The organism is Bartonella sp. TS25HLJMH, assembly GCF_042193505.1.
Lineage (GTDB): Bacteria > Pseudomonadota > Alphaproteobacteria > Rhizobiales > Rhizobiaceae > Bartonella > Bartonella grahamii.
Window position 1 is genome coordinate 1 of the sequence record NZ_JBHILV010000001.1, and the last position, 115,343, is coordinate 115,343.

General features: G+C 38.1%; 99 protein-coding genes and 1 tRNA gene (1 of these 100 running past the window's edge). 39 read left to right on the forward strand and 61 right to left on the reverse strand.

What is annotated here, in order from left to right; genetic code table 11:
- Nucleotides 1-293: 293 nt before the first annotated feature.
- The 5 genes from ACFINF_RS00005 to virB11 are packed head-to-tail and all read left to right on the forward strand — an operon-like array spanning nucleotide 294 to nucleotide 4,148.
- A complete protein-coding gene (locus ACFINF_RS00005; RefSeq protein ID WP_375619110.1) occupies nucleotides 294-437 on the forward strand; it encodes a TrwH protein in 144 nt (47 codons plus the stop codon).
- A complete protein-coding gene (locus tag ACFINF_RS00010; protein ID WP_375619111.1) occupies nucleotides 434-1,135 on the forward strand; it encodes a virB8 family protein in 702 nt (233 codons plus the stop codon). The genes ACFINF_RS00005 and ACFINF_RS00010 overlap by 4 nt, the downstream gene beginning before the upstream one ends.
- 13 nt (nucleotides 1,136-1,148) lie before the next feature.
- Complete coding sequence (virB9, locus tag ACFINF_RS00015) at nucleotides 1,149-1,955, forward strand: P-type conjugative transfer protein VirB9 (RefSeq protein WP_375619112.1); 807 nt, start codon at nucleotides 1,149-1,151, stop codon at nucleotides 1,953-1,955.
- Nucleotides 1,955-3,112 carry a type IV secretion system protein VirB10 gene (gene virB10, locus ACFINF_RS00020; protein WP_375619295.1) on the forward strand — a complete coding sequence of 386 codons (1,158 nt, stop codon included), beginning with the start codon at nucleotides 1,955-1,957 and terminating at the stop codon, nucleotides 3,110-3,112. Before virB9 ends, virB10 begins: the two co-directional genes overlap by 1 nt.
- Nucleotides 3,087-4,148, forward strand: coding sequence for a P-type DNA transfer ATPase VirB11 (gene virB11, locus ACFINF_RS00025; protein WP_375619113.1), 1,062 nt, complete (start codon nucleotides 3,087-3,089; stop codon nucleotides 4,146-4,148). The genes virB10 and virB11 overlap by 26 nt, the downstream gene beginning before the upstream one ends.
- A gap of 3,215 nt (nucleotides 4,149-7,363) precedes the next feature.
- On the opposite strand, the gene ACFINF_RS00030 is transcribed toward virB11, so the two are convergent.
- The 7 genes from ACFINF_RS00030 to rimM form a co-directional block, all read right to left on the reverse strand.
- Nucleotides 7,364-8,143 (reverse strand): succinate dehydrogenase iron-sulfur subunit, encoded by a 780-nt coding sequence (locus ACFINF_RS00030; protein WP_375619114.1) that lies wholly within the window; start codon nucleotides 8,141-8,143, stop codon nucleotides 7,364-7,366.
- A 15-nt stretch (nucleotides 8,144-8,158) separates the two neighbouring features.
- The gene (gene sdhA, locus ACFINF_RS00035; RefSeq protein ID WP_375619115.1) at nucleotides 8,159-10,003 is read right to left on the reverse strand and encodes a succinate dehydrogenase flavoprotein subunit; all 1,845 of its coding nucleotides are present in this window, start codon (nucleotides 10,001-10,003) and stop codon (nucleotides 8,159-8,161) included.
- A gap of 6 nt (nucleotides 10,004-10,009) precedes the next feature.
- A complete protein-coding gene (gene sdhD, locus ACFINF_RS00040; protein ID WP_375619116.1) occupies nucleotides 10,010-10,396 on the reverse strand; it encodes a succinate dehydrogenase, hydrophobic membrane anchor protein in 387 nt (128 codons plus the stop codon).
- Between the two features lie 18 nt (nucleotides 10,397-10,414).
- Nucleotides 10,415-10,816: a succinate dehydrogenase, cytochrome b556 subunit gene (sdhC, locus tag ACFINF_RS00045; RefSeq protein WP_375619117.1), complete on the reverse strand. Its 402-nt coding sequence runs from the start codon at nucleotides 10,814-10,816 to the stop codon at nucleotides 10,415-10,417.
- A 474-nt stretch (nucleotides 10,817-11,290) separates the two neighbouring features.
- Complete coding sequence (gene rplS, locus ACFINF_RS00050) at nucleotides 11,291-11,731, reverse strand: 50S ribosomal protein L19 (protein WP_375619118.1); 441 nt, start codon at nucleotides 11,729-11,731, stop codon at nucleotides 11,291-11,293.
- 209 nt (nucleotides 11,732-11,940) lie between these two features.
- Nucleotides 11,941-12,639, reverse strand: a complete 699-nt coding sequence (gene trmD, locus ACFINF_RS00055) for a tRNA (guanosine(37)-N1)-methyltransferase TrmD (protein ID WP_375619296.1) — start codon at nucleotides 12,637-12,639, stop codon at nucleotides 11,941-11,943.
- A 267-nt stretch (nucleotides 12,640-12,906) separates the two neighbouring features.
- Entirely contained in the window at nucleotides 12,907-13,470 is a 564-nt protein-coding gene (gene rimM / locus ACFINF_RS00060) for a ribosome maturation factor RimM (protein ID WP_375619119.1), read from the reverse strand.
- Between the two features lie 131 nt (nucleotides 13,471-13,601).
- Between rimM and ACFINF_RS00065 the strand changes: the two genes are divergently transcribed.
- Together ACFINF_RS00065 and ACFINF_RS00070 are read left to right on the forward strand one after the other, a co-directional pair.
- Nucleotides 13,602-14,423 carry a SapC family protein gene (locus tag ACFINF_RS00065; protein ID WP_375619120.1) on the forward strand — a complete coding sequence of 274 codons (822 nt, stop codon included), beginning with the start codon at nucleotides 13,602-13,604 and terminating at the stop codon, nucleotides 14,421-14,423.
- A gap of 3 nt (nucleotides 14,424-14,426) precedes the next feature.
- The gene (locus ACFINF_RS00070) at nucleotides 14,427-15,395 is read left to right on the forward strand and encodes a tyrosine recombinase XerC (RefSeq protein ID WP_375619121.1); all 969 of its coding nucleotides are present in this window, start codon (nucleotides 14,427-14,429) and stop codon (nucleotides 15,393-15,395) included.
- A 20-nt stretch (nucleotides 15,396-15,415) separates the two neighbouring features.
- Here the strand turns inward: ACFINF_RS00070 and ACFINF_RS00075 are convergent, their stop codons facing one another.
- Nucleotides 15,416-15,688, reverse strand: coding sequence for a BolA family protein (locus ACFINF_RS00075; RefSeq protein ID WP_375619122.1), 273 nt, complete (start codon nucleotides 15,686-15,688; stop codon nucleotides 15,416-15,418).
- 124 nt (nucleotides 15,689-15,812) lie between these two features.
- Here ACFINF_RS00075 and ACFINF_RS00080 point away from each other — a divergent pair, with 124 nt between their 5' ends.
- The 3 genes from ACFINF_RS00080 to cobT all read left to right on the forward strand — a co-directional run bounded on the left by ACFINF_RS00080 (nucleotide 15,813) and on the right by cobT (nucleotide 19,516).
- Nucleotides 15,813-16,427, forward strand: coding sequence for a J domain-containing protein (locus ACFINF_RS00080; protein ID WP_375619123.1), 615 nt, complete (start codon nucleotides 15,813-15,815; stop codon nucleotides 16,425-16,427).
- 198 nt (nucleotides 16,428-16,625) lie between these two features.
- Nucleotides 16,626-17,606 carry a cobaltochelatase subunit CobS gene (gene cobS / locus ACFINF_RS00085; protein WP_375619124.1) on the forward strand — a complete coding sequence of 327 codons (981 nt, stop codon included), beginning with the start codon at nucleotides 16,626-16,628 and terminating at the stop codon, nucleotides 17,604-17,606.
- A gap of 14 nt (nucleotides 17,607-17,620) precedes the next feature.
- Nucleotides 17,621-19,516 (forward strand): cobaltochelatase subunit CobT, encoded by a 1,896-nt coding sequence (gene cobT, locus ACFINF_RS00090; protein WP_375619125.1) that lies wholly within the window; start codon nucleotides 17,621-17,623, stop codon nucleotides 19,514-19,516.
- Nucleotides 19,517-19,644: 128 nt separating this feature from the next.
- Here the strand turns inward: cobT and ACFINF_RS00095 are convergent, their stop codons facing one another.
- The 5 genes from ACFINF_RS00095 to rpmB form a co-directional block, all read right to left on the reverse strand.
- Nucleotides 19,645-20,463, reverse strand: coding sequence for a HaeIII family restriction endonuclease (locus ACFINF_RS00095; protein WP_375619126.1), 819 nt, complete (start codon nucleotides 20,461-20,463; stop codon nucleotides 19,645-19,647).
- 8 nt (nucleotides 20,464-20,471) lie between these two features.
- Nucleotides 20,472-20,813 (reverse strand): DNA adenine methylase, encoded by a 342-nt coding sequence (locus ACFINF_RS00100; protein WP_375619297.1) that lies wholly within the window; start codon nucleotides 20,811-20,813, stop codon nucleotides 20,472-20,474.
- Between the two features lie 73 nt (nucleotides 20,814-20,886).
- Nucleotides 20,887-21,324, reverse strand: a complete 438-nt coding sequence (locus tag ACFINF_RS00105) for a DNA adenine methylase (protein WP_375619127.1) — start codon at nucleotides 21,322-21,324, stop codon at nucleotides 20,887-20,889.
- Between the two features lie 563 nt (nucleotides 21,325-21,887).
- A complete protein-coding gene (locus tag ACFINF_RS00110; RefSeq protein WP_375619128.1) occupies nucleotides 21,888-22,571 on the reverse strand; it encodes a VUT family protein in 684 nt (227 codons plus the stop codon).
- Between the two features lie 118 nt (nucleotides 22,572-22,689).
- A complete protein-coding gene (gene rpmB / locus ACFINF_RS00115) occupies nucleotides 22,690-23,007 on the reverse strand; it encodes a 50S ribosomal protein L28 (RefSeq protein ID WP_273787609.1) in 318 nt (105 codons plus the stop codon).
- Between the two features lie 297 nt (nucleotides 23,008-23,304).
- Here rpmB and ACFINF_RS00120 point away from each other — a divergent pair, with 297 nt between their 5' ends.
- The 3 genes from ACFINF_RS00120 (at nucleotide 23,305) to ACFINF_RS00130 (ending at nucleotide 26,931) form a co-directional block, all read left to right on the forward strand.
- Nucleotides 23,305-24,087: an SURF1 family protein gene (locus ACFINF_RS00120; protein ID WP_375619129.1), complete on the forward strand. Its 783-nt coding sequence runs from the start codon at nucleotides 23,305-23,307 to the stop codon at nucleotides 24,085-24,087.
- Between the two features lie 720 nt (nucleotides 24,088-24,807).
- Nucleotides 24,808-26,427 carry a bifunctional phosphoribosylaminoimidazolecarboxamide formyltransferase/IMP cyclohydrolase gene (gene purH / locus ACFINF_RS00125; RefSeq protein WP_375619130.1) on the forward strand — a complete coding sequence of 540 codons (1,620 nt, stop codon included), beginning with the start codon at nucleotides 24,808-24,810 and terminating at the stop codon, nucleotides 26,425-26,427.
- A gap of 351 nt (nucleotides 26,428-26,778) precedes the next feature.
- A complete protein-coding gene (locus tag ACFINF_RS00130; RefSeq protein WP_273787606.1) occupies nucleotides 26,779-26,931 on the forward strand; it encodes a DUF1127 domain-containing protein in 153 nt (50 codons plus the stop codon).
- 923 nt (nucleotides 26,932-27,854) lie between these two features.
- Here the strand turns inward: ACFINF_RS00130 and ACFINF_RS00135 are convergent.
- The 3 genes from ACFINF_RS00135 to htpX form a co-directional block, all read right to left on the reverse strand.
- On the reverse strand, nucleotides 27,855-29,600 hold the full coding sequence (locus ACFINF_RS00135; RefSeq protein WP_375619131.1) for a heparinase II/III family protein: 1,746 nt from the start codon (nucleotides 29,598-29,600) through the stop codon (nucleotides 27,855-27,857).
- Nucleotides 29,601-29,664: 64 nt separating this feature from the next.
- On the reverse strand, nucleotides 29,665-31,029 hold the full coding sequence (locus ACFINF_RS00140) for an RsmB/NOP family class I SAM-dependent RNA methyltransferase (protein WP_375619132.1): 1,365 nt from the start codon (nucleotides 31,027-31,029) through the stop codon (nucleotides 29,665-29,667).
- A 47-nt stretch (nucleotides 31,030-31,076) separates the two neighbouring features.
- Nucleotides 31,077-32,123 (reverse strand): zinc metalloprotease HtpX, encoded by a 1,047-nt coding sequence (gene htpX / locus ACFINF_RS00145; protein WP_375619133.1) that lies wholly within the window; start codon nucleotides 32,121-32,123, stop codon nucleotides 31,077-31,079.
- A gap of 83 nt (nucleotides 32,124-32,206) precedes the next feature.
- Here htpX and ACFINF_RS00150 point away from each other — a divergent pair, with 83 nt between their 5' ends.
- The gene (locus tag ACFINF_RS00150; protein WP_375619134.1) at nucleotides 32,207-32,422 is read left to right on the forward strand and encodes a DUF1674 domain-containing protein; all 216 of its coding nucleotides are present in this window, start codon (nucleotides 32,207-32,209) and stop codon (nucleotides 32,420-32,422) included.
- A 135-nt stretch (nucleotides 32,423-32,557) separates the two neighbouring features.
- Here the strand turns inward: ACFINF_RS00150 and rpsP are convergent, their stop codons facing one another.
- The 4 genes from rpsP to ACFINF_RS00170 form a co-directional block, all read right to left on the reverse strand.
- On the reverse strand, nucleotides 32,558-32,932 hold the full coding sequence (rpsP, locus tag ACFINF_RS00155; RefSeq protein ID WP_273787601.1) for a 30S ribosomal protein S16: 375 nt from the start codon (nucleotides 32,930-32,932) through the stop codon (nucleotides 32,558-32,560).
- A gap of 16 nt (nucleotides 32,933-32,948) precedes the next feature.
- Entirely contained in the window at nucleotides 32,949-33,278 is a 330-nt protein-coding gene (locus ACFINF_RS00160) for a chorismate mutase (protein WP_375619298.1), read from the reverse strand.
- 24 nt (nucleotides 33,279-33,302) lie between these two features.
- Nucleotides 33,303-34,871: a signal recognition particle protein gene (gene ffh, locus ACFINF_RS00165; RefSeq protein ID WP_375619299.1), complete on the reverse strand. Its 1,569-nt coding sequence runs from the start codon at nucleotides 34,869-34,871 to the stop codon at nucleotides 33,303-33,305.
- A 230-nt stretch (nucleotides 34,872-35,101) separates the two neighbouring features.
- Nucleotides 35,102-35,758, reverse strand: a complete 657-nt coding sequence (locus tag ACFINF_RS00170) for a carbonic anhydrase (RefSeq protein WP_208439374.1) — start codon at nucleotides 35,756-35,758, stop codon at nucleotides 35,102-35,104.
- Between the two features lie 269 nt (nucleotides 35,759-36,027).
- On the opposite strand from ACFINF_RS00170, the gene ACFINF_RS00175 reads away from it, so the two are divergent.
- A complete protein-coding gene (locus tag ACFINF_RS00175) occupies nucleotides 36,028-40,737 on the forward strand; it encodes an NAD-glutamate dehydrogenase (protein ID WP_375619135.1) in 4,710 nt (1,569 codons plus the stop codon).
- Between the two features lie 1,040 nt (nucleotides 40,738-41,777).
- Here the strand turns inward: ACFINF_RS00175 and ACFINF_RS00180 are convergent.
- The 4 genes from ACFINF_RS00180 to ACFINF_RS00195 all read right to left on the reverse strand — a co-directional run bounded on the left by ACFINF_RS00180 (nucleotide 41,778) and on the right by ACFINF_RS00195 (nucleotide 46,904).
- The gene (locus ACFINF_RS00180) at nucleotides 41,778-42,833 is read right to left on the reverse strand and encodes a DUF2125 domain-containing protein (RefSeq protein ID WP_375619300.1); all 1,056 of its coding nucleotides are present in this window, start codon (nucleotides 42,831-42,833) and stop codon (nucleotides 41,778-41,780) included.
- Nucleotides 42,834-43,255: 422 nt separating this feature from the next.
- A complete protein-coding gene (locus tag ACFINF_RS00185; RefSeq protein WP_375619136.1) occupies nucleotides 43,256-44,002 on the reverse strand; it encodes a glutamine amidotransferase in 747 nt (248 codons plus the stop codon).
- A gap of 146 nt (nucleotides 44,003-44,148) precedes the next feature.
- On the reverse strand, nucleotides 44,149-45,708 hold the full coding sequence (locus ACFINF_RS00190) for a heme biosynthesis protein HemY (protein ID WP_375619137.1): 1,560 nt from the start codon (nucleotides 45,706-45,708) through the stop codon (nucleotides 44,149-44,151).
- 11 nt (nucleotides 45,709-45,719) lie between these two features.
- Complete coding sequence (locus ACFINF_RS00195; protein WP_375619138.1) at nucleotides 45,720-46,904, reverse strand: COG4223 family protein; 1,185 nt, start codon at nucleotides 46,902-46,904, stop codon at nucleotides 45,720-45,722.
- Nucleotides 46,905-47,289: 385 nt separating this feature from the next.
- Here ACFINF_RS00195 and tsaD point away from each other — a divergent pair, with 385 nt between their 5' ends.
- The 3 genes from tsaD to ACFINF_RS00210 all read left to right on the forward strand — a co-directional run bounded on the left by tsaD (nucleotide 47,290) and on the right by ACFINF_RS00210 (nucleotide 50,902).
- Nucleotides 47,290-48,384, forward strand: a complete 1,095-nt coding sequence (tsaD, locus tag ACFINF_RS00200; protein ID WP_375619139.1) for a tRNA (adenosine(37)-N6)-threonylcarbamoyltransferase complex transferase subunit TsaD — start codon at nucleotides 47,290-47,292, stop codon at nucleotides 48,382-48,384.
- Between the two features lie 599 nt (nucleotides 48,385-48,983).
- Nucleotides 48,984-49,418 (forward strand): EVE domain-containing protein, encoded by a 435-nt coding sequence (locus tag ACFINF_RS00205; RefSeq protein ID WP_015857066.1) that lies wholly within the window; start codon nucleotides 48,984-48,986, stop codon nucleotides 49,416-49,418.
- 803 nt (nucleotides 49,419-50,221) lie between these two features.
- The gene (locus ACFINF_RS00210) at nucleotides 50,222-50,902 is read left to right on the forward strand and encodes a response regulator transcription factor (RefSeq protein ID WP_375619141.1); all 681 of its coding nucleotides are present in this window, start codon (nucleotides 50,222-50,224) and stop codon (nucleotides 50,900-50,902) included.
- Nucleotides 50,903-51,046: 144 nt separating this feature from the next.
- Here the strand turns inward: ACFINF_RS00210 and ACFINF_RS00215 are convergent, their stop codons facing one another.
- The 5 genes from ACFINF_RS00215 to argH form a co-directional block, all read right to left on the reverse strand.
- Nucleotides 51,047-51,817: a class I SAM-dependent methyltransferase gene (locus ACFINF_RS00215; protein WP_273787593.1), complete on the reverse strand. Its 771-nt coding sequence runs from the start codon at nucleotides 51,815-51,817 to the stop codon at nucleotides 51,047-51,049.
- Between the two features lie 222 nt (nucleotides 51,818-52,039).
- On the reverse strand, nucleotides 52,040-54,469 hold the full coding sequence (locus ACFINF_RS00220) for a TIGR02302 family protein (RefSeq protein WP_375619142.1): 2,430 nt from the start codon (nucleotides 54,467-54,469) through the stop codon (nucleotides 52,040-52,042).
- 108 nt (nucleotides 54,470-54,577) lie between these two features.
- Complete coding sequence (lysA, locus tag ACFINF_RS00225) at nucleotides 54,578-55,852, reverse strand: diaminopimelate decarboxylase (RefSeq protein WP_375619143.1); 1,275 nt, start codon at nucleotides 55,850-55,852, stop codon at nucleotides 54,578-54,580.
- A gap of 9 nt (nucleotides 55,853-55,861) precedes the next feature.
- Nucleotides 55,862-56,041: an LPS translocon maturation chaperone LptM gene (locus ACFINF_RS00230; RefSeq protein WP_375619144.1), complete on the reverse strand. Its 180-nt coding sequence runs from the start codon at nucleotides 56,039-56,041 to the stop codon at nucleotides 55,862-55,864.
- 51 nt (nucleotides 56,042-56,092) lie between these two features.
- Nucleotides 56,093-57,493, reverse strand: a complete 1,401-nt coding sequence (gene argH / locus ACFINF_RS00235) for an argininosuccinate lyase (RefSeq protein ID WP_375619145.1) — start codon at nucleotides 57,491-57,493, stop codon at nucleotides 56,093-56,095.
- 32 nt (nucleotides 57,494-57,525) lie between these two features.
- Between argH and ACFINF_RS00240 the strand changes: the two genes are divergently transcribed.
- On the forward strand, nucleotides 57,526-58,221 hold the full coding sequence (locus ACFINF_RS00240; protein ID WP_375619146.1) for a TlpA disulfide reductase family protein: 696 nt from the start codon (nucleotides 57,526-57,528) through the stop codon (nucleotides 58,219-58,221).
- Between the two features lies 1 nt (nucleotide 58,222).
- On the opposite strand, the gene ACFINF_RS00245 is transcribed toward ACFINF_RS00240, so the two are convergent.
- The 7 genes from ACFINF_RS00245 to ACFINF_RS00275 form a co-directional block, all read right to left on the reverse strand.
- Nucleotides 58,223-58,699, reverse strand: coding sequence for a YaiI/YqxD family protein (locus ACFINF_RS00245; RefSeq protein WP_375619301.1), 477 nt, complete (start codon nucleotides 58,697-58,699; stop codon nucleotides 58,223-58,225).
- A 31-nt stretch (nucleotides 58,700-58,730) separates the two neighbouring features.
- The gene (locus tag ACFINF_RS00250) at nucleotides 58,731-59,585 is read right to left on the reverse strand and encodes a YihY/virulence factor BrkB family protein (RefSeq protein ID WP_375619147.1); all 855 of its coding nucleotides are present in this window, start codon (nucleotides 59,583-59,585) and stop codon (nucleotides 58,731-58,733) included.
- Nucleotides 59,586-59,988: 403 nt separating this feature from the next.
- Entirely contained in the window at nucleotides 59,989-60,918 is a 930-nt protein-coding gene (locus tag ACFINF_RS00255) for a prephenate/arogenate dehydrogenase family protein (protein ID WP_375619148.1), read from the reverse strand.
- 1,852 nt (nucleotides 60,919-62,770) lie between these two features.
- Nucleotides 62,771-63,811 carry a DNA polymerase III subunit delta gene (gene holA / locus ACFINF_RS00260; protein ID WP_375619149.1) on the reverse strand — a complete coding sequence of 347 codons (1,041 nt, stop codon included), beginning with the start codon at nucleotides 63,809-63,811 and terminating at the stop codon, nucleotides 62,771-62,773.
- A 4-nt stretch (nucleotides 63,812-63,815) separates the two neighbouring features.
- Nucleotides 63,816-64,610: an ABC transporter ATP-binding protein gene (locus ACFINF_RS00265; protein ID WP_375619150.1), complete on the reverse strand. Its 795-nt coding sequence runs from the start codon at nucleotides 64,608-64,610 to the stop codon at nucleotides 63,816-63,818.
- Nucleotides 64,603-65,499 carry an ABC transporter permease gene (locus tag ACFINF_RS00270; RefSeq protein WP_375619151.1) on the reverse strand — a complete coding sequence of 299 codons (897 nt, stop codon included), beginning with the start codon at nucleotides 65,497-65,499 and terminating at the stop codon, nucleotides 64,603-64,605. Before ACFINF_RS00270 ends, ACFINF_RS00265 begins: the two co-directional genes overlap by 8 nt.
- Nucleotides 65,500-65,562: 63 nt before the next feature.
- Nucleotides 65,563-66,540 (reverse strand): ABC transporter substrate-binding protein, encoded by a 978-nt coding sequence (locus tag ACFINF_RS00275; protein WP_375619152.1) that lies wholly within the window; start codon nucleotides 66,538-66,540, stop codon nucleotides 65,563-65,565.
- Nucleotides 66,541-66,725: 185 nt separating this feature from the next.
- Between ACFINF_RS00275 and ACFINF_RS00280 the strand changes: the two genes are divergently transcribed.
- Nucleotides 66,726-66,800: transfer RNA gene (locus tag ACFINF_RS00280), tRNA-Gly, on the forward strand.
- 623 nt (nucleotides 66,801-67,423) lie between these two features.
- Nucleotides 67,424-67,906, forward strand: coding sequence for a GNAT family N-acetyltransferase (locus ACFINF_RS00285; protein ID WP_375619153.1), 483 nt, complete (start codon nucleotides 67,424-67,426; stop codon nucleotides 67,904-67,906).
- A 1,775-nt stretch (nucleotides 67,907-69,681) separates the two neighbouring features.
- Here the strand turns inward: ACFINF_RS00285 and thiD are convergent.
- Nucleotides 69,682-70,536 carry a bifunctional hydroxymethylpyrimidine kinase/phosphomethylpyrimidine kinase gene (thiD, locus tag ACFINF_RS00290; protein WP_375619154.1) on the reverse strand — a complete coding sequence of 285 codons (855 nt, stop codon included), beginning with the start codon at nucleotides 70,534-70,536 and terminating at the stop codon, nucleotides 69,682-69,684.
- A 129-nt stretch (nucleotides 70,537-70,665) separates the two neighbouring features.
- On the opposite strand from thiD, the gene ACFINF_RS00295 reads away from it, so the two are divergent.
- From ACFINF_RS00295 to ACFINF_RS00310, 4 genes are all read left to right on the forward strand, one after another.
- Entirely contained in the window at nucleotides 70,666-71,463 is a 798-nt protein-coding gene (locus ACFINF_RS00295) for a lysophospholipid acyltransferase family protein (RefSeq protein WP_375619155.1), read from the forward strand.
- A gap of 705 nt (nucleotides 71,464-72,168) precedes the next feature.
- Nucleotides 72,169-73,260, forward strand: coding sequence for a D-alanyl-D-alanine carboxypeptidase family protein (locus ACFINF_RS00300; protein ID WP_375619156.1), 1,092 nt, complete (start codon nucleotides 72,169-72,171; stop codon nucleotides 73,258-73,260).
- A 417-nt stretch (nucleotides 73,261-73,677) separates the two neighbouring features.
- Complete coding sequence (locus ACFINF_RS00305; RefSeq protein ID WP_375619157.1) at nucleotides 73,678-74,739, forward strand: CobW family GTP-binding protein; 1,062 nt, start codon at nucleotides 73,678-73,680, stop codon at nucleotides 74,737-74,739.
- A gap of 51 nt (nucleotides 74,740-74,790) precedes the next feature.
- Nucleotides 74,791-74,958, forward strand: coding sequence for a hypothetical protein (locus ACFINF_RS00310; protein WP_375619158.1), 168 nt, complete (start codon nucleotides 74,791-74,793; stop codon nucleotides 74,956-74,958).
- A 1,101-nt stretch (nucleotides 74,959-76,059) separates the two neighbouring features.
- On the opposite strand, the gene ACFINF_RS00315 is transcribed toward ACFINF_RS00310, so the two are convergent.
- From ACFINF_RS00315 to ACFINF_RS00330, 4 genes are all read right to left on the reverse strand, one after another.
- Nucleotides 76,060-76,212: a hypothetical protein gene (locus tag ACFINF_RS00315; protein WP_375619159.1), complete on the reverse strand. Its 153-nt coding sequence runs from the start codon at nucleotides 76,210-76,212 to the stop codon at nucleotides 76,060-76,062.
- 88 nt (nucleotides 76,213-76,300) lie between these two features.
- Complete coding sequence (locus ACFINF_RS00320) at nucleotides 76,301-77,050, reverse strand: L,D-transpeptidase family protein (protein WP_375619160.1); 750 nt, start codon at nucleotides 77,048-77,050, stop codon at nucleotides 76,301-76,303.
- Nucleotides 77,051-77,089: 39 nt separating this feature from the next.
- Nucleotides 77,090-78,046, reverse strand: a complete 957-nt coding sequence (locus tag ACFINF_RS00325) for an acetyl-CoA carboxylase carboxyltransferase subunit alpha (RefSeq protein WP_375619161.1) — start codon at nucleotides 78,044-78,046, stop codon at nucleotides 77,090-77,092.
- Nucleotides 78,047-78,124: 78 nt separating this feature from the next.
- Nucleotides 78,125-79,063 (reverse strand): site-specific tyrosine recombinase XerD, encoded by a 939-nt coding sequence (locus tag ACFINF_RS00330; protein ID WP_375619162.1) that lies wholly within the window; start codon nucleotides 79,061-79,063, stop codon nucleotides 78,125-78,127.
- A 260-nt stretch (nucleotides 79,064-79,323) separates the two neighbouring features.
- On the opposite strand from ACFINF_RS00330, the gene ACFINF_RS00335 reads away from it, so the two are divergent.
- The 5 genes from ACFINF_RS00335 to ACFINF_RS00355 all read left to right on the forward strand — a co-directional run bounded on the left by ACFINF_RS00335 (nucleotide 79,324) and on the right by ACFINF_RS00355 (nucleotide 82,286).
- Nucleotides 79,324-79,956 carry a shikimate kinase gene (locus ACFINF_RS00335; protein WP_375619302.1) on the forward strand — a complete coding sequence of 211 codons (633 nt, stop codon included), beginning with the start codon at nucleotides 79,324-79,326 and terminating at the stop codon, nucleotides 79,954-79,956.
- Nucleotides 79,931-81,064, forward strand: coding sequence for a 3-dehydroquinate synthase (gene aroB, locus ACFINF_RS00340; RefSeq protein WP_375619163.1), 1,134 nt, complete (start codon nucleotides 79,931-79,933; stop codon nucleotides 81,062-81,064). Before ACFINF_RS00335 ends, aroB begins: the two co-directional genes overlap by 26 nt.
- 260 nt (nucleotides 81,065-81,324) lie before the next feature.
- Entirely contained in the window at nucleotides 81,325-81,471 is a 147-nt protein-coding gene (locus tag ACFINF_RS00345) for a hypothetical protein (protein ID WP_375619164.1), read from the forward strand.
- Nucleotides 81,472-81,480: 9 nt separating this feature from the next.
- Nucleotides 81,481-81,876 carry an MliC family protein gene (locus tag ACFINF_RS00350; protein ID WP_375619165.1) on the forward strand — a complete coding sequence of 132 codons (396 nt, stop codon included), beginning with the start codon at nucleotides 81,481-81,483 and terminating at the stop codon, nucleotides 81,874-81,876.
- Between the two features lie 17 nt (nucleotides 81,877-81,893).
- On the forward strand, nucleotides 81,894-82,286 hold the full coding sequence (locus tag ACFINF_RS00355; protein WP_273787569.1) for an MliC family protein: 393 nt from the start codon (nucleotides 81,894-81,896) through the stop codon (nucleotides 82,284-82,286).
- A 16-nt stretch (nucleotides 82,287-82,302) separates the two neighbouring features.
- Here ACFINF_RS00355 and mnhG read toward each other — a convergent pair whose 3' ends face one another.
- The 7 genes from mnhG to ACFINF_RS00390 all read right to left on the reverse strand — a co-directional run bounded on the left by mnhG (nucleotide 82,303) and on the right by ACFINF_RS00390 (nucleotide 89,083).
- On the reverse strand, nucleotides 82,303-82,713 hold the full coding sequence (gene mnhG / locus ACFINF_RS00360; RefSeq protein WP_015857092.1) for a monovalent cation/H(+) antiporter subunit G: 411 nt from the start codon (nucleotides 82,711-82,713) through the stop codon (nucleotides 82,303-82,305).
- The gene (locus tag ACFINF_RS00365) at nucleotides 82,710-82,991 is read right to left on the reverse strand and encodes a K+/H+ antiporter subunit F (protein ID WP_375619166.1); all 282 of its coding nucleotides are present in this window, start codon (nucleotides 82,989-82,991) and stop codon (nucleotides 82,710-82,712) included. The genes mnhG and ACFINF_RS00365 overlap by 4 nt, the downstream gene beginning before the upstream one ends.
- Nucleotides 82,988-83,473: a Na+/H+ antiporter subunit E gene (locus ACFINF_RS00370; RefSeq protein ID WP_375619167.1), complete on the reverse strand. Its 486-nt coding sequence runs from the start codon at nucleotides 83,471-83,473 to the stop codon at nucleotides 82,988-82,990. Before ACFINF_RS00370 ends, ACFINF_RS00365 begins: the two co-directional genes overlap by 4 nt.
- Nucleotides 83,470-85,092: a monovalent cation/H+ antiporter subunit D gene (locus ACFINF_RS00375; RefSeq protein ID WP_375619168.1), complete on the reverse strand. Its 1,623-nt coding sequence runs from the start codon at nucleotides 85,090-85,092 to the stop codon at nucleotides 83,470-83,472. Before ACFINF_RS00375 ends, ACFINF_RS00370 begins: the two co-directional genes overlap by 4 nt.
- On the reverse strand, nucleotides 85,092-85,433 hold the full coding sequence (locus ACFINF_RS00380) for a Na+/H+ antiporter subunit C (protein WP_015857096.1): 342 nt from the start codon (nucleotides 85,431-85,433) through the stop codon (nucleotides 85,092-85,094). Before ACFINF_RS00380 ends, ACFINF_RS00375 begins: the two co-directional genes overlap by 1 nt.
- Complete coding sequence (locus tag ACFINF_RS00385) at nucleotides 85,433-88,354, reverse strand: monovalent cation/H+ antiporter subunit A (RefSeq protein WP_375619169.1); 2,922 nt, start codon at nucleotides 88,352-88,354, stop codon at nucleotides 85,433-85,435. The genes ACFINF_RS00380 and ACFINF_RS00385 overlap by 1 nt, the downstream gene beginning before the upstream one ends.
- A gap of 231 nt (nucleotides 88,355-88,585) precedes the next feature.
- A complete protein-coding gene (locus ACFINF_RS00390) occupies nucleotides 88,586-89,083 on the reverse strand; it encodes a BA14K family protein (RefSeq protein WP_375619170.1) in 498 nt (165 codons plus the stop codon).
- A gap of 167 nt (nucleotides 89,084-89,250) precedes the next feature.
- Here ACFINF_RS00390 and ACFINF_RS00395 point away from each other — a divergent pair, with 167 nt between their 5' ends.
- Together ACFINF_RS00395 and ACFINF_RS00400 are read left to right on the forward strand one after the other, a co-directional pair.
- The gene (locus ACFINF_RS00395) at nucleotides 89,251-90,348 is read left to right on the forward strand and encodes a carboxynorspermidine decarboxylase (RefSeq protein ID WP_375619303.1); all 1,098 of its coding nucleotides are present in this window, start codon (nucleotides 89,251-89,253) and stop codon (nucleotides 90,346-90,348) included.
- A 53-nt stretch (nucleotides 90,349-90,401) separates the two neighbouring features.
- Entirely contained in the window at nucleotides 90,402-91,640 is a 1,239-nt protein-coding gene (locus ACFINF_RS00400) for a saccharopine dehydrogenase NADP-binding domain-containing protein (RefSeq protein ID WP_375619171.1), read from the forward strand.
- A gap of 1,015 nt (nucleotides 91,641-92,655) precedes the next feature.
- On the opposite strand, the gene lpdA is transcribed toward ACFINF_RS00400, so the two are convergent.
- From lpdA to ACFINF_RS00440, 8 genes are all read right to left on the reverse strand, one after another.
- Nucleotides 92,656-94,062: a dihydrolipoyl dehydrogenase gene (gene lpdA / locus ACFINF_RS00405; RefSeq protein WP_375619172.1), complete on the reverse strand. Its 1,407-nt coding sequence runs from the start codon at nucleotides 94,060-94,062 to the stop codon at nucleotides 92,656-92,658.
- 31 nt (nucleotides 94,063-94,093) lie between these two features.
- Nucleotides 94,094-95,305, reverse strand: coding sequence for a 2-oxoglutarate dehydrogenase complex dihydrolipoyllysine-residue succinyltransferase (gene odhB / locus ACFINF_RS00410; RefSeq protein ID WP_375619173.1), 1,212 nt, complete (start codon nucleotides 95,303-95,305; stop codon nucleotides 94,094-94,096).
- Between the two features lie 32 nt (nucleotides 95,306-95,337).
- A complete protein-coding gene (locus ACFINF_RS00415; RefSeq protein ID WP_375619174.1) occupies nucleotides 95,338-98,337 on the reverse strand; it encodes a 2-oxoglutarate dehydrogenase E1 component in 3,000 nt (999 codons plus the stop codon).
- A gap of 163 nt (nucleotides 98,338-98,500) precedes the next feature.
- On the reverse strand, nucleotides 98,501-99,403 hold the full coding sequence (gene sucD / locus ACFINF_RS00420; protein ID WP_375615683.1) for a succinate--CoA ligase subunit alpha: 903 nt from the start codon (nucleotides 99,401-99,403) through the stop codon (nucleotides 98,501-98,503).
- A gap of 3 nt (nucleotides 99,404-99,406) precedes the next feature.
- A complete protein-coding gene (sucC, locus tag ACFINF_RS00425) occupies nucleotides 99,407-100,603 on the reverse strand; it encodes an ADP-forming succinate--CoA ligase subunit beta (protein ID WP_375619175.1) in 1,197 nt (398 codons plus the stop codon).
- 90 nt (nucleotides 100,604-100,693) lie between these two features.
- The gene (gene mdh, locus ACFINF_RS00430; RefSeq protein WP_375619176.1) at nucleotides 100,694-101,656 is read right to left on the reverse strand and encodes a malate dehydrogenase; all 963 of its coding nucleotides are present in this window, start codon (nucleotides 101,654-101,656) and stop codon (nucleotides 100,694-100,696) included.
- Nucleotides 101,657-101,944: 288 nt separating this feature from the next.
- Nucleotides 101,945-103,144 (reverse strand): cell division protein ZapE, encoded by a 1,200-nt coding sequence (zapE, locus tag ACFINF_RS00435; protein WP_375619177.1) that lies wholly within the window; start codon nucleotides 103,142-103,144, stop codon nucleotides 101,945-101,947.
- A gap of 97 nt (nucleotides 103,145-103,241) precedes the next feature.
- Nucleotides 103,242-103,787, reverse strand: coding sequence for an AprI/Inh family metalloprotease inhibitor (locus ACFINF_RS00440; protein ID WP_015857108.1), 546 nt, complete (start codon nucleotides 103,785-103,787; stop codon nucleotides 103,242-103,244).
- 225 nt (nucleotides 103,788-104,012) lie between these two features.
- On the opposite strand from ACFINF_RS00440, the gene dapF reads away from it, so the two are divergent.
- The 7 genes from dapF (at nucleotide 104,013) to ACFINF_RS00475 (ending at nucleotide 109,839) form a co-directional block, all read left to right on the forward strand.
- Nucleotides 104,013-104,864 (forward strand): diaminopimelate epimerase, encoded by an 852-nt coding sequence (gene dapF / locus ACFINF_RS00445; RefSeq protein ID WP_375619178.1) that lies wholly within the window; start codon nucleotides 104,013-104,015, stop codon nucleotides 104,862-104,864.
- Entirely contained in the window at nucleotides 104,864-106,147 is a 1,284-nt protein-coding gene (mtaB, locus tag ACFINF_RS00450; RefSeq protein WP_273787554.1) for a tRNA (N(6)-L-threonylcarbamoyladenosine(37)-C(2))-methylthiotransferase MtaB, read from the forward strand. Before dapF ends, mtaB begins: the two co-directional genes overlap by 1 nt.
- Before the next feature lie 14 nt (nucleotides 106,148-106,161).
- Entirely contained in the window at nucleotides 106,162-107,415 is a 1,254-nt protein-coding gene (gene ftsY, locus ACFINF_RS00455; protein WP_375619179.1) for a signal recognition particle-docking protein FtsY, read from the forward strand.
- Nucleotides 107,412-108,098 (forward strand): septation protein A, encoded by a 687-nt coding sequence (locus tag ACFINF_RS00460; protein ID WP_375619180.1) that lies wholly within the window; start codon nucleotides 107,412-107,414, stop codon nucleotides 108,096-108,098. The genes ftsY and ACFINF_RS00460 overlap by 4 nt, the downstream gene beginning before the upstream one ends.
- Before the next feature lie 62 nt (nucleotides 108,099-108,160).
- Nucleotides 108,161-108,922 (forward strand): hydroxyacylglutathione hydrolase, encoded by a 762-nt coding sequence (gloB, locus tag ACFINF_RS00465; RefSeq protein ID WP_375619181.1) that lies wholly within the window; start codon nucleotides 108,161-108,163, stop codon nucleotides 108,920-108,922.
- 2 nt (nucleotides 108,923-108,924) lie between these two features.
- A complete protein-coding gene (locus tag ACFINF_RS00470) occupies nucleotides 108,925-109,407 on the forward strand; it encodes a hypothetical protein (protein WP_375619182.1) in 483 nt (160 codons plus the stop codon).
- A 126-nt stretch (nucleotides 109,408-109,533) separates the two neighbouring features.
- On the forward strand, nucleotides 109,534-109,839 hold the full coding sequence (locus ACFINF_RS00475) for a hypothetical protein (RefSeq protein ID WP_375619183.1): 306 nt from the start codon (nucleotides 109,534-109,536) through the stop codon (nucleotides 109,837-109,839).
- 102 nt (nucleotides 109,840-109,941) lie between these two features.
- On the opposite strand, the gene ACFINF_RS00480 is transcribed toward ACFINF_RS00475, so the two are convergent.
- The 5 genes from ACFINF_RS00480 to mnmE form a co-directional block, all read right to left on the reverse strand.
- The gene (locus ACFINF_RS00480; RefSeq protein ID WP_375619184.1) at nucleotides 109,942-110,847 is read right to left on the reverse strand and encodes a ParB/RepB/Spo0J family partition protein; all 906 of its coding nucleotides are present in this window, start codon (nucleotides 110,845-110,847) and stop codon (nucleotides 109,942-109,944) included.
- Nucleotides 110,848-110,879: 32 nt separating this feature from the next.
- Nucleotides 110,880-111,677 (reverse strand): ParA family protein, encoded by a 798-nt coding sequence (locus tag ACFINF_RS00485; protein WP_375619185.1) that lies wholly within the window; start codon nucleotides 111,675-111,677, stop codon nucleotides 110,880-110,882.
- 6 nt (nucleotides 111,678-111,683) lie between these two features.
- A complete protein-coding gene (gene rsmG, locus ACFINF_RS00490; RefSeq protein ID WP_375619186.1) occupies nucleotides 111,684-112,331 on the reverse strand; it encodes a 16S rRNA (guanine(527)-N(7))-methyltransferase RsmG in 648 nt (215 codons plus the stop codon).
- The gene (mnmG, locus tag ACFINF_RS00495) at nucleotides 112,331-114,199 is read right to left on the reverse strand and encodes a tRNA uridine-5-carboxymethylaminomethyl(34) synthesis enzyme MnmG (RefSeq protein ID WP_375619187.1); all 1,869 of its coding nucleotides are present in this window, start codon (nucleotides 114,197-114,199) and stop codon (nucleotides 112,331-112,333) included. Before mnmG ends, rsmG begins: the two co-directional genes overlap by 1 nt.
- 106 nt (nucleotides 114,200-114,305) lie before the next feature.
- Nucleotides 114,306-115,343, reverse strand: the 3' portion of a protein-coding gene (mnmE, locus tag ACFINF_RS00500) for a tRNA uridine-5-carboxymethylaminomethyl(34) synthesis GTPase MnmE (RefSeq protein WP_375619188.1). 270 nt of this gene lie beyond the right edge of the window; the window shows 1,038 of its 1,308 coding nt (coding positions 271-1,308); its start codon lies off the right edge, out of view; the stop codon is at nucleotides 114,306-114,308.

The following is a 115,343-nucleotide window of genomic DNA, read 5'->3' on the forward strand; positions in this document are numbered from 1 at the left end:
CTCTCGCAAAAGGAATTACATTTGGACATCTATGGAGACATAGAAACTAGAGGAGATAAAAAACAATGGTTCCCGTAACAGCCCCCCCTAATATCCATAGGACAAAATAACGAGGATATCCAATCCAAAAGTAAAAAGTATTCGCACTGAAATTGAGTTATTTTCATAAATTAAAAAATGAAATTAAGAAAAGATCAATTATCGTAAACTATACACTTTACTTTAGTGTCAAAGTTATAATAATGATAATAAATATCATGATGTATATAACAATGAAAAAGAGTCATATTAAAATGAAGTCGATCATTCTTATAATTTTGATTGCAAATATTTTGTCAGCTTGTGCATTAGCACCAAAGCTAAAACAGCCCAATGATAGGAACCGTGTGCCTATTAATAAAACAATCCCTGCCGAAATCAAGCGAGGAGACAGATGAAAACAAAACAAGCAAAACCAGTGAAAGCCGAACAACTTAGCAGTTATTATGAAGAAAGCCGTGGCTTAGAACGTGATCTTATCAATGAATTTATAAGGTCGCGCAGAACGGCATGGCGTGTAGCGAGTACTGTTGGTCTTTTTGGCTTATTCGGTATGATATGTGGAGTTGTTGGATTTTCTCAACCAGCTCCAACTCCCCTAGTATTGCGCGTTGATAATACGACGGGTGCAGTTGATGTTATATCAATCATGCGTGAACACGAAGAAAGCTATGGTGAAGTTGTAGATAGATATTGGCTAAACCAATATGTGCTTAACCGGGAAACTTACGACTACGATACCATTCAACTGAACTATGACACAACAGCACTTTTAAGTGCGGCATCTGTTCAACAAGAATATTATAAAATCTATGATGGAGAAAATGCACGGGACAAAGTGCTTTCCAATAAAGCACGTATCACAGTTAAAGTACGATCAATCCAGCTTAATGGACTCGGTCAAGCAACTGTACGTTTTACGACTCAGCAACTTGACAGCAGCGGTGCTGCTACCGGACCAAAACAGCACCAGATTGCAACAATTGGTTACACCTATGTCGGTGCACCCATGAAATCATCTGATCGATTGCTTAACCCCCTTGGTTTTCAAATAACAAGTTACCGTTCTGACCCAGAAATACTGTTAAATGATTAAGGAATTGATTGTTATGAAAAAACTTGCGTTCGTTGTTCTATTGTCTTCGTTTTCTTCTCTTTATACGGTACCTGTGCAGGCGCTAAAAAGTCCATCAAATTCACAATATGATCACCGCATTCGCTATATAACATATAACGAAGCCGATGTGGTTCAAATTGAAACAGTTCTTGGTGTAGCAACACATATTATTCTTGAAGAAGGTGAACAGTATATCACTCATGCCTTTGGCGATTCAGAAGCCTATGCCTTTGCTCATAAAGGGCGGCATATTTTTATTAAACCAAAAGCAGAACTTGCCAATACCAATCTCATCGTTGTAACTGACAAACGGAGTTACAAATTCCGACTACAATTTCGAAATGACCGTGCGGGATCAACATATGAATTAGCTTTCCATTATCCCGATTCAAATGATGAAAAGTCAGAAGAAAATAGCCGACGCCTTGCGATTGAACGTGGTTTTCACCAAAGTGTCAAAGGCTATAATCTCAGTTATACCATGAGCGGTCACCAAGACATTGCTCCGATAAATGCTTGGGACAATGGGCGTATTACTTACTTCAAATTTCCCGCTAACATGGATATGCCATCGATTTATGTCGTAGATGCTGAAGGCAATGAAAGCTTAATACCACGCACCGTTATCGGCAGTTCTAATGATATTATCGCCGTCCATAAAGTCAATCCTAAATGGCTCATACGGCTTGGTAAACGCGCTCTAGCTGTTTTTAATGAAGCCTATGACCCCAATGGCGTACCAAACACAACAGGGACAGTATCTTCGGTGGTTTATCGTATCAATAAAGGAGGAAAATGATGTTTGACAATAAGGAAGGAGAGGGAAAAGGTACAAAACTGGACAACGTCGAGCAAAAACATATTGAAGGTACTTATGGAGGGTCGGAACTAGGTTCTGAACGTCGTCCGACAATTCCAGGTACCCGTGCATTGTTAGTGGTAGGACTTATTGTTATAGTAACGATACCGATTGCCTTGACTTGGAAAGCTTTTAAAATGCGTAATACCGTGGAAGTTGAGGAAGAAAAACCACAACAAATAGTACAGCAAATTATACCAAACTATGTCCCTCGGATTATAGAAGAGCCAAAGATTGTAGAAGAAGCAGAAAAATCAACACAAATAGAAGATTCAAACTTGGATATTCCACCGGCCTTGAGTAAGCTTCTTCAAACAGCCATTCCTCCACATATGCTCCAAGATTCTGAAGAATTAGCACGCAAACGTATGCTCAGTTCTAGCCTTAACAGCGGTGGTAGCGAAGGATCTACAGATACAAATAATAAAGCATCGAATAATGATAGAGGTAGTGGCGTATTATTTGATAACCTTCAGCCTGTGCGTTTAGGTCAATCACATGCGGTGCAACTTCGTAACCGTGACTTTTTGATTACGCAAGGAACGCAAATAGATTGCACGTTAGAAACAAAGATCATTACATCACAACCCGGAATGACGACGTGTCATTTAACACGCGATATTTATTCCACAAGTGGTCGTGTTGTTTTGCTTGACCGTGGTTCTAAAGTCGTTGGTTTTTACCAAAGTGGCATACAACAAGGACAAACGCGCGTGTTTGTGCAATGGTTACGCATCGAAACGCCTTCTGGTGTTGTTGTCAATCTTGACTCACCTGGCACAGGTCCTTTGGGTGAAGCGGGTATTGGTGGCTGGGTTGACAGACACTTTTGGGAGAGATTTGGTAGTGCAATTATGGTAAGCATTATCGGTGATTTAGGAGAATGGGTAAAAGGAAAAGTTAGTAAAATCAGCAAAGAAAATAAAGAGAACTCACAAAATAACGGTGCTCAGAATGCTGAATCTATAGCAATCGATGTTCTTCAAAATTCCATCAATATCACACCAACACTTTACAAAAACCAAGGCGAACGAGTAAATATTTTTGTTGCTCGTGATCTGGATTTCAGCGATGTCTACAGTCTTGTCACACGTTAACCCGATACAGAAAGATCAAGCAGTTTTTCAGCTTCTACAACCGCTTGATTGTTTCTTAGAAGATCCCTCGATCACTGAATTATCGATTTGCCGCCCCTGCGAAGTATGGACGAAAAGCTTTAAGGGTTGGCAAGTACATAACGTACCAGAGTTAACAACCACTTTTTTGCAAACGCTCATTACAGCTATTATCGTCTATAACGGTATGGCTCCCAAAAGTATTAATTATGTGCTATTGCCTGGTGGACAACGTGGTACAATTATACAAACACCAGCTGTCGTTGATGGTGCTCTTTCTTTTGTAATTCGTAAACATTCTCTTATAGTTAAGACGTTAGAAGAACTCAAAGAAGAAGGTGCATTTGATGATTTCTCCGACGTAAGTTTTAACAAACCTTCGGAAAAAGAAGCAAATAACTTGTTATCGAAGCAGGACTTCACACGGTTGGAGCCATTTGAAGTTCAACTTTTGCAACATAAACGTGATGGGAAAATTCTTGAATTTTTACAAGAATGTGTCTTTCACAAACGCAACATTATTATTGCAGGCAAGACAGGATCTGGTAAAACAACATTTGCTCGCTCTTTAATTGAAAAGGTCCCTGTAGAGGAGCGTATCATCACAATTGAAGATGTTCATGAGCTTTTTCTACCCAATCATCCCAATCATGTACATATGATTTATGGTAACAATGTAGGCCGTGTTTCAGCTGAAGAATGCCTAGATGCGTGTATGCGTCAGTCGCCCGACCGAATTTTTCTCGCTGAATTGCGAGGTAATGAAGCATGGGAATATCTCAATTCACTCAACACTGGTCATCCCGGATCGATTACAACAACGCATGCCAACAGCGCTTTGCAGACATTTGAACGATGTGCCACTTTGATTAAAAGATCAGAAATTGGCCGGCAACTCGAGTTAGAAATGATAAAAATCGTTCTCTATACAACAGTTGACGTAGTGTTGTTCTTTAAAGATAGAAAACTCTCTGAAGTCTTTTACGACCCGATTTTTGCCAAATCAAAAATCGCTTAAGGGGAACTTCCTCTCTCGGTAATATGATACAAACAAAAAATAGCCGTAACAATTAGTTACGGCTATTTTTTAACTTTTCCTATTCTCTTTACTTCTCCAATGCATTTTCTACACTCTTCATGAATAAAAGAAGAAAAAAGTTAATAGACAACAACTTTACGAGAAAACCAAATTATACATAAGGCTCTCTCTATTTTCTTACCTTTGATCATTGTTTCCATTTATCTTTTGATAAAAGTATGTTTGATGCAAAAAAATAGCTATAAAATAAATATTTCAACAAAAGAAAAGAATAAATTTTGAATCGCCTATCAATGAAAGCTTTGTAAAATAGATACTTTCGATCATCACAAACAATTATCGTCATCAAGACCAAAACTTATCGTTTAAAAATTCTAAGTGCTATTTTCAAGTGATTAATAAATGTGTTTTTTAACCAAACAATCTCCAGATACGGAAAACCTCATACGAAATAAACTATCATTTCGATTTAGCATCTATAAACCACTTTCTATTTGGTAATAAAAAGTATAGTGGCATATCAACGTCTTCTTCGGACGAAGACTTAACCTCCGGCTGTTCGTAAACAACCAAATTTCTCTTAAGCAAGCTTTGCTAACCATATTACGTGGCTTATATCCCCATCCTAAAGACGATATCCATAGATTACACAAGGTAAGCTCTACTCTGAATATTCCTGCTCTCTTCTCTGCACCTCAAAAAACGAAAATTCCTAAAAGCACAGATTTAAAATCCCTCTTCTTAAGATACATCACATTGATTTATAAAGAGTATTCATTATTCTGCATGTTGAATAAAAGATCTTAGTAGCATAGGATTCTCTCATTACATGTCTCTTACACATTCCAAATAAATAAAACCGTGTAGAATGAAACTGTATAAAAAAGCACTAAAAATGCCTCTTATAAACCGTCCCAAATGCCAAAAACTGTCGCAACATTGGGAGTTGGCAAAGTGTATAATGGCGCCCAGCTTGCTCTTTTATGAAGTGTAAAGATAGAAATGCTCTACAAATTTTATATTGTTCATCGGGACTTTACCCTTATACCCTCCACAAGCCCTGTCGCGAAATGAGCTTGGGAACTTTAAAGAGAGGGTTCTTTAAAACAAGCGCGTAAATTGACAAGCCAAATGTATTTGCTTTGGGGCGTTCTGTTTTGCATAAGGGTTGTGATCTTTTTAAAGAACGAGAGAAACAAAAGCGTGAAGCAATGCGTAATCTCTATTATTTAAAAGGCATTACTCTAGACGCTTTTGAAAGTCATAAAACTGAACTAAAAATGACGACCAAAATGCAAACTGGTTTGCACCTTTACAGCTTCATACTCCCAAAAAATTAGGAGGCTGTATACCGGTTTCGGAGATTACGCCAACAGAGATGATAAGTAATACTCTTAGCTCCCATCTGATAGATAAAAGCTGCAACAGCAAAAGCTCTTTTAGAGAAACAACGTCATAAAATCACTAATAAACCGACAATAAATTGGAGAAATGTTCTAGATTTTTATCAAACACTCTGCAAAGCAACAATAATAATACAACTGACTTTGCGTCTGCTTATTCTTACAGGTGCTCGTACCCATCTCTTGCATCAATTCGTGAAGATCAGATTGAAGGGGATATATGGACAATTCTTGGCTCGAGAATATGAAAGGTCTGCGTGATACTACAGAAGATTTTCGCGTGCCCTTATAATCAGAAGCATTAAAAACTTTAAAACAAGCACGCTTGTTTTTTCGCAATGATTTCTTTTTTCTGCAACCGGTTGTGATTTTTATTAATGTGAATTTCCTATCACAATATATAAGAGAGATTAGGTTAAAAACCTGTCCACGTAGATTTTGCTCTAGTTTACGTAATTGGCTAACAGACTCCACCTACCACCTCAAAGGACGAAGCTTCTTAACACGCAACTAACCTGCAAATAATACGCCTTCTCGCCTAGCAGCTTTCACCTTCTAACCACTTTAATTACCACATCTTAAATACGATAGTGTTTTACGGCACAACAGAATAAATACCAAAACAATGACTGATTATACCGTTAATACTTGGAAACCTCTCTTTCATGTTAAGAAATATCTTTTATGCTGAAAAATAAAATAAAAAACACTTTTACTGCTTAAGCAACTTTCTTAAGCATACATACAAGAAAAAATGAAACACCCTAATATAATAAATTAAGGCCTAAACCTAGAAATCTCTATTTTTTATAGATAAAAACATATAAAATCAAAACCTACGAAACTCATCAAAATACAACATGTTTTCTTTGATGATTGAATTCATTCAACTCAAACGAACCTATAAACATCGCTTATTCGACATTCGCAACACCTGTTCTTAGAATTCTTACTACCGTTTTCTAAATTTTAAAAAAACTATAAATTTGCTATTTTTTCAAACATCTTATCTGCTCTTTAATGAATTTAAATCTATGACGTTACAATAGTTTTAAATTACTTCCCCATTAACTGTATGAGCTATCCCTACAATAAATAGGGATTTTACGTTCTCCATTTTTTGAGAACTATAAATTTTGTTTTTTAATACGATTAACAATCCAATCTTTAAAATAAAAAATATGACCTTTAAATATATAAATGATGTTATCAAAAATTCCTAATTCCTGAATATTCGCAATGTTTTCAATATTATAATAAATGTAGTGTAAAATGACAAACTGTCATAATGATCACTCCTTTGTATTTCATTTGAATAATTACATGCGTAATAATATTTGTATCAGCATTAAAGTTCAAATTCTGATACGAATTTAATAAAAAATAAAAACACATTGCATATTGATTTTATTGTTTTTACATAGAACACTATTTAAATATAATTTACCCGAACAACTAATGCCTTTTTAAAGGCCATAATAACTATGGTAACCGCCTCATAAAAGCCAATAAATTTTTAGAGATTAAACCTCAAGAGACGCAAAAAACAGGCACAATTTTCTGTTTTTCTTTTTACTGTTCGTTAATCAGTCAATTTTCAAAGTAATATTCAACTATGCGTTCCCTGCTCAGCCATTGCAAAGATTGCTTAATTTTTAGGAATCACTTTGCTTTTAGAATGATTATAGCTACTGCACCCTCATAAGCAGCCGATCTTCTTTTAAAAATTTAATTGCTAAAAGGAGATATAATTTTCTACCTTGCGCTTTATTTTCATCAATCAGTAAATTTTCAAAGGCGGCGTTCAACCATGAGTTTTTTAATTTCAGCAATCGCTTTCGCTGGATTTAATCCCTTTGGACAAGTTTGCGCACAATTCATAATCGTATGGCAACGATAAAGGCGGAAAGGATCTTCTAAATTATCAAGACGTTCACCACACATCTCATCACGTGAATCCGCAATCCAGCGATAAGCTTGAAGCAAAACAGCGGGGCCCAAATAACGATCACCGTTCCACCAATAACTTGGACATGAAGTCTGACAACACGCACACAAAATACACTCATAAAGGCCATCGATTTTTTGTCGATCAGAGTAACTTTGTAACCATTCTTTTGCAGGTTCAGAAGAAACTGTTTGCAACCAAGGCTCAATGACTCGGTGTTGCGCATAAAAGCGCTTCAAGTCAGGAACCAAATCTTTAACAACCGGCATGGAAGGCAAAGGATAGACTTTAATGGGGTGTTTTACATCATCCATCCCTTTGGTACAAGCTAATGTATTGGTTCCATCAATATTCATCGCACATGAACCACAGATACCTTCACGGCAAGATCGACGAAGTGTCAAAGTTGGATCAATATGGTTTTTAATAAACAAAAGTCCATCAAGAATCATTGGACCACAAGCAGAACGATCTACATAATAAGTATCCAGACGAGGATTATTCTCATCATCAGGCGACCAACGGTAAACATGAAATTCTGTCAGCTTTGTCGCACCTTCAGGTTTAGGCCAAACCTTCCCCGGTTTGACTTGAGAGTTTTTGGGAAGCTTAATTTGTACCATAATTCGTGTCTCCCCTTAATAAACCCGTTTTTTAGGTGCAATGCGCTTTAAATCGATCCCACCATCAGCTTCAGATGTTAACGGCTCCACATGAACGGGTCGATATGATAATGTCACCTTACCCTCTTTTGACAAATGTGAAAGCGTATGTTTACGCCAATTTTTATCATCACGCTCTGGATAATCTTCACGAGCATGAGCGCCACGGCTTTCTAAACGGGCTTCCGCAGAATGAACAGTCATGATTGCATTCGCCATGAGATTTTCAAGCTCTAATGTTTCAACCAAATCAGAATTCCATATCAGAGAACGATCTGTGACTTTGAGGTCAGATAATTCCCCCCAGATTTTATTCATCCGTTGACATCCTTGTTGCAAAGAATCTTCTGTACGAAATACAGCCGCATCTTCTTGCATCGTACGTTGCATTTTTTCACGCAATAGAGCTGTTGGTATCGCCCCTTGCGCAAAACGTAAACGATCAAAACGCGCTATAATTTCATCAACAGCTTCTTCATTGATGGGTGGAATTTCTGCATTCCGATCAATAACTTCACCAGCACGAATGGCAGCAGCACGACCAAACACCACAAGATCAATTAATGAATTTGACCCCAAGCGATTAGCCCCATGAACAGAAGCACATCCTGCTTCTCCTACCGCCATAAGCCCTGGTTGAATACGATCAGGCGAATCAGCCGTTGGATTGAGAACTTCCCCATAGTAATTGGTAGGAATCCCACCCATATTATAATGAACCGTTGGCAAGATGGGGATAGGCTCTTTTGTTACATCCACACCTGCAAAAATCCGTGCTGATTCCGAAATTCCCGGTAAACGTTCGTGCAAGATTGCAGGATCAATATGATTGAGAACCAAATGAATATGGTCCTTCTTAGGTCCAACGCCACGTCCTTCACGAATTTCAAGTGTGATACAACGCGAAACCAAATCACGTGAAGCCAAATCCTTAAAGGAAGGTGCATAGCGCTCCATAAAGCGTTCACCTTCAGAATTGATTAAATAGCCTCCTTCACCACGAGCTCCTTCTGTAATTAAGCAGCCAGAACCGTAAATCCCTGTAGGATGGAATTGCACAAATTCCATATCCTGAAGTGGCAATCCAGCACGTGCGACCATTCCACCACCATCACCCGTACAGGTATGCGCTGATGTCGCGGAAAAATAAGCCCGTCCATAACCACCGGTTGCAAGAACAACCATTTTGGCAGAAAAACGATGTATTGTACCATCATCGAGATTCCATGCCACAACCCCCGTACAAACCCCATCCGTCATGATAAGATCGAGTGCAAAATATTCAATAAAAAATTGCGCATTATGCTTTAAGCTTTGTCCATAAAGCGTATGCAAAATGGCATGGCCTGTACGGTCAGCTGCTGCACAAGTACGTTGAACAGGTGGACCTTCACCAAATTGTGTCGTATGTCCACCAAAAGGACGTTGATAAATTTTGCCTTCTTGCGTCCGCGAAAAAGGAACACCATAATGTTCTAATTCGTAGACAGCAGCAGGAGCATTACGCACCAAATACTCCATTGCATCGGTATCACCCAACCAATCAGAACCTTTCACGGTATCATATAAATGCCACTGCCAATTGTCAGGTCCCATATTTGAAAGCGATGCAGCAATCCCCCCTTGTGCTGCAACCGTGTGTGAGCGAGTTGGAAAAACCTTCGTAATACAAGCTGTTTTTAATCCTTGTTCCGCCATGCCAAGTGTTGCACGTAATCCTGCACCACCTGCCCCAACAACAACAACATCAAATTTATGATCTACAGTGCGATAAGGGGCGTTACCTGCTTTAGCACCCAGAGATGATCCTGTACCCGCCATACTTGTTTAACCCCCTAATGCAATTTTCAAAAGAGAAAAAATAATGACACCACCTATGAGAAAACAAAATGAAATATTTAAAGTCAAAAAGAATATCCGGAAACCTTCACGTGGAATATAATCTTCAATCACCACCTGCATACCAAGCTTCATATGATAAAGGACTGAAAAAGTCATTAATCCCATCAAAATAGCCACAACAGGATGTGCAAGCCGTGCACGCACAATACTATAATCCTTACCTACAAGCGAAAGAATAAGAACAATAAAAAATATCAAAAGCGGCAGATTGATAAGCCCAGTCAAACGCTGTAGCCAAAAATGCTCTGTTCCTTCATGAGCACTCCCACGCCCCCGTACTTTTCCAAGTTCCGTTCGAAAGTCTTTTTTCATATCTCTTTTCACCCCCAGCTAAACAACGCTATATCCAATAATCCAAATTACAACAGTAACAATAAGAGAGATAAACACTGTCGCCCAAGCAGTAACTGTTGCCTTTTCTTTTGCCAAAAGGCAAGGCATCATATCCCAAACAATGTGGCGAATACCACCAACCATGTGATGAACCCCTGCCAAAGTATAAAGAAACAAGATAAACAATCCAAACCAAGAACTATAAATCTCGTGAACCGTTCTGAATGTCTCCTCCCCACACGCAATAGCAATTAACCAAACAGCAAGAAAGACCATTCCAACATAAAGTGCCATACCCGTAACGCGATGCGCAATGGACATAGCCATAGTAATCGTCCAACGATAAATACTTATATGAGGGGAACGAGGGCGCTCTTTTATCCTAGTTATTTCTGTCATAAAATATCCTGACCTGGTTTTTACTGCAACCGCAATGAACGAGAAAGTCCGCATAAAACGACTAAATATATTATCTCGTTTTTACTTGTTTGGCATCTCAAGATACCAATATTACAGGTCGGTTGTCTCAAATAACGGATTAAAGGTCACGCATAAAAAAACCGATTACTCCACGGATATAATCCGCAAAACTCGCTTTAAACTAATACAATTTTATCTTCACGTCAAAGGTCTAACATCTTTTCTCAAATATAAATAGGCATTTTTTCAGATTAAACTTATCTTTTTGATTATCCACAATATATGCAATGATATCTAAATTCACCCGTTGTTAAGAATAAAAAGAGGAAAAAATTGATAGGTTAAACATTTTTATGTCCCCTTCAAGCCTTTTAAAAAGACAAAACGAATCACTAAAGACACAAAAAAGCGGCATAAAAGCCGCTTTTGCATAAAGTTTAGCCGATATAATCTTTACTCAGCAACTTGCTTGTCAACATCTGTGCTTATAGCTGCTGCTTCTACTTTCTCAACAATCCTTTCAGCTTTTTTTCGATAATCTCTCTTTTCAGCGATACGCGCAGCTTTACCTCTCAAACTACGAAGATAATAGAGTTTTGCACGGCGCACTTTACCACGGCGCACCAGCTCAACACCTTCAATCAACGGAGAATAAACAGGAAACACCCGCTCCACCCCTTCACCATAAGAAATTTTGCGTACTGTAAAGGTCTCATTCAACCCACCGCCTGAACGCGCAATACAAACACCTTCGTAAGCCTGAACACGCGTCCGCGTACCTTCCGTCACACGCACCATGACACGGACTGTATCTCCTGGCTGAAAGGCTGGAAATTGGCGCTTTTCTTCAATTTTTGCACATTGTTCAGCTTCAAGTTGTGCGATAATATTCATTTCTTCTATCCTTCATGTTCTTTATCGAACAGTCAGAGCGCTCAACTCTTACCCAAAAAGCCTTTATTAAGAATAAGGAGCTCTTTAGGCTATGCCTTACACAGGAGCGAATACACCATTCCTTCATTTTAATTTTGGAACTACAGAAAACCTTTTATAAAAAACTCTCTAAAAAGAGAGCCATGCAATACACCACCTTATCATATGAATCAAGTTTTCTGATGACTTTTATCATAACGCGCATAAAGATCAGGGCGACGTTGACGTGTTAACAATTCGGCTTGACTTTGACGCCAATCTGCAATCGCTTTGTGATGACCTGAGAGCAACACAGGCGGGATACCCCGCCCTTCGAAAAGAGAAGGGCGTGTATATTGCGGATGTTCCAGCAAGCCATTTTCAAAACTTTCACTCTTTACAGAAGCTGCATTCCCCATCACTCCAGGCAGAAGACGTATAATAGCATCTAAGATAACCAATGCGGCTGTTTCACCCCCTGAAAGAATATAATCACCAATAGAGACTTCTTCTAATTCTCGTGCTTCTATCACTCGCTCATCAACCCCTTCAAAACGTCCGCAAACTAACGTTACACCCGTATCACGAGCCAAGCTATGCGCATAAGCTTGGTCAAAAGGGCGCCCACGTGGACTCATCAACAATCTTGGTGAATCCTGTGGACAAAAATCAAGAGCAGCCGCCAATACATCCGCCCGCATTACCATACCAGCCCCCCCACCAGCAGGTGTATCATCAACGCTATGGTGTTTGTCCAAAGCAAAATCCCTAATCTGTACCGTCTCCAGTGACCAAATTCCGCGCTCTAAAGCTTGCCCTGCTAAAGAATACCCTAAAAAACCAGGAAACATTTCAGGATAAAGGGTTAAAACGCGCGCCTGAAACTTCATTTTATTTCTCATCCTTATTTTCTTAAACAGACTCTTAATAGCACAGACAAACCATTTAACGCTATAGCGTTAATATGAATCTCCTTGATCTGCGCCATATTCAATACGATCCTTCTAAATACTTGCACTAACAAAGACTCTAAAAATTCAGGATTATCTCAAGATAAAGTGCTTACAACATCTGCTCAAAAGTGCATTTTTAATATTTCCACACTTTCCACCCTTTATTGACGAAATTCATCGGTTATTTTTTATCTTCATCTTTATTTAGATTCCAGCTATTTCCTTTTTATCATTGTCTCCCCTATCACTTAAACCAGCTGCCATGGGATCAACAACAAGAAAACCAGAATCCATATAAATTTCTGGTACCGCTGCCTTACTAAAGGGAATAAGAACTCTTTTACCCGTATTCAAACGCATTTCAAGCAAATCACCAGCCCCGAAATTAAAGAAACCACACACTTCCCCTACGACTTTTCCCCCACAATCTTGAACACGCAAGCCTATTAAGTCAACTTGATAAAACTCATCCTCCCTCAAATCATCAATTAATTGATCACGCATCACATAAAGGCGAATACCTTTTAAAGACTCAGCAATAACACGATTTTCTACCCCTTTAAAACGTACAATCGCCTTATTTTTTTGTATGCGAAGAGTTACAATTTCATAAGAATGCCCCATATCATCATAAAGAGTACTGTAGGACTTGAAGCGCTGTGGCTCAGCACTTAGAATTTTAACAAAAACATCTCCTTTTATACCATGAGGCATACCAATAATAGCAAGATAGACTTTATTTTTAAGCTTTTCTTTATTATACTTCATGCAAAAATACTATCTCTCAAAAATGAGCCCTTCAATCTTATAGTTTTCTATTCAATCTTGTTGCCATATGAGACAATCTTCTAAAAGACCTTTTTTGGTAACAAAAACAAATTAATAAAGGAGAACGTCCTATGGCAAATATTATGCTATTTTACAAAGATATCACACCAATCAACAAAATTTCCCATAAAAATCTAAAATTTGCTCCTCCAAGTGATATGTCTTTTGCCAAGGATACTCACTGGGTTCCTTTAGCAAGTACTGAATATTTTCAAGCAGCCCTAGACTATCCTATTTTATTTATGTGCGCCGAAGATGAACAAAAAAAACGGCACTACACATCCGCAGCTCTTGTTGGTCTTTCTAATGACGAAAATGACTATATAGCTTCTGATAAAAGTTGGAAAACCAATACTTATGTCCCTGCTTTTGTCCGTCGCTATCCTTTTGTTCTAGCACAAATTAGCAATGAAAAAGAACTTTCTGTTTGCTTTGATCAACAGTCAGGTATGTTTAATGAAGTTGCAGGAACAGAACTTTTTAATTCCGACGGCTCTATTTCTCCTTTTATGGAAGAACGTATTCGTTTTCTTGAAAGTTTTAAAATCGCTATGGAGAAAACCTCTGAGTTTATTGATGCTCTTGTGGAAATGGATCTTCTAAGCCAAAAATCCATCAATGTGAAAAACGATAAAGGACTCTCAGCGCAATTGGAACATTTTTGGGTTGTTGATGAAGAAAAATTGAATAAATTATCAGCAAGCCAACTTGCCAAACTTCATAAAAATGGCTTTTTAGGATTAATTTTTGCGCATTTGATGTCAACGCACAATCTCTTAAAAATACTCTCTCTCAAAGGTGAAAAGCAACTTATCAATCGTGAAGAGCAACTCCAAAACAAGAATGGTCATTCTAACGATGAAAAATCTAAAAAGAAAGAAACTCTCAACTAGATAATGCCTATCAAAAACGACAAGAGAAAAGATGAAAATATTCCTCTCATTCCAGCTGACCATGCGATTTTAAACGCAAGGAAAAATTGGTTAGAGTGTCTAGTCCAAACACGTCGTATGTCGGCACAAACAGTGCAAGCCTATGAACGTGATACGCGGCAATTTTTGTCTTTTCTCTGTCAACACTTAAGCCATACACCAACCCTTAGAGATCTTGCTCATTTACGCATCAGTGACTTGCGTGCTTATCTTGCTTATCGGCGTACAAACAATGTAAGTGCTCGCTCTTTAAGCCGCGGAGTGGCAGGCATACGTTCTTTTTTCAAGTACCTATCACGTGAAGGAATCGTCAATGTTCCTGCGGCTCAACTTATCCGAAGCCCCAAACATCCAAAATCGCTCCCAAAACCTTTAGCGATCAAATCAGCACTTCACATAGTCAAACAAGAAAACCAGCTAGAAAATGAACCTTGGATTAGCGCTCGTAATGCCGCTGTCCTCATGCTTCTCTATGGCTGTGGGATGCGAATATCAGAAGCCTTAAGCCTCACACCAGAACAATTTTCTGATCCTGAAAAAACAAGTTTATTTATAACAGGAAAAGGCGGAAAAACACGCCTTGTTCCTCTCATCAAAATTGTTTACGAAGCTGTACAAAATTATCTCAAATGTTGCCCATATCCTTTAGTGGATAACCAACCCATATTTCGCGGGGCACGAGGCGGTCCCCTACAACCCGCCATTATTCAGAAAACTGTACGCAACTTACGAGCAAGCCTTGGTTTACCAGAAACTGCAACGCCTCACACACTGCGCCATTCTTTTGCCACCCATCTTTTATCACGGGGGGGAGATTTGCGCACGATTCAAGAACTTCTTGGGCACGCTAGTCTTTCCACCACACAAATCTATACCCATGTCGACACAGATCATTTGTTAAAAATTTATCAAAAGGCCCATCCCCGTTCCTAAAAAACGTCTCATTAAAAAAATTAAAGAGTTTCAACCTCAAGTGCCAAAGCATGGACACAAGTAGCTAACTCTTCTTGTAAAACTTTATAAATCGCGCGATGTATTTCTACGCGTGTCATATTAGAAAAAGAAGAAGATAGAATTTTCACTCGAAAATGTGTTTCTCCTTTACCATCAAAAGCATGTTCATTATGAGGATGCCCCTCATGAAGATAACTTTCGTTAATCACTTCAAGCTTTTGCGGATGAAAAGCATCCTGAAGCTTTCTCTTGATTATTGTTTCTATAAACATTTTTCATTCCTCAAACAAAATGAACGTGCAAAAACACACATTTTTCATAATAAAATAAGTGTGAAAACAAATTTTTCAAAAGTCAATTCTTGTAAAATTAATCAATTTTGCATAAACCAAGAGTATGACAATAACATCTAAATTATTCGATTCAATTCGCATAAGCTCAAATAAAAAACAAAAAGCTGAGCCAGAAGCGCAGCAGTGTCAGTGGGAAGGTTGTGAAAAAACAGGGTCCCATAAAGCACCAGCAGGTCGAAATCACGAAGGACAATATCTATATTTTTGTATTGAACACGTACGCGCCTATAATAAAAATTTTAATTATTTCTCTGGTCTTAGCAATAAAGATATCGCAAAATTTCAAAAGGATGCTCTCACAGGGCATCGTCCGACATGGCCTACAGATCTGAGCAATGGTACATCGAAAAAAACAGCCGCTAATTATGCAAAGATTCGCTCTGGAACAGCTGCCTATCAAAATCGCATACGCGATCCCTTCACGCTTTTTACTGAGCGGCATTCAAATTTCTCACGAAAATTAAAGCCCTTAGAAGCAAAAGCTTTTGATACACTGGGACTACAGTCAAACGCTTCAGCAGAAGACATCAAAATGAAATATAAAGAGTTGGTAAAAAAGCACCATCCTGATTCCAATGGTGGTAATCGTGCTTCAGAAGAGCGCTTTCGTGATGTTTTACATGCTTATAATTTGCTAAAAAAGTCTGGTTTGTGCTAAAAACATGTACTTATATGAGCCTATTTTCATTTAGACCATCATTATTTGCGCAAGATATTATTTTTTTACAAAACATTATAGAATACGTAAAAATCTTCCTTCACATCTAAGGCTCTCATTATAGAGCATTGCATAAATGCTCTAACTCTTGTATCGTTTTCTAATGAATAAATAGCGTCCCTCCCTTCCAAAAACACAATGACAAATTTTACCGTTGAAAATTTACCCGATATTACACTTTGTGCTCGCGATCTATTTCATATTGAAACAGATATGGAAATCCCTGCTTTTAGCACAAAAAGTTCCCATGTTCCTGATATCGATCCTGATTATCTTTTTGATCAGCAAACAACTTTAGCGATTCTCGCAGGTTTTACCTTTAACCGTCGTGTAATGGTTTCTGGTTATCACGGTACAGGGAAATCAACGCATATTGAACAAGTTGCTGCACGTCTCAACTGGCCTTGTCTTCGCATTAATCTCGATAGTCATGTAAGTCGTATTGATCTTGTAGGAAAAGACGCTATCGTTTTAAAAGATGGCTTACAAATAACTGAATTTAAAGAAGGCATTTTGCCATGGGCTTATCAAAATAATATTGCTCTTGTTTTCGACGAATATGACGCTGGGCGTCCCGATGTTATGTTTGTCATCCAACGCGTTCTTGAAACCTCTGGAAAACTAAGCTTACTTGATCAAAGCCGTGTCATCTCTCCACATCCAGCCTTTCGTCTTTTTGCAACAGCAAACACCATTGGTCTTGGTGATACAACCGGTCTCTATCATGGTACCCAACAGATCAATCAAGCTCAAATGGACCGCTGGTCTATTGTTACGATACTCAATTATTTACCCCATGATAAAGAGGTTAATATCATTTGTTCAAAGGTCAAATCTTTTCAAACGGCTGAGGGGAAAAAGACAATTTCACAAATGGTTCATGTTGCTGATATGGTACGCCAATCTTTTATCAATGGAGATCTTTCAACTGTCATGAGTCCACGTACTGTCCTTACTTGGGCAGAAAATACAACAATTTTTCAAGATGTCGGCTTTGCCTTCCGATTAACCTTTCTCAATAAATGTGATGAACTCGAACGTGCCACTGTTGCAGAATTTTATCAACGCGCCTTTGGACAAGAACTTCCCGAATCACTCGTTCATGGTGTTTCGCCTTAAGGAATCTGTCACTCATGGCTACCGATATTGGCGACAACAAAAATCTGGCAAAGGACTCTTCCAACAACACTCTTAATGCTGAAGCTTTTAAAAAAGCACTTTCCACCTGTATGCGTGCAATTGCAGGCACAAACAACCTTGAAGTTTCCTTTAGTCATAACCGACCATCTTTAAGCGAAAGTTGTGCGCGTTTACCAGAATTACCTCAATACGCAACGAATAAAGACATCACCATTACCCGCGGATTAGGTGATTCCATGGCTCTGCGCAAAGCATGGCATGATAACCATATTCACATGCAATTTGCTCCACTAGAATCAGAAGCACGTGCTGTCTTTGATGCCCTCGAACAAACACGTGTTGAAGTAATTGGCACTTTAGCCATGGAGGGACTTGCAAAAAATCTTGATATCATGCTCGCCGATAAATACAAAAGAGCCCATTATCATAAAATTAGCAACCAAAGTGAAGCCCCCATCCAAGAAGCGATTGCACTTTTATTGCGTGAAAAAATAACAAAGCGCACAGCTCCAAAAGAAGCAGGTCCTGTCTTAGAATTGTGGCGTCAAGAACTCGAACAAAAAGCAGCAGCAGAACTCAATGAACTCCCACATCATATTTACAACCAACAAGCTTTTGCACAGATTGTTCGCCAAATGCTTGCTACACTCAAAATGACAGTGCAACAAGCTAAAGCTTCTAACAGTGAAAACAATAAAAAATTAAAAAACGAATGTGAACCTCAAGACCAAGCAGAAGAAGAGAGTAAAAACAAAAAACACGCTCAAAGTGAAGAACAAACCAGCACTGAACAAGAAAGTGATGTGCAAGACGACGGAAAAACACAAGCGACACAATCAAACAACAATGATCAAGCTGACGGCGAGCAAAAAAATGGACCTTGGCAAGAAAAGCCAAGCAGACCCAAACGCCTTTTTTCCGATTCGGAACAAATGGAAAGACTTGGTGATTATAAAATCTTCACTCGTCAATTTGATGAAATTTTGGAAGCAACAGATTTTTGTTCTGAAAACGAGTTGGATCACTTACGCCGTTATCTTGATAAGCAAATCAATCATCTTCAAAACATCGTTGGCCGTTTAGCAAACCGTCTCCAGCGCCGCTTGATGGCGCAACAAAATCGCAACTGGAGCTTTGACCTTGAAGAAGGATATCTTGATACAGCACGGCTTCCACGTTTAATTATTGATCCCATGCAACCCCTTTCTTTTAAAATGGAAAGCAACACCCAATTTCGGGACACGGTTGTTTCACTCCTCATTGATAATTCGGGCTCAATGCGCGGACGCCCCATTAGCGTCGCCGCAAGTTGTGCTGATATTTTGGCACAAACTCTTGAACGTTGTGGTGTCAAAGTTGAAATTTTAGGTTTTACCACTAAAACTTGGAAAGGAGGAAAATCGCGCGAACAATGGCTTACCCAAAACAAACTTCATAATCCTGGACGCCTCAATGATTTATGCCATATCATCTATAAAAGTGCTGATACCCCATGGCGTCGCGCACGACGCAATTTAGGTTTAATGATGCAAGAAGGATTATTAAAAGAAAACATCGACGGAGAAGCTTTAATTTGGGCTCATCAACGCCTTTTATCACGGCGAGAACAACGTCGCATCCTCATGGTCATTTCTGATGGTGCTCCTGTTGACGATTCGACACTATCGGTCAACGCCAGCAATTATTTAGAAAAACACTTACGCGCAGTGATTCAAGAAATCCAAACACATTCCCCCATTGAACTCATTGCCATTGGAATTGGTCATGACGTCACACGTTATTATCAGCGTGCTGTAACAATTATGAATGCTGAAGAACTCGCTGACGCCATAACAAAACAATTAGAAATACTTTTTAGTGATAAAATGCCTCATATTCATAAGAAATAAACCTACCTTGAAACAGCCAACAGTTACATCTTAAAAAAATTATCTCTATCATTAAACCATTGGAATTTGATGACTAACAACCTGAGAAGATAATCCCACAAATTGAATATCGAACTTTAAGGAAGCTTCTACTTTACGGATGCATTATGAATTCTAAAAGAAATGCTCCAACCATCTTTAAAAATTATAATGAGTTTGTTTTTACTTTCTGGTTTTAGTGCAACTGATAAAATTTTGCTTGGAATTTTCCATTTACGACCATATCCCAGAGTGCCATTCAAATTAAAAGACTGAATAATAACCCGTTTTTGTTTAGATCTTGTATCTATCATAATCTTATAAAAATCATAAGAACCTATAACATACTGAAACAATAGCTTCACAAATTTATCTTGATAATCTAAACAAAGCCTTTGAAGTTCTTTAGAAAAAGCTTCTAGGATTGGAAGATAAACTCTGCTGTCTTTATCCTCTATATCTCTAAAGAACATTTTCTTGTCTCTGAGCTCTGCTAAATAATCAAAAATAGGTCTAACTTCATTAAAATAAACGCTGCTACAAGAATAACCTGTCCATTCTTTACCAAAATCTATTTTACCGGAAAGGCGAGGATGTTTGATAGCGCTATGATTATGTTTTGCAGAAATACCAATGTGATTTTCAGGAACTTTTAAAATAATATCACGGACATCTCCTTTGATCCCAACAAAATCTTCCTGAAGAACAATAGTTTTCGTGTTTCTAATATTTTTATCATGTAACTGTAAGAAAACAGCTGCTTCAATAGAAGCAAGATTTAAAAGCCTTTTTTCAGTATCATTAAATAAATTATAAAAAGACTCCGCTATTTGAAAGGACGAATTAAACTCTATAGAAGCTTTTGTTGCTTTTTTAAACCCCATGGCCAAAGCATATTCAAAGGCTTTTCCATTTTCTACCTGATTCATACAATTTCCTAAAGATCCTTACTCAAAATTACGAGTTCATTTGATTTTTTATTGTTTCCCATACCGTAAATCCATTCAAGATTAAGTATTGTATGTCCTTTATAAAGTTCTCTAACTTCCACACAATCATTATAAGATAAAACCCATCTGTGATGCTTTCTCAAAAGTTCAGCAAGAGCTTGATGATCAAAAGAATTATGTTTATCGCCTTTGTGACCATAAAGTTTTTGATTAATAAGATACGGAGGATCACAATAAAGAAAATCGTTAAAGTGTTTAGGAATACTTTCTGTAAAATCTCTGTGTTTCACTGTGAAATTTTCAATCTTAAAATCTTTAAGCCGTTCAATAGAAAAATAATTGAATCAAGGATGTCCTGGAGACATACCGCCAGAAAGTGTTGTTCCGGAAAAAGAAGAGCGATTAAGAGTAAGAAAAAACAGCAGCAATTTCTAATTGATTTTTAATATTCCCAAAAGTTTTTTGGAGATTATAAAACATTACGGGAGTCATATCTTCATATTCTCTCACTTTTTCTGCAAGAGCTGAAGCATCTTTCAAAAGCATCTGCCAAAAAATAACAAGCGGCTTAAAAGCATCATAAGCATAAACCTTTGTTCCTCTTTTAGCTAAGGTTAATTCAATTGAACCGCCTCCTACAAAAGGAGAACATAAAGTTTTCTGTTTCCTTATATAGTTATTAATAATCATAGGAACAGCACGACTTTTCCCTCCCGGATAACGAAGAGGTGATTTTACAATAGGCAACTCCCTAGTCGCTCTCTGTTTTTTCGAGGAAGTTAATACCAAATTATCTAATAAAGCCTTTGTATGATCTCTTTGATTTATCATTTTGTTCATGTTATCAGCTCCAAATATCGCATTTTCTAACCTACAATTATCTAAAATAAATACTTGAAGCGCTTGCCAAATTCTACAGAGATCGCATTTTAACAAATTGTAAATTCATCAACATATCTGCACAAACATTTGTTACTAAAATAATGATAAATACCAGTATAGCCAAATTTTAAAACTGTCAAAAAGGACCTGATACCATTGGTAATTTATTTTTCTATTTATATACTACCCAAATGTATATCGAAATGTTTTTCCTTTATAAGAACCAAGTTTCTTATAGCTCAAATAATCATAAGTAAAAAATCACAATTCTTAACAAGACATTTTTTTGCCTTTACTTTATAAGAACTTTATTATCTGTTTTTAATACTGATAAGATGCTCTTATCTCATACTGAATCAGTCAAAACTATCTCCTTACACATCATAAGCATAGATGATGTATGGATAAATACAACTTGAGAAAAGAAACAAAATCCCTTTTTTGAATCCACTCAAATTCTGTTCTTAGAAGACATAACGCACAACCTTCTCTGCTTTAGCAAAACAAAAGGACAAAGATCATTATTTGTTACAAACAAAAGAAGAATCATCCTTTGAATGACTTTGATAAAGAGGAAGCTTTACAATATTAAGAATTGTTCCATAGGGAATCAACATAAACAGGCTCATAACAATTTTTACCGAAAAATCACCAAAAGCAAGCGAGAGCCAAACTGGCATGCCTATCCCTCCCAAAACAGTACTCTCCACCAGTGAACTATCAGCATAGCCTGTTATCTTATCAAGAACAGCAAAAGAGCTAGAAAAAGCAAGAGCAAAAAACAGCACTGTATCCAAAGCCGAACCAACCAACGCTGCTGCTAAAGGTGCTTTCCACCATGTTTTACGTCGCAAAGGAGTAAAAACAACAATATCAAGGAGTTGCCCAAATAAAAATGCAAAACTAGAAGCAAGTGCAAGCCGTGGTGTCGCCAATATCCAAGAAACAAAGATACCCGCAAAAAAACCAGCATAAACCACACGCCGCGCAGCAGATGGACCATAAAAACGATTGGTCAAATCATTGATCAGAAAAGCAAATGGATAGGTAAAAGCCCCATAAGTCAACAGCTCATTCAAATCAAACCAGTAGACAGGGTATTGAACAAAAATATTAGAAGCAGTGACAGCAAGGCACATTGCTAAAATAGAAAAAACAATATACCTCTTTTTTTGCTGTTCTCGTAAAGGACTGCTTGAGAGCATTTTTTAAACCTATGATACGGAACCAATAAAATAAAACGATCAACCTGAAAAAACTTAACTTTTAGAACAGAAAACCGGAACAAAAGCGTCAATAAACCAAAAAGAATGGCGCTAACGATTACGCTGCTTGTTCAGCCTTTTGCTCACCTTCTTGCTCAGCTTTTTTCTTAATGATTTGTCGTTTTAGCAAACGCGCACGTTGCGACAACTCTTTATCGTCTGCTTTGACCAAAAAACCATCAAGTCCACCACGATGCTCAACAGAACGCAACGCACTTGCTGAAATGCGCAAGCGATAACTTTGCTGCAACACTTCTGAAATCAATGTCACATTGCAAAGATTTGGTAAAAAACGACGCCGAGTCTTATTATTCGCATGGCTAACATTATTACCATACAGAACCGTCTTCCCTGTCAATTCACATGCACGAGACATAAACTTCACCCTTAAACTCTAAGAAACTTTCAAATCCCCATACCCAAAGGACACAATGAACGCAAAACACGCACAATGCAACCTTGAACGGGCATCATTGGGAAGTCTCTTTCTAATAGGGGGTCGACAACAAAAGGTCAAGTCTTTTATAAAACCTTTTTCATATCTTACTGGCTCATTCTTCATCTTTTTCCTCAATAAGGCGTGCAAATTCCACCAAAAAGCGTACAAAATGTTTTTTTTAAATACATACCATGTTAGAATAAAAATCTATTGTCCCGAAAGGAAGCATAAATCATGAGCAAAAAAGAGCCCCCCATGACAAAGCTTCAGGAAGATTCTTGCTGTTTTTCTTCTTTTTTGTTTGGGACTTTATGTATTTGTTTTTTTCTTCTCTTCAGTGCATTAGGTATATGGCAAGTACAACGGTTAAACTGGAAAACAAATCTCATCACCAGTGCCAATCAGCGCATTCATTTGCCCCCCATAAAAGCCCCCCCAAAAAATCAATGGTCAGATGTTACTTTTGAAAAAAACGAATATCAACCTGTTGTTACCACAGGAAAATTTTTAACAGATAAAAATATTTTAGTCACTGCTGCCGCTCAAAATACTACAGGCTATTGGGTTTTGACTCCTTTACAAACGGCTGATAATACACTGATCTTTATCAACCGTGGCTTTATCCCCATGGATGAACGTAACAATTTTCAAAACTCAGAGCAATCGCATACAAATGCCTCATCTCAGCAAAATTCGACCACAGACACAGAACAAACAACAATTATAGGTTTATTACGCATGAGTGAAAAAAATGGTTTTTTTCCGCGTAAAAATAATCCTGACAAAAATTTATGGTATACGCGCGATCTCCCCGCTATGGCACAAAAACTTGGTTTATCCACTGTTGCCCCCTATTTCATTGATGCCAGAAAAACATCTCCACAAGCAAACCTTCCCGTCGTTGGTCTTACGATTGTCCATTTTCGAAATAATCATCTCGTTTATGCAATCACGTGGTTTATTTTAGCTGCTGGTGTGTTAGGAGCTTTTCTTTTTCTGCTACGGCAAAAAAACTAAAAAAAGACCTCTTCCATCTCAAGTAACAGAAATTTTTAGAATCTTGGAAACTGATAAAGAGAACAGAATCTACTAACTTGCGCCTTTGTTAAATAGAGATCATAGGCATACAATGGACTTTATACCATCCACAAAAGATTTACGCGACACTCTTCAAAAAACCATCATAAAACGAGGGATGATTCATTAAAAATGTAATGCCCAAAAATGTGAAACAATGCATTATCTCCACTCTTAAAAAAAATTCATTCTAAAAAAACATTGTCATAAACGCTTTTGAAAAACATACAGCCAAATTTAAAAATGATAGGAAAGATAGGCACTCATTTTTGCCTTTATAATTTTATATTCTTGCTTCATTAGATTGTTTCCCATTTCAGAGATCACTCCAATTGATATACGCAATACTTTCGCCTTCATCTAGTATAAAAGCTAATATAGCAGAGAACATACGGATGCATTTTTTGTTTCAAAATTGCTATGAAGATGAGATGTTGAGTTACTAAGCAACAAAAAAACATTTAATGTCTCAATGATACTTTTACACCTACCACCACACCTCAAATGAGAGTGTTTTTACAGGATAATAAAAAAGGTGAGTCATCCTATATTCTAAAAAGACAGTTTATCCTTTCAGTGTATTTTGCTAAAGGCTTATGCTATAAATGTATAAGCGTGTTTTACTAGAATTTTAACTTTTTCATTTTTAAGGCTTCTGTTATGGGTGTTGTTGCCAAAAATTTTCCCATACCTGATCTTCATCGGGTTCGTCGTGTTCTCTTTTCTGTGTCTGATAAAACGGGTGTAGTTGCTTTTGCACAAGCCCTCCATGCTACTTACAATGTTGAATTGATTTCAACAGGGGGAACAGCCAAAACCCTCATAGCAGCTGGTTTACCCGTAAAAGATGTTGCTGAAGTTACCGGATTTCCTGAGATAATGGATGGGCGTGTAAAAACACTCCATCCTTTGATTCATGGTGCTTTGTTAGGGGTAAGAGAAGATCCTAGCCATAGGGAAGCTATGGAAAAGAACAGCATTAATGGAATTGATCTTTTGGTGGTGAATCTTTATCCTTTTGAAGAGACGATCTTATCGGGAGCCGATGGGCAAACGATTCTTGAAAATATTGATATCGGTGGACCAGCGATGATTCGCGCCGGGGCAAAGAATTATGCTTATACTGGTGTTGTAACAGCGATAAAGGATTATGATTCGATTCTAGCTGAATTAAAGCAGCATAATGGATGTTTAAGCTTATCTATGCGTCGTCAGCTAGCAATGCACGCTTATGCACACACCGCTGCTTATGATACGGCAATAGCATCGTGGTTTGCGCGGGATTTAAAAATTGAAATTCCATCGTGGCAGAGTTTTTCTGGTCATCTTGAAAATGTTATGCGCTATGGAGAAAATCCACATCAACAAGCAGCATTTTATCGCAATAATGAAAAACGTTTTGGTATTGCAACAGCAAAACTTTTACAAGGCAAAGCGCTTTCTTATAACAATCTGAATGATACAGATGCAGCCTTTGAGCTTGTGGCAGAATTTGATCCGCAAAAAACCGCTGCTGTCGCTCTTATTAAACATGCCAATCCTTGTGGTGTTGCGGAGGGAAAAAATTTGAAAGAAGCTTATTTGAAAGCTCTTATGTGTGATAATGTATCGGCATTTGGTGGAATTGTTGCTTTAAATCAAACCCTTGATGAGGAATGTGCTGAAGAGATTGTTAAAATTTTCACAGAAGTGATTATTGCTCCTGATGCCACAATGGCGGCACGTGAAATTATTGCCAAGAAAAAAAATCTTCGTTTGCTCATTACAGGTGGAGTTCCTGATCCACGCTGTGGAGGACTTCTTGCGAAAACACTTGCAGGAGGCATTTTAGTGCAATCGCGTGATAACGTGGTGGTTGATGATCTTAAATTGCAAGTAGTGACAAAGCGGGCACCAACTCAAGATGAAATGCGTGATCTTCAGTTTGCTTTTCGTGTAGCAAAACACGTTAAATCAAATGCTATTGTATACGCGAAAAATAGCGCAACAGTTGGAATTGGAGCCGGACAAATGAGCCGCATCGATTCAGCAAAAATTGCTGCAAGTAAAGCAGCAGAAAGTGCGCAAAGAGCAGGCTTAACAGAAACTCTCACAAAAGGATCGGTTGTTGCATCAGATGCATTTTTTCCTTTTGCAGATGGTTTATTAGCAGCAGCTGAAGCAGGAGCAACAGCAGTTATTCAACCAGGAGGCTCCATGCGTGATGAAGAAGTTATCACTGCTGCTGATGCGCAGGGTTTAGCGATGGTTTTCACAGGAACACGACACTTCCGCCATTAATAATTTTGCTGATTCTCTCTATTATATGAGACAAATGTTTCAAGGAATTGTTCATAATCATCGTATGACTATTGATAACTGTTGAAATGGAAGCAGTTATTCAATCCAAAGAATCTATTCGGGAAGAAGTTTATCACCACAGAAAATACACATAATTTAACCATTGTTTAGGGATAAGATACTGTTGTTGTTAATATTTTTAATTGTTTCCCTTTCACATGAGAAAAATATTAAAAGGATATTATCTGTGTATGTAGATGCATACCTGTTATGATATTATAACACAACTATTTTTAGTAATATGCTCTATTCTTAAACCAAAGAGTGAAATGAAAAGTTTGAGTAGAGGATATGAATATTCTACGTTTTTATAGTAATTGGCGCCGTTATCGTCGAACCGTTAATGCATTAAGTTGTCTTTCAACATATGAACTCAGCGATCTTGGAATTTGTCGCGGTGATATTGATTCGATTGCACGACGTTATTCGCGTAAATCTTTATAAAAGTTGTTTGAAGCATTTGAGAGAGTGCTTTGCTATAAAAAAGCGCGCATTTTGTGGTTTTTTATTATGACTTCATTTTTAGTAAATAACAAAGAGTAGAAGGGGTATTTTTCTCGGGCGTTGCTATATATTGTTTCTCGAATTCTCAGTACTTATATGATGTACAACATTTGATTTATAATGATAATTTAGCGTTATTCATATTGAATTAGAATCCCGAATACCATAAGATTCTCTCATTTAAAATCTATGTATGTTGAATCAACCAAAACTATTCGCTTGCACGTTACAAGCGGAGGATTCTGTGTAAATAAAAGCTATTAAGAAAAGGCTAAAAATGCCTCTTATGAATCATCTCTAATGCCAAGAACTGTTACAAACATTGGACACTAATAAATAGTGTGATGGTGCCGGATTTCTCCTTCATAAGCGTAAATATGGGAGTGCTTCATGGGTTTACCGTTATACCCATCACGGGCATCGTCGCGAAATAGGCTTGGAAGTGTTAAGGGATTTTTCTTTAATATAAGTCCGTGAATATGCAATAAATAGCGCTCTGTTTTTCGTGAGGAACGTAACCCTATTAATGCAACTCTCTCAGAGATAAATATTAATCCCAACAGCACACTTAAGAACTTATAGAAGATAAGCAACAGCTTTATTTTCTCTCCACATCTTTAAAGAATGAAGATCATTAACCAGTACTCATCTGTCAACAATGGTCTATCAAAAACTCTTTTTTCGAGAGCCAATCCCTCTTAGCATCACCTCATGAGATTCTACGAGCAAACCTTGCCTAAAAACATCCAACCTATACTCTAATAAAATGCTTCATGTATAAAATTTATATGATCTTCAAATTTTGAGAATATTACCACAATAAACGATGATGTTTTGCGACACGCAAAATAAAACGCAATATACTATGGATTGGAATAATGTTCTGATTTTTTATCAAACGCTTTACGGATAAAACGCCAACGAACTTTTTCCTGAAATGCAGGACGAAAATATAAAACAATCTGTTGTGTCCGCTGTGGACCTGTTAATTCTGCAAAATCAATCGAATCTTCAAGACAAATATCTGCGTCAGGCGATACAAAATACCATACTTGTTCGCTCTTCACGTTCTCGTTCTTTGCAGCTAAATACACACGTTTGCCATCATAGTTAACTTCAACTTGTGGATGAAGATGAAACCGAACAGCAACATGATCTTGTTCATTTTGCACACTCTTGTGCCTCTTTCCCACTTTATTTGGCATAAAAAAGCGATCAAAACCTTCGATCATATCTCCATTTTTCGCCAAAATAAGACCACGCTCATGAATAAGATTAAAGGGTCGCACATAACCATTATGACTCGCAATAAAACCCGTCTTCTCTGCATCCTCTATACGACGCACTTGAACATCTGTTGGTCCATCAAACAAAAATGGCGCGCCATTTTTCTTTTTCTGATAAAAAGCACCCACTGAACAATCATTAAGCGTAGCTGTTGAATGTGCTGCAGTAACACGCCCTAAATGTCGATAATCTTCCCGACCATCAGGATTAACACCAGTATTGATAATAAAACGGTGCCCTTGTGAAGACATTTCAAAAGACAAACACCCCGAACAAGCCTGCTGTGCTACAAAGCGGGGTGGAAACTTTCCTGTATCTGCAAGCACTGTTGTTTGATTGGCTTTTAAGCGCTGAAATCCTGAATAACGGGCATAACTAAAAGGATGCCCTCCTGTTTCATCAAGCTCCAAAAGGGACGATAACCGTTCCGACACAAGGGGACCAACCCCATTAAAATGGGCCAACGTTTGATCCTCATGGATAAAGAATCGTAAAGCTGGCAACATACGCTCAACAGAATCAATCAAAATACGTGGTGCTGTTTCGTTGCTACGCATAAAAAGATACCGTAACGACAATAAATCCGATAACAAATTCAGCAAAATAACAGGACTACGGGAAATATGCCCACCATCAACTAGGATTTGACGGGAAAGCTCTTTTATAAGTGTGGTTTGTACCTTTTTTTTCACTGCCACAGAAACAGGCAAAGCTAGAGATGCGAACGTCAAAGCCGCTGCTGCTTGTAAACGTTGGTCATCATGCTCCATACTGCAAATTGTTACGCGCAAATAACGAAATTGCAAACCAAGCGCACGTAAAAAGCGTTTTTCAAACCGCTCACTTGCTCCTTCTAACAACATTTTCGAATGACAAATCCATGAAATCAAGCGCCGCGCCACAACAGGACTACTCCAAGCAAGCCCTTTTACCTTCTTGCCAGCATGGTCAAACCAATCTTCTAAAAGGGAGCGTGCATGTGCAGAAGCTAAATCACTTCCTGCTGCCTCCATATGGCGCAACCAATGAAAATCATGTAGAGCCGCTTCCCATTCCAGCGTTGGTGGAACCAATGAAAACGGCGAAACAGCACCAGAATGAACAATGTGACCAGCAAAAGCAAAACGACCATGGTAAAATTCATGCGCCATCATAGGATCAGCCACATGCAAATCCATGGGATGCGCTAAAATTTTATGAGGACGAAACCCTGAAAACCGCCAACGAAACAATGGTCCAACCCATAAACGCCGCATAACATTCTGTATCGTATCGATACAGGCCGCCACTTTTACCTGAGGAGCTTTTACCGCAACCGCCAAAATTTCATCTCCATTTATGCTGAATCAAATACAATTTCGACCATTTTTGTAAACGAAGCGTTAATTAAGCAATTTTTCGTAAGCGCGCAGCAAAAAAACCATCCATTCCTAAAAATGCGGTTTTCTCAGCATCAAAATTTTTATGACAAAAATCCGCAGGCGTTGTCCGTAACATCCCCTCACAAAGCAAATGTTCCAGTGCTCCTATTTCCTCTGGATAAATAGGGTCTAAAACAATGTCATTGCGTGTCGATAAAATTTTTTCAATAAGATCTTCACCTTCTTCTCTTGCCAATGAACAATTGGAAAAAACAATCCGCCCCCCCACCTTCACCAAAGAAATTGCTGCGACAAGCAAATCATATTGCAACGCCGCTAACTTGACGATATCATCCCTCGATTTCGTCCATAAAATATCTGGGTGACGACGGATTGTCCCTGTAGAAGAACAAGGAGAATCGAGAAGAACGGCATCAAAAAGCTGTGTGGGATAGAAATTTCTCACATCGCCCTGCCAAATGTGAACTGAAAAATGAAGCCGTTCCATATTTTCTTTTAAACGCTTTACGCGGTTAGCAGAAAGCTCAATTGCTGTCACCTCTGCCCCCTGCAAAGCCAATTGTGCTGTTTTCCCCCCAGGGCTCGCACAAAGATCAGCAACGCGTTTACCCTCAATACTCTCAAGTAAACAAGCAGGCAAAGCTGCTGCAAAATCTTGAACCCACCAAGACCCTTCACGATAGCCTGGTAAATCAGAAACAGAACACTCCAGACGATTCAATCGAACAGAACCATTGGGCAATACCACACCACCAAGCCTTTCAGCCCATCCACCACTATCAGATTTCACTGTCAAATCGAAAGGAGGTTCCACACTTTGAATTGCGATAATCTGATGTGCCTTTTCTGTTCCATAAGTTGATATTAAAAGCTGTCCAAACCACGCTGGAACACCTTCAATGGTAGGAACTTGTTGGCGTAAAGGCTCTGCCTCACGCACAACATTGCGCAAAAGAGCATTCACCACCCCTGAAAAACGGCGCATACGAGGATCAAGTTTCGCCACACGCACAGCTAAATCAATAGCCGCATGATCGGGAATATCCAGATAAAGAATTTGTGCAACACTGATATGCAAAAGATGCTGAAGTGAAAGTGCTTGTGAAGGCAAAGAACGCGCCAAAAAGCGTGAGAGAGACGCCATAATCTGCCCTCGATGACGCAATGAAGCTGTTAAAATAGCCCGACATAACAAACGATCTCGTTGTGAAAGTTTTAAATATTGTGGATGTCCGTGTTCATTATCTGTCAAACCAGAAAGAGGCGTGTGCTTATCAACTACCGCCCCTAAAAGACGTACACACACCTGCCGAACAGCTAATCCTGGAACATTTTTTTCAGACACATGCCCCGCTTTTTTGTGTTTCAAAACACCACCTTTATATCACAGTTTTCTCAAGAGCTCCCTCAATAATTCTATGAACGAGATCTTTTTGAATTTTCATAACGAAGCCAAGAAGGACGTTTTGTAACACGCTGAAAAGAACTGTTTTCTTGCTCACCTAATACATGAGCCTGACCACTATGAAAATCTCCATAATTCATCCCGCTGCTTTTTTCATGTATAGCGTCTTCTTTATTCCATCCCACACTTTTTGTAAGAGCCCCTTTCATCTCTTCTGCTTGCCGATAAAGAGCAGCAATACGATTTGCAGTTGCTGGATGTGTCGAAAAAAGACTATCCGCTCCCTCACCGCTCAAAGGATTAATAATAAACAGATGCGCGGTTGCTGGATTATGCTCTGCTTCTTCATTATATACCCCACGTCCCCCATCAGCAATCTTACGCAATGCCGAAGCCAACCATAAAGGATTACCACATATTTCAGCCCCTCTCCGATCCGCAGCATATTCACGTGTACGACTAATCGCCATTTGCACCAGCATCGCTGCAAAAGGTGCCACAAGCAGTGCAATAAATCCTCCAATTGCCCCAGCGCCATGAGAATCTTCTGAAGAGTTACGCGGTCCTCCCATAAAGAAAGCAAAATTACCAAGCATTGAAATTGCCCCTGCAATCGTTGCTGTTAGAGTCATTGTTAAGGTATCACGATGCTCAATGTGTGCGAGCTCATGCGCCATAACGCCGGCAATTTCCTCTGAACTCAACCGCTCTAACAATCCAGTACTTGCAGCAACAGCAGCATTTTGCGGATTACGTCCCGTCGCAAAAGCATTTGGCTGCGCATTCTCAATAACATAAACCTTTGGTTGAGGAAGAGAAGCCCTTTGCGCTAAATCGCTTACAATCTTATAATAAACTGGTGCTGAATGCTGATCAACTTCACGCGCCCCGTACATGCGTAAAACAATTTTATCTGAATTCCAATAAGAAAAAAAGTTTAAACCACTTGCCATCAAAAGAGCAATGACCATGCCACCACCCCCTCCAACAAGATAACCAACTCCCATAAAGAGAGCAGTTAAAAAAGCCAAAAGCATAGCTGTACGCATTATATTCATTACTCAAAAAACTCCATGATAAAAGTCAATCAATACTATATGATGGTGTTTTCTTTCTGCTTCTTCAATGGAATAGGTGTAAAATGAATAAAAAAGATGAGAAAACAAGCAAAAAAAATGCAACTGTCATTAAACAGCAATCTCTTTCTCCCGCAGCACAACGCGCCCTTAAAGAAGCTAAAGAAAGACGAAAACGCGCAACAAAAAAAGAACAACCTTTAGAAAACGGCGGACGCGGCGGCAAAGATCCTTCCCGCTATGGAGACTGGGAAATTAAAGGCCGCGCTATTGACTTTTAAAACTATTGATTTTTAAAAAACCAGCGCTGTTTAAACAAGCAGCTTTTTAAAGAAAATCCGTTTTTGTCTATCAAAAACGGATAATATTTACTTTTCTAAGCTTTTAAAGACACGTCGATTAAACAATCACGCTTCTTATGCTGAGGCAGATTCTGCTTCCGCCGCTGCCGCTGCTTCTTCTGCCGCTTGCTTTGCTGCTGCTATACGTTCTTGTGCTTTTTTACCCGGTTCACCTTTATGTGGATTATTACGGGTTGGACGCTTTTTCAAGCCAGCTGCATCTAAAAACCGCAAAACGCGATCTGTTGGTTGTGCCCCTTGCCCAAGCCAATATTGGATACGTTCTTCATTAAGTTTTACCCTCGGTCCATCTTTAGGCAACATTGGATCCCATGCACCAACACGTTCAAGAAACCGCCCATCGCGCGGACTACGAACATCTGCAACGACGATATGATAGTAAGGACGTTTTTTTGAACCTCCACGGGACAAACGAATTTTCAATGCCATATTTTATCTCCTATTGTCAGCTCTGGCTTTCGTTTAAATTAACTTTTTTTGTTTTTTGCTCTTCAGCAATAACTTCATGATGATGCACAACTTCTTTAATAATAAACTTTAAAAATCTTTCAGCAAAATCAGGATCAAGATGACTATCTATAGCCAATTGCCGCAAACGCGCTACCTGATACTGCTCGCGCAGAGGATCTACTTTAGGCAAATCATAACGCGCTTTTAAGCGCCCAACAGCTTTTGTACAACGAAAACGCTCTGCTAAAATATGAATCAAAGTTGCATCAAAATTATCAATAGATGCTCGTAAATGTGCCAATTCGTTTAATACTGTTTCCTGCATCATATTCCTTTCCCTCTTTACATCTTATTTTTTCTTAGGATGCTGAGGAAATTTTCCCCTATCGGCCATGCCATTGGAAAAACTAGGAAATGTAGGTCCACGCTTAGGAAGTCCGGGCAATAGCTTCCCTCCATTACCATTTTCAATTTGCTTTTGAAGTGTTGAGAATTGCTTTGGATCCAATCCCGACAAATCAGGCATAGCTGGAGAATTCCCCCCCAAATTTCCCACACCACCAAAACCCATTTTGGAACCAAGTCCTCCCAACATTTTTCCCATCAAACCACTTTTTCCTTTACCACCCATAGCTTTCATCATATCAGCCATTTGGCGATACATTTTCAAAAGTTTATTAATATCAGCTGCCGTTGTACCAGATCCCTTAGCAATTCGTTGTTTGCGGCTATGTTTTAAAAGCTCTGGATTCGCCCGCTCTTGCGGTGTCATAGATGAAATAATGGCCAATTGACGATCAAACAAACGATCATCAAGCCCCGCAGCCGCAATCTGCTCTTTGACCTTCCCCATTCCTGGCAACATGCCCATAATACCGCCCATTCCACCCAATTTTTTCATTTTCTGCAACTGTTCTGCAAGATCATTCAGATCAAATTTTCCAGCTTGCATTTTTTTTGCAAAAGCAGCAGCTTTCTCATGATCCATTGTTTCAGCAGCTTTTTCAACCAAAGAAACAATATCCCCCATTCCGAGAATACGATCAGCAATACGGCTGGGATGAAACTCTTCTAAAGCATCTATTTTTTCACCAGTTCCAATTGCTTTAATTGGTTTACCTGTAACCGCACGCATAGAAAGAGCAGCACCACCACGCCCATCACTATCCATACGTGTTAAAATAATCCCTGTAATCCCTACACGCTCATCAAAAGAACGAGCAAGATGAACGGCATCCTGCCCTGTCAAACTATCAGCCACCAACATAATTTCATGAGGAAGGGAACAGGCTTTAATTTCAGTCAATTCGAGCATCAAAGCTTCGTCAATATGATTACGTCCTGCTGTGTCAAGAAGAAGCACGTCATAACCACCCAATTTAGCAGCCTGCACGGCACGTGATGCAATACCAACAGGAAGCTGTCCCGCAATAATAGGCAAGCTTGCAAGTTTCGCCTGTTCTCCCAATTGGCGCAACTGCTCCTGTGCAGCGGGACGACGTGTATCTAACGACGCCATAAGAACTTTTTTATTGTGCTTATCAGTGAACCGTTTAGCAAGCTTTGCTGTTGTGGTTGTTTTTCCGGAACCTTGCAAACCAATCATCATGATAACAACTGGAGCTGGTGCATTTAAATCACTCAGAACGCTTTCATTTCCAAGAATATGAACCAATTCATCATGAACAATTTTAACCACCATCTGGCCTGGTTTAATTGATTTAACGATTTCGGCCCCAACAGCTTTTTCCCGAACCCTATCGGTAAAAGAGCGTACAACATCAAGAGCAACATCAGCTTCCAATAAAGCGCGACGAATTTCACGCAGCGCCTCTGCAACATCCTGATCCGATAAAGCGCCACGTCCCGTCAAATGAGACAGGATAGAACCAAGTCGCTCTTGCAAGGATTCAAACATCATTTACCTCATTGTTGCATAACAAACAAACCAAAATAGCATCCGAGAACGCATCGCGCCATCGGATGTTGACCTCTGAGATCTCTTTATACCCTTAAACTGGGGTCTCAGTCGGTGGCTCCAAGTTAATTTTGTCACTGAAAGCTTGCTCCTTCAAACAATAAAACCCCAGCTTTGTCAAGTTTTATCATAAAATGTCTTTTTATACGAAGAAATAAAAACAGCAAACACTATACTTCAAAACTTTCAACTTCAACCCGCATAAAACAACCTGTTTCCTGTTCCATACTCCATAATTTCCCGCTAGAGATATCAAACCAAACCCCGTGCAATGTCAAAAAACCTTGATCTTTGCGAAGCTTTATCCACGGAAACGTCTCTAAATTTCTCAACGAATGGCGAATAGAAAGCTGCTCTAATGCCGTCTGTTTTTCTGGCCAAGACAGCGACTTATTATTCAAAACGATTTCTGCTGCTGGTGCTAAAAGACTTATCCATTGACCAATAAAATCATTTGATGATAAAGATTTACATGTCTCCTTAAGAGCAGTACGAATGCCTCCACAATGGGCATGACCAAAAACGACAATATGTTTCACCTCGAGCAATTGCACAGCATATTCAAGAGCTGCTGATGTTGCGTGGTATTGGTCATCAGGAGAAAAAGGAGGAACCACATTTGCCACGTTGCGCAAGGTGAAAATTTCCCCTGGCTTAGCATCAAAAATCATTTCTGGCACTGCACGCGAATCACAACAAGCAATGACCAAAACTTCCGGTTTCTGCCCTTCAATCGCCAATTGCTGATAATGTGCTATTTTATATAAAAAATGATTGTTTATAAAATTTTGGTAACCACTTAAAAGTCTTGCTGGTAAACGCGCCATTCTCTCTTTACTTCTGCTTCTTTTTTTACTTTACATTTTGTATATTTAAAAAAACAAACTATTAACATATAAAAATACTAAAAATGCCCTTTCTCTGACGCAAAATATTTCTTTAAAGTACAAACTATTACTAAAAAATAGCAAAAACAAACTCTTTCTTTCCAAATAAAGAGCTGTTTTCTTCAGGAAGAAGGTGTTACAGTATACAAAAATATGATGGTCTGCTTTAAAAAAGAGAAGGCCCCTAAGAGCAAAAAGGGAGAGTGGATGTGTTGCAACCAAAAAAAACAGAGACAAAAAACACCCAAGATAAAATAGAACAAATCCTTTTTGCTCAAACCGATGAAGAAGATATTGTTTATTACGAAAATAAAGAACTTCAAAAAGCCGCAGCCGTCGCAGTAAAAGCTTTTAATCTCCATCAGACGGGAAAAAATACTATCTACTTTGAACAAAATTTGACCCGTAATAACAAGCCTATAACCGCTATCACGCTTGTCAATGATAACAAACCCTTTCTTCTCGATTCTATTTTAAATGTTTTCAATCAACACAAAAACCATATCTATTTGATTGCGCACCCTATTCTTGATTGTGCTTCTGGAAAACGCATCAGTCTGATGCAAATTCACATCGAGTCATTAAACAAACAGCAAATACAAAAACTTGAAAATGAACTCACCTTAGTTCTTGAACAGGTTAATGCTGCTGTACAAGACTGGAAGCCTATGCTTGAAGAAGTTAAAAAGCATATTCATGCCTACCAAATAAATCTTCCCCCGCACTACAAACAAGAAGGCGAAAAAGCTATTGAATTTCTTCACTGGCTAATGGACGATAATTTCATTTTCCTTGGTATGCGCACCTACAACTTCATCAAAGACCAAAAACCCCTAAAATCCTTTACAGCAAGTAATATTGAACTTGGTATACTCACGGATGCTTCTATTCATATTGTTGACGATGAAAGTATGAAAGAACCTCCTCAAGAAGTTTTATCCTTCATGGAAAGCGATAATCTGTTTATCGTGACAAAAGCTAACAGCCGCTCCAAAATTCACCGTTCTGTCTGGCTCGATTATATTGGTCTTAAAATCTTTGATAAAGAAAAACAACTCTGTGGAGAATTACGCATTGTAGGGCTTTTTACCTCCTCAGCTTATACACGTTCTATTTTGCAAATTCCTTTCTTAAAAGAAAAAGCCCAAACTATTATTCAACGTCTTGGACACAATCACGCGGATTATTCAGGAAAAGCACTCATCAGTGCTTTAGAAACCTATCCAAGAGATGAAATGTTTCGCTCTGATGTTGATACATTGACAGAAAACACTAAACTTATTCTACAATTAGATGAGCGCCCACGTTTACGGGTTCTTGCCCACACTGATTCTTTTGGGCGCTTTGTTTCTATCCTTGTCTACGTACCGCGTGACCAATATAGCAGCAGCCTGCGTGAAAAAGTTGGCGAACATTTTGTTGAGCTCTATAAAGGCGACTTTTTTGAATCTTATCCGCTATTTTTGGAAAGCACCCTTATACGTGTCTATTATATCATCCATCGCAAAGGAAACGAAACTGTTCCCCTTCACGAGCGCTCCACACTTGAACAACATGTACGTTCGATTGCACGAAGTTGGGAAGACAGCGTTCAAGCCATCGCTCTTGCCCAGAAAACAACAGAGCAACAAACACGTTTAGCCAGCGAATTTCCCAACAGCTATCGTGATTTATTTTCAGCTGAAGACGCTATTAACGATGCCGGACATATTTTAAATCTTCATGATGAGAAGCCGCTTTTCGTGCACTTTTATCACGCACAAAACAAAGAAAAACGTACCATTTCTCTTCGGCTTTTTCACCGCCATGAAGCTCTTGCCCTTTCCAAACGTGTACCACTCCTTGAAAACATGGGGTTTCGCGTTATTGCCGAACAAACCCTTGAATTACCAGATGGCTATGGGCACTCTGTGTATCTTCATGATATGCAGCTGGAAAGCACTTTCCAGCTCTGTATCAATTTTGAAAAAAACGGTCAAAAACACGCCGAAACCTTTGAGGCCATTTGGGCACAAAATGCTGATAATGACGCCTTTAATGCGCTCACCCAAACAGCTGAACTTGATTGGTATGAAATTGTTATTTTGCGCCATTATGGGCGCTATCTCCAGCAAGCTGGTATTCCTTATTCGCAAGATCGCGTTGCCCAAACTTTAAATGCTTATCCTGACATTACCCAAGATCTTTATGCTTTATTTCATTTAAAATTTCACCAAAGCCATACAGAAAAAGAACGGAAAAAAAACCAACAGATTATTCAAAAGCGTATTGGAGAAAAATTACAGAAAGTGTCTGGTTTAGATGATGATCTCATCTTACGCCGTTATTGCAACCTTATCGATGCGAGTTTACGAACGAATGCCTTTACGCCTCTTGACGATGGAAGTCCACGGCGTATTTTAGCCACTAAATTAAATCCGCGCCAAATTGAGGGGTTGCCTGAACCACGCCCTTACCGAGAAATTTTTGTTTATGGACCGGAAGTTGAAGGGGTGCATTTGCGTTTTGGACCTATCGCTCGTGGCGGTATTCGTTGGTCTGACCGTGCATTAGATTATCGCACCGAAGTTCTCAGCTTAGTCAAAGCCCAACAAGTTAAAAATGCGGTTATCGTTCCTGCAGGTGCAAAAGGGGGTTTCTATCCCCATCGGCTTCCCCAAACAAATGACCGTGCTCTCATCGTAGAAGCAGCACGACAAGCTTATACAGACTTTATCACAGCTTTGCTCTCCATCACAGACAATCTGATTAACGGCAAAATAAGTTCTCCCCCCAATGTCATTTGTCATGATGACCCAGACCCCTATTTTGTTGTCGCAGCAGACAAAGGAACAGCAACTTTTTCTGATACAGCCAACGCCATCAGCCAAGCAAATCACTTTTGGCTCGATGATGCTTTTGCCTCTGGAGGCTCAGCAGGTTACGACCACAAAGCCATTGGTATTACAGCCAAAGGTGCATGGGAAGCTGTCAAAAGACATTTTAGAGAAACATTTGATCAGGATATTCAAACAACGCCCTTCACCTGTGTCGGTGTTGGAGACATGTCTGGCGATGTCTTTGGTAATGGGATGCTGCTTTCCAAACAAACAAAATTGATTGCTGCTTTTGATCACCGCGATATCTTTATTGATCCAGATCCAAGCATAGACGAAAGCTATGCAGAGCGTATGCGCCTTTTTAAACTTCCTCGCTCCAGCTGGCAAGATTACGATCAAAGCAAATTATCAAAGGGCGGCGGTATCTTCTCACGAAAAGAAAAAAACATTACTCTCTCACCTGAAGCAGCACAAGCCATTGGTTTTGAAAAACAAACAGGAACACCTTTTGAAATTATCTCTGCTCTTCTCAAAGCCCCTGTTGATCTTTTATGGTTCGGCGGCATTGGTACTTATATCCGCGCAGCAACAGAAAATGATGCCCAAGTAGGTGATCGTGCAAATGATGCAATACGCATTACCGGAGAGCAAGTGCGTGCAAAAATTATTGGCGAAGGGGCTAATCTTGGTGTTACACAACGTGGACGGATTGAATATGTCTTAAATGGTGGTCGATGCAATACGGATGCCATTGACAATTCTGCTGGTGTAAATTGTTCTGATATTGAGGTTAATCTCAAAATTGTTCTTGCATCAGCACTACGCGCCAAAACGTTAACCCGCGAAGAACGCAATAAGCTCTTGAAAAAAATGACCCCTCAAGTCGAACAACTTGTCTTGCGCAATAATTATCTACAACCCCTTGCTCTTTCTTTGGCGGAAAACCAAAGCACTACTGATTTACCCTATCAAATACGCTTTATGCACGATTTGGAACAAAAAAAGCTTCTAGATCGTAGAGTTGAAATACTCCCTGATGAGCAAATTTTACGACAAAGAACAACCCAAGGCAAAGGTCTTCTCCGTCCAGAACTCGCCGTTATTTTTGCATATGCTAAATTAACCTTAAAAGAAGAAATTGCTAATAGCCCCATTGTTGATGATCACTATTTCAATACAACCTTACTGAACTATTTTCCAACCCAAATTCAAGAAAATTTTAAGAAGGAAGTCATTAACCATCAATTGCGTCGCAATATTATAGCAACGCTGATTGCCAACGATATTGTAAATCGTGGAGGCCCCACTTTTGTTAATAGACTACACGATGCAACAGAACAAAAAGCTGAAAATATTATTCGCGTTTTCATTGCCATTCGCGATGGTTTTGAAATTCCTCAATTGTCTGAGCAAATTGATAAGCTTGATAATAAAATACCCGGCCTTGTCCAAAACAAATTATACGCAGCAATGACTTCAATGCTCTTTGAAACAACCAATTGGGGTTTACACAACATAGATCTCTCACGTCCATTAGAAGAAATTGTAAAAACAATAAAGCAAGCCCGTAGCGTTATTGAAAAAGAGCTTATGCATTCTCACGACAACGATATTAAGAAAAAGATTGAAGAAAAAGCATTACACTACAGCGAAGAGGGAGCACCAAAAGCATTAGCGAAACAATTAGCTCTCTTGGAAGCTGCTTCAACAATTTGTGATATTTCTTTAATTGCAAAAAAAAGCAACCGTGATCTTATTAAAACCGCAGAGATCTATTTTTCACTTGCGCAAATCATTCGTATAAACCGCATTAACGAAGCAAGTCGTATAATTCCTGTAGTAGATTATTATGATAGTATGGCTTTAAGCCAAGCCAAAGAAAATGTTTCTGAAAGCTTACGGCAAATCGTTATGAAAATCCTCAAAAATTATGGAAAGAAAAAAGATCCTTTTGACACTTGGAAAAAAACAGAAGAAGATCATATTCACAAAATTACAAACCACATTAGTGCCCTTATTGAAAATGACCTCAATATTTCTCGTTTTACTTTTGCAACAGGATTGATTTCTCAACTACAAAATACTGGCTTTAAAACCTAAAGCAAATACAAAACGACCCATTCAATCTCCCGTTCTATCCATTCATGACTAATCAGTAAGGGAAGAACGGAAGCGCTATTCCGCATTTTTAGACAAAGTACTTAAAATAAAAAATAAATTCAAATTTTTATGTTGAAGGAGAATCTGATATTCTAAGTTTGTCTCATTTCAAATCTGTTTATATTCAATCAATTAAACGCATTTCCCCTTGCATATTGCAAATGGGAAAACCTATAGGTAAAAAACATTAAAGAAAGAACTAAATGCCCCTCATAAACCGCCTCAAATGCCAAAAGCTGTAAAAATATTAGGAGTGGGTAAATATAAATATGATGATGCCCCCTCTAAGCTTCTTACTCCATAAGCGAAAAGATGGTGGTGCTTAATGACTTTATCATTATACCATTCATAGGCAACATCGTGAAATAAAAAATACTGAGAAATATTTTTTTAACAAATGCGTAAATATGCAATACAAATATATTCTGTTTTACGTGGAAGACATATGGCTTCATTAAAAAACATCAGAAACAAAAGGATATACAATCCATTATTTAAAAGATATGACTGTAACTGCTTTTGAAATGCGTAAAATCGAATAAAAAATGACAGTAAAAACGGACGTCCATTCTCCTCTTTACAACTTCATATTCTCATCCAACTAGGCTGTTTACCTATTTCAAAGGTCACTCTAAACAGACATATGCAATATGCTCAAAATTCCATACATAAAGAAAAAAGGTTCCTAACACGGCACCACACTACCTGTATAAAAAGGCAATTCAGCATACTTTAAAATGCCACTTTTTCCACACAAACACTGTTGCTATATGTAGTTTGACATAAGATTTTGTACTAAGTGAAAAGAGGTGGGATTAGTTAGGAGTAAGTGGTAATTTTTTATTTTTACAGCTATTTTTTACCATTAAATACGCATTTTGTTAAAATAGATTTTGACACTCTAAAATTGCAAAAAAGTGTGAAAATCAGAAAAAATCGAAATTTGGTGGTAAAAATGAAAAAAGGCTTGGGTACAAAACCTAAAGTGGAGCGAGACGACCAAGTTTTAAAAAACCTAATTTTACCCACCCATTGTTAATGAGCAAGGGAAGAACGGGAGCGCCATCGGCATTTTTAGGCAGTGCACCCAAAATAAAAAATAACGCTTGAAGATTATTGTCCTGCGCGGGAAATAAGCGCTGCAAAGTGTTAAGAAGCTTCATGGGCTGAATATGGACAAGTTCGAATTCTGCTGTCAAATATCCTTCTTCATCAAAAGAAAAAGGTCCACTAATACGTAACCCACCACCTGTATGAAAAGTCAATTCACCTTGCTTTAAAAGCCCACTTTTTCCATACAGTCGCTGTTGCCAATTTTTTCCTTCATCTTCAGACAAAAAAGAGATGTCATTTAAAATCACTTTCAAGTTGCCATCAATTTTTGGGACATCAACAAAAGAAGATGTAAAAACTAGAGAAACATCAAAACCGTCAAAAGTTATATTTCCCAATAAATCATTCTTTTCATGTTTCAAATCAAAGCGCAAAAATTCTGCCGTTATTTTTTGAGGCGTATCTTTTGTCTCTAACGGCTGAGTAATCACGTCATGCGTATTTTGCAAAGATGCCTGATCTTTTACATTTTCTTGTGTCGTTTTTTTATCTGTTGTTTGTGCTCCTAATGCTTCTTGAGGCTTTTGATCTTCAAGGGAAGAGGAAAGAGGTGAAATTTCAAGCCCTTCAGCTATAAACTTCAATGTTTTACCCGTTTTCCAATAAGGTTCTGTTTCAATAACCAAATTGCGCCAATGCGATACTATGGAAGTTTGTCCGGAAAAAACAATTGATGCAGGAGAATGAACATTAAACTCGACCAAATGAGGTGCATAAATTGGTGCACCAGCTGTCAAACGCCCCGTCGATACAGAAACCCCATGTAAAGGCCAAGAAAATTGAAAATTATCGCAAACAACACCGATACGTAAAGGATAACCATCCTTGCGCACATTCTCACATACCGCCGCCATATTATAGGAAGATGCTTTTGCAAATATACCAGAAACTTGGTTTTCTATTTTACGTGAAAAAAAAACCAGAGCGCGCTATAAATAAATATCAGAGCAAGACAAACTAGCCCACAAATTAAATAGCTCAAAGAAAATCTCTTTTGTGATGACGATATTTGAAAGGATTTAGACAACATTAAAACTTTCTTTATCTCTTAACTTCCTCCCCACCCTAAAAAGGACAAAGATTCTTAACCACGGTCAGTTTATAAACAATCCAACTTTTTAATAGACCGGATTTTATCTACTGATCACTTCAAGGAGTTCCTATACATCGTTCTAAAGTACAGTATCTCATAAGTCCACCCACCAAGATCTTTTTAAGAAAATCCATTACACTTTCTAACAAAAAATACCTCATGTGTAAAGTTTTACATGAGTTTTCTATCTCTGCCTTAAACGATACTGTTTTACAGCACAACAAGAACGATAATGAATAGTGTTTCTAACACTCACACAAATGCGGTCGGTACACAAAAAATCTGTCGTAATGCACCTTCAAACCATTGGCTTAAAGCTTTATCATAAATTAAACGACCTTTCAAATGTGCACAAGCAGGTTGAGCACCTTTTTCAGTCAATTTATGTGCCGAACGCACGACTAACCGCCGCATCATAGCACGTGTAAACTCAGCATGAAATTGCAAACCCCATGCATTGTTTCCATAACGAAAAGCTTGTGTAGGATATGTATGCCCTGTTGCCAAAAGCATTGCCTCTTTCGGTAAATCATAAATACCTTCATCATGAAAATGATAGACCATTTCTGGCCAATTCATCAATTCCTTCCCTTGAGGGGTTGCTTCTAGTGGATACCAGCCGACTTCAACAGTCCCATCACTTCTTGTACCAACGCGCCCCCCTAGATTTCGCGCTAACATTTGTGCTCCAAGACAAATACCCAAAAAAGGCTTATTTTCCTTTAGTGATAACGAAATCCAATCAATTTCCTCACCAATATAGGCTTCGCTGTCATTCACACTCATCGGCCCCCCTAAAATAACAACACCGGCATAATGCTCTAATGTATCAGGGAGTTTTTGTCCAAAAATAGGACGATAAATATCAAGAACAAAACCATTTTGTTGTAAAAATTTTCCTAAACGACCAGTATAGGTAGACTGCCGATGAATAACAACAGCAATCCTTGGTTTCTTATTTTTTTGTTTTTTATCAAGACATCTCTGATTTAAAAACATTTTTTAATCAATCACCTCTGCAACTAAGCAAAACTTCATTTTTAAAGCATAAGAGAATAATTTTATTGGACAAGATTAACGATGTTTTTTTCTTCTAGGTTCATTGTTTCTTCTGAGAAAACACTCATATATCATATTGACTCAATTTAAAATAAACGAAATTTTTTCCTCGATAAAGATGTTTCTTCTTCTGTTTTCACCCCTGGATCATCAACATTTAAGTGAGTTTGACTGAACATTTTTACATCTTGTTCTTTTATATCTTGTTTCTCCACCTGCACATTATGCAAAAGAGAATCGTCTATAGGTGTTAATTTTTCAAGCTTCTTATCTTCAACACCATCACTTTTTCCCGTAACATACTCTTTGTCTTGCTTTTTCGGCACAATATTGTCCGCCTCTAATGTGAGAGAAGGCATACAGGGAGGCGCCTTCCATTCAAAACCGCCCAAACGTCCACTGATTGGAGAAACCGCTGACCAAGAAGAAAAAATTGACCCATCACACATCCATACTGGATCACGTTCAGCACGAAGTGCTAAAGAAAGCCATTGACGCACAGCACCTTGATTGTTTCCCTGTGCCTCTTCAATATCTGCCAACAATAAATAAACACTTTCCCGTGGATGATACTGTAATGCTTTTTTTGCCTGCTCTCTCGCTAATGCTGTTTCACCAGCATCTAAAGCTGCTTTAGCAATAAGGAAAGCCGATTCAAATGCATCTTTATTATAAGAAGCAAGCGTCTTAGCCCTTTTCAATCGCCCAATGGCTCCTTCTTCTCTTTCGAGATAAAGGAACGCCAAATCAGGATGAGGATCCTTTTGCCAAGCCGCTATAATCATTTTATCCGCTTTACGCGTTTCATTTAACTTATAAAGAATATCAGCAGCAATAACTATAATTGGAACAAAATCAGGCGCCAATTTATGGGCTTTCAAAATGGCTTCACGTGCTTGTACAGGATGTGTATCAAACAAAGAAAGTGCCTGCCCACTTAATAGTAAAACCTGTATATGCTGCCGCTCTGGAGTCGAGCGAACCGAACGCGGGAGAGCTTTTTGCGCTCTTTCAAAAATAGTAAGTGCCTTATCCCATTTACCCTCAGTACTTAACCGATCAAGCACCGCCTGATGCGCCCATAAAAGTGCTGGCGATAAAGTCAGCGCCTCTTCGGCATATTGTTGTGCTGCCTCATAAGCTTTACTCTTCATCGCTTCACGAAACAAACCATAAAGTCCAACCAATTTTGTCGGATCTTCCTTTCTCATCTCCTCATAAAGACCGATGGCGCGAACAGAATTATTTTGTAAAGATAAGGTTTGCGCTTGTAAGAGTTTTACCAATGGCTCTTGTTTTCCTACAAGATATTTAGCAACCTGTGCTTCCATTTTTTGCGCAACCATACTATCACCAGCAAAAGTTGCAAGAATCCCCTTTGAAAGAGCTTCATAACCGCGCTTTTGATGGCGTTTATACAAATAATTGGAAAGAGCACTCGGTAAGGAAAAAAAGAAAGACAATAACCACCATAAAAGCACCAGCGTTACAAAAAGCAAAATAAGCACACTTAACACTGTAAGCAATGAAGCAGAAAATCTGAAATGCAAAAATGTAAGAACAAAAATACCATTGTGATTAGCAACCCACGCGAAAGCTAAACCGAGGATACAAACAACAAAAGTATAAATAAAAACACGTATCATCTTGGGCCTATTTACATCTTTGTTGCCTTAAAAGATCCTTGTTGCACAGACAATAACAATTGCTGCAACAACTGTTGAATAGCAATATGTCTTTCAAGCTGCTTAACAAAATCCATTGAAACATCTTTTGCACTTTGTGGCAATGATTGCCATTCGCTCAAAGCCTTTTCGTAATCACCAGCTTGAATAGCAACTTCCATGCGTGCCGCAATAGCCCCCAGCGTCGTCCCTTCAACATTGCCAATCGGTCGCGAAACAATAAGCCCTTTTATCCACGCTAAAATTCGGTCAAAAAAACCAGCATCTGACGCAACAATATTTTGCGTACCAACAATTGCATCGGCAACATGAGAAAAATCAACAGAAAGTTGTGCTGAACTTGGAAGACCCACAGTAGCTGTTTTTTGCAACACATCAAGTCCATCAATTGAAGGCGATAATTGCTGTAACAGCTTTAATTCATTATTATAAGATCCACCACGCTCTATAGCATTTTTTAATGAACTAATTGCTGTAAAGAGTGCGGTATCTATTTCTCTTTTCTCACTATTTTTAACAGCAGTTTCTTCCTGTATAGCTTTTAACTGTTGTTTTAACGCAGCAAGATCATTTGCATTGCTCTGCCCAACAGACAAAGCCGTCTCTATCTCTTTCGACTCTCTAACAAAAGTTTGTACAGTTTCTTCAAGAGCTTTTACTTTTTCCTCTAAAATCGCAAAAGCTTTTTTGCTTTCTTCTTTCGATAGTTCATCGTTTTTCGTTGTTTTAAACTGCTGTGATGAAAAAGAAGAAAACTCCGTTTTTAACGCATTGATTTCTTGAAAGACCCGCCTCAATTGTTCCTTTGTGTCTTCACCCTGACTTTTTGCGGATTCAGCAATCTGTAAAGCTTTTACCCCTCCAGCAGAATTTGCCACAAAAGGAGAAGAAAAAAAACCGGCCCATTGAAGCCCTATAAAAATTCCCAAAGCAACGAATCCCCCCAAAATCCCAGAAAGGGACAAGAAAAGCCAAGTTGTACTAGAGCTACTTTTATCCTGACCTTGCATATTCTGTTTTTCTCGCGCATGAGACTCTACAGAATTGTGGATTTTTTCCTCTGAATCATGGGGAACAGCTTCATGTTCAATAACTGGTTTCTTACGGCGTGTACCAGCATAATGTGGTTTAACTTTTGGTTTTGAAGAATCGACCATCTCTGTCACTTTTTGTGCACAATTTTTTTAATGATAAAATAATAAAATGAAAAAAGTTTTAAAAATGAAGCTTTTCTCAAATATCTTCATTTGCTTTACATTCTTTTTATAAAGAGTATAACTTTATAGAAATTTTCCAAATCTCATTTTTCTCAATAATATTTACAATTATAGAATTTAATAGACAAGTTTTAAAAAACACATTTGCGTTTTATACTCAAAAATACAGCTTTACTTTTTAATAAACAATATCATGAAATTCAAAGAAAATGCCAAAACACATATTTTTTCATAGAAAAATCAATTCTAAGAGAAACACTTTGCATCTTTTTCTGTTCATGATACGCACACAAGAAAGAAGCTTCAATATAAGGTTTTGTTTAAAATGCGTCTGCTGGGAATAGAAACAAGTTGTGATGAAACGGCAGCGGCTGTCGTTGAATATAACAATGAATCAAACAGCCGAATTCTTTCCAATGTTGTTTGGAGCCAAATTGATCACCATGCACCTTACGGCGGTGTTGTTCCTGAAATTGCTGCTCGTGCCCATATTGAAGTTCTTGATCATTTAATTCTGCAAGCACTAACAGAAGCTAACACAAAGTTAAAAAATATTGATGGCATTGCAGCCACCAGTGGACCAGGTTTGATAGGAGGATTGTTGGTAGGCGTTATGAGCGCAAAAGCACTCTCTCTTGCCACTGGCAAACCATTTATTGCGGTAAATCACTTAGAGGGACATGCTTTAACAGCTGTGTTAACGCACAACGTCAGCTTTCCTTATTTATTACTTTTAGTTTCAGGAGGTCATACACAAACAATCATTGTTCATGGAGTAGGCAACTACCAACGTTTAGGAACCACCATTGATGATGCATTAGGAGAAGCCTTTGATAAAACTGCAAAACTTTTAGGTCTTCCTTATCCTGGTGGACCAGCGCTTGAAAAAGCAGCTTTATTTGGTGATAAAAATCGCATCCCCCTTCCACGCCCTTTAAAAGGTGAAAAACGGTTAGATTTTTCTTTTTCAGGACTCAAAACTGCTGTTCGACAAGCCGCAACAGCCATAGCTCCTCTTACGGAAAATGATATTGCTGACATTGCCGCAAGTTTTCAAGCCGCCGTGACCGATACGCTACATGATCGTATTCACCTAGCCCTACAACACTTTACCCACCAATATCCTCTCTGTCATGATCAAGAAAGGCGTTCTCCTGCTTTAGTTGTCGCAGGCGGTGTTGCCGCAAACCAAGCCATTCGCTCTACATTGCAAGAACTTGCCCATCAACATGGTTTTGAATTTATAGCTCCTCCTCTTTCCTTGTGTACCGATAATGCTGCAATGATTGCTTTTGCCGGTGCACAAAAACTCGCACGAGGAGAAACAAGCTCTCTTGAGATTGCACCCCGCTCACGCTGGCCATTAGATGAAAAAGCCATGCCCTTGATCGGGATGGGACGCCGTGGAACAAAAGCATAATAAAACTGACGTCCCCCACACACATCTTAAAGAACGAAGATTTCTACTCAATCCAGTCTGTAGATAGTCCGAATTCCCTATCGACCGGAATCCACCTGCTTCCCACTCACACAATTCACTTAACCCAAAGCTTGACACGAAAACCTAAATATTCACCACACATTCTAAAAAATTTCATGTTTCAAAAAACTGCCTTATATCATTAGACTTCAAATAGCGGTATTTTACGGCATAATAAGATCTACTCCCTCCCACGAAGCATAGATATGAAAGCCATTCTTTGATCTCATCATCTTTGATCATCTATTCGTTTCATTGCCGTTGTAATCTTAAAGCTTTTTAGAATCAATTTTCTTAATTTTCTCCAAAAAACTCTTATAGTGACCGCATTTCAAACCATAGCTGAAAAGATAAGCAAAGAGCAAAATACCTTTATACAACATGAAATATCAATGGATCGCGTTTCTCTGCTACACGTTATTTTGAAACAAGAAAAAACAGATAATGCCCATTCTTTACCTCATTTTAAAAATCATCGTTGATGGTGTTACAAAAATGCACATGATGAATGCATAACAGTCTATGAAAAAGGAGAACTCATGGCTTATTGGCTTTTTAAATCTGAACCCCATAAATGGTCATGGGAGATGCAAAAGAAAAAAGGAGCTGATGGCGAACAATGGGATGGTGTACGCAATTATCAAGCCCGTAATAATATGCGCGCCATGAAATATGGCGATAAAGGTTTTTTTTATCACTCAAATAAAGGTTTAGAAATTGTAGGCATTGTAGAAATATGTGCTGAAGCACACCCTGATTCTACAAGCTCTGATCCACGCTGGGAATGTGTGGATATCCGTGCACTTTGTGACATGCCAACACCTGTTTCATTAAAACAAATTAAAGCCAATCCCAAACTAGCAAATATGGTACTGGTTAAAGCCAGCCGCTTATCAGTACAACCCGTGACAGAAGATGAATGGAAAGAAGTTTGTTTGATGGGCAACCTTAAGAGGGAAATGCTTGTATCTTAAAACAATAATTTTTATTCATTAACTCATATAAAAAGATGCTTCATAGCGTTGCACAAAAAATCTCTTTATGATGCATCTTTTCAGCATTGCTAAAGGAAAAGCTTACTCAACGATTATAATAAGCAACACCACGAACATCACACACAAAACCCCCTCGCACACAAATGCAACGAAAAAACAAAACTGAACGTGGATAAAAAACAATAAAAATGACCGTGAAATTCTCCTAAACAGTGGATATGTGTTAGGTGTTGCACAGTTCTCCTCATGCTTAAAATACGCTTAAAAACGCATCATATTGAGTGTTCATTGTTTTGCATGTGGATGAAAGCCCCTCATACCGCAGGATTCTCTCATTCCAAACCTGTTTATATTGAATCAATCAAAAGCTATTTTCTTGCACATTACAAGCGGGAAAAGTCCCGTATAGATAAAAAACGTGAAAGAAAGGACTAAAAATTCCTCTTATGAAGAGTCTAAAATGCCAAAAACTGTCCGCAACACCCACGAGCTGGCAAAGTGTATGATAGTGCCGACTTTGTTTCTCCATAAGCGTAAAGATGATAACACTCAATGGCTAAAACACGTTCTAAAGCATAAAAAACGCTTCCAACCAATACGTAAAACACTCTGCAGACGGAAATACCTTCTTTTCAGCAAGCAACCATAGAAATTATATAAAGTGTATTTTTTAGAAACGCGCTTTTTTAATTTTCCTCTTTTAATTTTTCTTGCATGAAATCTCATTTTTCACGAAACTACTCTTTACTAATCAGTGCATTAACATGCCTATAAGGAAAAACATGAACCACTATACTCTTTTAATTGTTGAAGACGACGATCTACGCCCCGTTTTAGTAGAACAATTGCAAATGCATCAAGAGTTTGAAATTTTCCAAGCAAAAACAGCAGAAGAGGGAATGAAAATAATCCAAGAAGAAAATATTGATCTTGCTATTTTGGGACTTGAACTTCCTGATCTTGATGGTTGCAAAGCCGTGAAACAATTACGCACCCAAGGATTTCGCGCCCCCATTATCATGATAACAAATTATGATACAGACTGCGATAATATTTTAGATCTTGAAACAGGCGCCAATGATTATGTAACAAAACCCTTTCGCTTTGCGGTGTTATTAGCGAGAATTCGAGCACAGTTGCGCCAATATGAACAAAATGAAGACGCAACCTTTCATATTGGCCCCTATACTTTTAAACTAAGACAAAAACTTCTTCTTGATCAATGCAACAATAAAATCTGTCTCACAGAAAAAGAAGCAGCAATTCTTAAATGTCTCTATTATGCCAATGATAAAATTGTCAGCCGTGAAACATTGTTAGAACAAGTTTGGGGTTATAATGAAAATATTGTCACCCATACTTTAGAAACCCATATCTATCGTTTGCGACAAAAAATCGAAAAAAATCCCTCCAATGCACAAATTCTCATGACAGATCAAAATGGTTATCGTTTAAATCTTTAATTCGAGATTTACTGTTTCAAAAATAATTTTAGTATCTTAAATAAAAACAAAAACGAGATGAAAAAAACCTTCACATATAATGTGCAAAAATTGAAATAAGAAAATCCTTCTATATTTGCGGTTCTTATGCCAATGGCAAAATGATTAATTATCTTTATAAATTAAAATATTTCTCACTTGTGGAGATAAAGCAGGAATAAAAACACGTCGCGATTGACGACGCTGTACCAGCAAACCCTGATAAACACGTTTTTGTGCCTGACACATTAAGAGTCCCCCAAAATAAGGCAAAAGATAGCGTGCAAATGGCTCATAAAAAAATGAGAACAACCGCGAAACATAACCCGTAGAGGGCATATAATGTACAATTTCTTGTATTGGCCCAGAAACAAAATTTGTTTTTTCGAACAAACGAGTAATTTGTTGCCGACTATAAGGCTCGCCATAACCAAAGGGCGTAGTAATATTGCGCGCCCAAAAGCCAGAGCGATTAGGTACAATAACGATCAAGTGGCCATTGGGTGCTAAAACACGCCATATTTCATTCAACGTTTCAAATGAATTTTCTGTGTATTCTAATGCATGTACTAATAAAATACAATCAACTGACGCATCAGGAAGCGGCAAATCTTCTTCAAAAACAAGCGCTGTAGCAACCTGTTCAGCACAAGGCCAGGGTGAAGCACCCTGGGAAGCTGGCATAAAAGCAAAACATTGTTGGGCACGCTCACGCAATGTAGAAAGATAAGGAAGCGCATAACCCAACCCCATAATTCGTTTATCCGTAAGATCAGGCCACCATAAATTCAATTGGTCACACAGCGTCTTTTGTACACGCAGCCCAAGTGCAGAAGCATAAAAATCTTTCAGCGTAACGATATCCAACTCAACATACCATGTAGAAACAAATTTCAAACATTACAGATTTTCATATACCCAACTTATATGGACTTCTGCTCTCTTTCCGCAATAGCGAACATTTCAATATTTCATATTTTAAACTTAAATGATCAAAAAATCAGTACAGCAAGATGATTATTGCGTCACAAGCGCTTTAATCATTTTCTTGAAGATGAGCCCCTTAGAGGTTCTTCGTACACTGTTTCTGACATCAATTAAGAAAAAAGCCAACACTGGTTAATTAAAATGAAGCAATCTTTCAAGATAGTTTTTTTCTTCTTCTGGAATATGCTCTTTACCAAGACGTTTGCGAATTTCATCCAAAATCTGCCGCGTACGCATTTGATCACTTTCTTGCAGTAGTGCCTCACCTTCTTGTTCTTCATCTGTTTTTGAAGAAAGTGGACGTCCTAACGGATCTTTAGGACCAGAATCAGCATTTTGATCATTTCCCGTTTCTTTGAGTGTTTTGCGCATTTTTTTCAAAACATTCTGTGCACCTTGCCTCAAAGATTCCAAAGCATCAGACTGATTTTGTATAGATACCTGATGATTTCCATTATCAAGAGCATTTTCCGCAGAATTCATTTTTTCTTCTGCTCTTTTCAATGCACCCCCTGTTTCAAATCCTTGTTCTGATAATTCTTTTTCTAATGTTGATAATTCAGACTGCAATTCAGCTTGACGTTTTTTTAAAGATTTTTTCTGTGTTTCCGGCACATTTTCTCCGCGTTTTTGTTCCATCTCTAACTGATATGTTTCATTGAGAATTTCTTGTTGACGACGCATTAAATCTCCAAGCTGGTCCATCTTTTCTTTCATTTGTGCAGATTGGCTTTTTTCTCCCTCATTTTGATTGCCTTTTTGCACATGCAAATGATCAAGCGTTTGTTCAACTTCCGCTAAGAGTTGTTCAGCTGCTAAAGAAGAGCCCGTTTTAGCCATTTCCTCAATTAAATTTAGCTTTTCTTGTAATGTAGCTTCAGAAAGATTGGGGCTTTTTGAGCTTTTAGAATTTTTAGAAACTTGACTATCTGGTGCTTTTTCAGCCAAAGCACGAATATACTCATCCATAGCTTGACGTAAATCTGACATAAGCCGTTCAATTTCTGCCGCTGAAGCACCGTAACGCAATGCATCACGTAAAGCAGCTTGTGCTTGTTTTAAATTTTTTTGCACGGATTCAAGCTGATTATCTTCAATACCCAAAGCAATTTGCCATAAATAATCCACCACACCACGCAAATCCTCTTCTGTTTGCGCTAAAGAAAGTCTTGTCCACGCACTTTGTAGAACAAGAAAATGCTTCAAATTTTGCAAACCTTTTTCTGGACGCACAAGCAAAGCAGAAAGCATATCCAATACACGCTCTCTCGCAGAAGCGTCAAGCGCTAATAAACGACGCAATTCACTCACCGCACGCGCAACAGGATTTGAAAAAACGTGTTGCGGTAATGTCATAACAAAAGTTTTGCTACGCCCTTTCTGCCCGGCACCATCTTCTGCCACCAAAGTAATTTTGACTTGCGAACCTGCCCATGGATGCGCTGATATATCTTGCACCATCCGCATTTTCCCCTTTCCACCACGCGGAAGAAGAAGCTCTATTTCCGGAGCATTATAAAGAGAAGAAGCACTTTTGTTCTGAGAAAGAAAATGCTCTATTTCAACAAAAGCCTTTGTCACACCATAATCATCATCCACCACATATCGTAACTCTAACGATCCCGTTAAAATCCGCCCTGGTTTTTCCAGCCAATGAATTGTCGGAAGCGTGTCCTTGATCATCTGCAAATGCCACTGCTGTTTTTTACGACGTGATGATACAAATAAATTCATTGAATGCTTTAAATGTGTTTCAAAATGAGCGATTGGATCATTCAAAGCTGTTTGTTCCGTTTTCTCTGAAAACGAAACTTCCCTCCCATCTTCTACAGACTTTGCTTTTACTGTAACGCCAGCCCCATTGACAACACGCACAACAACATTACTCCCTTCAGGGATTTCTAGTTGTGTTTTCTCATCTTTTGTCAAATAAATCGGTGCCACACCGGTATAAGCAGGTGGTGTTACCCAAGCATCAATCCGCATGAATTTTTCATCAACAACAGGACGAAAATCAAAGGCATCGGCCAAACGCCCCCCTTGTGAACCAAAAGAAAAACTAAAAGAGCACACAAAAAGAAGAACACACAAAGCCCTCAAAGCCAAAGGATCATAATTCGCACTATTAAGAGAGATAAATCCTGTTTTTAAATGGTATAATTGTTTTGCCATTCGACGTTTATGTTCACGCCAAATAACAGCACTAAAATCTTCATCATTTTCAGAACATAAACGATCTGTCTGAGTATTCAAAGGCTGGTGTCTAAGATCATTGACGCGTTCAAGACGGCAATTCACTTCCCTTATTGTGGGAAAACGAAAACGAATAAGAAAAAATAAACTCGCCCCAGCACAAACAAGTATAACCCCAAGTAAGAGCAAATGTGACCAATAGCCCAAAATACCAAAAAGTCCCAACCAGCTAAACGAACAAAAGAGACTAACAACGAGGAAAAATGGCAACAACCGTACCCACATCCGTTCAAATGAAAGGATTACCCACATCAAAATGCGCACACCCAAAAGCTTCATTGCAAAGCCTTTGATGTTTTTATTTTTCATAAACAAGCATTTATCCCCTTTTATCGTGGTGCATTAAGATCATAAACCCCATACAAGACAATTTCTAGAAGTTTCATCAAAGTTTAGTAAAAATAAGACCAAAAACACTTAAGAATGCTCAACCCAATCAGGAATATGATCACATCCCATCAATTGAGCATAATCAAGACGTGGACGAATAACCGCATAACACGTATCTTGAACGAGAACTTCTGGGACCAAAAGTCGGCTATTATAAGTACTCGCCATCACAGCACCATAAGCTCCAGCTTGCGTAATTGCTAAAAGATCACCAGGTGCCAAAATCGGCAAGTAACGATCTAATGCTAAATAATCGCCAGTCTCACAAACAGAACCAACAATATCTGCACGAATAAAAGGAGCGTCTTTTGCTACTTTTTTCACAAGGACGACATTCTGCCAAGCATCATAAAGCGTTGGACGCATCAGATCATTCATCGCCGCATCTACAATAACAAAATTCCTCCCTTGTCCCTTTTTTAAATAGAGAACAGATGTCATCAGTACACCAGCTTGCCCCACAATACTCCGCCCCGGCTCCACAACAATATTAATCCCCAAAGGAGCAATATATTTCTTTACCAGCGCAGCATAATCAAAAGGAGAAGGTACAGTATGTTGTTCACAACCATAGGCAATACCAAGCCCACCACCGATATCTATATGCGTTATTGCATAGCCATCACTCCACAATTGACGCACACAATCTGCAATAAGAAAGAATGCCTCTTCAAATGGCTTTAAGTCACAAATCTGACTGCCAATATGCATATCAATACCGCAAACCTGCAATCCAGGTAAAGAGTCCGCTTTTTTATAAGCCTCTCTTGCCAACAACAATGGAATACCAAATTTATTTTCAGATTTTCCTGTTGTAATTTTCTTATGAGTCTTTGCATCAACATCTGGATTAATGCGCAATGAAACACGTGCTATCTTTGAAAGCGCAACAGCACGTTGAGATAACTGTTCAAGTTCCGGCTCTGATTCAACGTTAAAACAATAAATATCCTGAGCAAGAGCAAAATCTATCTCTCTCATGGTTTTACCAACACCAGAATAAACAATACGATGTGCCGGAATACCAACAGCAAGGGCGCGCCGTAATTCCCCTTCTGAGACCACATCAGCTCCCGCTCCATTGTTCGCTAAAAGCCGTAAAACTGCTTGATTAGAATTGGCTTTAACCGCATAAGCAAGCAGACTAGGAATCCCTTGAAATGCCTTTTTATAGTCTTTAAAACGTGTAACCAATGCATTCGCGGAATAACAATAAAAAGGAGTCCCCACCTCCTGCGCAAGAACAGCAAGTGAACAACCCTCAGCATGAAGCATACCCTGATGGTAAGAGAAAAAATCCACACTTTCCTCCTACTTTATCAAACGATCAAGAATAAAAGGTTTATCATCTTCACTTTGAGTAACAGATGTTCCTTGCACAGACTTTTCCACACTTGTAAGAGGCATTTCCAATGACCCTTTACGCCCACACCCAGTGACACAAACGCCTCCTAAAAGGACAATCATCAACCCCTTTAATATAATTTTCATCTGTCCTCTTTCCTCATCTCGATCTCTTTTTTACCTTTAAAATACAATCACTCAAGCGCTCACAAGACGCTTTTTCCAATACGCAATTTGCCGAAGAACCTCTGAAGGTGCTGTTCCCCCAAAGCTTTTGCGACTTTCAACAGATTTTTCAACGGTCAAAACATCAAAAAGTGTCGCATTGATATTAGGACAAATTGCTTGAAGTTCATCTAATGATAAATCCTGAAGGCGACACTGTTTTTTTTCTGCCAATGCCACAGCACACCCTGTGATATGATGTGCTTCGCGAAAAGGAATCCCTGATTCGCGTACAAGCCAATCAGCAAAATCTGTAGCTGTTGCATAGCCAGAATCAGCGACTTGTTTCATAGCTTCTTTATTAACTTTCAAATCAGCAATCATCCCTGTCATTGCTGCTAGTGATAATTCCAAACTCAAAGCCCCATCAAACACATATTCTTTATCTTCTTGCATATCCTTTGAATAAGCAAGGGGTAACCCTTTCATCACCGTTAACAGCCCCATCAATGCGCCATTCAACCGTCCTACTTTAGCCCGCACAAGTTCGGCAGCATCAGGATTTCTCTTTTGCGGCATAATAGAGGAACCCGTTGAAAAAGCATCTGATAAACGAATAAAATAAAACTGTTCACTTGACCAAAGAATTATTTCTTCTGCTAAACGTGAAAGATGTGTTGCACAAAGAGCGCCAGCGCTTAAAAATTCCAATGCAAAATCACGATCCGAAACACTATCAATCGAATTGCGTGTAGGTTCTCGAAAGCCTAGCGCTTTTGCTGTCATAAAACGGTCAATTGGAAAGCCTGTCCCCGCTAAAGCAGCCGCCCCTAAAGGCGATTCATTCATGCGCTCAATGGCATCACGCATCCGCGATAAATCTCGACCAAACATTTCAACATAAGCCATCATATAATGGCCAAATGTTAACGGTTGAGCCAATTGTAAATGCGTAAAGCCTGGCATAAAGGTATCAACATGTTGTTCTGCTCGAATAAGTAATTGCTCTATCAATCCTTTTAAAGCTTGTGCTATCTTTTGCGTTGCTTCACGCACCCACAAGCGAAAATCAACAGCAACTTGATCATTGCGTGAACGCGCCGTATGCAAACGCCCTGCGACAGGACCAATCAATTCGCTCAACCGCGCTTCAATATTCATATGAATATCTTCAAGCTTTCGTGAAAAAACAAATTTACCGTCTTCAATTTCTTGGCGAATAAGTTTCAAACCATGAACAATTTTTTTATAATCTGATTGTGAAATGATTTTCGTTTGCGCTAACATAGCCGCATGAGAAAGGGAACCTTCAATATCTTGTCGATAAAGTTTTTGATCAAAATCAATTGAGGCATTAATTTCTTCCATAATTGCAGAAGGACCTGCCGCAAACCGCCCACCCCACATTTGGTTCTTTAACTTCTCGTCTGTCATATTCTGATAACACCCATACAAAGGACAAAATTATGATTTCTCAAATTTTCATCAGCGAAAAAAACAATAAAAAAAGGCAATTCTTCCTTGCATTCTTTATCATTGCATTGAGTTTATACGCAACCATAAACTACGATAACAAAAGAGAGTTTTTCCTTTTCAATTTCATTTCAGCAGCAAAAGCACAAAAAATAAACATTGACAAAACACGAGCAGAAAAAACGATGGCGATCCGAAAAGCAGCAAAAGGCTTTTTTAGCCACATACGATTTGCTGATACGCCCTCAGATATGAAGAAACTCTCTTTCAAGGATATTCAAGGAAAAGAGCACACACTCAGCGAATTTACTGGAAAACCGATGCTGGTCAATCTATGGGCTAGTTGGTGTGCACCTTGCCGCACAGAAATGCCAGAACTTGCGCAATTAAAACATGAATTAGGTGGAGAAAACTTTGATGTCATAGCTATTAATATCGATAAAACTGCTTCTCCTGAAAAAATTCAGCAATTTTTACAGAATATTCATGCGGATAATTTGCTTTACTATCGCGATGAAACAATGGATATTTTCAACAATGTTAGAAAACAGGGGCTTGCTTTAGGACTCCCCATTACATTTCTCATCGATAAAGGGGGATATCTCATTGCTTCCTTCAATGGTGCAGCTCCATGGGCCAATGACGATGCCAAAGCACTTATAAAAGCTATTATAAAAGAAGCTCTATAACCTAATAACCGCACCGTTTTAAACGTTGTATAACGAGATCCAATGCTGATAAAAAAGCAGAACGGTCTTTACGACAAAAAGAGCGGGGACCACCTGTTATACTGCCCTGTCCCCGCAAATCTTCCATCAAATTGCGCATCGCCAAAGCTTGACCAATTGAATTTACATCAAAAATACGCCCCGTTGGCGAAAGACAAAAACCCCCAGCTTGCACAACCCGTGCTGCTAAAGGAATATCACTGGTAATAACAATACTTGCCTCATGCACATGTTCTACGATCCAATCATCAGCACAATTGAATTCACCAGCAACGACCACTCTTTCAATGAGTGCTTCATCTGGAAGGGACAAAAAACGATTTGCCACAACAAATGTCTTAAGCTGATAACGATTCATCACACGATAAACTTCATCTTTTACAGGACAAGCATCCGCATCAATCAACAAAGTGATAGCAGGCTTTATTGGGATATTCATACCTTGGCTTTCACGCAATAGTTAAGTTCTTTCATTCATCTGAATGTTGCAAATGCTTGCGATAAAACATTATCGCCGCGTTTATTTCTCCTCCCAAAATAAAAATAGCACTCAATATGTAAAGAAAAATAATAGCAACCATAATAGATGCTAACCCTGCATAGGTAGAAATATAATCAAACATTGTTAAATATTGAGCAAAAGCAATTGAAGCCATAAACCATACAAACATTGTCAGTACAATTCCTGGTAAAATATCTATAAACTTCCGCCGCTCTGCTGGTAGCCATTTATGAACAATCAAAAGGCTTACGAAGAGAACAACCGCTGCGATTATGTAACGCCATAGACGAATGAAACCGATATATTCTGTAATGAAAAAAGAATGATTTTGCATAATCTTGATAAGCAGAGGTGTTAAAATCAACAAAACGCTGATCACAATAAGACCAATAGCTCCAAGAATCACAAAAAACAAACTTTGAAAACGACAAAACAACAAGCTACGCCGATCAACAACACGATAAGCTCTATTTAAAGCTGTACGTAACGCTTCTATCCCATTAGAGGCAAAATAAGCCGCCCCAATGACAGAAACTGTCAACACTCCTCCCCGCTGTATGGTTAAAACATTGATAATTTCCTGAGATAAAGGCTCTGCAATGACATCTGGTAATAACTGCACCAAAGCTTTGATTTTTTGCGGTGTATATGTAAAAGCACCAAGAAAACTGGCAAGAGAAGTTCCAAAAATAAAAAAAGGGAAAAATGCTAAAAGCCCAGAGAGCGCGACATGGCTTGCAAAAGCACTCCCGTTATCACGCCAATAATGGCTTACTGCATCAACAAGGATACGATAGCTATACCAAAAGATATTTCTTAACAAATCTCAATACTTTCTGGTAAAACTCTTCCTCTGTCTATTTCAAGCTTTATAAAAATCATCAAAACTCTGCAAACAAACATTTCCCAATTTTGCAATATAAAGGGCAATAATCAATACGGTCAAGCCTGACTTTATACTAAAACTCAAACTCACTATATGAAATTCTACAGCGACTTCATTTTTTTGTCTCTTCTATAGATCCGTAACCTCTTCTGTACATCACATGCCCTATAGAAAGCTAAGCACGATAATCTTGCACACATAAAACCTTTTGAAGTCATGGTTATCTGTATAAAAGCAATCTCCACTCTTTTTTATTGTAATTTATGACTGAATAGAGAAAAAACTTCTTATCGATTTCTAGAAAAAACCAATGAAATTCAACAAAAAATCTTGCTTTTACTCACCCTTTTTTAGAAACACTCTGACGTCCAAAATCAGGAGCATCAATTTCCTGTCCAGCATCAATAATATTGCGACGTACAGCACGCGTACGTGTAAAAAAGTTAAACAATGTCTCACCATCTCCTAAACGAATTGCCTGCTCTAAAAAAGCAAGCCCCTCACTAAAACGGCTCAACATTTCTAAAATAGCATCCTTATTATGCAAACAAATATCACGCCACATAACAGGATCAGAAGATGCTAAACGCGTGAAATCACGAAAACCGGAAGCGGAATAAGCAATGACTTCTGAATTTGTCACTTTTTCTAAATCACTCGCTGTCCCGACAGTATTATAAGCAATCAAATGCGGCAAATGCGAAACAATAGCCAAAACAAGATCATGGTGTTTAGGATCCATCTTTTCGACACGCGCACCACAAGCTTCCCAAAACGCTGTTAATTGTGCGACAGCAGTAGCATCACTCTCAGCAAAAGGCGTTAAAATACACCAACGATTCATAAATAAATCAGCAAAACCAGCATCCGGTCCTGAATATTCTGTTCCAGCAATTGGATGCCCTGGAATAAAATGAACCGTTTTTGGCAACAAAGGTGCCATTTCCGCAATAACCAACGCTTTCGTAGAACCAACATCACTCACAATCGCTCTAGGTTTTAAATGATCACGAATGTTTTTTGCTACTTCTGCACTAGCCCCAACAGGAACAGAAATAATAATCAAATCTGCTCCTTCAACAGCTTTTGCATTATCTGTCGTATAAAAGTCCCCAAGCTCCAATTCACGCGCTCTTTTCAGAGTTTCTGAACGACGCGTTGCAATAGAAATCTGAGCCGCAAGATTTTTCTTTTTAATAACTCTTGCTAAAGAAGATCCAATCAGACCGATTCCAATGAGTGCTATTTTTTCAAATTGAATATGGGGCATCTTTCACCTTCAAAGATTCTTTGCAAATGGCAATAAAGAATAACGCAGTTTACCAATCATCACCTGCACAAGCTGACAACAGATCCTTTTACATAGAAAACACATAAAAAATAAATGACGAGAAATCTAACATCACGCTCTAAAACTCCCACTTAGTTACTGATCAAAGCGCATCACTGAAACAAAAATTAAATGCACTCTCAATTAAGATAACAGCGACTCTACATAAAATCTCATCAGTTTACTTTATCTTACTAAATTACTCACAAAAAACACATCAAAAGCGTAAGCAGACACCAACTCTTTCCCAATTATCCCGATACGTTCATTAATTTGTACATTAGACCTATATAAGAACGTATTACGCCTCTACCTACAACATCAACACAAGTTTTGTGAATATTGAAAACACCGTAAAACAACGCATACAAAAAATACCATTAAAAACATTTTCCTCTCCCGATTCCTGATACCGTAAATTAAATAAATATGAGAAAAACACGCCCTCTCAATAAAGAAAAAGCTTGATAACAAAACACCAAACATCCCTTTAATGGAGTCACACGCCTCACGTAAAACAAAACGCCTTAACAGAATAGATTTGGATTACAAATTCATGCGTTTGTTTTAAAAAGACATCTCTCCCCCCAGCCTATCTCACGACAGTGTTCGTAAATATTATAACTATAAATCCATTAAGCACGACCATCTTCACACTTAATAAAACACTATCATTATATATCCCTACCCCCAAATGTTGCAAAAACCCTTGGAATTTGAGAGCATTTATAAGAGGCATTTTTAGTGCTTTCTTGCACAGTTTTTATCCACACGCCCCCCACTTATGACGTGCAAAAAACATCGTTTTGATTGATTCAATATGAAAAATGATGAGTTATTAATAATAAACAATGGCTTGCTCTGTTTATGAGACACCTTCATTGCTAAGATAATCATCTCTGTATCAAACATAAAAGTCTCCCCATAGGTACTGTCGTTTTCATCATAATCTATTTTTATTTTCTCCTCATCCCACGAAGATTCTTAATTCATACCGATCTGCAAACAATTCATTTTCTTGTCTAAAAGGTTCCACTGATTCACTATTTTAAGTGATTAAATTAATCTATAATATATTGATTTATAAATATAATAATTGTTTTTCAATTATGAATCATAACTTCAAGTACGGTAAAATTCTTCCATCACAAATCCTCTTATCAATTAAAATCTCGTGTCTGCACGTCACAAGAAGACATGTGAGAAAAAAATGATGCAAAACGCTTTCTAATGCCAAAAACTGTAGCAAATTAGAGACTAGACAAATATATGATGTTGCTCTGGCTTGCACTTTTATTAAGCGTAAAGATAGAGATGCTCTATGGATTTTATATTCTTCACGTAGCACTTTACCATTATACCATTCACAAAAGCCGTCGCGAAATAGATATGACGCGCATTGAGAAATATTGCTAAGAAAGCGTATAAATGTGTCTTCTGTTGTTTGAGATGCTCTGTTTTGCCTGAAGGGTGTTACCCCATTAAGGCACTACACACCAGCCTAATATTCACCACATACTCACACAAAAACACCGAATGCATAAAATTTACCTGAGCTCTATATCACGAACCAACAGTGTTTTACGACACAACAAGATAATAAAACGGTGTAAAAACTGCCTTTCGAAGATAAATAATTTTTCTGAAGAAAAATTTCTATAAAACTTTCAAGCTCTTCAAGAGCATCCTCAAAACCACAACTAACCTCTACTTGATAACACAACAGTTTTAATTGCTGAAAATACCTCTTTGCCATATTAAAAAAATAAAAAATCATCATATTTCTAAACTGTTAAGCTACTATCTGGCGTCGTGCAATAATTGTAAGCCCTAACAAAACTTGACGAATGATAGCTTCACCCAAAAGTGGATTTTTACGACTGTCTAAAACAGCACTCTGAATTCTTTCCATTGCATAGGAAATCTGTTCTAACTTCCAATATTTTAAAGCTTTTTCAACTGTCTTTTTCCGTTGAAAAAAAATGGGAGGCCGTGCTTGAGAAACCACCGTAAAAGGCGATTTTCCTTCAACCTCTACTTGATAACGCAATAGCTGTAATTGCTGAAAATGCCTTTGTGCTGTACTCAAAATAAAAAAAAGCGCCCCATGCAATGCCGCATGTCGGTTAAAATGCACTTCAAAGCCTGATATATCGCCCAATAAAAGAGCATCAATGACTTCATCTTGAGAAAGAGCACTGACATCGCTTACAACAGCTTTCACATCTTCAAGAGTAATATGAACATTTGCAGCGTAAAGACAAAGCTTTTCTAATTCACTTCGTGATACAAGGCGATCCGCCCCTAAACTTTCATGCAACCATCTACGTGCATCCAAAGAAAGAGTCTTCTTAAACTGCCCTAAAACCTCATCAATCAAACCGTCAAGAGAACGCATATCATCTGCAAAACAGGGCAAAGCCATTGCTTTTGACGCCGTTTCAACAGCATTGCGCAACCCTGTTCCTTTTTTTAAATCCCCTGATTCAATGAGAATAAAACAGGCTTCTGGTGGCTTCTCAATTAAAAGTTTTAAGGCAGAAAGAAAACCTTTTTGGTTAGCAGCATTAGCGATCCATATCAAACGATCTCCCCCAAAAAGCGATAACGTACGCGCTTCATTTTCCAAACGTGCAGGATCTTTATCAATTTCAGCAGCATCTAAACGAATTGTCGAAAATGGATCTTCTATTGCTACCTTTGTAAGTTTTGCAAAACATTGTGCACGCTCACAAACAAGACCACGATCTGGCCCATAAATGAGAACAATAGGAAAAGCACGTGAAAAACGCGTTAAAAACTGATCAACTTCATGTGCTTTTTTCTGAACCACATTATTAATCCATTAACAGTTCATCATCATCAAGAACTTCCCCGCGAACTTTCTGAAACATGCCAATTAAATCATTGACATCCAAGCCCTTACGCTCTTCATGACAGACATCCAAAATCACTTTTCCACCATGCAACATCAAGGTGCGATCGCCATAATCAAGAGCCTGACGCATAGAATGAGTCACCATAATAGTCGTTAACTTTTTATCTTTAACGATTTTTTCAGTCAACCGCATCACAAAATCAGCCATTCCAGGATCAAGCGCTGAGGTATGTTCATCAAGCAATAAAACATCCGCATGAGCTAATGTTGCCATCACAAGGCAAACAGCTTGGCGTTGCCCACCTGATAAACTGTCCATGGGATTATGAATATATGCTTCAAGACCAATGCCTAATTGAGCAATTTTTTGTCGAAAAAATTGCCGTTTCACATGGTTTAAAGCCGAACGCAAACCACGACGACTTCCTCGAAGAGCAGCAAGAGCCAAATTTTCTTCAATTGTTAAAGAACCACAACTGCCTATCAAAGAATCTTGAAAAACACAAGCAACCTTTCCAGCGCGTTCACTGACTGATTGCCTAGAAACATTTTGCCCATTGATAACTACTTTCCCTGTTGAGGGAAGCGTTGCACCCGCTAAAACACTGAGCAAAGTTGATTTACCAGCGCCATTTGAACCGATAACCGTAACAAAACTACCCTGATCAATTTTAAGGTTAATATCAATTAAAGCCTGTTTTTCCAAAGGTGTTTGTGGTTTAAATGTAACCCCAACATGAGAAAACTCAATCACGTTTACGCCTCCTCCAATAGCGTGGCACAATAAGGGTTAAAATAACCAACAGTGAAGTAATCAACTGAAGGTCTGTCGACGTATCAATACCAATTCCATGTGCTTCAAATGCAAATTGCACCGCCACACGATAAAGCACAGACCCCACAATACAGCTGACTATAATCCAAAAAATATTACGCGTACGAAATAAAGTTTCACCAATAATCACAGCTGCCAACCCAAAAACAATTGTTCCAATTCCACCGGTAATATCCGTTGCAATCGCAGTTTGAATATAAAGAGAACCACCAAGTGCAACACAGGCATTTGAAAGCCCCATACCAAAATAAATTAACGCCGACGTATGAACTCCTTGAGCTGTAGCCATCCGTGGATTAGCTCCCATTGCACGCATAGCAAGACCTATTTCACTTTCCAAAAAACGCCAAATCAAAAACGCCACAACCAGCAATACAGTACCAATGAAAAGAGGACGCACAAAAATATCAGACAAACCAAACAGATTATAAAAGGGCGTTAACGCCGTATCAGCAAGCGCTAAATTAACATTAGATCCTCCCATAATTCCCATAATACGAAGATTAACCGTATAGAGCGCTGACATTGTTAAAATAGAAGCCAAAAGATTCAAAATACCAAAACGCAAATTCAACATAGCTGTTAATAAACCAGCTACCATGCCTGCACAAAAAGCACATGCCATAGCTGCCCATGCATTAAAACCTAAAAGAATCAAGACACCACAGACACAAGACCCAAGAAGAAATGAGCCATCAACTGTTAAATCAGGAAAGTCCAAAACGCGAAAAGAGAGATAAACCCCTATAGCCACAAACGCATAAATAAGACCTAATTCCACAGCGCCAGAAAACGCAAATATATTCATGTAAAGACAATCCCCATGAAAACTTAACGTATTTTATTGTATCAACACCCTATCTAATGAACGTCATTGAATCACTTTTGTCGCACGATCAATAACTGCCTGCGGAATAACAATCCCCGCTTTTTCTGCTGCTTTCATATCAATTCGAATGTCATTATTAGCCGCCTGCACAACATCAATATCACCAGGCTTTTCACCCTTTAGAATACGCACAACCAACTTCCCAGCATCAACCCCTACATCATAGAAATTCACACCTTGCGTCATAAAAGGACCGCGTCCAATAGAATTAGCATCAACAGTAAATATAGGAACATTTGCTTCCTGTGTAACCTTTACTGCACCCTCTAAAACAGAAAGAACCGTATTATCAGCAGGAATAAAAATGATATCTACCTTACCAATTAAAGCCCGTGTTGCTGCCTGAACATCTGAAGGCTTTGGTGCTGATGAAGGAATGATTTCAATTCCAACTTTTTTTGCCGCATCCTTTAACACCTTAAGTGTTGAAACAGAGTTTGCTTCAGAAGCATTATAAAGATAACCAATTTTTTTCAAATCTGGTTTTACTTCTTGTAAAAGTTTAACACTTTCTGCAACATCTATACGATCAGAACTTCCCGTCATATTACCGCCAGGTTTGGTAAGCGAAGAAACGATTTTAGCTCCTATAGGATCAGAAATCGCCGCAAAAACGATAGGAATTGTTTTTGTTGCCGCAAGCATTGTTTGTGCTGAAGGCGTGGTAATTGCTACAATAACATCAGGTTTATCACCAACAAATTTACGTGCAATTTGCGTCGCTGTTGAAATATTGCCTTGCGCTGATAAAAAGGTGAGTTGAAAATTTTTACCTTGCTTATAACCATTTTCTGCAAGAACATCTTCCACACCTTTACGAACTGCATCCGCAGCAGGATGGACCATAATTTGTGTTAGTGCAACTTTAATGTGTTTAACTTGGTCATCCGCTTTTGCAACACTGTTCATCATAAAAACAGCTACAATGATAATCCCTAATATATTTATTCTCTTCAACATTACACTCCACCCCTCTCTATGCAAAATTAAAAAAAGAATAATCTATTACTGAAGAATCTTCTAAAATCAATCTTTATTTCAATTTATTAAAACATGGACAAAATAAATCAAACTAAAATGATATTTTTTTGTTGCAATTCGTAGAAGCCTACGCCATACAGGCAAGATATATATCGAATCGGTAAGCGGGTGTAGCTCAGGGGTAGAGCACAACCTTGCCAAGGTTGGGGTCGTGGGTTCGAATCCCATCGCCCGCTCCATTGAATTTTGTATTTATTCGTTCTTGCGTGGAGCTGTAGCTTGTGTAGCTTGCCAGCAGGTTTTGTATATTTTGCCACTAAGTTTTGTACCAATTTATTTTTTTCAAAGTTTTTTTTAAGATTCGTAATTCCTTGTGAAGCATCTATTGGATTTGGGTTTTAGATTATCAGATAACAATTTTTAACTTAGACGGTTTTTCTGGAAGGTTGCTGTTGTCTGTTAAGTCGTTAAAGCCGTGTAAAATAAGCTTGAAAAGCGAAATGAACAATTCCCATTGGTTCATGACGTTGCTTAGCAACAATAACTTTATTTCTTGCCATCCCGAGAATAATTTTTGTTCAAAAGTACGCTTTTACCAAAATTGTGCCCTAAAATAAAGGTTGTTGATTTTTCAAATGAAGTATCTTCTATTAATTCAACATTTGCTTCAGATCCATTCCAATATTATCTCTGCTAAAAATTTACAAGAAACTATACCTGTAGAGCAGGAAAAATCTATAATCGATTCCTTTAATGCGCAAAACTACCTTTAGCTTAGTGGGTTAGACCTCATTCGTCTCATTATAAAGTTGATGAAGCTCTCTTATCTATTGGCTTAGAGCATGTTGAAACAGAGGTAGGAATGGCAGCTTTAGCGCAAGATATAGACTCACATGTTACTTCTACGCCAGATAATTTCAAAATCAAGGAAGTTGAATCACTTCAAGATTTTAGAGATTACGGAAATGTTATGGCATCAGTCTTCGAGCCTTTTGATGAAGAAGCGGTTATATTTTATGAAACAATAGGCCGTTGTTATAAAAAAGATCCTGATGTAGAGATGTTTGTTAGTTACATAAATAATAATCCTGTAGCAATATGTTTTTGTATTAAAGCAGATGGAGTTGGTGGAGTGTATAATATTGTCACCAAGCCAGATTTTCAGAAAAAAGGTATTGGAACATTAATGACAAAAATTGCTATTGAGCATTTAAAAAGAAAGAGATGTCATGTTATTGGTATGCAAGCATCTCACGAGGGAATTAGTATTTATAAAAAATTGGTCTTTACAAACTTTGGTGAATTTAAAATTTATTCCAATAAACACATGATCATTGAGCGATGAATTCTTTTCATCGATAAGCGAATTTATTATTTTCAGCAAAACTCAAATATGATCAAGCAATCGATACAACCAAGAAAGCTCAGCCAATCCCCTTTAATACTGATAGTGAAAAGCTAAAAAAGTTATCCATCACAGATATAAGTTGAACAAGTGAAAATTTTATTTGATATGATTGATAATTTACTGTCTGTTACTGATAATTATAAAGAACTCGAAAGAAAATATTTAAAACTACAGTTGCATCATAGTTTGTTAGATGGTTAGTCTGTTAGTCAATTAATAGAAAAAATCTTCGCTTTATACAATAACCAAAGGAGCTTCAAAACCCTTTTAAAAGTCCTTTATGTATATTGTTTCTTTTTTTATATCACAATTGATGATGAGAAATCTCTCACGCTAATAGTATTATTTCTACACGAAATAAACTGTTTTCACCTACTATTTAGAATAAATTAAGTTTTTGAGATTTCTGGCACATCATTTGAAATGACAAAAGAAATTTTCCCTTGTACTTGTGCAAACAACGTGGACATCCTTTGATAATCCTCTTGCTTGAACAAATTCTTATCCGAAATAATCTTCAACACAAAAATAAATCAATAATTTAATTCATAAAGGTAATTTATCATTATTCATATTGAGCAATCGTCCAAATATCATAGGATTATCTCATTTCAAATCTCTATATATTAAATCACTCACAATCATCTGCTTACACATCACAAGCGGAATTAATGTATCAATAAAATTCACTGCAGAAAGGAATAAAAGTTCTTCTTATAAACGCTCTAAAATACCAAAGCTTATCGCAACATTGGGAGCTAAAAATAGTATAGGGGATCCCCCTTTCACCTTAAAAACGTAAAAATGGGAAGCATAATAGCTTTATACACTTCATAGAGGCTTTAGACCATTCACGAACCTTATTATAAAAGGAAGTGGCACACCTTGAGAGAAATCTCTTTAAAATAAACATGTTAATTAACAATATAAGTGCATTCTATTTGAAGCATGCTATCTTACGAGAGAAACATAACTTCAATCAACGTAAAATAAGGCGTTGAACAGTCATAGTGCACAATAAAATCAGATCAGTTTAAATACTTAATGATGAAATCCATTAAATGACAGAATAAAAATTCAAGTTTGAAAAGATTAAACTACACGCTACAGATCTATTGAAACTCCGATTGTGCAATCGACTACCTTCTCGCTAAAACTAAATCACTATAAATATAAAAACCTTAAAACCCACTCTAAATCCGTGAAAGTTTCTAGATCTTGCTATATTAAATATTGAAACTCCTCACGGCTGCTCATCTGAAACGCCAGTAATTCCATAAAGCAGTTCCATAAAAAGAGGATAATGACGTTGTAATATCCGAAAAAATTCACTACATCACCTGAAAGATTATTGATAATTTCATCAGGAAGTATCAATTTCCATTTAGAAAACCCTATCCCTGCCGACAAAAACTCTGTAAATGTTAGATATATAATAATTTTGATAACGATTTTGGCTCATCCTGCTTTGCCACAAATGCTCATCCTGCTTTGCCACAAATATAAGAAACAGCAAATATAGTGGGATCAGCCAGTTTTAATATAGCCTTGTAAAAGGTCTTTCCTTCTACCCTTTTTGCTATCTCATCCTTCTTAATACAAAATAACTGTTAAGATACAATGCGCTAACACTTATCAGTCATAAGTTCAAAATAGCATATAATGACGAAACAAGTTCATAGAGTGAAGATTTTGCACAATCAGTTGTTGTATTAATCTTTCCATAATGCATAAAAATGATGAAGCGGCCCTCGCCCTTTCCCTACTTTTAAAGCATTTGAGGCAGTTAAAGCGCCATGCAAATAATCTTTTGCTTGTTTAACAGCGCAATCCAAAGGTTGAGTAGGTAACAGAGCTGCAATGGCGGCAGAAATGGTACACCCTGTCCCATGATCATGAGTAGTTGAAAGACGAGAAGCTTCAAGTATAACAAGGTTTTCACAATCACAATAAAGATCTGGACTAGAACAATCGTAATTTTCTGTACTATTTTTGGTAAGCGTATGCAAATGTCCCCCTTTTAACAAGACTGCATGACACCCTAGCGCCAAGAGTCGTGGAGCATATTGATACATAGTCTCTAAAGACCATTGCACTTCACCTCCCAATAACAGTGCAGCTTCAGGCAAATTTGGCGTGATTAAAGTTGACATCGGCACAAGGACATCACGCATAATTTCAATTGCATCAGACTTTAAAAGAATATCACCACTTTTTGCAACCATAACCGGATCAAAAACAATGAAACGCGCTTTATGATAAGCAAGACGTTCTGCAATAACCTGTGCAATCTGAGCATTTGCAACCATACCAATTTTAACAGCATCAACATGAATATCCTCAAAAACAGAATCAATTTGATCTGCAACAAAAGAAGCATCTAATGCCTGAAAAGAACGCACACCCTGAGTATTTTGTGCAACAACAGCTGTAACCACACTCATACCATAAGTTTTCATAGCCGAAAACACCTTCAAATCCGCCTGCATTCCAGCGCCACCAGAAGGATCTGTTCCCGCAATAGATAAAATCCGTGGAATAAAAAGTTTATCTTTTTGTAATTCCATCAACCTCTTTCCTTCTGTTTTTAAATATCGGAAAATGAGTTACCGAAAAAATAGATGCTTGAAAAAACATAAAGAAGATGTTTTCTCATGTGAATTATATTATATACGAAGTCTTCTTATAGATATAAAATGGAAAATATAGTGCTTATCCTTCGTTCTATTCTTTTTACGTTCGCTTTTTATACAACAACTTTCATACAAATGATTCTTTACGCTCCCGTTTATTTTTTAATGCCCCGCAAAAAGGCATGGATTGTCCCTAAAACATGGGCACGCGTTACACTCTTTTTGCAAAAATACATCGCAGGTACAAGTTATGAGATTGAAGGTTTAGAAAATCTTCCCAAAGGAGCCTATATCATTGCTCCAAAGCATCAATCGGCGTGGGAAACTTTCAGTCTTGTTCCCTATTTCGATGATCCCACTCTCATTTTAAAACGTGAATTGATGTGGATTCCATTGTTTGGCTGGTATATGGCAAAAACACAAATTATCCCCATTAACCGTACAACGCCCATCAAAGCCTTAAAAATGGTTATACAAAAAGCAAAAGAGAAAGTAAAACAAGGGCGCCAAATCTTGATTTTTCCCGAAGGAACACGCCGACAACCCGGTCAAGAACCAGATTATAAGTCAGGAATTGTCGCGCTCTATAATGAATTAGGGCTTCAAGTTGTGCCCATTGCACACAATGCGGGTTTATACTGGCCACGCAATAATTTTCGCCGCTATCCCGGAACAATTCGTGTCCGTATTCTTCCCCCGATAGAAGCTGGTTTAAGCAAACGTGATTTTCTAGATCAACTTGTCCAAAAAACTGAAAAAGCGTGTGATGAACTGCTTCTCTTAGCAGCTCAAGATCCTACCCCTCCTCCTATGCCACCATACGCTGTTCAGAAACTTAAAAAACTAAATCATTCATCATGAAACAATGTATTGATTGATCAGAATAATGCATCACTTTGTATATTGAGCAGAGTATATGGAACAAAAATATAAGAAAGATACTTCAAACTTTCTAATTCAAAATTATAAAACACATGTACATTACAAGAAATGATTGATGTGTGAATTTTTTTGAGAAAGAATTCTTCTTCTCTTTAAAATCGTTTAAATAACATAAATCATATTGATTTATAAGGATATTTTATCGTTATTCAACTTGAATGAGAATCCTGAATACCGTAAGATTCTCTCATTTCAAATCTATTCCATTTTGAATCAATTAGAATCTTTTGCTTGCACATTACAAGCAGGGATATCTGTGTGAATAAAACGATACAAGAAAAGATTAAAATGCTTTTTACGACCCCTCTCAAGTGCCAAGGGCTGTCCTAACAGGAGGACAAGAAAAATGTATGATTATGCCGATTCGTTCCTTCCTGAGAAACATCAATCCCCCAAGAACCTGAAATCTTGTACAATCTTCATTATTTAAAAAGTATTTCTTGAGATACTTAAGTTATCAAACCAAATTCAAGGGGAAAATAAAAATGAGTATTGGTTTTTATCTCCGAGACACAACGGATACAGCAATTAACCATCTTTCCTTCCTAACCTAGACTTAAAAGCTTTGTGTGCTACATTAAAACAATTCTAAATAACGAATAAGAAGGAACTAGATTTAAATTAATGCAACGTCTCTTCTATAATTTATTTGTTTCTGTGATTTTGAGTTTATTCAGCACTGTTGCTCTAGCGCAGCCTTTTATTTCTGTTGATGTTACAACAGGGCATATCTTAAAACATAATCAAGCTTTTGAGCGTTGGTATCCTGCTTCCTTGACAAAATTAATGACCGCTTATGTTATTTTTCGTGCCATGAGTCGAGGGGAAATTTCACCAGACAAACATATCACCATCAGCGAATACGCCGCAAAAGCTCCCTCATATCGTTCAGGCTATAAAGCTGGTTCTGTACTCACACTTGATACAGCTTTAAGTATCACCATGGTTAAATCTGCCAATGATTTAGCCATTGCCATGAGTGAAGCTGTTGCAGGTTCACAGAAAGATTTTGTACGTAAAATGAATAGCGAAGCTAAACGTTTAGGCATGTTTGGAACTCATTTTGCGAACGCAAGTGGTTTACCAGACCCTCAAAACTACTCCACGGCGCGCGATATTGCTCTTTTAGCCGTTCAAATACGTCGAGAATTTCCACAATATGCTCATTATTTTTCTATTCCAGCCATTGATTTTGGTCATAATCGAAAAATCCAGCATAACTCAAACAACCTCATTGGCCGTTTTTATGGAATAGACGGTATGAAAACAGGCTTTATTTGTGCCTCTGGTTTTAATCTTGTTGCCTCAGCCACACGCAATAAACGTACAATTATTACTGTCATTCTAGGTGCTAACAACATAACTGAAAGAGAAGAAAAAGCTGCACAACTTCTTGAAACAGGATTTTTGCACCAAGGAAGACCCCAATTAACACTAACAACATTAAAACCTTATGGGAGAAATATAACACAAGCCAACAATATGAGACAACAAACATGCACACCTGAAGCCATAAAAATGCATGCAAATTCATACGATGATCAAGGAAATATTATCCTCACCTCACCTTTTATCACTGCTCCACATCCTTTTTCTCATCCTTTACCAGTACACCTCATTCGTACGCCACAAACACCTAAAATGACAGTAAAGCCACTAAGAAAGCCCCATAGTTCGTATAAAAGACGCGCAAACCATTCTATAAAAAAGCCATAAATCATAATCTACGATTAATTATAATACTTTGATTTATAATGATAATTAATTATTTTGTACCTTATGTCAGAACCACAAATGTTGTAAGATTCTCTCATTTCAAATCTGTATTTGTTGAATCAATAAAAAACCAGTTTCTTGCACGTCACAAGGTAGATGAACATGTAGATAAAATAATTAAAACAAGGAATAAAAATTTCTCCTATAAGTCCTTTCAAGAACCAAGAGTTATCATAACATTGACGCTAAAAAAGTATATGATATACCCTGCATGCACCTACCTTTATAAGCGTAAAGATAGTGGTACAATGGACTTCATAGAGTATTAACCATTATATCCATCACGGACACCATTATAAATTGGTTAAACGTACTGAAATGTGTTTTTTTAAAACAAAACCACGGTTGATGATTAACATGAAAATAAAGCGCATCCCCCTCACGCTTATTACTGGTTTTTTAGGCTCTGGCAAAACAACTTTGCTCAACCGTATGCTACAAGACCATCTTTTAACAGAATGTGCTGTTATAATCAATGAATTCGGTGAAATCAGTATTGATCACCTTCTAGTTGAAAAAACGACAGAAGGAATTATTGAGCTTGCCAATGGTTGCTTATGCTGCAATTTACGCAGTGATCTCATCGATACATTAATTGATTTAATAAATCGCGTTCAGACAGGACAGATCAAACAACTCCATCATATTATCATTGAAACCACAGGTATGGCTGATCCCGCTCCTATTTTACAAATACTTTTAAGCCACCCGTTATTTATTCAAACATTGTCCATAAATGCTGTTCTTGCAACATTTGATACATTAAGCACACTTTCCATATGTGAGCGCTATCCTGAAATATATAAACAATTAATATTTGCTGATAAAATTATTCTCACCAAAACAGACCTTATGGCCCAACAAACGCTTTCAGATACGCTTTTTAACACACTTAAAACGATCAATCCTACAGCACAAATCATTGACGCCCATTCTGAAGATTTTTGTTCAAATCTGTTAATAAATAACACATTATGGGATGAAAAAGTAGAAAATACAAAACTTAAACAAAATCTTACGACTACCCCACATGATCATCCCCCCCATAAAACCATTCGTGCCTTTTCACTAAACTGTGAGGGTCCTGTTGATTACACCACAATTGAAGCTTTTTTAGATCTCCTACAAGAGCGTTATGGTACAAAACTATTACGTATTAAAGCACTTATTGCATTGCATGATGACCCTTATCGCCCACTTGTATTACATGGCGTACAAACATTTTTTCATCCTCCCATAAGATTGCCAGCATGGCCAAAAGGAATAAAACAAACACGTTTTGTCATCATTGCCGATGGTGTTGAAAAAGAAGCAATACAAAAGCTCCTCAATGCTTTTTTAAATAAACCAGCAATAGATACTGCAGACAAAACAGCTCTCTTAGAAAATCCTCTGGTCATTCCAGGAATAAAATTTTAATTTTTCCCCCCTCAATGATATAACATTAAATTCATTGGCACCACCATCTTTATGCTTTTAAAGGAGAAAACCGGCACCATCACACACTTTGCTAATCCCCAATGTCGAACAGCTCTTGGTACTTTGATGGTTCATAAAAAGCGTTTTAGTCTTTTCTTGCACAGTTTTACCCACGCGGCTACCCCCGTTTGTAATGCGCAAGCAAATGGTTTTAATTGATTCAACATGGAACAGATTTGAAATGAGAGAATCTTACGGTATCCAAGATTCTAATTCAAGTTGAATAACGCTAAAGTATCCTTATAAATCAATATGTTATAAATTTATAAACATTCCTATTCAAGTTTATCCACATAATGGAATAAAAAATAATAAAATACATATTTTTAACAACGCTTTCTACACAATAATGCCTCCCATAAAATTATTCGTACCTTTTCACTGGACGACAAAATCACTATAGACTACCACAATTGAAACTTTTTAGCTCTCTTACAAAACCGCATGACGCAAAATGACTACGTATTAAAACACTCCAGCGCTAATATATTACCCTTATCTGTAAAATAACCGCCTTCACACAAAATAGAACATCATTGTATCGCGAATTCACGCACTCGTTTAAAAACACCGTCTCTCAATACACATCATCCCTATTTCAAGACGCTACCCATAAATAATATAATACAAAATTCTCCATGAAATGTATAAGCCCCATTCTCCATTTTTACTCTATAAATATGCAAACTGGTAGCCTCATACTCTTGCCAGTTAAAAATGTTTTGGAAAAACTTGGCACTTTAGAGTACTCATGAGAACTATCTGTGCTCTTTTCTTTAAGAGTTTTATTCACATGCTAATCCAATTTTATGGTGTGCAAAAAATGGTTTCGATTGATTCATTATAAACAGATTTTAAGATAAAAGGATCTTATGATATTGAGTCCCTAATTCAAACTGAAAATAATAAACTGTCATTATAAATCAAATTGTTATGATAAAAATTTTAAGATTCATAAATCTGTAATCAGATTGTTGTCTCTCTAAATGCATCTCATCTGCAAACCACTTCATGTAACTCATTTCACAAACCGATTGGACAAATTCTTGGTTCTAAAATATTCTGCTCAACTCTATATTTACCCCAGCTAAGTGAAATCAAAATCCCTGTTAAGAAAAAAACAAAATCAGATAGAACCAATATCGCATTTTAAAATGTGTGAATGTATCTTATATAATAGCACGACAAGATAATATTTTACAGCATGAAAGAATAAAACTCTTTGAAAGAAATAAAAAGAGAGGCACATTTTATATTAACTTACTCTTCACTAAAAACGAAGATTGACACCAGTACCGCTGTACAAATAATCCAACTTCTTTGAGAAAATTCCTCTTGGCTTCCCACTTCATCTGATTTACTCACATAAGGTTCTATGAAAAAACTCTGCGCTTTAAAAGATTGACTACTCACTTAAACACCTTATGCGTAAAGTTTTTGCATATCCTGTATCGCCATTTATAAGTGATAGTGTTTACGGTGCAGCAGGATACAATAACACTCACTGTATTAGAGGAACTGAAGTTTTATCAATATCGCGATTAAAAACGTAACGTTTTCCATAAACTTCAACAGTTGGAGGCTGACGATTTTTTTCAAAAAAATCATAACCTTTCTTAAGCATAACCCAAAATTGATAATGAGGATCATTGCTATGACGTAACATATTATCCTCGGTCATGCGGAAAGGAAAAGCCTGCAACTGAAACTCTCTTTGTCCGCCTTTAAAAGCATCCCGTGCAAACGCATAAATCTGAGCCATGTTCTTATCACTCATAGAATAACAACCTGCGGAAAAGCAAGAACCATGCACCATAAGATTGCTTCCTGTACGACCATTTTCCTGATCATAAAGGTTAGGAAATCCTATATTAAAAGAAAGATAATATTTTGAATAAGGATTCATTTGGTTTGCGCTAATAGTATAAAAACCCTCTGGTGTCTGAAGATCCCCTTCTTTATATTTAGGTCCAAGCTTACCAGACCATTTGCAAATACCATAGCGAGCAACCAAGATAAAAGGCCCTGAACGAGATTGCTTCCAAACTTCAGCAAGATTTTCTTCCTTGAAAAATCGCATTACAATTGGTGCATAAGGATCAATATCGTATAAAGCCATTCTATTCTGGATTTCTTGTGGCAACGGCTGCTCAACTTTAGCACGAATAGAAGCTGGTAATCTTCCTTCACATGCCGTCAATATTCCCATTACAAACAACATACACACAGCGAGGAATCTGCTAAATGTCATCGAATAAAACTCCAATCCAACACCCTCACAAAAAATAACCTATGTTAGAGATCGACCAATTTGAAGGTATTTTTCCCTTCGCTCTTGTTTAAGAGCTTCACCATCTTTTCCAGCCATAGCTTTTAAAGCCTCTGAAATAACATCACCTGTTGCATCAATGACAATCTCTTTGCCACGATGCGCGCCCCCTAAAGGTTCCGAAATAATGCCATCAATAATCTTTAAGCGATACAAATCTTGAGCGGTAATACGCATATTCATTGCAGCATCTTTTGCACGAGCTGGATCACGCCATAAGATAGAAGCTGCTCCTTCTGGTGAAATAACAGAGTAAATTGCGTGCTCCAACATATAAACTTTGTTGGCAGCCGCGATTGCTATCGCCCCTCCAGAACCGCCTTCTCCAATAACAACGGAAACCACAGGAATTTTCAAACGCAAAGTTGCAGCTGTTGATTGAGCAATTGCTTCCGCTTGCCCACGTTCTTCAGCGCTTACCCCAGGATAAGCACCTGCTGTATCAATAAAAGTGAGGAGTGGCAAACCAAAGCGGTCAGCCATTTCCATAATACGTACAGCTTTACGATATCCTTCTGGGCGTGCAGAACCAAAATTATAGCGCAAACGTGTTTGCGTATCGTGACCTTTCTCTTGACCGATATAAGCAACTGCTTCTCCCCTAAAGCGTGCAAACCCAGCTTGAATAGCCTCATCTTCAGCAAACTTGCGATCTCCTGCTAAAGGTGTAACATCACTCAATAGGCGTTTAGAATAGTCCATAAAATGGGGACGATCAGGATGACGAGCCACTTGTGTTTTTTGCCACGGCGATAATTTTTTATAAATATCGCGCAACGCTGTTTGAGATCGCGCTTCAAGACGAACAATCTCATCGCTCATATCAAGACTGCCTTTTTCCTGAGAAATTTTTTTTAATTCAAGAATTTTCCCATCAAGATCAGCAACTGGTTTTTCAAAATCAAGATAATTATACATTTGTACCAACTCATTCAGTGTCACTTATACATTTATAATTTGCTTTATAAAGTCTTTTTCAAAAACATCACCTTTTCTTTAACGAGCCTTTTGCTCATCGGCAAGTGGATGATGCTCATTAACTAAACGATAAAGTCCCTCTTCCAACACATGCGTATAAATCTGAGTGGTAGCAATATCAGAGTGACCTAACAAATGTTGAACTGCACGCAAATCAGCACCATTTTGCAAAAGATGACTAGCAAAAGCATGGCGCAACACATGGGGAGAAAAGCTATCACTTTCTATTCCTGCCCTTCTAGCGAGATTTTTCAACTCCCGTGCAACAACTTGACGCGCAATATACCCTGTTTCTGAATGCGCTGGAAAAAGATAAGGACTTGCGGCATCCTTTCCCTGATCACGTAAATTTAACCACTGCAAAAGAACTTGATATGCTTTTTTTGATAACAGCACCATTCGTTCTTTTTTGCCCTTACCACGAACCAAAATACTGTATGCTTTCCCCCGAACAGCCTGCACAGGCAAACTCACCAATTCACTAATACGCAATCCTGTTGCATAAAGCATTTCACTCAATAGCTGAAGACGCAATGCACGCAGATAATCCTTAGACCCATAATCTGCTTGATTGACTTCTAACTGTGCTAAATCAAGCAATTTTATCACTGCATCTTCACTCATGATTTTGGGCAAAGGACGCCCCTGACGAGGTGCATCAATATCATGAGAGGGATCATCTGCTCTCAACCCTTCAGCATAAAGGAATTGATAAAACTGACGCAAAGTCGATAAACGGCGCGCTTGCGACGATGCCGCAAAACCAAAAGTATGCATAAGCGACAAAAGGGCAATTAAATCTTCTTTTTGTGCTGAAAAAAGCGAAGCAGAATGTGAAGACAATTCGTCTTGTGCCCACTGCAAATCATGCTGATAAGCCGCAAGCGTATGAGGTGAAGCCCCTCTCTCCGCGCTCATCATCTCAAGAAAATGATCTATCACAGCACCACTTTTCATTTCATTGATTCGCTTCCGTAGAAAGATCCCATGAATCCAAGGGAACATCGATGTACATATCCACAGTTACTGGTTCAACCCAAACCACAAGAGCACCCATTATAATGAAAAGAACAGAAAGCAAAATGAAAAGAATCATCAAAAATCTGGTCAATGTTGGCATAAGATAATAACCTACCCAAAAATATTCTATCTCGTATTATGCCTCACAAAGATTAACAGGAATTGACTTTAAGATGGATAAATGCCGAAATAAAGTTATGAAAAGCAATCGACCAAAACGCGTCCCCATAACACAAATAAAGAATCAACTCTTATCGTCTCTTGATAAAAGAGCTCTTATCCTTGTTGGTCTTATGGGAGCAGGCAAATCAGTGATCGGAAAACGCGTCGCCACCATGCTCCGTTTACCCTTTTATGATTCTGACCAAGAAATTGAAAAAGCTGCGCAAATGACAATCACTGAACTCTTTGAAATTTATGGTGAATCAGAATTTCGTGCTCTTGAACAGCGTGTTATTCTAAACCTCATAAAAAAAAGTCCCCTTGTTTTAGCAACAGGTGGTGGTGCCTACATAAATGAAAATATCCGAAAAGCCATTCACCAAAATGGTATATCCATATGGCTAAAAGTCGATCTTGATATCCTCATGCAACGTGTCTCAAAGCACCCAACACGCCCCCTGCTTCAAACAGCCAATCCTAAAGAAACCATGCAAAAACTCATGGAACAGCGTTATCCTATCTATGCAAAGGCAAACTTAACAATTAACAGTCATAAAGAAAGCCGTCATACCGTAGCACAAAATGTTATACGATCTATACAGCACTACCTATACACAGAAATTAACAATAGGGACAACCAGCATGCAAACAAAGACCGTCACTGTTAAACTGGACAAACACTGTTACGATATCATCATTGGTCCGAATCTGATTGCACAAGCTGCTTCACAGATTAAACATGCTCTTAACAAAAAAGATCCTCATCCAACGCGCTTAGCACTTGTTACAGATACAAATGTTGCTTCCCTTCATTTGGAGATATTACAAGCAGAGTTAATAAAAAATAAAATTCATACTGTCCCTATTATTGTAGAAGCAGGAGAACAATCAAAATCATTTTCAACCCTGCAAATTGTCATCGATCAAATTCTTGCTACGCGTTTAGAAAGAGGCGACTGTGTTATTGCTTTTGGCGGTGGTGTCATTGGCGATCTAGCAGGGTTTGCGGCAAGTATAATCCGCCGCGGGATGAATTTCATTCAAATGCCCACAACGCTTCTTGCACAAATTGATTCCTCCGTCGGTGGAAAAACTGGAATCAATAGCCAATATGGTAAAAATCTTATTGGTGCTTTTTATCAACCGCAACGCGTTATTGCTGATACCTGTGTCCTTGATACCCTACCACCACGCGAATTTCGTGCTGGCTACGCAGAAATGGTTAAATACGGACTCATTAACCAGCCTGATTTCTTTGAATGGCTTGAAAAAAATGGACAAGAAGTCTTTTCTAATGGCCCTATGCGAACAGAAGCCATTGTCCGCTCATGCCAATTTAAAGCTGACATTGTAGCACGCGATGAATACGAAACTGGAGAACGCGCGCTCTTAAATCTCGGCCATACATTTGGACACATGCTTGAAACAGCAACCGCCTATAACTCCAACCGTTTAATCCACGGTGAAGCTGTAGCAATAGGAATGATTCTAGCGCATCAATTCTCTGCTCAACTGAATTTAATAGACCCTACACTCATACAACGCATTGAAGCACACCTTAAAGCAGTGGGATTGCCTACACAGCTAAAAGATATCCCAGGAAAATTACCAGATGCTGAAATTTTAATGACTCTCATTGCCCAAGACAAAAAAGTTTCGCAAAACAATTTGACCTTCATCTTAACACGCGGACTTGGCCAATCATTTATTGCAAAAAATGTCTCTCCGGAAGCAGTTTTGACTTTTCTGGAACAAAAATTAGCAGAAATTCGTTAATTCATATTGAATATAATTGATTCGTTTTTATACTTCTATTAAAGGAATAAGTATGATGATGTCTGCGTAGCTCAGTAGGATAGAGCACAGGATTCCTAAAGAAATTGGGCGCCTTAAGGAGAAATCCTCAAAGTGGATCTGCTCAAATTCGGGGAAAGCTTCATGGGAGACTATATGCCAATCCCGAGCCAAATCTCTCTTCAAATGAGAGAAAGGTGTAGAGACTGAACGGGCAGCACCTAAAGAGCAAAAGCTTCAAGGTGAAGAGACAGTCCAGACCACAAACAGCCGATAAGGCTGGCGGTGAAAATCGAAGTGGTATGAATCCTGGGGTCGCAGGTTCGAATCCTGCCGTAGGCACCATCGTATCAATCAAATTATTCTTTGTGCGCAATATAGGAATATAGGGAAGCATCATGAAAAAAACTTTACATATTTTAGGGTTTTTCACCGCTTTAAGTTTATCACTCTTCAGCTCAAACAATAGCTTAGCTGGTTCTTTTATCATTGAGGTACCAGACAATCCAGAGCCAAAAACAGAGACCATTACCTACCAGTGCGATACTGGAACAAGTAAAGAGCGCGTTGAGGCAGTCTATCTTAATGCTGACAATATTTCGTTGGTTGATTTCAAATGGAACGGTGATCGTGTCATTGCTGCTAATGTCATCGCGGCGTCAGGAACAAAGTTTGCAGGAGCTCAGTATATCTGGTGGGAGAAGAACAAAGAAGTCATGCTTTATGACCTTGCTCAGGATCCAGAAGAAAAAAAACCTATCCTCTGTAAAGATGAGTCAACATTATTATTTTAAATAACACGGGAAATATTATGAAAAAAATTTCTTTTACTAAACAATTTTTCATTACTTTAAGTGTGTTCCTCCTAGGTTCAATTAATGCATTAGCAAGTTCTTTAGTCATTGAAGTACCAGATGATCCAGAACCAACAACAGAGACCGTCTCCTATCAATGCGATATGGGAACAAGCAAAGAGCATGTTGAGGCAACTTATCATAATGCTGGCAATATTGCGCTTGTTGATTTAAAATGGAACGGTAAGCGCATCATTGGTTCTAATGTAATTGCCGCTTCTGGAGGAAAATATGTAGGTGGTCAATACATTTGGTGGATAACTAAAAATGAAGCCATATTTTACGATCTTATTAATGATCCAAAAGAAGAAAAGCCCATCCACTGTGTAGAAGAAAAAAGCACAGAATAAGGAAGGTTCTTACATTTCAAGAACCGCGCTGGCTCTCATCGCTTGATGTTCCTTCTGACGTGGGTAACTTTTCCTCCGTCTGGTTTAATAAAAGAGCCAGCGGTTTTTCTGACTGTTCTTCTGAATGATGTCGATAAGCTGCTGTATGTGAAAGCAACATAGAAGCTACCGGTGCTGTTAAAAACAAAAAAAACATCAGCAACACTTCATGAAAAACAAAATAATGGTCCACAAATATTGAATAAAGAAATGAAGAAATAAGAATGCTACCAACGCCCCAACTCGTACATACTGAAAGCATATGCAAACGCTCATAAAAACTGGAAAAACGCACCAAACCTATCGTTGCGATCAGTGTCAATCCAGACCCTAATATTAAGAAAACCGTGATAGCAATAGCCACCACAAGCGATACGTCATCTTTCATTCAATAATCTCCCCCCGCATAAGAAACTTCGCTAAAGCGATGCTTGAGACAGACCCCAACAACCCAATAATGAGGGCAGCAACAAAATAAACGGTTGTTCCTGAACGGATATCGAATGTAAGAAACAAAAGAACAGTGGTTATATAAAGAGCATCCAAACCAACAATTCTATCCTGTGCCCGTGGACCACGAATCAACCGAAACAATGCGAAGATCACCGCCAAACTTAAAAAAAACTGTGAAAAGAAAAGCCCCCAATAAAGGATCACCATACTCATAAGAAAATCTCCAAAAGTAATTGCTCATACCGTTGTTTTATCAATCGTTGATAATCATATCCATTTTTTAAATTTAAGACATGGAGCAAAAGCTCACCCTTTTTACTATTATAGGCAACCCAAGCCGTTCCAGGAGTTGCCGAAAGGATGCACGCTAAAATAGCCAAAGCAGTGCGATTATGAAGCAGAAGAGGCACTACAATAAAGCCAGATCGCTGTTTTCGAGACCTTTTTGTTAAAACAAACCAAGCCACCGAGATATTTGAGGATATAGAATCTATTAAGACTCGAAAAATAATACGAAAAACCGCACTCCAGCTTTTAATAGCAACCTTCTCCGGCTCAAGGAGCCGTATCATCCAACCACAAAACAAAGCAGTTATAATGGCTAAAAGCAACTGCCCTAAACTAAAACCATTTAAAATAAGCCACATAAGAACAATGACACCACTGAAAAAAGGAGAAGGACAAAAACGATTCATTTATTCATCTCCCTCTTTTCGAGAGAAAAATCCGTTAAAACGCTCCCAATATAATTCTGAGGTTCATACAAAGTCTTAGCAGTTTCAGACATATAATGACTAACAGGACCGGCTACAATTGTTATAAGAAAACACAAGGAAAGAAGAACAGCAATAGGCGCAAATTCTATCACCTGCACACGAGGAACGCGACCTTCAAGAGAAACCCAAAAAGTTCGAATCCCCGTCCGTGTCAGTGCAATCAAAGCTGCAAAACCTGAGAGGGTGACAAAAACCACAAAAAGCCAATCATGATAAACCGGAAGAGAAGCAAAAAAATCCTCTCTACTATGGTTTAAAACTGCCATGAACATCATAAGTTTAGCAACAAAACCAGAAAAAGGTGGCAATCCAATAATCAAAATGGCACAGATACCAAAACAAGCCCCAAGAATTGCCAAGGTTACAGGGAGATATGTGCCAACTTCATCTTCTTCCTCCTCTTCATCGTCACCATAAACCTCCATTGTGACAGCCAGAACATTAGCAGCCACATCTTGACAGCGTTCAACCAACTCTACCAAAAGAAAAAAAGCTCCCAGCGCTAAAGTTGAAGAAACAATATAAAAAAGTGCACCTGCTGTCAGTGCTGCATTGCCAATCCCTATTGTTGCCAACAACGTACCAGAAGAGACAAGAACACTATAAGCTGCCAAACGCACCAAAACCTGGCTCGCTAATACCCCAATAAAACCAAAAATCAAAGTGGCAAGCCCACCATAAAACAAAACCGTATGACCAAAATGGTTAAAATATTCACTTTCAGGACCAAACCACAGCAGCGTTAACCGTAAAATAATATAAATACCCACCTTGCTCAAAAGTGCAAAAGAAGCTCCAACGGGCGCTACTGCTGCGCTGTAAGTTGGCACCAACCAAAAATTAAGCGGCCACATACCAGCCTTGAGCAAAAAAGCAATACCGAGAAGTGCAACACCTATTTCGAACAAAACAATATCTGTAGAAGATATATATTTTATTTTAACAGCCAAATCGGCCATATTAAGAGTACCAGCGACTCCATAAATAAGTGCTGTACCAACTAAAAAAAGTAATGAAGCAACAAGATTAACCACGACATAATGCAACCCTGCACGCACGCGTGCCTGACCAGAACCATGCAAAGCAAGCCCATAGGAAGCTGTTAACATAACTTCAAAAAATACAAATAAATTAAATAAATCACCGGTCAAAAAAGCGCCGTTTATCCCCACCATAAAAAATTGCATCAGTGACTGAAAATGAGAACCCGCTTTGTACCAATGAGCCCGCGCAAAAACCAGTACGCTAGTCACCAACAAGCTTGAAAGTAAAAGCATCATGGCGCTTAAACGATCAAGGACCAAAACAATTCCGAAGGAAGAGGGCCAATTGCCAAGCCGATAAACATCACAAGCCGGCGCTATTTCAAGGGTACGTATAATTAATAAAACAGCAATAACGACCGACAATCCCGCCGAAAAAAGACTAATCAATGATTTAAATTTCGAACGCCGTTCATCATAGAAAAGTAGAACAGCTCCAGTGATTAACGGCAAAAGAATAGGCAAAATAAGGAGATGGTGCGCCCCTACTTCCATCACTGCACCTCACGTCCATCAACGTGATCTGAACCCGTTAAACCGCGTGACACCAAGAGAATAACTAAAAATAAAGCTGTCGTTGCAAAACCAATTACAATCGCAGTTAAAACCAAGGCTTGAGGGAGAGGATCGACATAATTAGCTGGATTAATAACAGTAGTAGGATCAACAATCGGCGCGGCATTACTACGCGGTCTACTCATTGAAAACATAAAAAGATTGACACCATAGGAAATCAAAGACAAACCAAGAATGACTTGAAAAGTGCGTGGACGTAAAATAAGCCAAATTCCTGATCCAACAAGAATACCAATACCTAAAGAAAGAACAATTTCCATTAATTTTCCTTCTCTTTCAAAACAGGTTTCTTACCGATTCGGTAACTCCGAATTGACTGGTGTGCAAGTGCAATTAAAATGAGAACAGTTGCTCCTAACACAAGAGAAAGCACACCAAAATCAAACAAAAAAGCAGATGCCATGGGAACTTTTCCAATTAACGGAAAATGAATATATCGAAAAAAGGATGTTAAAAAAGGATATCCAAAAAACCAAGAGCCCATCCCCGTTACGACTGACAACAATAAGCCAAAGCCCATCCAACGCAAAGGTAAAACTCTCAAATGCGTTTCCACCCACCGAATATCGCGTGCAAGATATTGTAAAATAAATCCTATCGCCAAAGTAATACCACCGACAAATCCACCTCCTGGCAGATCATGCCCTCGCATGAATAAATAAATAGCAAAAGCGATAATAATCGGAAAGAGCCAACCCATAATAACAGCAGGAACAGCTAAATAATTCAACACTGTATCTCCCACATTTCGATTAGGCTGTGCCATATCAAAGGCTTTCTGGACACGTTGCTGAAAAGGTGCATCAATACTTTCAGGGGCAGGACGAAACCGCCGTAAAAGGGCAAAAACAGTGAGTGATACAACACCCAAAACGACAATTTCTCCCATAGTATCAAAACCACGGAAATCAACCAACAACACATTCACAACATTGCGACCACCAGCATCAGAGTAAGCCTTGGTGAGAAAAAAATCAGAAATCGTCGTACCTTGAGGACGTGTCATCACTGCAAAAGAAAGCCATGCTACACCAGCACCTCCCACAAGGGCTATGATAAAATCACGGATACGACGCAAGCGCACGAAAAAACGAACAGGCGATGGTGTAGGATTATGCAAACGTTTAGGCAACCACCGTAAACCAAGCAATAATAAGACGACTGTAACAACCTCGACAACTAATTGTGTTATTGCTAAATCAGGAGCAGAAAGCCATAAAAAGGTTGCGCAAGTCATCAAACCAGCTCCCCCCGACAACATGAGTGATGCAAGACGGTGAAACTTTGCTTGCCAAGCAACTAAAAGCGCACATAATCCGCCAACTAACCAAAGAGCAAGAAAAGGAATATCAACTGGAAAAAGCGGTAACGCCCCTGCTGAAATGAAACCATCGCACCAAAGTAAAAGACCAACAAATGCAAAACACACCCAAAAAATCCAGTGCAACTGTATCTGCAAACGACGTGTTGACAAAATAGATTCCACCGCACGTGCCCATTTCCAAGAAATAATCACAAGAATGCGTTCAAAAATACGCGGTCCATTTAAGTGACGAAAAAAAGGCGCTCCATCATCACAGGATAAAAAATAACGGTGCCCGACAGCGTAGAGCAATCCGCCTCCTAATAACGCAACAAAACTCATCACTAATGGAGTATTAAACCCATGCCAAACAGCTAAACTATAAGGGATTGTCATTGATCCTAAAACAGACACGACCGCGTTATCTAAAATAGGTCCTATTGTTAAATTAGGAAAAATACCAACTGCTAAACAAATAAACACCAAAAGCTCCATTGGTAAACGCATGAAATGCGGTGGTTCATGGGGAGTTTTGGGTAAATTGACAGGTTTTGGTCCTAAAAAAACACCATGAATAAAGCGTATAGAATAGGTTACACTAAACAAACTAGCCAGCGTTGCTACATAAGGTGCGATCCAATCGAGCCATGATTCCATATGCGTTTCAACAGCTTCAGCAAAAAACATCTCTTTTGATAAAAAACCATTCAACAAAGGAACTCCAGCCATCGCTGCACTCGCAACTAAAGCGAGAGTTGCTGTGATCGGCATAGAGCAATAAAGCCCTGACAATTTACGCATATCACGTGTTCCCGTCTCGTGATCAATAATACCAGCTGCCATAAATAAAGAAGCTTTAAAAGTAGCATGATTAGCCATATGGAAGATCGCTGCAACACAAGCAAGTGGACTACCAAGGCTTAAAAGCGTGGTAATCAATCCAAGATGACTAATAGTCGAGTAAGCAAGCAGTCCTTTCAAGTCTTGCTGAAACATGGAAAAATAGGCACCAAGCAGCAATGTAGAGAGTCCTGAAAAGCCAACCAACCAAAACCAAGATTCTGTCCCAGAAAGCACAGGCCATAAACGAACAAGCAAAAACAATCCCGCTTTTACCATGGTTGCTGAATGCAAATAAGCCGATACGGGGGTTGGAGCAGCCATCGCATTGGGCAACCAAAAATGAAAGGGAAACTGCGCACTTTTTGTTAATCCCCCCAATAAAATACAAATAAGGACAGGACTATAAAGAGAACTTGACCGAATCATATCTCCAGACTGAAGCACCTTATCCAAATCAAAACTGCCAACAATATACCCAATCAATAAAACCCCAATAAAAAGGGCAAAACCGCCAAAACCTGTGATCGTTAGAGCCATACGTGCACCCTCACGCGCACTTGCATTATGGTACCAATAGCCGATCAACAAAAAAGAAAAAATACTGGTGAGTTCCCAAAAAATAACCAAAAAGACGAGATTACCTGATAAGACTATTCCCGTCATTGATCCCATAAAGGCCAAAAAAAAGGAAAAAAACCGCGGTACAGAATCCGCTGGATCCATGTAATAACGTGAATAAATGACAACAAGCAGCCCAATTCCTGTAATGAGCAAGCAAAAAAGCCACGACAAACCATCTATACGGAGAATCAAATCGCTCCCCCATTCTGGAAGCCAAGAAATATCTAAACGCACTACGTGGTTTCCGCGAACTTCGGGATAAAGCATTATTGTAAAAATAAGACAGAAAAGTGCAACAATCCCAGCAAACCATGCTTCATTATTTTTTGCTGTCGAGCGAAAAAAGCCAATGATAGCACTTCCACCAAAGGGAAGCAAAACGAGCAATATCAACATTGCTTCCCGTGTTGTCATTCTTTCAACTCCATCCTGTCCTTAATATTTTGTCATCGACAAAACAAAAACTTATATCCTCACCCCCCATTCCACACTTAATGATAATAAGATTTAATAAAACTTAAAAGTATTTAAATTTTTCAAAAAAAACGCTTGCATGAAAGTGCTGCGCACCACACAAGTTTTCTCTTTATTGTAAGAACAATAACGCCCACGACAAGAAGCAATTAAAAATTAATTTAATAATTTCTATCCTTTAAAAAAGCGTGATAAACACTGTTTACGCCCCCCATGAAAAGGCTGAAAACTATTATCATTTTTATTATAAGAGCGATAGCGCGCACGGCAAGATTCAATATGTTGTTTAAGCATCCATGGCTCTTTTTTTTCTAGTTTTTCCGAAGAAGACGTTAAAAACACTTTTTTAGCATCTAGTACAACTTTTAATGATGCGCCTTTTGTGCTTAAGTGCGGTGACGTAACAAATGCCACTTCAGGATACCACCAATTATCACTGTATTTACGATAACCACGCCGATAATGACGATAACCTTTAAAACCATTAAGTTCTCTACGCCCCGTAAAAATCAAAGGCACCGAACTATCTTGGACAGAAGTCTGAGTAACCAGTTTGGCTTTAGCATCACTCCTATTTTGCCCCCAATTAACAAGAGTAGTTGTTATAATGAAAAAACTGCTAACAAATACAAAAGCTAAAGCATAATATAATTTTTTTTTCATACTCATAACGCAAAACTCAAAATAATAAACAACAGTAATTACAGAAAGCCTTTCTCTTGCTAGACAGAAACAGATTCTTTTCTTAAGACTCTTTTTTCTTGAGACATCCTGTTACTCTTTGTACTAAACGTTGATCTTGGTAATAAGATCCTTCAAAAAAGAATGAATAAATGATGATAAAAACCCCCTACTATCTTATAGACAAATCGAAACTCATCAAAAACATGCAAACAATTTCTCGTTTACGGGAAATATCTGGAGCTAAAATTTTACTTGCTTTGAAATGTTTTGCAACATGGAGTGTTTTTGATTTAATGTCTGAGTTCATGGATGGAACCACATCATCATCCCTTTATGAACTGCGTTTAGGAAAAGAAAAATTTGGCAAAGAAACCCATGCCTATTCGGTTGCTTGGGCCGATCATGAAATTGATGAAGCCTGTAGCTATGCAGACAAAATTATCTTTAACTCAATCCAACAGCTTCAACGTTTTTCTAACGCTAGCAAAACCATCCAACGGGGTTTGAGATTAAACCCAGGAATCAGCGCATCCAATTTTGATCTTGCCAACCCCTCCCGCCCTTTTAGCCGCTTAGGCGAAACTAATCAAAGCGCTATAAAAGAAGTTCTACCCCTCATAAATGGCCTGATGATCCACAACAATTGCGAAAATGCTGATTTTAATCTTTTTAACCAAATGCTGAATTACATGGAAGAAAAATTTGCGGAACTTTTTTCTGCTGTTGACTGGATAAGCCTTGGTGGCGGCATCCATTTTACAGCTGAAAATTATCCTTTAGAATCTTTCGCAAAACGTTTAAAACAATTTTCTAAAACCCATGGTGTTACTCTTTTTCTAGAACCAGGAGAAGCTGCTATCACCAAAAGCACCACATTAGAAGTCAGTGTTCTTGATACATTGTATAATGAAAAGAATCTTGCCATCGTTGACAGCTCAATTGAAGCACATATGCTTGATCTTCTCATTTATCGTGAAAATGCCAAATTAGAACCCAATCAAGGACCACACGAAATTATGATTTGTGGAAAATCTTGTCTTGCCGGCGATATTTTTGGAACATTTCAATTTCAAAAACCTCTTAAAATAGGCGATAGGCTGTCTTTTCAGGATGCAGCAGGTTATACAATGGTCAAGAAAAACTGGTTTAATGGCGTTACAATGCCTGCTATTGTTCTCAAAGAGTGCGATGGTACATTAACACTTCAACGCCAATTCAGCTATAACGACTATCAGAAAAGCCTTTCATAAAGATCAACCATAAAAACGTCATACAACAGTATTAAAAAGGAGATGAACCTACAATGAAAAAAAATGTTCTCATTATTGGTGCTGGAGGTGTTGCACAAGTTGTTGCACACAAATGTGCTCAAAACAACGATATTCTTGGTGAAATTCATATTGCTTCACGAACACTCAAAAAATGTGAATCCATCATTGCTTCTATTAAAGAAAAAAGCACAATGAAAGAACAGGGTGTTCTCAAAAGCCATTCGCTCAATGCCATGAATGTAGAAGAAACTATAAAGCTTATCCAAAAGACCAAATGCAACATTGTCATTAATGTTGGTTCTGCCTTTCTTAATATGTCTGTTCTTTCAGCTTGTATTGAAACCAAATGCGCTTATATAGATACAGCGATTCATGAGGACCCGTTGAAAATTTGTGAAACACCTCCTTGGTATGGCAATTATGAATGGCCTCGGCGTCAAGAATGTGAAAAAGCTGGTATAACCGCTATTTTAGGAGCAGGTTTTGACCCAGGTGTAGTGAATGCTTATGCAGCATTAGCGCGCGATGATTATTTTGATAAAATCACAGATATTGATATCATTGATATTAATGCCGGAAATCATGGGCGTTGGTTTGCTACAAATTTTGATCCAGAAATTAACTTCCGTGAATTTACAGGACAAGTATGGTCATGGCAAAATAAAAAATGGACTTCCAATAAAATGTTTGAAGTCAGCCATGAGTGGGATCTTCCCGTTGTTGGAAAACAAAAAGCCTATATGACAGGACATGATGAAATTCATTCATTATCGAAAAATCTCGATGTGGAGAATGTCCGTTTCTGGATGGGATTTGGTGAACGTTATATCACTGTTTTTACGGTTCTAAAAAACCTCGGACTCTTATCCGAACAACCGATTAAAACAGCGGAAGGTCAAGAAGTCGTGCCCTTGAAGGTCGTGAAAGCCGTCTTACCCGACCCTTCCTCTCTCGCCCCAGACTACACAGGAAAAACCTGTATCGGAGATCTTATTAAAGGCGAAAAAGATGGAAACCCGAGAGAAATTTTTATCTATAACATAGCCGATCACAAACAAGCTTTTCATGAAACTGGAGCACAAGCCATTTCCTATACCGCTGGTGTACCAGCTGCTGCTACAGCCCTTCTCATTGCTACAGGCGAATGGGATGTTAAGACTATGGTCAATGTAGAGGAATTACCACCCCGCTCTTTCCTTAAATATCTTGATCGTATGGGGCTTCCCACTTTTATAAGAGAACAACAAGAGGATAAAAAATTAGAATTTTAAATTTATACCTATAGAAAGCAGATGCTTGATTTTTTAAGTTATCAGAAAACTGCCCAATGAAAACAAACTTAATATTGTCATATAATTATGGTTTTCAAAAAATTTTAGCTATTCGTTATATTTTGGTAACATTGCGATTTCTTAACAACCTTAAAGAAGAGACATCTCATCTTTTTAAGATATAACAAGCAATGATCAAGAAAAACAGAGAAGCAAAAACTAATCACACTGTATAACTTGTCATTATCATCAAAAAGATAGTGTCATAAACAAAAGATATAAAAATACCGCTCTTTTAAAAAAGAGCGGTATTTTGTAGAATATTCAGTTCCTCCCCTTTTCATCTTAAATGACAAAGATCCTTAACTCCCACCAATCATTAAACAATTCAATTTCTTTGAGCGAATTCCTCTTGGCTTCCCTCTTCATATGATTCATTATCATATATAACACTTTGATTTATAACATAAAATATCATTTTCAACTTGATTCATAACGCTGAAAACCGTAAGATTCTCTTATCATAAACTCTCTCACATTGAATCAATTAAAATCTTTTTCCTGCACATCACAAACAAAGCGGATGTATGAGTAAAAATGATAAAAGAAAAGAATAAAAATTTCTCTTATAAAAACTCTCAAATGATAAAGAGCTTTAGCAATATTGAGAACTGAAAAAGTGCATTATAATGTCAGCATGTACTTTTACTAAACATAAAGATGATGGTGCACTATAGATCTTATAACAGTTTGAATGAATTTTATATATTTCAAGAGGAACTTTACAGCTATACTATTCATGAGCACCACCGCTCTAAACGATAGTGCACAACAGGATAATCAATCAAAACTGCACAACTGAATTCTAAAACAGTAATTATCGAAAAGCATACAACAAATGGAATATTTCAACACAATTGGTTGTATTCCTTTTTAAAGTTTTAAAATGTTGTTGCATGCTTCACAAATATTTTCTGCCTCTTGTGCCTTTTAAAATGTACTTTTTAAAAGCTTTTTAAATATGAAGTGGTTTAGCAAATGTTGCCAAAGCTGCCTCACGCACAGCTTCTGATAAGGTAGGATGTGCATGGCAACAACGCCCCAAATCTTCTGATGAACCACCAAATTCCATTAAAACTGCAATTTCATGGATCATTTCACCAGCACCAAACCCAAGAATATGCCCCCCTAATACCCGATCTGTTTTTTTATCAGAAAGGATTTTAACGAACCCATCACTCTTTTGCATTGCACGTGCACGACCATTAGCCATAAAAGGAAATTTGCCAACATTATATTCAATACCAGCAGTTTTTAGCTCTTCTTCTGTCCTTCCTACACTCGCAATTTCCGGCTGCGTATAAACAACACTAGGAATGACATCAAAATTAACATGCCCTTTTTGACCTGCCAAAATTTCTGCCACAGCAACGCCTTCTTCCTCTGCTTTATGCGCTAACATTGGCCCTTTTACGACATCACCAATCGCATAAATTCCTGGAACATTCGTCTGCCAATGGGCATCAATTGCAATAAATCCGCGTTCATCTAACTGAACACCAGCCTCTTGTAAGCCAAGCCCCTCCGTATACGGAGAACGTCCAGTAGCAATAAGCACAACATCAGCCTCTAAAGTTTCAGCTGCACCACCTTTTACGGCTTCAAAAGTCACCCGAGCAGTTGAGCCAGATTGTGTAACAGCTGTTACTTTTGTTCCCGTCTTATATTCTATCCCCTGTTTTTCCATTAATTTCTGAAATTGCCGTGAAACCTCACCATCCATGGAGCCCAAAACTTTATTAAGATACTCAATAATGGTAACTTTAGCACCTAAACGGCTCCAAACTGATCCAAGTTCTGAACCAATAACACCAGCACCTACTACAATCATATGCTCTGGTACTTTTTCAAGTGAAAGGGCTCCCGTAGAAGAAACAATAGTCTTTTCATCAATTTCAACATTCACCCCTGGAATGCCTGAACTCTCTGAGCCCGTAGCAATGATAATATTTTTTGTTTCAATTGTTTTTTTATTACCATCTCTGGCAATAACTTCCACATGACCCGCACTCAAAATTTTGGCTGTCCCTAAAAAAGTATCAACTTTATTTTTTTTCATCAAAAAAGAAACGCCACTTGTATTGGCTGTCACCACAGCTTTCTTATGAACCATCATTTGTTCAAGATTAAGCTTAGATTTACCAATAGAAATACCAAGCGTTTCAAAACCATGCTGGGTTTCAGAAAACACTTCTGAAGCATACAACAATGCTTTAGAAGGAATACAACCAACGTTGAGACATGTTCCTCCTAATGTTGTACGCTTTTCAATAATCGCTACTTTAAGCCCCAGTTGTGCAGCCTTTATTGCTGCTACATAACCTCCTGGACCTGCTCCGATCACAGCCACATCATAAGACATCCGTTTCTCCTTTCATCCTGAAAACTGTATTTTACAAATCAAGAACAAGGCGTTCCGGATCTTCTAAGCTTTCCTTAACACGCACAAGGAAAGTTACAGCTTCTTGCCCATCCACAATACGATGATCATAAGAAAGCGCTAAATACATCATGGGGCGGATCACAACTTGGCCCTCAACAACCATTGCTCGCTCTTTAATCGCATGCATTCCCAAAATACCAGACTGTGGTGCATTTAAAATCGGTGTTGACATCAACGATCCATACACACCACCATTGGTAATGGTAAAAGTTCCGCCTTGCATATCAGAAACGGCTAATTTTCCATCACGCGCAAGACGCCCCAAACGACCAATCTCTTTTTCAATCTCTGCCAATGACATTTGATCTGCATCTCGCACTACTGGAACAACAAGCCCTTTATCCGTTCCAACAGCAATTCCAACATTGACATAGTTTTTGTAAACAATATCTGTCCCATCAATCTCGGCATTAACAGCAGGAAGTTCTTTTAATGCATGACAAACAGCTTTGGTAAAAAAGCCCATAAAACCAAGTTTAACACCATGTTTCTTTTCAAAAAGGTCCTTATAACGCTTGCGCAAATCCATCACCGCTGACATATCAACCTCATTAAATGTGGTTAACATTGCTGCTACATTTTGTGCATCTTTAAGACGGCGAGCAATTGTTTGACGCAATTTCGTCATACGAACCCGCTCTTCACGTGTTTCTTGGACAGGAGCTGCCGAAGAACTCGTCGCAGAAGAAGAGGGTGTAGAGGCATTTGTACTTTGTTTTAATCCACCAAGAACATCTTCTTTAAGAATTTGTCCACGTTTTCCAGAACCTGAAATATCGCTTTTTGCAACATTATTTTCAGCCATCAATTTTGCTGCTGAAGGAGAAGGAGGCATTGTACTGCTCGAAGCAGGCTTCTCTGATTCAGATGAAGCCGCTGGAACAAGTGTAGCAGAAGGTGAAGATGATTGGGAGACACCAGCTTCTCCAGCTTCCACCACTCCTAAAAGAGCATTTACTTCAACCGTATCGCCTTCTTTCGCAATGACTTCAGATAATTTCCCCGCAACAGGAGAAGGAACTTCAACTGTTACCTTATCAGTTTCTAATTCAACCAAAGGCTCATCCATAGCGACAGCTTCGCCAAGTTTTTTAAACCATTTTCCAACCGTTGCTTCGGTAACCGATTCGCCCAAAGTAGGAACACGAATTTCAGTAGTCATAATATTTTTCCATACATCAGAGTAGTAATAAATTAAGAACCTAACGCGTCTTTAAGAAACGCAGCCAGTTGTTCAAGGTGTTTCACCATTAACCCAGAGGCCGGTGACGCACTCGCAGGACGTCCTGCATAACGAGCACGTGAATATTGCGCATTAATATGCGTCAAAACCCATTCCAAATAAGGCTCAATAAATGACCAAGCCCCCATGTTTTTTGGTTCCTCTTGGCACCAAAAAACTTCCGCCTGCAAAAAGCGCGACAACACATTCACCAAAACTTTAGCAGGGAAAGGATAAAGTTGTTCAACACGAAGGAGGTAAACATCATCAATACCCTTTTTTTCACGTTCTTCATAAAGGTCGTAATAAACCTTACCAGTACAAAGAACGACACGGCGAATTTTATTATCTTTCTGCAACTTAATGACAGAATCTTTGAGACATTCTGCATCATCAAGCAACACACGACAGAAACTTGTTTCCGGCCCCATTTCATTGAGAAGAGAAACAGCTCGCTTATGACGCAAAAGTGATTTCGGTGTCATCAAAATCAATGGCTTACGGAAATCACGCTTAATTTGTCGACGCAAAATATGAAAATAATTTGCAGGGGTTGTACAATTAGCAACCTGCATATTATCTTCCGCACAAAGTTGAAGAAACCGTTCTAAACGTGCAGAAGAATGCTCCGGCCCTTGCCCTTCAAAACCATGAGGCAATAAACACACAAGACCAGACATACGAAGCCACTTACGCTCCGCGGATGAAATAAATTGATCAAAAATGACCTGTGCACCATTAGAGAAATCACCAAATTGTGCTTCCCAAAGTGTTAATCCTCGTGGTTCAGCAAGAGAATATCCATATTCAAAACCAAGAACAGCTTCTTCAGAAAGCATAGAATTAACAACTTCATAAAGCGCTTGCCCTTTTTGTAAATGATTCAAAGGAATATAACGCGCCTCATTTTCTTGGTCATAAAGAACTGAATGACGTTGTGAAAAAGTTCCCCGTTCAACATCCTCACCGGAAAGACGAACTGGTGCTCCTTCCAAACAAAGTGAACCAAAAGCTAGAGCTTCAGCGGTTGCCCAGTCAACACCCTCACCGGTTTCAAAAATTTTAGCACGATTATTTAAAAAACGTTGAATGGTTTTGTGAACGTGAAAATCTGCCGGAATTTCGACAATTTTCTGACCAATTTCCTTTAAAATTTTTAATTCAACACCGGTTGTTCTAGAATGTTGTTCATCAGAACTACTAAAAGCTTTGAGTCCCGTCCAGCTTCCATCAAGCCAATCAGCCTTATTAGGCTTATAAGAAGCACTTGCTTCAAATTCACCTTCAAGCTTATCGCGCCATAATTTTTTTTGTTGCTCAATCTCTTCTAAAGAAATCACCCCTTCTGCTACCAATTGATCACTATAAAGTTGAAGTGTTGTTTTATGATTACGAATTGCCTTATACATAAGCGGCTGCGTAAAGGAAGGCTCATCACCTTCATTATGCCCATAACGGCGATAACAAAACATATCAATAACCACTGGTTTATGGAAAATTTGGCGAAACTCTGTTGCTATTTTGGCAACAAAAACAACCGCTTCAGGATCATCACCATTCACATGGAAAATTGGTGCATCAATCATTTTTGCAACATCTGATGGATAAGGCGAAGAACGTGAAAAACGTGGAGATGTTGTAAAACCAATCTGATTATTGATAATAACATGAAGTGAGCCTGCAACACGATAACCCTTAAGACCTGAAAGACCAAAAGTTTCTTGGATAACGCCTTGTCCTGCAAAAGCAGCATCACCATGAATAAGCAATGGCATCACTTTTGAACGCTCACTTAATGAGAGTAAATCAGTATGCGCAGGTCCCATAAGTTGATCTTGTTTAGCACGTGCTTTTCCCACAACAACCGGATCAACAATCTCAAGATGAGATGGATTGGCCAACAGCGATAAATGAACTTTTTTACCATCAAATTCAAGATCAGCTGAAGTTCCCAAATGATATTTGACATCACCGGATCCCTCCACATCATCAGGCTTATAAGATCCCCCTTTGAATTCATGAAAGATAGCCCTATGCGGCTTGGCAAGAACTTGTGAAAGAACGTTTAAACGACCACGATGTGCCATTCCTAAAATAACTTCCTGCACCCCTAAAGCACTACCACATTTGATAATCTGTTCAAGAGCGGGAATCAGCGCTTCACCACCATCGAGTCCAAAACGCTTTGTACCTTTATATTTAGTGTCTAAAAACTGTTCGAAACCTTCCGCCTGAATAAGCTTATTAAGGATAGCTTTCTTGTCTTGTTGTGTGAAAGAAATTTTTTCATCTCGCCCTTCAATGCGTTCTTGAAGCCATGCTTTCTGAACCGGATCAGAAACATGCATATATTCCACACCGATTGTTGAACAATAAGTACGGTTGAGAATTTCAAGCATTTGTGGAATAGTTGCATATTCCAACCCTAAAACATTATCAATAAAAATGGGACGCTCATAATCAGCTGGAGTAAAACCATAAGCCTCTGGAGAAAGTTCCTTACAATCTTCTTGTTTTTCGGCCAATTGAAGAGGATCAAGCCGCGCACGAAGATGCCCCCGTGCTCGAAACGCACGAATCATCATAATTGCATGAACGGAATCACGTGTTGCACGAATAATATCTTGCTCACTGGAAGTTTTTCCCTTTTGTGCAGCACCTGTTATTGCTTTTTCCTTTAATTTATCACCAAGATATTTTTCAAGAGAAGACCAATCACCATCAAGAGCGGAAACCAATTCTCCATTTGCCTTTACTGGCCAATGATCACTTTGCCATGTTGCCCCTTCAGCATTTCTGAGAACATCTTCCTTTTTATCATGAAGTCCTTCAAAAAAAGCACGCCACTGTGAATCAACACTGGTAGGATCTTTTTCATATTGAGCATAAAGTTGATCTATATAATCCGCATTGCCACCATAAAGAAATGATGTCTGTGCAAAAAGGCTATTTATTTCGTCCTGCCTTGCCATATACCTCTCCGGAACATCTATTCCGTCTCCTTATATCTCTTTTCGACCTTTAAATGCTTACAAAACAAGCAATGATTCGAACATTCAAAAAAATTTACCTTTTTATACTCAAGTTTTTTCACCTGAATCTAAGAACTTTTTCTTATTCAAGTGAAATTTTCTTTTAGCCTTTCAAAACTGACATCAAAGTCTTACCTATCTGTGATGGTGAAGGAGACACTCGAATCCCTGCTGATTCCATTGCCGCAATTTTATCTTCTGCTCCACCTTTACCACCAGAAATAACAGCACCAGCATGTCCCATTGTACGTCCTGGAGGAGCTGTACGGCCAGCAATAAAGCCAACAACTGGTTTTTTACGACCTTTTCTTGCTTCATCTTGCAGAAACTGTGCTGCTTCTTCTTCAGCAGAACCACCAATCTCCCCAATCATAACAATAGACTGAGTTTCATCATCTGCTAAAAACATTTCCAACACATCAATAAATTCAGTGCCCTTAACAGGGTCACCACCAATCCCTATCGCAGTTGTTTGCCCGAGACCTTCCTGACTCGTTTGAAAAACGGCTTCATAAGTTAAAGTTCCCGACCTCGAGACAACCCCAACAGAACCTTTTCTAAAAATAGAACCAGGCATAATACCAATTTTACATTCATTTGGTGTAAGAATACCGGGACAATTAGGACCAATAAGACGAGACTTTGAGTTTTCTAATCGCGCCTTCACTTTAACCATATCCATAACGGGAATACCTTCCGTAATACAGATAATTAAACGAACTTCAGCTTCAATAGCCTCTATAATAGCTGCCGCAGCCCCTGCAGGAGGAACATAAATAACAGAAGCATCTGCGCCTGTTTTTTCCTTTGCTTCTGCAACATTAGCAAAAATAGGAAGAGTTTCACCTTTTGAACCTTCCCATGTTTCTCCACCCTTTTTAGGATTAACACCCCCAACCATTTGCGTACCATGATAAGCAAGCGCCTGTTCTGTATGAAATGTTCCTGTTTTTCCTGTAAGCCCTTGAACTAGAACTTTTGTCTCTTTATTCACAAGAATCGACATAGCTTAAGCTCCCTTCACGGCTGCAACAATTTTTTGGGCAGCATCATCTAAATCATCAGCAGGAATAACATTCAAACCACTTTCATTGATAATTGCTTTACCCTGCTCAACATTAGTGCCTTCAAGACGAACAACCAAGGGAACCTTTAAACCAACCTCACGAACAGCAGCAACCACACCTTCAGCAATGACATCACAACGCATAATACCACCAAAAATGTTAACCAAAATGCCCTTAACATTTGGATCGGCCGTAATAATTTTAAAAGCAGCTGTCACCTTTTCTTTTGACGCTCCACCACCAACGTCAAGAAAATTTGCAGGTTCAGCTCCATAGAGTTTGATAATATCCATTGTTGCCATAGCAAGACCCGCACCATTAACCATGCAACCAATCGTACCCTCAAGAGCAACATAAGCAAGATCATGCTTTGATGCTTCAATTTCTTTTGGATCCTCTTCTGAAAGATCGCGTAATTCTAAAATATCTGGATGACGAAATAGAGCATTATTATCAAAAGAAACTTTTGCATCAAGAACACGCAAGTGACCATCTTTCATCACAATAAGCGGGTTGATTTCTAAAAGGCTCATATCTTTTTCACAAAATGCCTTATAGAGAATTGGAAAAAGCTTTTCACCATCTTCTCGCCCACTACTTTGTAGTTTCAACGCATCACAAAGTCTTGCACAATCAACCGAAGTAACACCCTCTACAGCATCAATGGGAAGCGTGAATATTTTTTCTGGTGTCTCTTCAGCAACCGTTTCAATATCCATTCCACCTTCTGTTGAAACAACAAAAGCAATTCGACCAACGCTACGATCAACCAAAAGTGAAAGATAAAGCTCCCTTTCAATATCAGCACCATCCTCAATGTAAAGACGATTGACCTGCTTACCCTCTGGACCCGTTTGTTTGGTTACCAAAGTTTTACCAAGCATTTCTTGAACATTTGCAATAACTTCTTCAACAGATTTTGCAAGCCGAACACCACCCTTTGCATCAGGACCAAGTTCTTTAAACTTACCCTTACCACGACCACCAGCGTGTATCTGACTTTTAACCACATAGAGAGGTCCGGGCAATTTTTCCGCCCATTTTTCAGCTTGCTCAACAGAATAAACAGCAACACCATTTGCAATTGGTGCTCCATATTCATGAAGCAGACGTTTGGCCTGATACTCATGGATATTCATGCATTTGTCCTTTTCTTTTATGGATCATTATTAATCCTAAAGTTTTAATATTCTAAATACTTAGTTTTAATGAATTAAATCTTGTTCAATTTACTTGAGACTAGGCACAAGAGCAATACAAGCTTCACAAAGCTTTTTAACTGCATTTACTGAATGATCAAAAGCATCTCTTTCTTCTTTATCAAAATCAATTTCAATGACTCGTTCAACACCACCTGCACCAATTACAACAGGAACACCAACGTAGGTATCATTAACGCCATATTCTCCTGAAAGATAAGCTGCAACAGGCACAACACGCTTAGTGTCCTTTAAATAGGCCTCAGCCATAGAAACAGCAGAAGCTGCTGGTGCATAATAAGCAGAACCTGTTTTTAACAAACCAACAATTTCTGCACCGCCATCACGGGTGCGCTGGATAATTTGATCAATTCTTTCCTGTGTTGTCCAGCCCATCTTTACAAGATCAGGCAAAGAAATACCACCAACCGTTGAATAACGCACGAGAGGAACCATTGAATCACCGTGCCCACCTAAAACAAATGCCGTCACATCTTTAACAGAGACCTTAAATTCCTCAGATAAGAAATGACGAAAACGTGCTGAATCAAGAACACCAGCCATACCAACCACTTTATGTGTAGGGAGACCTGAAAATTTCTGCAATGCCCACACCATCGCATCAAGGGGATTGGTAATACAAATAACAAATGCTGAAGGCGCGTATTTTTTAATTCCAGCTCCAACTTGTTCCATCACCTTTAAATTAATTCCCAAAAGATCATCTCGGCTCATACCAGGTTTTCGCGCAACGCCTGCTGTTACAATAACAACATCAGCGCCTTCAATTGCTTCATAAGCATTAGCACCTTTTAGACTGATATCAAAACCGTCAACGGGAGAAGATTCGGCGATATCTAGAGCCTTACCTTGTGGCACACCTTCCGCAATATCAAATAAAACAACATCACCAAGTTCTTTAAGCCCAATAATATGTGCTAAAGTACCACCAATCATACCTGAACCAATGAGAGCTATTTTTTTTCGTGCCATTTTATTTTTTCCTAACTTTTAGATAATTCAGCGCACACCCATCAGCGTCCGTATACTGAATATTTTTGACTTCAACCATATTCAAACAATATCATAAAAAGGAGTAAAGAAATGAAATTTACAAATTTTTCTCCTTACAGAAACAACAACCCTCCGCTGAAACAACTATTAGAAAATTATCACGATGTATCGATAAAGTGAATTTTAAAAAAATACAACAGAATTATTACATTTCTTTAATTTCAAAGAGTTATTGTTTTTACAGTTTACGTAAAGGTAAAAGTATAATCAATGCTTCTTCTTCAAAAGAAAATGTTCTTCCCAAAGTTTTAAATAATCGTGGCTTTGCATTTCAAAAAGACGTGACTGTGTTCTTTGAAATTCAAATGTTTCCGTAATCTGCGCATGCCCTTTATACAAATCCCCCACCTCTGCCGCAGCCGACATAAATAACCGTATGTGGCGCTCATAAAGAATATCAATAAGCAAAATAAACCGTTTTGTTTCATTGCGACATGTATCATCCATGACCGGTACATTATCAATAAAAATCGTATGATAACGCTCCCCTAATACCAAATACTCAGCCGCTGCCAAAGGCTTTGCACATAAATCTCTATAATCAAAGCGTGCACATCCTGCACCAACACGCGGAATAGGAATAAGGCGCCCTTTTATAGAAAGCTCATCAGATATCTCCTTTTGTCCTTGCAATACAAGTGCCCATGCTTGATCCATGCATTCATCTGCTTTTTTCCCTAAAGGTGCTACATACACAGGCTGTAGATTTGATTTTTCAAGACGATAATCTGTTTTTGCATCAAGATTAACAACACGAACATATGCTTTCAAAACTTGAATAAAAGGCAAAAAGAGTTCACGATTTAAACCGTTATAATAAAGGTTATCCGGCGCCACATTTGAAGTCGCAATAAAAAAAATTCCTTTATCAAACAAAGCAGAAATAAGCCGCCCCAATACCATAGCATCAGCAATATCTGTTACACTAAACTCATCAAAACAAAGTACCTTTGCTTCTCGTGCAAGATCTTCAGCAACAGCTAAAATAGGATTATCTTGTTTAAACTTTTCACCCCCAGATGCTTGACGATAAAAATTAATACGCTCATGCACATCAGTCATAAAATCATTAAAATGAGCACGCTTTTTATGACCTTTAGGCAAACAAGAAAAGAACAAATCCATCAGCATGGTTTTGCCCCGTCCTACTTCACCAAAAACATACAATCCCTGAAAAGAGCCTTTTTCATCCCCTTTTTTTACAACACAAGAGATATTTTGTTTTTTCCTCTTAAATATTCTATTAAAGAAAGAGCAAAATATCCAAGTCCAAGGACGAGAGATGTTTTGTTCCGCAATTTTTTTTAATAAATGATCAAAATATTCTGTTATAGCTAATTGAGCGGGATCAAAACAAACCTCCCCTTTAGAGACAAGCTCTTTATAACGTGTTGAAACGAGAATCATCCAAATAACCTTTTCAAACCGTTCTCAATGAAAAATACAAATACTTTTCACAAATCTGCCCGTCTAGCTTAGTTTTTCATAAACGATCAAAAATGATTTAACGACTTAAAACAACGGGATGATCATCAAGTGTACGTCCCTCAAAACGATCAACATTTGAAGAGTAGAGAGCAAGGATAACACGTCCAGAGTTATTATAAAAATATAATCTTTTTCCTTTAACAGCCCACGATCTCACTTGGGAAGCAATTCCTGGACAGTGTAAAGGACCAGCACGGTACCCTTGTCCAAACTTTGTTTGCGGCGTTGCGATCCGGCAAACTTTACCCCCCATAGAAAGATTCCATACACCAGCAACACTTGCAGGAAATAAATCAGTAGCATTACTTGGCAATTCGAGACTAGCCATTCGTCCATCACTCTGAGAATCTCCTTTTTCATACATCGAAGCGTTTGCTGCCTCAGATATCGACGAAGAAGTAGATGACAGATCAGACACTTCCAATGTTGTCATTTGTTGAGATGGATAAAAAACTTCTAATGCGTTACTACCGTCATTACTGTCAAACCGTGTTGTTGAACATCCCCCTAAAAGCATTACAGTTGATAGTGCAACGAAAAACGAAATTTTTGAAAACGACATATCTGTACTCTCTCCCACGACAATAAATAAGTTCACAAAAAAATTAAGTGAATATTTGTTATAGTTACAAAGATAAATTAACAAATTAAAAAAAACAGGTTAAAATCACTTATTTTAAACGAAATAATTTATGTACCCAATTTTATATTTATTAAACACTAGAAATTTATAAGATTTTCAGTCATATATCTCTTTATAAGTAATTATTAGAAATAGAGAAGTTTCATGAAAACGCCATTTAGCAAAATGGACGGTCTTGGAAATCAAATTATTGTTGTTGATATGCGTGAAAGCACTCATGCTCTTACACCACAAGCAATCCTCGCTTTGTCGGCAGATCCCGAAATGCATTTTGATCAAATCATGGCTATCCACACACCAACCCAGAAAAAAGCCGACTTCCGCATCGAAATATGGAATGCCGACGGATCAATGGCTAAAGCTTGTGGCAATGGTACCCGCTGTGTCGTTGCATGGCTTAAAGATCATAATTTTGGTGAAAAATTTTGTTTAGAAACTCCCGCTAGAATTATTGAAGGAAAATATCAAACCGATAATCTCATTTCTGTCGATATGGGATGCCCAAATTTCAATGCAAAAGAGATGCCTGTTTCACGTGAAATAGTTGATACCAATCACGTAGAAATTACGACTGGTCCACTAAAAGATGCTTGTCTCATATCCATTGGCAATCTCCATGCTATCTTTTTTGTTGAAAATGATATTCAACATATTCCATTAGAAAAATATGGGCCAAAACTTGAACATGATCCTCTATTTCCCGAACAGTGCAATATTTCCATTGCTTGCATAACGTCAAAGAAAAGTCTAAATTTACGGACATGGGAGCGAGGAGCAGGATTAACACAAGCATGTGGGAGTGCTGCCTGTGCAAGTGCAGTGGCTGCTTATCGTCGTGGTCTTACACAACGCCATATTGATGTAAACTTACCAAAGGGAACACTTAATATTTTTTACCGAGAAGACGATCACGTTATTATGACAGGACCAATAAAATATCAATTTAGTGGTTTTTTAAGCCCTTTAACAGGGTGCTACAAAAAGGATCACTCCTGATGGCAATAGAAATTGTAACTTTTGGTTGTCGACTTAATAGCTACGAATCGGAAATCATTCGCAAAGAAAGTACTTCTTCAGGGCTAGATCAGCTTAAAGATGGTGCTATTATCTTTAATACCTGTGCTGTCACTGCCGAAGCCGTCCGACAAGCAAAACAAGCTATCCGCAAAGCACGACGTGAAAATCCTCACGCACGTATCATTGTAACAGGGTGTGCAGCCCAAACAGAAGCACAAAATTTTGCCTCAATGACAGAAGTGGATCTCGTTTTAGGAAACGAAGATAAACTTCACGCCCATTCTTATCGTCAACTTCCTGATTTTGGTATTAACCATTCCGAAAAGGTGCGTATCAATGACATTATGGAAGTACAAAAAATTGCTCCACATATGGTCAGTGCAATGCAAGAGCGCACCCGCGCTTTTGTACAGGTACAAAATGGATGTGATCATCGCTGTACATTTTGCATTATTCCTTATGGACGAGGACCATCTCGCTCAGTTCCCATGGGGGCTGTCATAGAACAAATTAAAAAACTGATAGGTGAGGGTATTCAAGAAGTGGTCCTTACAGGTGTTGACCTTACAAGTTATGGCCACGATCTTCCTGGAAAAGCTACTCTAGGAAAATTAACTTCAGCAATTTTGCATCATGTCCCTGACTTAGCGCGATTACGCCTCTCATCTATTGACTCTATTGAAGCAGACGAAGAACTCATCAATCTTTTAGCTTATGAAACAAGGATCATGCCCCATTTGCATTTATCTTTGCAAGCAGGTGATAATATGATTTTAAAACGGATGAAACGGCGACACTTACGCGAACATGCCATTCAATTTTGCCAAGAATTGCGTGCCAAACGTCCTACAATGGTTTATGGTGCCGACTTAATTGCTGGTTTTCCTACAGAAACAGAAGAGATGTTTCAAAACAGTCTTGTTTTAATCAAAGATTGTAATTTAACCCATCTCCATGTCTTCCCCTTTAGTCCAAGAGAAGGAACACCTGCCGCACGTATGCCACAAATCAACCGTAAAATAGTTAAGATGCGTGCTGAAAAATTACGTAAAGCAGGTGAGGAGGCTTACCAAAAGCATCTTGCTCATTTGCAAAACAGTCTACAAACAGTTCTCATTGAAAAAGATGAAATCGGACGAACAGAAGATTATACTCTTGTACAAGTTAAAGGTGCAAAAGTAGGAACAATTGTTCAAGCCCTTATCGTTGATCATGATGGCGATAAATTGATTGCTGTCCTTCCAAAATTAAACGCTGCTTGAGCAGGAAAATTCTTATGACGAAATCTTTTATAAAAAAAATATTCTCTTTTAATAAATCTCAAGAGCAGGAAATGGAACAACAGATTTCTATTCCTGATAAAAGCGATATAATGGAAGAAAATAAAGACAAAAATGAAAGGACAAAAAATAACCAAATCTCTATAGACACAGAAAAAGAAGAACAAACAAAAAATCGAGAGTCAACACTTACAAAATATGATGAAAAATCTCCATTTCTAGAATCCCATTCTGATAAAATTCCTCTTTCTGGTAAAATTATTGTCACAGACGACATCCGTGAAAAAAAGAATGAAGAAATTTTATCTGAACCTTTTGTTGAACAAAAAAAGATAGCGTGGTTTGGGCGCCTTAAAAAAAGTCTATCTCTTTCTTCACAACGCCTGAGTGGATCAATTGGCGACCTCTTTGTTAAAAGAAAACTTGATGAAGATACATTGCAAGAGCTCGAAGATATCCTTATCCAAGCTGATCTTGGAGTAGAAACGGCGACACGCATCACAAATACTTTAGCTTCCAGTCGTTACGGAAAAGATCTTTCCCCAGACGATATTCATACTATTGTAGCTGATGAGGTCAAAAAAGTTCTGGAACCTGTTGCAATTCCATTAGAACTTGATCTCAGCTATAAACCTCATGTTATTTTGCTGGTAGGTGTAAATGGAACTGGAAAAACGACAACAATAGGAAAACTTGCAGCAAAATTAACAGCAGGGGGATTAAAAGTTATGCTTGCAGCTGGTGATACTTTCCGAGCCGCAGCTATTGAGCAATTGCATATTTGGGGTAAACGTACTGATTCTCCTGTTATTTCGACAAAATTGGGTGCAGATGCCGCCAGCTTAGCCTTTGATGCTTATGAAAAAGCAAAAAAAGCAAATAGCGATGTATTAATTATTGATACAGCAGGGCGTTTACAAAATAAATCTGAATTGATGGATGAGTTGGCAAAAATTATTCGTGTTTTAAAAAAACACACTCCCCAAGCACCCCATACAATCCTTCAAACGCTTGATGCAACTACCGGACAAAATGCACTCAACCAAGTGGAAATTTTCCGTGATATTGCTGGTGTTAATGGTTTAGTCATGACAAAGCTGGATGGGACCGCACGAGGAGGAATTCTTGTCGCTATAGCAGCAAAATATAAATTACCCGTTTATTTTATCGGTATAGGAGAAAATATTGAAGACCTTCAACCTTTTTCTGCTTCTGACTTTGCCGAAACTATCGCAGGAAAACATACATGAAACAGCCTTTATCTAACTCTAATTCACACAATAATTCTGAAAAAAATATAAATAACAATAAGAAAATCCCTCTCTCACCAACCATAAAATTTTTCTTGGAAATGGGGCCGTTAGTCGTCTTTTTTCTGGCCAATTATAAGGGCGAATGGTTGATAAAAAACATTGGATTTTTTCAAAATTTTAGTAAACCTATTTTCCCTGCAACAGCTATTTTTATGATAGCGATTATTATTTCTCTAAGCTTATCATGGATTCTTGCACGACAAATTCCTATTATGCCCCTTATTTCAGGAATCTTTGTTCTAGTCTTTGGATTTTTAACTCTTTGGCTTCACAACGATACTTTCATCAAAATGAAACCAACAATTATTAATAGCTTATTTGCGCTCATCCTCTTTGGTGGTATGTGTTTAAAAAAACCACTTTTACGTTATGCTCTTGATTCTACATTAAAACTTGATGATTTAGGCTGGCAAAAACTTACCTATCGTTGGGCATTCTTTTTCGTTTTTCTTGCCCTTTTGAATGAAATCATTTGGCGCAATTTTAGCGATAATTTTTGGACCAGCTTTAAAGTATTTGGTGTTATGCCTATAACAGTCCTTTTCATGCTTACCCAAATGCCTATCATTATGAAACATTCAAAAGGACTTTTCACAGAAGAGGACAAATCTGATTCTTAAAAAAATTCACCACTATATATTATTTTATAGATTCATCACCAAACACTGTTCAGGAGAAAAATATGTTGATTGAACAGTTTATTTGTCGAAAAGATAACTTTGGTGTACTCATTCATGATGAAAAAAGTGGCCTCACAGCCGCAATTGATGCACCTGAAAGCAAAGCGATTCATAGGGTCCTCAAACGCCATAATTGGACACTTCAGACTATTTTTGTGACTCACCATCATCAGGATCACGTAGAAGCGCTAGCGGAGTTAAAGCAAGTTTACAAAACCTTGGTTGTTGGACCAGAAACAGAAAAAGAAAAGATTCGTTATCTTGACCAAACACTTCAACCCGATGAAAGCTTTTTCTTTGGAACACATCCGCTTTTAGCGCTTTCAACACCTGGTCATACTTTAGGCGCATTATCTTACTATTTTCCCGAAGAGAATTTACTCTTTGCTGGAGATACACTTTTCTCACTCGGCTGTGGACGTCTTTTCGAAGGAACACCGGCTCAAATGCTGAACTCTTTAAAAAAACTTCGTCAGCTTCCCGATGAAACACTCCTTTATTGTGGTCATGAATATACCAAGAGCAACGCTCTTTTTGCATTGACACTTGATCCACATAATCAAAAACTTCATAAAAGAGTAGAAGATGTTTTTTTATTACGCGCAAAAAACGCTATGACTTTACCTGTAACCTTAGGAGAAGAAAAAGCTATCAATCCTTTCCTTCGCTGGGATGATAGTACGTTACGAAGAAACCTTGCAATGGAAAAAGAAACAGACGAAGAAGTCTTTTCTGAAATCCGAAGAAGAAAGGATGAATTTTAACCATGTTTAAGCTTGTCTTGCGTTTGTTTTTCCTTTTTATTTTTGTAACATATGCTCAAGTAACAATGGCAAAAAAAACAGGCAATCAATTTGATTTCCCATATATCATTGCAAATTACTCCTTAACAGAAGATTTTCTTTCAAAAATAGAAGAAATTGGAAAAGAATGTGATAAAGACTTACTACCATCTCAAAAACCATATAATACTAAATATGACAATAGTATTGAAGGATTGATAGCTTCTATTTCGGCTAAACCAAAACTAAAGGATCTTTTAAGAAAACATAATCTTTCACCTAAAGAGTTTGTTATTGGTCTTACAGCACTTCAAGTAACATTAATAATACTTACCGATGGTATTGAGAATTTAAAAAAAGAAGGCTTTTCTTTTGATAAAAAAAATACTGTAGTTTCAGATAATTTGGAGTTTGGTAAAAAACATACCTATAGAATACTTAAAGTTCTTAGCAGCAGTTGTAAATAGAATCTGTGTTATTTTGAACAATTAATTAATTTTTCAGACGAAGAAGAAAGGATGAATTTTAGCCATGTTTAAACTTGTCTTGCGTTTATTTCTCTTTTTCTTTTTATAACATATATTCAAATAACAATGGCAAAGGGAACAGATAATCAATTTGTTTTGTCACCTAGAAGCAATCAAAATATCGTTGCAAATTATCCTTTAACAGAAGATTTCCTCTCAAAAAGAGAACAACTAAAAAGAGAAATTGAAGACTTACTTCCAGAGCCAGGGGCATCCAATACCAGAAATGATAACAGTATTGAAGGACTCACTGCCTCTATTTCGGCTATACTAAAACTAATGGATCTTTTAAGAAAACATAATCTCTCACCTAAAGATCAGGTTATCGGTCTCATAGCTCTTCAAGCAACTTTAGCTAATAATAGCCTTTGAAGATAAAAATTTTTCTTCAATGAAAAAAATACTATATCTTTAGATAATTTAAAGTTCGGTCAAAAATATATCAATAGAATTCATACTATTTTAGACAATTAATTAATTTTGCAAACGCCGGCAAATATCATCCAATTGTTCTAGTGAAGAGTAGCGTATTTTTAAATCACCACCTTTTTTGCCATGCCGAATAGTCACTTTCATTCCGATCACGTCTGCAAGTAATTTTTCTAAAGATTTTGTTTCTGTATCTTTCTCAACAACAGTTCGTTTTTTTACTTTTGGATTTGCCTGTTCATACGCAAGTATTTCCGTTTGGCGCACAGAAAGCCCTTCGCGAATAATTTTTTCGGCTAAATCCTGTGGATTCTCAACAGTGATAAGACAGCGTGCATGACCAGCGGAGAGCTGCCCATCGGTTAAGAATTGTTGTACTTTTGGTGGAAGTTTTAACAAACGAAGCGTATTAGCAACATGACTGCGACTTTTTCCAATAACTTGCGCTAAATCTGCCTGCGTATATCCATGTTCATTCAACAAAATTTCATATCCCATTGCTTCTTCGATAGGATTAAGATCGGCACGTTGAACATTTTCAATAATTGCTAATTCCAAAGCCGTTTTATCATCTACATCGCGAACAATAACCGGTAATTTATTTAAATTAGCTAGCTGTGCAGCACGCCAACGCCGTTCGCCAGCAATTAATTCAAACCGATGAGGATGATCACGTGATGGTCTTACAATAACAGGTTGAACAACACCGTGCTGGCGAATTGATTGTGCTAAATTATCAAGTTCTGAATCGGTAAAATGGCGTCGCGGATTATGTGGATTGCACGAAATAGATTCAAGTGGAACAAATCGTTCAGAAACAGGAGAAACTGTATTGGACTCTGTAAATTTTTCAGTATTTGATGAACGTGTAAGATCGCTGTTTAAACTAATATCCCCAATTAATGCCGCTAATCCACGACCCAGTCTTTTTTTTGATTGATCATCATTCATAATTTTGCTCTTTAAATTTTTAGTTGATTTCTTTAAGCAGCAGCACGTGCTTGTTTTTCACGTTGAATCATTTCTGATGCTAGACGCAAATAAGCTTGGCTCCCAGCACATTTGAGATCATAAAGCAATACAGGTTTGCCAAAAGAGGGTGCTTCTGATACCCTTACATTTCGTGGAATAACAGTACGATAAACCTTATCTCCCATAAAAGAACGTACATCTTCAACAACTTGATTTGAAAGATTATTACGTCCATCATACATTGTTAGAACTATACCTTGAATTTCTAAAGATGGATTAAGTACGGATCGCACTTGTTTTACTGTTTCAAGTAACTGACTTAAACCTTCAAGTGCTAAAAATTCACACTGCATAGGCACTAAAACAGAATCCGCAGCCCCCATAGCATTAAGTGTTAAAAGATTAAGGGAGGGAGGACAATCAATTAAAATATAATTGAATTTTTTTTCCATTTCCGGATCATCATAGAGAGCTTTACGTAAGCGTTGTATGCGATCTTGTGATGAAGAAATTTCCATTTCCACACCCAAAAGATCAAGTGTAGAGGGAACTATATAAAGATTTGGTACTGCTGTTTTTAAAGCTGCTTGTGTAATTGAGATTCCCGAAACCAAAACATCATAAGAAGATAAAGGACGGTTATTACGATCAATCCCTAAACCTGTACTAGCATTACCTTGTGGATCAACATCCATAATAAGGACATTTTCACCAATAGCCGCTAAAGCTGTTGCAAGATTAATTGCTGTGGTTGTTTTTCCGACTCCACCCTTTTGGTTTGCAATAGCGATAATTCGTGTTTCGCTCATTTTGCTCTACCCTCTATATGATCGAATATGAGAAATTTCCAAAATAACAGAATTTTCATCAACTTTACTTTTATGTTTTAACAGATCAAAGTGCCAATTGGCAGAGGCATTTTTTATTTCTGTAGCGTAATCCCGACCTTTTTGCAAAAGAGCTATTGTTTTTTCTGTTAATAAAGGAAAAATAAGCTGTAAAAGAGTATTGAGCGGTGCTAATCCGCGTGCCGTTATAATATCAGATATGGGAATTTTTTGATATACATCTTCAATTCTAGCGTGATAAACTGTTGCTGGAAGATTAAGTTGAGCAATAACTGTTCGCAAAAAAGAAACTTTTTTCCCATTACTTTCAACAAGATTAATATGTCCTACTTTTTTTTCTTTCAAAAAGATAGCAATCACAATTGCAGGAAAACCTCCTCCTGATCCTAAATCACACCAATGTAAAGAATGAGCATACAAAGGAAAAATTTGTGCTGAATCTAGAATATGCCGTGTCCATAGATCTGGTATTGTTGTAGAAGATATCAAATTAATATGTGCATTCCATTGAAGTATTAAAGACTCAAACTGTATTAAATTTTCCATCGTTTCACGTGAAACAGAAGGAACAATATTTAATAATTGTTGATATTTTTTTTCTGTAGAAAAATCCATTAAGCTGTTTTAGCCTTTTCACGTCGTTGACGTTGAATATATGTAATAATAAGCGATAACGCGGCGGGTGTCATGCCATCAATTTTTTGTGCATCAGCAATTGAACGCGGCGACACTTCTTGAATTTTTGATTTAAGTTCATTTGAAAGACCTGAAATTGCCTGAATATCAAGAGAAGAAGGAATTTCTAAACGCTCATCTCTTTGAAGAGAGGCAATATCTTGTGCTTGTTTATCTAAATAAACCGCATATTGTGCTTCAATTTCTAAAGATTCTGCTGTTTTAGAATCAATCGTTTGTAATTGTGGCCAAAAATCTGAAAGACGCTCTAAAGTCATATGAGGATATGCAAGAAAATCATAAGCAGAACGCCGAATTCCATCATGATTAACGTGTAATCCATGAGCAGAAGCTTCATTGGGTGTTAAAAAAAGATTTTGACATATTGATCGTGCTTGATCAAGGCGTTCTTGTTTTTTCTGATAACATTCCCAACGTATTTCACTCACAATACCCCATTTTTGTGCCAAAGGTGTTAAACGCGTATCAGCATTATCAGATCGTAAAGATAAACGAAATTCAGCACGTGATGTAAACATCCTATAAGGTTCACAAACACCACGTGAAACCAAATCATCAACCATAACACCAATATAAGCGGTAGAACGACTTATAAGTATTTCATCTAATTTACCTACTTTACGTGCCGCATTTAATCCAGCTAAAAGTCCTTGTGCTGCTGCTTCCTCATATCCTGTTGTACCATTAATTTGGCCTGCTAAGAACAAACCAGGTAAAGAACGTAATTCTAAGCTTCTCTTTAATTGTTGTGGATTAACAAAATCATATTCAATAGCATAACCAGGTTGCAAAACTATAGCATTTTCCAACCCTTCAATGGTTTTCAATAGAGAAATTTGTACATCTTCAGGAAGAGAAGTAGAAAGACCATTTGGATAAACAGTATCATCATTTAATCCTTCTGGTTCTAGAAAGATCTGATGTCCATCACGTTCTCCAAATTTCACAATTTTATCTTCAACAGAAGGACAATAACGTGGTCCTAACCCTTCAATATTTCCAGAATATAAAGCAGAACGATAAATATTTTCGCGAATAATTTGATGTGTTCTCTCATTTGTACGTGTTATTGCACATTCAATTTGTGGTTGTTCAATTTTCTCTGTTAAAAGAGAAAAGGGAATGGGGTTTTCATCTGCTTGTTGTTTTAGAAGATGATCCCAAGCAATCGTTTTTTTACTCAAACGAGCAGGGGTTCCCGTTTTTAATCGACCAAGTTTTATATGATAATTTTTTAAACGTTTAGCAAGTTGCACACTTGACTGATCTCCCATACGTCCAGCAGCCCATTTTTTATCACCAATATGAATAAAGCCATTTAAAAATGTCCCTGTTGTTAAAACAACAGCACCAGATAAAATTGTTCCTTGTTTTTTTAAAATAACACCTGATACACAATTATCTTTAACAACCAGATCAATAACTTCATCCTCAATAAGAGTAAGATTTTCTTGTTCTTTTAATAATTTTTGAATTGCTTTTTTATAAAGTTGTCTATCCGCCTGTGTCCGTGGTCCTCTTACTGCCGGTCCTTTACGTCTATTAAGTAGTCTAAACTGAATTCCAGCTGCATCTGCTGCTCTTCCCATGAGACCATCTAACGCATCTATTTCACGAACTAGATGCCCTTTTCCAAGTCCACCAATAGCAGGATTACACGACATTGTTCCCAGTGCTGATATTTTATGTGTAACAAGCGCTGTTTTGGCTCTTACACGCGCTGAAGCTGAAGCCGCTTCACAGCCAGCATGACCACCACCAACAATAACAACATCATATGATTGCATTTTATTCATTCCGTAGAAAATATTCTAAGGTTTCACGTGAAACAGAATATAAATTACATAATCTTTATAATCTGTCTATGAAATAATCAATGTTTCACGTGAATCATTATTTACCAACACAAAACTCTGAAAAAATAATATCAAGCAAATCTTCAACATCAATATCTCCTGTAATTTTTCCAAGAAAATCACTTGCACAACGGAGATGTTCTGCACGTAAACTGAGATCAAGAGAATTATAATTAAGAGAATATTCAATCTCTTTAACAGCCTCCTTTAATAATTGAAGTTGTCTTTTACGCGCCGGAACAATATTTCCAATTTCAGAAGCACGATGATAACAAAATGATTCAAGTTCTTTTATAAAATAATCAAAATTTAAACCAGTTAATGCGGAAAATTGTATAGACCAATGCTGATCATTTTTTTCATAAAGATCAAGCTTATTGCCAACACACCATATTTCAGCCGATGTTTCTGGTAAATCAACTTGCTTAGGATTTCCTATATCATAAACCAAAATAACTAAATCAGCTTCCCTAACATGCTGTTTAGCAACTTCTATTCCCATTTGTTCTATTTTATTTTCTGTTTTTCTAAAACCAGCAGTATCCGTTAAAAAAATAGGTAAACCACCAAGAATAATTCTCATTTCTAAAGCATCACGGGTTGTTCCTGCTTCTTCCGTTACAATAGCAACAGATCTTCCTGAAAGACGATTCATAATGCTTGATTTTCCAGAATTTGGAGCACCAGCAATAACAATTTTTAATCCATCACGTAAAATACTAGCACGCTCTCCTTCAGTAATATATTCACGAATAGAAGTACAAAGATCCTCAACATCTTTCCAAACTTTATCAGATATTGCGTTGGGAATATCTGCTTCATCAACAAAATCAAGTTCTGCCTCAATAAAAGCACGCGCCTTCATAAGCTTATGACGCCAATCACGATAAAGTGTCGTTAAATGTCCACTTGTACCCATAACAGCTAAACGCCGTTGGCTTTCCGTTTCTGCTTCTATTAAATCAGCAAGACCTTCTGCTTGAACAAGATCTAATTTTCCTTCTATAAAAGCACGACGTGAAAATTCACCTGCTTCTGCAATACGGCATCCAGAAAATGTCGACAATTCATCGAG

Excerpts from the sequence above, each read along its gene's own strand:
- ACFINF_RS00005 (WP_375619110.1), top strand. The coding sequence starts at position 294 with ATGAAGTCGATCATTCTTATAATTTTGATTGCAAATATTTTGTCAGCT.
- ACFINF_RS00010 (WP_375619111.1), top strand. The coding sequence starts at position 434 with ATGAAAACAAAACAAGCAAAACCAGTGAAAGCCGAACAACTTAGCAGT.
- virB9 (WP_375619112.1), top strand. The coding sequence starts at position 1,149 with ATGAAAAAACTTGCGTTCGTTGTTCTATTGTCTTCGTTTTCTTCTCTT.
- virB10 (WP_375619295.1), top strand. The coding sequence starts at position 1,955 with ATGTTTGACAATAAGGAAGGAGAGGGAAAAGGTACAAAACTGGACAAC.
- virB11 (WP_375619113.1), top strand. The coding sequence starts at position 3,087 with ATGTCTACAGTCTTGTCACACGTTAACCCGATACAGAAAGATCAAGCA.
- ACFINF_RS00030 (WP_375619114.1), bottom strand. The coding sequence starts at position 8,143 with ATGGTACAAATTAAGCTTCCCAAAAACTCTCAAGTCAAACCGGGGAAG.
- sdhA (WP_375619115.1), bottom strand. The coding sequence starts at position 10,003 with ATGGCGGGTACAGGATCATCTCTGGGTGCTAAAGCAGGTAACGCCCCT.
- sdhD (WP_375619116.1), bottom strand. The coding sequence starts at position 10,396 with ATGAAAAAAGACTTTCGAACGGAACTTGGAAAAGTACGGGGGCGTGGG.
- sdhC (WP_375619117.1), bottom strand. The coding sequence starts at position 10,816 with ATGACAGAAATAACTAGGATAAAAGAGCGCCCTCGTTCCCCTCATATA.
- rplS (WP_375619118.1), bottom strand. The coding sequence starts at position 11,731 with ATGAATATTATCGCACAACTTGAAGCTGAACAATGTGCAAAAATTGAA.
- trmD (WP_375619296.1), bottom strand. The coding sequence starts at position 12,639 with ATGAAGTTTCAGGCGCGCGTTTTAACCCTTTATCCTGAAATGTTTCCT.
- rimM (WP_375619119.1), bottom strand. The coding sequence starts at position 13,470 with ATGAAGTATAATAAAGAAAAGCTTAAAAATAAAGTCTATCTTGCTATT.
- ACFINF_RS00065 (WP_375619120.1), top strand. The coding sequence starts at position 13,602 with ATGGCAAATATTATGCTATTTTACAAAGATATCACACCAATCAACAAA.
- ACFINF_RS00070 (WP_375619121.1), top strand. The coding sequence starts at position 14,427 with ATGCCTATCAAAAACGACAAGAGAAAAGATGAAAATATTCCTCTCATT.
- ACFINF_RS00075 (WP_375619122.1), bottom strand. The coding sequence starts at position 15,688 with ATGTTTATAGAAACAATAATCAAGAGAAAGCTTCAGGATGCTTTTCAT.
- ACFINF_RS00080 (WP_375619123.1), top strand. The coding sequence starts at position 15,813 with ATGACAATAACATCTAAATTATTCGATTCAATTCGCATAAGCTCAAAT.
- cobS (WP_375619124.1), top strand. The coding sequence starts at position 16,626 with ATGACAAATTTTACCGTTGAAAATTTACCCGATATTACACTTTGTGCT.
- cobT (WP_375619125.1), top strand. The coding sequence starts at position 17,621 with ATGGCTACCGATATTGGCGACAACAAAAATCTGGCAAAGGACTCTTCC.
- ACFINF_RS00095 (WP_375619126.1), bottom strand. The coding sequence starts at position 20,463 with ATGAATCAGGTAGAAAATGGAAAAGCCTTTGAATATGCTTTGGCCATG.
- ACFINF_RS00105 (WP_375619127.1), bottom strand. The coding sequence starts at position 21,324 with ATGAACAAAATGATAAATCAAAGAGATCATACAAAGGCTTTATTAGAT.
- ACFINF_RS00110 (WP_375619128.1), bottom strand. The coding sequence starts at position 22,571 with ATGCTCTCAAGCAGTCCTTTACGAGAACAGCAAAAAAAGAGGTATATT.
- rpmB (WP_273787609.1), bottom strand. The coding sequence starts at position 23,007 with ATGTCTCGTGCATGTGAATTGACAGGGAAGACGGTTCTGTATGGTAAT.
- ACFINF_RS00120 (WP_375619129.1), top strand. The coding sequence starts at position 23,305 with ATGAGCAAAAAAGAGCCCCCCATGACAAAGCTTCAGGAAGATTCTTGC.
- purH (WP_375619130.1), top strand. The coding sequence starts at position 24,808 with ATGGGTGTTGTTGCCAAAAATTTTCCCATACCTGATCTTCATCGGGTT.
- ACFINF_RS00130 (WP_273787606.1), top strand. The coding sequence starts at position 26,779 with ATGAATATTCTACGTTTTTATAGTAATTGGCGCCGTTATCGTCGAACC.
- htpX (WP_375619133.1), bottom strand. The coding sequence starts at position 32,123 with ATGAATATAATGCGTACAGCTATGCTTTTGGCTTTTTTAACTGCTCTC.
- ACFINF_RS00150 (WP_375619134.1), top strand. The coding sequence starts at position 32,207 with ATGAATAAAAAAGATGAGAAAACAAGCAAAAAAAATGCAACTGTCATT.
- rpsP (WP_273787601.1), bottom strand. The coding sequence starts at position 32,932 with ATGGCATTGAAAATTCGTTTGTCCCGTGGAGGTTCAAAAAAACGTCCT.
- ACFINF_RS00160 (WP_375619298.1), bottom strand. The coding sequence starts at position 33,278 with ATGCAGGAAACAGTATTAAACGAATTGGCACATTTACGAGCATCTATT.
- ffh (WP_375619299.1), bottom strand. The coding sequence starts at position 34,871 with ATGTTTGAATCCTTGCAAGAGCGACTTGGTTCTATCCTGTCTCATTTG.
- ACFINF_RS00170 (WP_208439374.1), bottom strand. The coding sequence starts at position 35,758 with ATGGCGCGTTTACCAGCAAGACTTTTAAGTGGTTACCAAAATTTTATA.
- ACFINF_RS00185 (WP_375619136.1), bottom strand. The coding sequence starts at position 44,002 with ATGTTTTTAAATCAGAGATGTCTTGATAAAAAACAAAAAAATAAGAAA.
- ACFINF_RS00190 (WP_375619137.1), bottom strand. The coding sequence starts at position 45,708 with ATGATACGTGTTTTTATTTATACTTTTGTTGTTTGTATCCTCGGTTTA.
- ACFINF_RS00195 (WP_375619138.1), bottom strand. The coding sequence starts at position 46,904 with ATGGTCGATTCTTCAAAACCAAAAGTTAAACCACATTATGCTGGTACA.
- tsaD (WP_375619139.1), top strand. The coding sequence starts at position 47,290 with ATGCGTCTGCTGGGAATAGAAACAAGTTGTGATGAAACGGCAGCGGCT.
- ACFINF_RS00205 (WP_015857066.1), top strand. The coding sequence starts at position 48,984 with ATGGCTTATTGGCTTTTTAAATCTGAACCCCATAAATGGTCATGGGAG.
- ACFINF_RS00210 (WP_375619141.1), top strand. The coding sequence starts at position 50,222 with ATGAACCACTATACTCTTTTAATTGTTGAAGACGACGATCTACGCCCC.
- ACFINF_RS00220 (WP_375619142.1), bottom strand. The coding sequence starts at position 54,469 with ATGAAAAATAAAAACATCAAAGGCTTTGCAATGAAGCTTTTGGGTGTG.
- ACFINF_RS00230 (WP_375619144.1), bottom strand. The coding sequence starts at position 56,041 with ATGAAAATTATATTAAAGGGGTTGATGATTGTCCTTTTAGGAGGCGTT.
- argH (WP_375619145.1), bottom strand. The coding sequence starts at position 57,493 with ATGACAGACGAGAAGTTAAAGAACCAAATGTGGGGTGGGCGGTTTGCG.
- ACFINF_RS00240 (WP_375619146.1), top strand. The coding sequence starts at position 57,526 with ATGATTTCTCAAATTTTCATCAGCGAAAAAAACAATAAAAAAAGGCAA.
- ACFINF_RS00245 (WP_375619301.1), bottom strand. The coding sequence starts at position 58,699 with ATGAATATCCCAATAAAGCCTGCTATCACTTTGTTGATTGATGCGGAT.
- ACFINF_RS00255 (WP_375619148.1), bottom strand. The coding sequence starts at position 60,918 with ATGCCCCATATTCAATTTGAAAAAATAGCACTCATTGGAATCGGTCTG.
- ACFINF_RS00270 (WP_375619151.1), bottom strand. The coding sequence starts at position 65,499 with ATGAATATATTTGCGTTTTCTGGCGCTGTGGAATTAGGTCTTATTTAT.
- ACFINF_RS00275 (WP_375619152.1), bottom strand. The coding sequence starts at position 66,540 with ATGTTGAAGAGAATAAATATATTAGGGATTATCATTGTAGCTGTTTTT.
- ACFINF_RS00285 (WP_375619153.1), top strand. The coding sequence starts at position 67,424 with ATGGCAGCTTTAGCGCAAGATATAGACTCACATGTTACTTCTACGCCA.
- thiD (WP_375619154.1), bottom strand. The coding sequence starts at position 70,536 with ATGGAATTACAAAAAGATAAACTTTTTATTCCACGGATTTTATCTATT.
- ACFINF_RS00295 (WP_375619155.1), top strand. The coding sequence starts at position 70,666 with ATGGAAAATATAGTGCTTATCCTTCGTTCTATTCTTTTTACGTTCGCT.
- ACFINF_RS00300 (WP_375619156.1), top strand. The coding sequence starts at position 72,169 with ATGCAACGTCTCTTCTATAATTTATTTGTTTCTGTGATTTTGAGTTTA.
- ACFINF_RS00305 (WP_375619157.1), top strand. The coding sequence starts at position 73,678 with ATGAAAATAAAGCGCATCCCCCTCACGCTTATTACTGGTTTTTTAGGC.
- ACFINF_RS00310 (WP_375619158.1), top strand. The coding sequence starts at position 74,791 with ATGCTTTTAAAGGAGAAAACCGGCACCATCACACACTTTGCTAATCCC.
- ACFINF_RS00320 (WP_375619160.1), bottom strand. The coding sequence starts at position 77,050 with ATGACATTTAGCAGATTCCTCGCTGTGTGTATGTTGTTTGTAATGGGA.
- ACFINF_RS00325 (WP_375619161.1), bottom strand. The coding sequence starts at position 78,046 with ATGTATAATTATCTTGATTTTGAAAAACCAGTTGCTGATCTTGATGGG.
- ACFINF_RS00330 (WP_375619162.1), bottom strand. The coding sequence starts at position 79,063 with ATGAAAAGTGGTGCTGTGATAGATCATTTTCTTGAGATGATGAGCGCG.
- ACFINF_RS00335 (WP_375619302.1), top strand. The coding sequence starts at position 79,324 with ATGAAAAGCAATCGACCAAAACGCGTCCCCATAACACAAATAAAGAAT.
- aroB (WP_375619163.1), top strand. The coding sequence starts at position 79,931 with ATGCAAACAAAGACCGTCACTGTTAAACTGGACAAACACTGTTACGAT.
- ACFINF_RS00350 (WP_375619165.1), top strand. The coding sequence starts at position 81,481 with ATGAAAAAAACTTTACATATTTTAGGGTTTTTCACCGCTTTAAGTTTA.
- ACFINF_RS00355 (WP_273787569.1), top strand. The coding sequence starts at position 81,894 with ATGAAAAAAATTTCTTTTACTAAACAATTTTTCATTACTTTAAGTGTG.
- mnhG (WP_015857092.1), bottom strand. The coding sequence starts at position 82,713 with ATGAAAGATGACGTATCGCTTGTGGTGGCTATTGCTATCACGGTTTTC.
- ACFINF_RS00365 (WP_375619166.1), bottom strand. The coding sequence starts at position 82,991 with ATGAGTATGGTGATCCTTTATTGGGGGCTTTTCTTTTCACAGTTTTTT.
- ACFINF_RS00370 (WP_375619167.1), bottom strand. The coding sequence starts at position 83,473 with ATGAATCGTTTTTGTCCTTCTCCTTTTTTCAGTGGTGTCATTGTTCTT.
- ACFINF_RS00375 (WP_375619168.1), bottom strand. The coding sequence starts at position 85,092 with ATGGAAGTAGGGGCGCACCATCTCCTTATTTTGCCTATTCTTTTGCCG.
- ACFINF_RS00380 (WP_015857096.1), bottom strand. The coding sequence starts at position 85,433 with ATGGAAATTGTTCTTTCTTTAGGTATTGGTATTCTTGTTGGATCAGGA.
- ACFINF_RS00385 (WP_375619169.1), bottom strand. The coding sequence starts at position 88,354 with ATGACAACACGGGAAGCAATGTTGATATTGCTCGTTTTGCTTCCCTTT.
- ACFINF_RS00390 (WP_375619170.1), bottom strand. The coding sequence starts at position 89,083 with ATGAGTATGAAAAAAAAATTATATTATGCTTTAGCTTTTGTATTTGTT.
- ACFINF_RS00395 (WP_375619303.1), top strand. The coding sequence starts at position 89,251 with ATGATAAAAACCCCCTACTATCTTATAGACAAATCGAAACTCATCAAA.
- ACFINF_RS00400 (WP_375619171.1), top strand. The coding sequence starts at position 90,402 with ATGAAAAAAAATGTTCTCATTATTGGTGCTGGAGGTGTTGCACAAGTT.
- lpdA (WP_375619172.1), bottom strand. The coding sequence starts at position 94,062 with ATGTCTTATGATGTGGCTGTGATCGGAGCAGGTCCAGGAGGTTATGTA.
- odhB (WP_375619173.1), bottom strand. The coding sequence starts at position 95,305 with ATGACTACTGAAATTCGTGTTCCTACTTTGGGCGAATCGGTTACCGAA.
- ACFINF_RS00415 (WP_375619174.1), bottom strand. The coding sequence starts at position 98,337 with ATGGCAAGGCAGGACGAAATAAATAGCCTTTTTGCACAGACATCATTT.
- sucD (WP_375615683.1), bottom strand. The coding sequence starts at position 99,403 with ATGTCGATTCTTGTGAATAAAGAGACAAAAGTTCTAGTTCAAGGGCTT.
- sucC (WP_375619175.1), bottom strand. The coding sequence starts at position 100,603 with ATGAATATCCATGAGTATCAGGCCAAACGTCTGCTTCATGAATATGGA.
- mdh (WP_375619176.1), bottom strand. The coding sequence starts at position 101,656 with ATGGCACGAAAAAAAATAGCTCTCATTGGTTCAGGTATGATTGGTGGT.
- zapE (WP_375619177.1), bottom strand. The coding sequence starts at position 103,144 with ATGATTCTCGTTTCAACACGTTATAAAGAGCTTGTCTCTAAAGGGGAG.
- ACFINF_RS00440 (WP_015857108.1), bottom strand. The coding sequence starts at position 103,787 with ATGTCGTTTTCAAAAATTTCGTTTTTCGTTGCACTATCAACTGTAATG.
- dapF (WP_375619178.1), top strand. The coding sequence starts at position 104,013 with ATGAAAACGCCATTTAGCAAAATGGACGGTCTTGGAAATCAAATTATT.
- mtaB (WP_273787554.1), top strand. The coding sequence starts at position 104,864 with ATGGCAATAGAAATTGTAACTTTTGGTTGTCGACTTAATAGCTACGAA.
- ftsY (WP_375619179.1), top strand. The coding sequence starts at position 106,162 with ATGACGAAATCTTTTATAAAAAAAATATTCTCTTTTAATAAATCTCAA.
- ACFINF_RS00460 (WP_375619180.1), top strand. The coding sequence starts at position 107,412 with ATGAAACAGCCTTTATCTAACTCTAATTCACACAATAATTCTGAAAAA.
- gloB (WP_375619181.1), top strand. The coding sequence starts at position 108,161 with ATGTTGATTGAACAGTTTATTTGTCGAAAAGATAACTTTGGTGTACTC.
- ACFINF_RS00470 (WP_375619182.1), top strand. The coding sequence starts at position 108,925 with ATGTTTAAGCTTGTCTTGCGTTTGTTTTTCCTTTTTATTTTTGTAACA.
- ACFINF_RS00475 (WP_375619183.1), top strand. The coding sequence starts at position 109,534 with ATGGCAAAGGGAACAGATAATCAATTTGTTTTGTCACCTAGAAGCAAT.
- ACFINF_RS00480 (WP_375619184.1), bottom strand. The coding sequence starts at position 110,847 with ATGAATGATGATCAATCAAAAAAAAGACTGGGTCGTGGATTAGCGGCA.
- ACFINF_RS00485 (WP_375619185.1), bottom strand. The coding sequence starts at position 111,677 with ATGAGCGAAACACGAATTATCGCTATTGCAAACCAAAAGGGTGGAGTC.
- rsmG (WP_375619186.1), bottom strand. The coding sequence starts at position 112,331 with ATGGATTTTTCTACAGAAAAAAAATATCAACAATTATTAAATATTGTT.
- mnmG (WP_375619187.1), bottom strand. The coding sequence starts at position 114,199 with ATGCAATCATATGATGTTGTTATTGTTGGTGGTGGTCATGCTGGCTGT.